This is a genomic window from Marinomonas vaga, assembly GCF_055388305.1.
Genome location: NZ_AP043903.1, coordinates 2,247,843 through 2,363,185, shown reverse-complemented (window position 1 = coordinate 2,363,185; position 115,343 = coordinate 2,247,843). Strand labels below are relative to the sequence as shown.

The window sequence follows — 115,343 nt, the reverse complement described above, 5'->3', positions numbered from 1 at the left end:
GAGATATTCACAGAGATGGGCAACAAGGGGAGCCCCATATCCTTCCAAGTTTGCTGCTGTTTCGCTACGGAATTCACCACCCAGCGATCCAGCTCCAATATCACATTAGACTCTTCCGCAATGGAGATGAAACGATCAGGATAAATTAAACCCAAGCGAGGGTGTTGCCAGCGCACTAAGGCTTCTAATCCAGTCACCTTGCCCGAATCAGACTCCACCTTCGGCTGGTAATGCACCAGCAACTGGTTCTTGGTAATTGCATCACGTAAATCCGATTCAATTTGGATTCGTTCCGGGGTAGCATTTTCTAAAAACTGGCGATGCCAAAATACAAAACACCCCTTGCCTGATTTTTTCGCTTCATAGAGAGAAATATCCGCATAGCGCATGGCGCTGACTAAATCGACCGCATCAGAAGGTAAACTTACAATCCCCATGCTGGCACCGATATAAACCTGTGTATTCAAGACTGAAAATACACGGGATAACCCGTCAATAATGGCCTGACCTATTGCCGCTTTCTCTTCATCAGACAATACACCCACCCAAAGCACCACAAACTCATCGCCCCCCTGGCGGGCAATGAGAGCTGCTTGAGGCACCACCTCTTTTAAACGCTCCCCGACTAAGTAAAGCAAGCGATCCCCAGCGTGGTGGCCTAGGGAATCATTAACGAATTTAAATCGGTCTAAGTCCAAATAGTACAAGGTCAGTGGATTGCGACGAATCGCTCGGGAAGATAACTTTTGGGAAAGAAACTGCTCGAATTGAAAACGGTTTGGTAAGGCCGTTTGGGAATCAAAATAAGCCATTCTATGAAGCTTTTCTTGTGCATTTTTTGATTCAGTAATGTCATTAAAAATGGCGATGAAGTTAGTGATCCGGCCTTGATCATCTCGTAAGGCTTCTAGAGACAACCAAAGGGTTTTTTCAAGCATTGCAGGGGCAGTAAAATAGACTTCTCCAGCCCAATGATTATGTTCAACCACATAACGCCAAATTTCATTAATGGACATATCTTGCGTCCATGCCGTCTTTAACCGGTCATTAATCCCCTGAGGAAATTCATCCATACTCAGTTTAAAGATATCACTGGCCACTTCGTTAAAATCAATAATATTTCGCAGCCGATCCATCAAAACATTTCCCTGCATGGATGACTGGAAAAAGTGAGACGACACTTTCACAAGGTGCTCTGAGGTTCGCAGGTCTGAAATGTCTTGCAGTACCCCAACGATCCGATCTGGCTCCCCATGGGAGGCCACCTCTAACCCACCACGTAAAATCACATGGTAACTTTCCCCATTCACATACAACTGCAACTCGGCTGTGATAGTGGTCCCCCGAGCACGGCATTTTGAAAACTGTTTAATAAGATCTCCACGGTGCTCCACCGCAACCCAAGCCATCACTTTATCAAACGACCATTGGGCACCCTGCTCAGACAGACCTATGAGTGCAAGCAACTCAGGGGATAAGGTAAAGTCAGAGGCATCCAAATTAAATTGCCAAGCCCCCATTTTCGCCATCTCATGAGCACTACTCAACTCACTTTGAATGGCTTCGATAGAATGGCGAGTGCGACGTTCTTCAGTAATGTCTAACAGACTCCAAAGACGGCCGATTAGTTTTCCATGACGTTTTCGAGGGCGCACATTGTAACGAATCCAGCGACCATCATTCAGCAGCAACTCGCCGGAAAAAGCCTCAGTTTGTGCGTGACTTCGCTGAAGAAACTGTAGGAAATTCTCAGGGTTTTCAAGAAAGGTACCAAAGATGTCTAAAAAACCAGACATTGAAATCTCCCCGCCTAATGAGTCAGGAAGCTGCCAAAGGTCTCCAAATGCATCATTAAAGACTAATGCATTTTTTTCAAAGTCCACCAGCACTAACGCTTCAGAAGCAGAAAAGAAAGTCGCTTCAAATAATTCTAGGTGAGAGATTGCAAAACTTTCGCGCTCCTGTAAGACATCAGAAGCAAGATCTACGGAACGCTCTAACAATACAATCTCATCATCTTTTTCACTAATAAGAGTATCGAGCGCTTGAATAAAATCGTAAAAGTTGTCTTGATCACTGTGCTCTGGAAAGAACTTATGCAGTAATTCTTCTAATTTTTTATGCATTATCCCCTCAAACAGCTGGCGGAATCCCGAGCAAGACGCATTCGGGCGCATTTATGCTAATTAATTTCAATTGGAAATTCTAATGTTATTCCACTCTTTTTATAGTTTTATTGATTGACTCCGTAATAAAAAAACGTCAGCATCAGTGTATTAACAAACTTTCAAAGAATTTTTTAATGTCTCTAGTTACTTCTTTAAAACGCAACGGCGATAAACGTAAGGTTAAGAAACTTTACGATGCTGGCGTGCGGATGTAACTTTTAATTCCCGACAGCATGTATGCTGACTCGGGACCTCCTCAAAGCCTACATGCTGTCAACAACCAAACAGAGGTAACAGTATGTTTCACGGCGCGATCACTGCACTTATTACACCCTTTCGCGACAACCAACTGGATGAAGATGCCCTACGTAAAATCGTACGCTGGCAAGTCGACTCTGGCATTGATGGCTTAGTACCGGTCGGAACCACTGGCGAAACGCCAACACTCAGTGCAGCCGAGCACAAACGAGTGATCGAGATTACGGTTGAAGAGGTTAATAAGGCTGTTCCTGTGATCGCCGGAGCGGGCTCCAATAACCCAATCGAAGCCGTTGAATACGCGCGCTATGCTTCCGAAGCCGGAGCGGATGCCACTCTTCATGTGGCTGGCTATTACAACCGCCCAAACCAACGGGGCATCTACGCACATTTTAAACATGTGCACGACAATACTGATCTACCTATCGTTGTTTACAATATTCCCCCACGTGCTGTGGTGGGTGTCGATGTTGCCACCCTAGCTGAGCTTGCCAAGCTGCCACGTATCGTTGGCGTAAAAGATGCGACGGGGGACCTTACTCGCCCCATTCGCGAGCGGGCCTTGATTAACAAACCTTTTAGCTTCCTAAGTGGCGACGATGTCTCTAGCGTTGCCTACAATGTTGGCGGCGGCAATGGCTGTATTTCTGTTTCAGCAAACGTTGCCCCACGCCAAGTTGTTGAGCTACATAGGCTGTGCCGTGAAGGAAAGTTCACCGAGGCCGCACTACTTCAAGACAAGCTTTTCGCCTTGCATTCAGCGCTATTTATCGAGCCAAACCCGACCGGCGCAAAATACGCTATGTCTCTCCTTGGTTTGTGTTCGGAAGAATGCCGCCTACCTATGATGCCATTGGAAGACAGCACCAAAGCCGCGATTCGTGCCGCGATGGAATCCTTGGAGTTAATCTAACTCACCAAATTAAAAAGGCAGCCTAGGCTGCCTTTTTAATTGTGATCAATAATCAACACTCTTCAGTGGTTATTCACCGATGTGCCAGCCATTTGTCATAGGGTAACGACGATCTCTACCAAAGCCTCGTTCCGTAATGCGCACACCCGTTGGCGCTTGACGTCGCTTGTATTCATTCAAGTCCACTAGACGTAACACACGGTACACAGTCTCACGATCAAACTGGTTACTCCCTAGAATAGCCTCTGCGCTCATATCCTGTTCGATATACATGCGTAAGATCTGATCCAGAACCTCATAACTAGGTAACGAATCCTCATCTACCTGATCAGGGGCTAACTCAGCACTTGGCGGACGGGTAATAACACGCTCAGGAATCACATAACCTAGGGTATTACGGTACCAACTCAAGCGGAAAACAAGGGTTTTAAACACATCTTTAAGTACCGAATAACCACCTACCATGTCGCCATATAAGGTGGCATAGCCAACAGCCATCTCACTCTTATTACCTGTGGTCAGTACCATGTAGCCTTTTTTATTAGAGATTGCCATCAAGGTCACACCACGAGTACGGGCTTGTAAGTTCTCTTCAGTGGTATCTCGACCATACCCTTCAAATTCAGGGGCAAGGGTGTTCATAAAAGCCGTCACCATAGGTTCAATAGGCAATACACTGTATTCAACCCCCAGCAATTTGGCTTCTTCTTCAGCATCCTCTAGGCTCATTGAGGAAGTGTAGGTATAAGGCATCATCACCGCTTGAACACGATCCGCACCAATCGCATCAACAGCCACAGCCAAAGACAAAGCCGAATCAATGCCACCACTTAACCCCAACACAATGCCTTTGAAACGGTTTTTCTCAATGTAGTCCCGTAGTCCTGTGACCATGGCTTGGTAAACGCTTGCCTCAACTTCCATCGCCGGAGAAATCTCTCCAGGCATAGGGGCCACCCGATGCTCACGATCTTCAGCCACAGTGAAATCCACCGTATATAGGCCTTTTTCGTACCAAGGGGCTTGGCGAACTTTAACGCCTTTAGCGTCCACCACAAATGAACCACCTTCGTAGACCAATTCATCTTGAGCGCCCATGTAGTTCACATAAACAATTGGCAAACCATTTTCACTGGCCCGTAGTTGTAGCAAACGCTCACGAACGCCCATTTTTTCAATATGGAATGGGGAGGCATTCAAGTTCAAGATCAACTCAGCACCCGCGTCTTTCGCTTGGGCAATAGGCTCTGGATGCCAAATATCTTCACAGATACTTAAGCCAACTTTGGCTCCCTTGATATCGACGATACAGGCGGTCTGACCTTCGTTGAAGTAGCGTTTGTCATCAAACACTTGGAAGTTAGGCAGCTTCTGCTTGGCGTATTCTCCTAGGATATCTCCTTGATAAAACACACCAGCACAGTTAAATAGCTCCCCATCTATGACTCTTGGGTAACCCACCACAACATAAATGTCATCTACCCGGCCTAAGATGTCACTAATTGCTGATTCAATTCGAGTGGCCAGACTGGGACGCAATAGGAGATCTTCCGGCGGGTAGCCAGTCAAAGTTAATTCAGGGAAAACGATCACATCTGCTTTTTGCTCGTCTCTTGCCTTTATAGACTGCTCAATCACAGATTCCGTATTGTTCTTGATATCGCCCACTAGCATGTCTAGTTGGGCCATGGCTACTCGTATGGTCATTTCGTTGCTATCTCGAAAGCTCTGTTAGATGATATGGGCTTTATTGTCGTGGAATTACATAACTAAGGTAAAGGGCATGATCGTACGTTTGTTATTTTTTGTGTTGGTTTTTGCTATTTGCTGGATAGTTTATCGCCAATTCACCAAAGCAATTGCGGGAAAGAATAAGACTCCCGCCAAAAAGAACAAGGACACTCAGGAAGAAGCCATGGTCAAATGTGCCCATTGCGGAACCTTTGTGCCAACCAGCCATGCCATTTATGACCAACACCAAACCCCTTTCTGCTGCATCGAACATAAACAAGAAGCTAGCCGTTAAATCACTGACAAATGGCTCCAACTGGTGCGTTGTTGCTGACGCCACCAACAACGAGCCGTCACCCTATCTAATGATGCACACCAACGCTCAACTGGCAATTTAGAGTGTTGGTGCGCTTGATAAAAGACGGTGGTTTGCCGATTAAGGTCCAATGATTGCCAAGAAGATTCATTCAAGGAACAAAAGTCTACGCAGGCACTCATGCTAGCCTGCCCCATTGAAAGCCTTGATTCAAGGGCTTGAAGAACTTCATGCCATTGACTGTTTCCCCCATCCAGCTGACGCTGTTTCAACCAAATAGATTCTCGAGTTAATGACTGACTTTGATGATGAAGTTGCCATGTGATTGCCGCAATAATCAGAAGCACTGGCAAGGACACCCAGCCACGCATCTGCCGTAATCTCACAAGACACCACCCATAGGTACAATGAGGCTTCCAACTGAGCGACAGGATTCATCGAAGCGCCAAGTGTCACCACGCAATGTTCGATGGGTCTGTTCTGAGCTTGGTTTCATTTGACACTCAGGCAGTTGAATCAGGTACTCAATCAAAAGCCCCATCATCTCTGATACCGGATAAATACCATAGCGGGTAACAATTTCATCCGATCGACCATCTTGGTCTCGATCTAATATTGGGTAAATACGCATAGCGTGCAAATTGGGGAAGAGCTCAATCCCATTGCCCCCTCGTTCAGGCTTGCGCCAAAGGGCATTTTGCTCAAGTTTTCCCTTTGCAAGATACCAATAAAAATCCGACAAAGTACCAACCAGCACAGTGTTATTTAACCCCTGCTGGTTCCCTTTAATTGACGCAACAAATGCCCCATCGGCCTGCGCTAAAACAGTTGCTTGCTGGCTTCCCGAACAAGCACTCACCTGCAGCCTTTGGCCAATGCTAATGCCATCACAAGGCAACCTAACTGAGAGCTTATCCCCTTCTAGCTGGCCATAAGCAGCACATGAGCCAACATCTGCCCCCCTAAGCCAATCTGACTGATGCTCGAAAGAGGATTCAGCAATCCCTTTTGGTCGATTAAAGCTACTACCAATTTCGATGGTGCGACCGTCATCAGAGCATCCAAACCTGCCTAATCTCTGCCATTGGGCATAAAATTGATCCTCTACGCCCCGCTGGAGTGCCATATTGGCTAATAGAGATTCCTGTGTTTTGCCACTATCAGACAAAACGCGAGTCAGAGGAATGAGAGTCCCAAAGACAACAGCTATCAAAGCGAGCCCCACTAGCACCTCCACCATGAGAAAGCCCCGCACTCTAGAAGGAGTCATTGGTAGAGACCATTTTGCAATATGCGTTTAAGCTCAGCCCCGCGGCAATACTGGCAGCTTGGGCCTAGGGCCGACTCTCCTTCCATGGGTAAATGGATATCGAACAGTAGATTAACTTGCTGCTGAAAACGCTCTCGTCGTTCCAGGTCGTGGCTTTGTTTTAGCGCAATTAAACGCTGATTCACGGTCGCTCGGCTGTCTTGGTAAACAGACATTACCACAGCCAAAATAGAAACCGATAACAACACCTCCAACATAACCCAACCTGAGCTTCGACGGGCACTCTTATAACCACTCATCGGCAAGCCTCCGAGTAGTACACATCAGGGTCCAAGTATGCTCGGCCGCTTTGACTCACCACAATTCTTAGGGCCGGATCCCCCTTGGAACACAGATAAAATGAGCCATTTTGATAGGCAGATAAGCCTGTTGGCAGAAATACAATGTATCTGCGGTAAACGGGGAAACCACGCCAAATAATCGTGACCGACGGGAGAAAGATACCACCTACATAAGCAGCGCTGGAGGAACGCTCAGGAGAAAGATAGACATAATTAGACCAGCCTCCATCGCATGATTCCCCACCACACAAATACACTGGGCGACCAGAGTGAATGGCTTGAGAACGGGCTCGATCAATGAGGCTAATCAAGGCCAAAGCTTGATCATGCAGCACTTCGCGTTGACGCCAAGACGCATAATAATCGTAAAGAGTTTTTGAAAGGCCGGACAATGCTAGAAGCGACAACACAGTCACCACCACCAGCACCTCCATAAGCGTAAAGCCCTGTTTGGAGCGTTGCATGACACATTCCTTATGTCTTACGACGCCCTAACATCCTGTCAGGGCGTTAACACCTACTAGGCTGGTTCAGAACTCATGGGTTCTGAAGACTCTGTATCTGAAACAGCCTCTGATTGGGAAGCGATCAAATCCGTGATTCGGGCGATCATCTCTCGTTGATATTGATACATTTCATCCATGCTATCAAGTTTAGAGGCCTGTTCTTCGCGCATGGCCATAATGGCATCCAATGCCGTCGTAGCCGCATCGCGAAAATCTTCAAAAATTTCAGCCGTCTTCTCAGCAAAGGATTCCAGAGCATCACGGTAGGCAACTAAAGGCTCTTGCACGGAACGCATGCCTGAGTTTTGACCGTATGCAGACACCGCTTGAGACGATTTAGCCGTCTGAGATGTACTCAGTGTCATCGAAAACGAAGCTAAAGTGGAAGCATCGAATCCCATATCAAAACTTTTCTGTATTGCACCGGCTACATCACCACTAAAAAACATGTCTGAAACAGAACCCGCTGAGGCCATCATTTCTTTAATGGCGGCTAATTCCGTTTCATTAAGATCTCCCTCTACGGAAAAATCAAATGCAAACTCTTGAGTCTGACTTTCATAGCGAACATAGTTCACGTCATCATCACTAACACTGATCGCTTGCCCAGAGCCATTAGACTGTAGTGCGTACAGGTTAAAGCTGACGATGTCCCCTTCTCGAGTCTTAATCTCAAACTGAGACGAATCTTCGCGGGTGTAGGATTGACTGCTGACTGCTGTCAATTGAGCAGCTTCGACTTGTGTATCACTGTCTAAAAACAGTTTTTCTAAGGCATCGAAACCGTCTGCAACCAGCGTCTCAGTCTCGCTAATACCTTGCTCCACTGGGTCATTTAGCCACCCTAGTGCTTTGAGTTTCTCGGTTGCATCCTCGACGCCCTTCTGTACAGCTGATTTGGCAGTCTCTAGTACCTCAGATAAACGTTCGGAGTCCGCACCATTCTCCTGTAGGTTCTCTAAATAATTACCTACGTGAGACAAGATGCGCTGGGCAACGTTTTCAGGGGAGTAGTCATTTTTAGCGGAGGTAGAATTTGAAGACTGGGTCGTCCCTGTTTCTGCATTAGCACTAAACGTATACTGAACCTGCGTTGTCACACTCTTCTGTAAAATACTCATGCTACGAGACACGCCCGTTGACGGGCTATAGCCGTCGCTACCCCATGACTTTACAGCCTTTTGACTCGCCTGACTGTCTGCCGCCCTTCCTTGCGACAGATAGGTCGACGCTAAATCGCCTAAACCTTTCAATGAATCCGACATATCCCCTCCGAGCGCTAAAACCCCAATTTTGTATACTTATCGACCAGCAGAGAAAAATCTTTAGCATATTTTTTAAACAAAAAGTATTTTTTCTATTCGCGCGGCAATTTGTCGTGGTTTTTGAAAGGGTAAAGAATGATCACACCCTGTCATCATGTGATGCTGCCAACGAGGGTGCTCCTGGGCTAAGGCATCATAATGTTCCCGAAGAAGCGGGTGACTTAACTCCCCTGAAAACAGTAGCACTTGATCCGCATGTTCAAGCAAGTCTTGTCGCAAGCTCGGTTCATTACACATACGCTCCACATAATGAGTCACCGCGTCCAGCGCATAACTGAAGCCAATGGGACGGTGTGCTAGCCGGCTTTGAGTGGTGGCCTCTGCCACCGGATGCTTACGTCGATTTGGCGACACCCCATCCATAAAATGAGCAATACCTTGCTCTACGTCCCCTGTTTCACGAATAGTGTTCGATGCAAGCTTGTAGCGCTGTCGCACATCAGCCAATGTTTGTAGCGAAGCCCTATCTAAACCGGCAGGTTCTAGCAAGGCCATGGTATGGGTATTGCCAGTCTTGGTGGTAAGTGAATGATTAAGGTGTAGCGCCACCAATCCGCCCAGAGAGTAACCAATCGTGTCGAAGGTCTGCCAATTAAGATGGGCAAGCAGCTTCTCAATGTCATCGGACAATTGCTCTACGGTGAGCTGGGCTTCCTGTTTTCCTTGATAAAACGATTCCCCCATACCATTTAGATCAGGCACTAAGAACCAACGCCATTGGGTCAAGTACTCTAACATTGGCCCCCAGGTTAACTCCCCCGCCACCCCTGCACCGTGAAGCATTAAACAACAGCGATCGGTTTTGCTGTTGGGGTTTTCAACCACTCGATAGGCCAACTCAACTTCATCAAGGTGTAAAATTTTTGTCTCAAACACTTTAATTCTTCCTACTTGATCCCACGTTTCAGGTTACTATGGGCACAAATCACTTTTTTGAATACGCAATAAACTCAGATGGTCACTATTATGGCAGAAGTTAGACGCATAAGTTTGCCTTATGTAACGTCTCTTGCAACGCTGTTCCCAAGGGTTAGCGATCTCCCCTACCCCATACTGTTGGACAGCAATCACGATCAATTTCCTGATACGCACTATGATATTTTAAGCGCTGCCCCTAGGGCACTACTCAGTGCAACCTCCGACGACTTCGAACTCACTTGGTATGCAGAGCCCTGTATGACGCTGGCTCCCACCAAAAACCCATTGACGCTTATCGAGCAGTTAGTGCAACAGATGAGCCAACAAACATGGTCAGCAGAGACTCCAACAGGCTTTAACGGTGGTCTTTTAGGTTATTACGGCTACGAAGCAGGCCGATATGTGGAGCATCTTCCCAGATCCGTGACCGAAGACGTGGGCATGCCGAAGATTTTATTAGGCCTGTACGGTTGGGCCATTGTCAGCGATCATCAAACCCAAACTACCACGTTAGTGATCACCCCTTGGTGCCATTTAAGTGAAACAGACCTGCTCGCGAGACTTGAAGGTGACCACACAAGCGCTCCACGGAATTTTGTATTAGAAGGCTCATTTCAAGCCAATATGAGCCCAGAAGGCTACGCTGAACGATTCAGCAAAGTACAAGCGTATATTCAAGCTGGAGATTGTTATCAGGTTAACTTAGCTCAACGTTTTAGCGCACCCTACCAAGGGGCCCCTTGGGATGCCTACTTGGCATTAAAAGCCACCTGCCCAACGCCTTTTTCAGGGTATTTTGAGCTCCCCGATGGACGGGCGGTGCTGTCTCATTCCCCTGAGCGTTTCATCCAGAGTCATGGTGGTCGAGTCGAATCCAAGCCAATCAAGGGGACGCGTCCTAGAGGGCAAACCCCAGAACAAGATCAAGCGTTGGCAGAAGAATTATTAGCATCCGAAAAAGATCGCGCAGAGAACCTTATGATTGTGGACTTGCTGCGCAATGACCTAGGACGCAACTGCGTTGTGGGTAGCGTAAAGGTTCCCAAGCTGTTTGCATTGGAAAGTTATGCCAATGTGCATCATATGGTGTCCACAGTAGAAGGGCGTGTCGCTGAACCAAGCGATGCCATTAAGGTCTTTCAAGAGAGTTTTCCAGGTGGCTCCATTACCGGTGCCCCTAAAGTACGCTCCATGGAGATCATTGATGAATTAGAGCCCCATGAGAGAAGTGTCTATTGCGGCTCAATCTTATACTTCAGCTGTAATGGTGAGATGGACTCTAGTATTACAATTCGCACCCTAGTTGCAGACGGTCAAAACCTGCATTGCTGGGCTGGTGGCGGATTGGTCGCGGACTCCGATGGGGATGCTGAGTATCAAGAAACCTTTACCAAGGTGGGCAATTTGACCCATACTCTAGAAACAGAATTCCTAAGGTAACGAACAGATGATTGATGTGGCTCATTTCTTAGAATCATCGCCAATCACCCCGACCATCGACGAGATACGGGCGGCTCTTGACGCCCAAGCGCCACAGCAAATCTACAATCCAGATCAGTTTATTGCCCCTGAAGCCTACATTCACGATTACCGCGCAGCGGCGGTGTTGATACCTATTTTTCCCTGCCCCGACTCGGGCGACCTAAAAGTTCTACTGACCCAACGCTCATTAAATATGCGCAACCATCCTGGACAAATTGCCTTCCCTGGAGGCAAGCATGACCCTGAAGATGCCAGCATTCAGTATACTGCTTTGCGAGAAACATTAGAGGAAGTCGGCTTGGCTCCGGATTGTTTCGAGTTGATTGGCGAACTGGGTGAGTACTGCTCTATTTCTGGATATTGCATCAAACCTGTGGTGGCTGAAATGACTCGCATGAGCGAACTAAGCTTAAGTGAGGCGGAAGTGGAATGCGTCCACTGGGTGCCATTAAACCACTTACTGAACCCACAAAACTTCCAATACATAGAGCGTAAAATCGGCAATATCACCCGTGGGTATTTCGAAGTGCGCTACCATGATTTACGTATCTGGGGCGTGACAGCAGGGATCATTTTTGGTCTTTATCAAGCGATTGAAAATCATTATCGCTCGTAGGGGCTTTGCATTATAAGTTTAGGCTGGATTTGTATTTTATCTCAGTAATGTAACTTGCTAAGGTACAGCCAACTTGGAATTACATCAGGATAGACAACATGTCCAACTTTGATTTAGACGCCTTCGTGGCAAGCCACAAAGCTGACGAAGCGCAGAAAATTATTCACAGCGCCCTAGCAGAATTCGACAACATCGCGATCTCATTCAGCGGTGCAGAAGATGTGGTATTGATCGATATGGCCGTCAAAGCCAAAAAAGACGTTCAGGTATTTTCCTTGGATACTGGTCGTTTGCACCCTGAAACTTACCGTTTCATCGATACCGTTCGCAAACACTACAACATTAAAATTGATGTAATGTCTCCCGACGCAGAGAAGCTCGAAGCTTTCACTAAAGAAAAAGGGTTCTTCAGTTTCTTTGAGGACGGTCATAAGGAATGTTGTGGCGTACGCAAAGTGGCTCCCCTGCGCAAAAAACTCAATACTCTTAATGCTTGGATCACAGGTCAACGTAAAGACCAAAGCCACGGCACACGTAATCAATTAGCATTTGCTGAAGTAGACTCAGCGTTCAGCAATGACGAGCGCACCTTATTCAAGTTTAACCCCTTGGCAAACTGGTCTTCAGAAGACGTTTGGAACTACATCAAGGTGTTTGAAGTGCCATTTAACGAGCTGCATCAAAAGGGCTTTATCAGCATCGGCTGCGAACCTTGTACGCGCCCAGTACTGCCGAACCAGCATGAACGGGAAGGTCGCTGGTGGTGGGAAGAGTCAGAACATAAAGAATGCGGCCTACACATCGGCAACCTCATTCCAACAAAACAAGCCTAAGCCTGCGTTACAAGCGCTTGTTACGGGTGCCTTAAGTGAATACTTAGGCACTCGTTTTAATGTCTACATCTGACGCAGCGAGATAGTTCTGCCATTTCGCCATAAAGTCTTCATAGCACTGATCCAAATCCAACACATGATTATAGAGCAAGCGCCCAGGCCCTGTGAGCTCCGTTGAGCGACCATGACGGATTAGCAAAATGGTGCCTAACCCTTTTTCAAGCTTCTGAATATGCTGGCTCACCGCCGGCTGAGTTAACCCCAACTGACGAGCAGTTTGAGTGAAGCTACCTGTTTCGACCAAAGTTTTAAATGTAATAAGATGTTGAGTATTAAGCATAATGTTTCCTTATAATAAAAAGCATTATGCCTACTCCAAATGCCCCAGGCATTGACCTACATCGTGTTTTAATGAAAGACTGCCCTTCTTACTAAAATTCTCAAGAAGAACATGATGAGCAACAGTGCCGATTTAGACATCTGGATGGAGCGCCGCTCTGGGCCACGCACCGAAAAAAGTAACGATCACCGCAACGTTTATCAAAGAGACCGAGCACGGATCATTCACAGCGCCGCATTTCGTCGCCTTCAATCTAAAACTCAAATTCTCGCCATTCGTCAAAACGACTACAGCCGAACGCGCTTAACCCACTCATTGGAAGTGGCGCAAATTGGCGGCGGTATTGTTTACCATCTGCAGTCTTCTCAGCCTGAAAACGCTTCATTTCAGAAATGGCTTGCCAGCGAATCCCTCATTGAAACCATATGTTTAAGCCATGACATTGGTCACCCTCCTTTCGGCCATGGGGGCGAAGTGGCATTGAATTTCATGATGATTGACCATGGGGGATTTGAAGGAAACGGCCAATCGTTACGCATCCTAGGTAAGCGCGGCTCCTATTCAGAAGAATTCGGCATGGACGTGTCCCGACGCACCATGCTGGGAGTGATTAAATACCCTGCTCTACATGAAGATGTGGTAGGTAAGTATCCGAACAAACCCACCAATTTACGCCTATTCAGGGCAAAGGACTGGCACCCACCTAAATGTATTTTCGCTGAAGAAGCGCCGTTACTTGATTGGATTTTGGCCCCCTTCAATGAGTCTGATCGCAGTCACCTGTTGAACGTATCGCGCCAAGAGAACAATCGCCACGGACGCACCCAACACGCAAGCTTCGATACTTCCATAATGGATCTGGCCGATGATATTGCCTATGGGGTTCATGACTTGGAGGACGCGATTGTGCTTGGCATGGTCACACGTGACATGTGGCAAGCTCATGTGGCACAAGCCTTAGCCGCCATTGACACGCCCTTTTTAAACGAGCACTTAACCCGTATAGAACAACAACTGTTCAGCAAACAAAGTCATTTGCGCAAAAAGGCCATTGGCGATCTGGTCAGTTGGTTTATCACCTCCTGTGAAGTCACTGAAGCGAATGAGTTCGATCACCCATTATTAAGATACCAAGCAGCCTTACCGGCACCACAGCGACACGCCCTTGATCTACTGAAAGACTTTGAAATGACCCACATTATTCAACGTCCCGAAGTACAGATGTTGGTGTATAAGGGTCAGCAAATGCTGTTAGAAATGTTTGAAGCCCTTGCCGCAGATCCGGCAAGATTACTTCCGAAAGAGCTCGCAAAAGAATGGCGTGCCATTGAAGCAGTCGGAGGAAATGGTCACCGGATTATCTGTGACTACATGGCATCCATGAGTGATGATTATGCTAGCCGCATGTATAAAACTTTGTTCGTACCAAGCTCAGGTTCTGTCTTTGAACCCATATAAGCCTCACGACAAAGATTTACCAAACACCATCAAATCGCCCAATATACCGCCACTGCGCGCGATGTTGGGCAGCATCCCCCATTGCTCATAGCCACAGGATTTAAAAAACTGTTGACTGCGTAGGTTGGCAGACAAGATGTAAGCCACTAGGGTATGAATGTCCATTTGTTGTGCATGATGTTCAACGAATTCAAGTAGCCCTGACGCCAGCCTCTGTCGTTGATACTCCGCTTGGATATAGATTCCTAACTCGACCGCCCCCGCAAACGATGGCAGCCCATAGAAAGACTCTAAGGCACACCAACCCATTACAGTATCCGCATACTCCAACACCCAAAACGGCCGCTCAGGGCTAGAGCTTTCAATCCAATCAATGACGCTATAAAGGGTGACCCCACCTTTGAAGTCCGTTTGCGCTTCCGATTCTAAGAAGATAGATAAGATAAAAGGTGCGTCCTCAAGCTCTGCTGGACGCACCCTCAATTGTTCTCCTAACACTGGGTTAGCCCTGTTCAAGCAGCCTTCTTAAGTCAATCAAGGCAGCATTCGCTCGTGAAATGTAAGAAGCCATAACCAAAGAATGGTTCGCCAAAATACCAAAGCCATCACCATTTAAAATAACGGGTGACCAGACAGAAGCTTGGGTAGCCTCTAACTCACGAATAATTTGACGCAAGCTTACCAAGGCATTTTTATCCTGCAATGTGAACACAAAGTCTACTTCGATGGCTTTCAAAATATGAATTAACGCCCAGCTGGCCCCACGGGCTTCATAAAACACGTTATCAATTTGCATCCATGAGGTTTGCACGTATTGGCGGGCCACACCTTCGGTAGACTGACGGGCGTTTTTATCCCCTGCTAAATCGGTATTTTCACGGACCTTTGCAACACTTGCGGACAAACGCTGGGACAGACTCCCCAAACGAGTAGACACATCGGACAAATATTCGGCAAGGCTGTCAGCGCGGGAATAGAACTGAGCATTATCAGTATTATTCGCCAAACGATCCAAATACTGCATTAGTTCAGCATTGCCTCGGCGGTACTCACTTTCACTGGAAGGTAACGCCCAGCTTTTGTTATCAAAGTTATACTGAGGCTCGGCAATTTTTAGATTTGGGTCTTCCGTAGATTGGGACTGAGAGCGACTAAATTCCTTCCGTAGCGCTCGGGCCATGTCCCGCACCTGCACTAACACCCCGAACTCCCAAGACGGCATGTTATCCATAAACAACCCTGGGGGCAGGATATCATTGCTAATAAACCCACCTGGTTTTTCTAACAAGGTATCCACCAACTGATAAACCGTACTCGTAGTGGTGTAACCCGTGACCAGTTTTTTACTGTTATTCAAGTACCCTTGCGCTTCAGCTCGTTCCTTCGCAGCCGACACCACATCAAACTGATCCGGTTCACTGCTCCAATACATACCTAACCCTGTGATCAACACGAATAGGAATGCAACGCCGATCAATACGCCTTTAAACAAGCCAGAACGATACTGACCTAGTTTTAAAACAGCGAGTTTATCGAGAATTTTCGCCATATTTTTATCCTTATTCGTTCATTTCAACGGTGTATCGAGCACGATGATAAATCATAGCTCGTACTCGGAAGTCCGGTGTTCTGCTATTGAGGATTTGATAAATCAAGCGACCTTCTTTATCACTTGGCCAATTAATCTCAATTGGCTTCTGAAGTGCCAAGATTCGGTCAATAATAGGCTGCATTTTTGCAAGAATTTCCTCTTCACTCAATTGGAATAGGTCTTTTGGCAAAATAAATACATCTTCTGAGGCGTCTGGCACCCTGTCCTGCTTTGTTGCAGTCGCCTTAGGGGTCCCTTGAGCCCGCTTCTCAATACGAGCGACGCGATCGGCTGCAGTACTAATATTGGGATCATCCTGATTCACAAATCTCGCATTGTTCAAGTAGGTATAAGCGGTGTTAAAGTCCCCTCGACCTGCTGACACTATTGCCCAATCCAAATAGGTATCGACAATATTAGAGATACCTAAAATCGCTTCATAGTTGCCAGGATCTCGACCTAAGGCGATTTGGAAATACATGTTGGCATTGTCTTCTTCAGGGGTTAGTAAGCGACGCTCTGACAAAGCGTATTGACCCATTTTGATCAAGCGCATTGTCACCTTATCGGCCGCAGATACCACCTGAGCCTGGGGCTCAGGTTTAATATCATTTATTACTTCTGGAGTCGCTGGCTTCTGATCCACTTGCTTCTCTGACTCTGGAGCTTCCACTTGAACAGGAGCGGATACCGGTGCAGGCGTTGACGCACATGCCACTAAAAACATTGACGAAGTTAGCAATAAAAACGCTTTTTTAGACAAGATAACTCCTAGGTGTTTGGAAACTTCTAACTCGATTGGTAGTCTATAGCGCCTTCGACGCCGAAGAAACCTTCATTGTAAATGATAAATAGGCCCATGAATGCTGCGCCAGCTTTTTGCTCTCATTATCCTGACATACTCCTCACTGATCTTTGCATTCAGTATTAGTTCACCTTTTGGTTCCAGTAGCCAAGAGTTTTTACCCGTAGACCAGGCCTTCATTCTTTCGATTGACAGAGAAGACAACGGGCAGGTCATTGCCCATTGGGACATTGCCGAAGGCTACTACCTTTATAAACATCAGCTTAAGATACAACAGGAATCAGGGCCTGCCCTATCATTCGGTGACATTCCCTCAGGCACCGTTAAAGAAGACCCCTATTTTGGCACAGTAGAAGTGTTTCATGATCAACTAGAGATTCCCTTAAACGCTGCAGGGCTTTCCGCTGCGACGCAAATCGCTTTTTCAATTGGCTATCAAGGGTGTGCAGAGCGCGGACTTTGCTATCCCCCAGAGCTGGCCCCTATGTCAGCTGAGTTCGCCCCATTAAATACCCTAGCCCAAGGGCAAGCCCCTAAAGCCACACCAAAGGTGGCGTTATCTGGTGCGCAAAAAGTGATCCAACTCATGTCAGAAGCAAGCGTCATCAAGACCATCAGCATTATGATGGGCTTGGGATTGTTGCTTTCTTTTACACCCTGCGTACTGCCCATGGTGCCGATTGTCAGCGCTATTGTCGTCGGTAGTAAAGCAAGAGGCTGGACTGGATTAGGCCTCTCGTTTATTTATGTGCTGGGGATGGCTATCACCTATGCTCTAATCGGTGCCTTAGCAGGTTGGTTTGGTACTCAGTTAAACCTACAGGCAGCCTTACAAAACCCAGTGGTTTTAATGACGAGCGCAGTTCTGTTTGCCGTCTTAGCATTAGCCATGTTTGGCGTTTTTGAACTCCGCTTACCCAGCGCTCTTCAAGACAAACTCAACCATGTGTCAGGACAAACTCAACAAAGCCGCTCACGTCTATTTGGCATCTTCTGCACTGGAATGGTTGCAACCCTAGTCGTATCCCCATGTGTTTCTGCACCACTGGCTGGAGTCGTGCTTTACATTAGCTCCAACTCTGATCCCTTGTATGGTGCCTTGGCATTATTTGCCATGGGGTTAGGCATGGGGATTCCCTTACTCGTTGTAGGTGCCTTGGGCAGCACCGTTCTCCCTAAAAACGGCCCTTGGCTGGAAGACATCAAAAAACTAATGGGCTTTGGTATGTTAGCCATGGCAATTTGGCTGGCGACCCGTTGGCTGCCGTTGTCCACACACTTAGCCCTTTGGGGGTTATTGTCCCTAACCATTGCGGCCTATTTCCTTCATCGCGCCATCTCGGGCAACTCGCATCCGGTACGCTGGTTTGTTGGCTTGCTCACCTTAATTATCGCCATGCTGGAACTAGTGGGTGTAACCCTTGGCGAAACGAACCCAACAAAACCTTTGGGGGCAGTACGACAGCTATCAGAAGTCGGCACGAAAACAGCAACCCAAGTGCCCTACTACGCAAAAGTCACCTCTCTGGATGAATTCAAAGCCGTCTTAGAACAGAGCAACAAACCAGTGGTGGCTGACCTATACGCTGACTGGTGCATTAGCTGCAAGGTAACCGAAGAAGAGATATTTAAAGCGGCGGACATTTTACCCTTGCTAGAACAAGTTGCTTTTGTACAAGTAGATGTGACGGATAATACGGATGACAGCAAGGCCTTTTTGCAGGCGTTTAACCTTTACGGCCCTCCTTCCATGTTATTTTTCGATGAAACACAACAATCCGTAGAATCCCTAAAACTTATCGGGGAGCCAACGAAGCAGGAAGTATCTGAGCGTTTACAGGCCATTTTGTCACGCTAGAACACCCGCTGGATTACTACTGATCATTTTTCAAACATAATTGCAAGTTGCAGGTTTTTTACCCTCAAAACTGGACAAAATAGCGCTTTTTACTGATAATTTCCCGCTAATTAGAATTTTACGTGTTTGGGTAAATCTCCATGATGGATTTTCCCCAATTCACACCCAGCCTGCTTAGGAATTCATCCCCTTTGCAGAAATAGACTGATTATTTAGACACAACAAAGAGAGTCAACATGGACATTCGCAAAATCAAAAAACTAATCGAGCTACTTGAAGAATCCAACGTATACGAGATTGAGATCAAAGAAGGCGAAGAAGCAGTTCGAATCAGTCGTGGCGGTGCACCAGTTGCAGCTCCTCAAATGTACGCAGCACCTGCTCCTGTTGCAGCACCTGCGGCTCCGGCAGCAGCTCCAGCAGCAGAAGCTGACGCACCTGCAGCGATCTCTGGTCATACGGTAAACTCTCCAATGGTAGGTACTTTCTACCAGTCTCCAGCACCAGGCGCGAAATCATTTGTTGAAGTAGGCCAAAAAGTAAACGCTGGTGATACCATCTGTATCGTTGAAGCCATGAAGATGATGAACCAAATCGAAGCTGACAAATCTGGTACAATTGGCGCTATCCTTGTAGAAGACGGCGAGCCAGTAGAATTTGATCAACCGCTTGTTACCATCGTTTAATTCTTAGCCAAAGGTTTCGTCATGCTAGATAAAGTATTGATTGCTAACCGAGGCGAAATTGCACTGCGTATTCTTCGCGCTTGTAAAGAACTCGGTATCAAAACTGTCGCTGTCCATTCCAAAATTGACCGCGACCTATTACACGTTCGCCTTGCAGATGAATCCATCTGTATCGGACCAAACCCATCAAAAGACAGCTACCTGAACATTCCTGCACTGATCAGTGCAGCGGAATTGACAGACACGTCTGCGATCCATCCAGGTTACGGCTTCCTAGCAGAAAACGCAGACTTCGCTGAGCAAGTTGAGCGTTCTGGCTTTGCCTTCATTGGCCCTCGTGCTGAAACCATTCGCCTAATGGGTGACAAGGTGTCTGCGATCAAGGCAATGCGTGAAGCAAACGTACCGACTGTACCAGGCTCAAACGGCCCAGTACCATCTGACCCAGATGAGTGTATGCGTATTGCACGTGAAATCGGTTACCCAGTAATCGTTAAAGCCGCTGCAGGGGGGGGTGGTCGTGGTATGCGCGTTGTTCACAACGAAGCCAGCTTACTAAAATCCATCAGCGTCACTCAATCTGAAGCGGGATCTTACTTCGGTGACAGCACGGTTTACATGGAGAAATTCCTAACAAACCCACGTCACGTTGAAGTTCAGGTACTGGCTGATGGCCAAGGTAATGCGGTTCACCTATACGACCGTGACTGCTCTCTACAGCGTCGTCACCAAAAAGTTCTTGAAGAAGCCCCTGCTCCACTACTAGATGAAGAGTCCCGCGCTCAATGTCTACAAGCCTGTGTGGATGCTTGTATCAAGATTGGTTACCGTGGTGCCGGTACCTTCGAATTCCTATACGAAGACGGCCGTTTCTACTTTATCGAAATGAACACTCGTGTTCAGGTAGAACACCCTGTAACAGAAATGGTTACTGGTATCGACATCGTTAAAGAACAGCTTCGTATCGCAAGCGGCTTACCATTGTCCATCACTCAAGCAGATGTGAAACTGAAAGGCCATGCTGTTGAAGCACGTATCAACGCTGAAGATCCTAAGACCTTCATGCCAAGCCCTGGTAAAGTGAACTACTTCCACGCCCCTGGCGGTATGGGTGTACGAGTTGATTCTCATCTTTACAGCGGCTATTCAGTGCCACCTACATACGACTCCATGATCGCAAAAGTTATCTGTTTTGCGGACACTCGTGAAGGTGCTCTTAAACGCTTAGAGGTTGCACTGGATGAGACCTTCGTTGATGGCATCAAGACCAACATCGATCTTCAGAAGAGCCTAGTAACGGATGGCAACTTCATCGCCGGTGGCGTGAACATCCATTACCTAGAGAAGAAACTCGGACTTTAATCGGTTCGCTTACTACACCTCCGTCCGGAGGTGTAGTACCCTCCTTATTTGCATGTACAATCAGACTTTCTAACAGTCACAACTGGACGATTACCTAATGCCTTGGTTGCAAATTCGCGTTCATACAACGCCTGATCACGTTCCGTCTTTTGAAGACTCACTCCTTGAATGCGGTGCCCTAGTGGTGACCTTTGAAGATGTTCACGATGATCCGGTATACGAACCCGATCTCAACACCACTCCCCTTTGGAAGCATACCCGCGTAACCGGGCTGTTCGAAGCTGACGCAGATCTTGAACACATTAGTAGTGTTGTGACCCATAAAGCCGAACACCTAGGTCAATCGAACATAGATCTTAAGATTGAAATTCTTGAAGACAAAGACTGGATTCGAGAATGGATGGACAGCTACCACCCTATCCAATTTGGCAAACGCCTTTGGGTTTGCCCAAGCTGGCGCGAAGTCCCAGACGAAAATGGTGTTAATCTGATCCTTGACCCAGGGTTAGCGTTTGGCACCGGCACACACCCTACCACGGCACTGTGCTTAGAGTGGCTTGACGCCATCGACTGCCAAGATAAGAGCATTATTGATTACGGATGTGGCTCAGGCATTTTAGGGATTGCAGGACTCTTGCTGGGAGCAAGCAATATGGTTGGCATCGACATCGACCCACAAGCCGTAGAAGCCACCCAAGCAAACGCAGAGCGCAACCAAATCACGCCAGATCGCTATGAAGTTAAATTGCCACCTTATGACAGCAATGTGGAAGCAGACATCGTGGTCGCCAACATCCTTGCCGGCCCCTTAGCAGAGCTTTCAGGCACCATTTCCAAACTGGTCAAACCCGGTGGTCTTTTGGCATTATCTGGTATATTGGAAAGCCAAGCCCACTCTGTCGTCGAGGCTTACAAACCTTGGTTTAAAATTGAATCCATCACGGAAAAAGAAGAATGGGTTCGCATTGTAGCGAAGAAGCTATAACGCTGTAAGGAAGTTCACACCCTATGTCAGAAAGCATGATCACTTGTTGTCCTAAATGCTCCACCACATTTCGAGTTACTGAAGACGTACTAAAAATGGCCAAAGGCAAAGTACGCTGTGGTCAATGCTTTCACATCTTTACCGCAGAACCACTCCCAAGCACCCCAAAACCCATTAACAAAGAGCAACCAGCCCCTGTTGCGGCTCCCGAGCCACAAACATACCAGCCATCTGCCCAGAAAACCGCTCCGACAGCCCAAACAGCTCCCACGGAAACAATCAACCACGATGGCACACCGGATCCGGACTGGCTTAACACCCTTTTTAATGAAAGCGATCTAGAGCCCTACACTCCTCCGACGCCTAAAGAACCACAGAAGAAACAAGCCCCTGAGCCCGTTATTGAAGCTGAAACGGACAGTGACCTAGCCCCCTGGGAACTGGAACTAGCAGAGTTGGAAGAGCAGTTTACGACTGGCAATCTACCTCAAGAGCCCGTTTTTAGCGAGCGCTTAAAAGCTCCCCAAAACGAAGAAAAATCTCCTTCAAAGCAAGAGAAAAACCAAGCTACTGAATTCTCTGCATCCAAAACAGACCCAGAACCTGACTACATGCAGGCATTACATTCTCTTGCCCAAGACATTTCTAAACAGGATTCTTTATCGGATAGCGAATACGCCTCAAAAGAATCTATCAAGCAATTGGCAGCAGAATACAGTCTCGCCTCATTAACGGAAGCGGACCAAGCCACTGCACCGAGCAAAAGCCGCTGGGGCTGGTTATGGGGCATGGGCATTCTACTTGCCATAGCAGCACTGATTGCTCAAATCAGCATGGCTTTTTTTGAACAAGGTAGCCGATCACCAGAGTTCCGAGGTGTTTATCGTGTCGCTTGTTCATACTTAGGCTGCACCCTACCAGCATTCGAGGACATTTCAGCCATTAGCATTGAGCATGTACGAGTGCAAAGTCATCCCACCGAAGCAAACACTCTTCAGGTCAATGCCATCATGACCAACACCAGCCACTACGCGCAACCCATGCCAAAACTCGCCCTAGAGTTCTACGATCTCAATGGTAAGCCCGTGGCAGCACGCTTATTTGCGCCCCAAAATTATCTACATAGAGACTTTTTAGACATAACCTACATGCCCCCAAGCACCCCGATTCATATCGTGATTCCAATCCAGGACCCTGGCGCTCGAGCCGTCACCCATCAAATTAAGGCGTACTCTAGCGACACTCGCTCCTACTAATTGTGCATTTCCCTCGGACATTGAAAATAAGCACAAAAAATAGCCAATTTCCCAGTTGTCAAGACTTCAAAAAAGCGAAGTCCCTAGGTATTATTCACGCCCGCTCGACGGTGTAGCAGATCTTTAACAATAGATTCGGTATTTAGACATATCATGGCCTTTAGCATTGGCAATTACAGCATTGAAAAGCCCGTTATCCTTGCCCCTATGGCAGGCGTAACAGACTTACCTTTTCGACGCCTTTGCCATCAGCATGGCGCAGGTTTGGTGGTCTCAGAAATGGTCACATCGGATGTCCGTTTATGGGATACCACAAAAAGCAAAATGCGCTTGGTTCACGATGCTGAGGTATCCCCTCGTTCTGTACAAATTGCCGGCTCAGACCCTAAGATGATGGCCCAAGCAGCGCAACAAAACGTCGCCCTTGGTGCCCAAATCATTGATATCAATATGGGCTGTCCAGCAAAGAAAGTCTTGAACAAAGCGGCTGGCTCAGCCCTTTTACGAGATGAGCCTCTAGTCAAACAAATACTCGAATCTGTCGTAAGTAGCGTTGATGTTCCTGTGACATTAAAAATTCGTACTGGCTGGTCATTAGATGAGCGCAACGGCATCGAAATCGCTCGCATTGCCGAGCAATCAGGTGTTCAAGCATTGGCCGTTCATGGTCGTACTCGTGCCTGCAAGTTTAAAGGCGAAGTCGAATACGACACCATTGCTAAGATCAAACAATCTATCGGTATTCCCGTTTTTGCCAATGGCGACATTAATGATGCCAAGCAAGCCAAATACGTATTGGACTATACCGGAGCTGACGCCGTCATGATTGGACGTGCAGCCCAAGGGCGACCTTGGATATTTCAAGAGATCAATCACTACTTACAGCACGACGAATTGTTACCAGCGCCAACGAGCGAGGCAGTGAGAACAATTGTCCTTAGCCATGTTCAAGCACTGCATGAATTTTATGGCTCACACATGGGGACACGTATCGCACGCAAGCACGTAGGCTGGTATCTGCAAACACTGGACGACACAACACCATTTCGCAGCCAGTTTAATCGCATCGAAGATGCACAAGAACAGCTCGATCTGTTGAACGAATTCTTTGCTTCTAAGTAAATCTAGAAGCATCTCTGGTAAATGAATACCAATACGCAGAGAGCTTTGCGTATCAGTATTCAACAATGGTTAGCTTTATAAATAGAAGGTTATTCTGTGGTAGATCAAACACATACTCAAACGTTTCAAACGGCTTCTTCTGAGCAAGCGCAAACCCTACGTGACAACGTAGAAAAAGCGCTGCAAAACTACTTTGCTCATCTAGATGGCCAACCGGTAACAGACTTGTACCAACTAGTGTTAGCAGAGGTTGAGGCGCCTTTGCTAGAGTCCGTAATGAACTACACTAAAGACAATCAAACCAAAGCGTCGGCAATCCTAGGTCTTAACCGTGGCACCCTACGCAAAAAACTGAAACAGTACGGTATGCTGTAACAAAAAAGGGCGAATACGCCCTTTTTTCGTTTTACCTGTTCCCCAAATTTTATTGACGTTAATCACATTGCGAGAAGCATAATGGCAAACTCAACCACAACCCCTATCAAACGCGCCCTGATCAGCGTATCCGACAAAACAGGCATTGTTGAATTCGCACGAGACTTGGCTAGCCAAGGCGTAGAGATCCTTTCTACTGGCGGCACTTACAAACTTTTGCTGGAAAGCAAGGTACCGGCGATTGAGGTCTCCGACTACACAGGCTTCCCTGAAATGATGGACGGTCGCGTTAAGACGCTTCACCCAAAAGTACACGGTGGCATCCTAGGACGTCGTGATATCGATGGCGCCATCATGCAAGAGCATGGCATCCAAGAAATCGACATGGTTGTGGTCAACCTTTACCCATTCGAAGCGACCATCGCACGCCCAGACTGCGATCTTCCAATGGCGATTGAAAACATCGACATCGGTGGACCAACCATGGTTCGCTCTGCGGCGAAAAACCACAAAGACGTGGCAATCGTTGTGGACCCTGCCAGCTACACAGACATTCTAGCTTCCCTAAAAGAAAACGGCGGCCTAACCTACGACCAGCGTTTTGATCTAGCTGTCAAAGCGTTTGAGCATACGTCTAACTACGATGGCAACATCGCTAACTTCTTAGGCAAGAAAGTCGAAGGCGGCAGTGAAGACTTCCCTCGCACATTCAACTTGCAATTCAACAAGCAAGAAGAAATGCGTTACGGCGAAAACCCGCACCAAAAAGCGGCTTTCTACGTGGAAGCTAACCCACAAGAAGCCTCTATCAGCACGGCTAAACAGCTGCAAGGTAAAGCGCTTTCTTACAACAACATCGCTGACACTGACGCAGCCCTTGAGTGTGTTAAGAGCTTCCAAGAGCCTGCTTGTGTGATCGTAAAACACGCTAACCCATGTGGTGTTGCAACAGCGGCCAACCAGCTTGAAGCCTACGACCTAGCCTTCAAAACGGACCCGACCTCTGCATTCGGCGGCATCATCGCCTTCAACCAAGAGCTTACTGCTGAAACAGCACAAGCGATTGTTGATCGTCAATTCGTTGAAGTTATCATCGCACCTAAAGTTAGCCCAGCGGCCCTTGAAGTGGTTGCCGCTAAACAAAACGTTCGCCTTCTAGAATGTGGTGAGTGGTCAACTGACAAACCCGCTGCACTAGATTACAAACGCGTTAATGGTGGCCTATTAGTTCAAGACCGCGATGACGGTGCCATCGAACTTGGCGATCTAAAAGTGGTTTCTAAGCGTCAGCCTTCTGAAGAAGAACTAAAAGATCTTCTATTTGCATGGAAAGTTGCGAAATTCGTGAAATCTAATGCCATTGTTTACACTAAGAACGGCCAAACAATTGGTGTAGGTGCTGGCCAAATGAGCCGTGTTTACTCTGCTAAAATCGCAGGCATCAAAGCCGCTGACGAAAACCTTCAAGTGGAAGGTTCTGTTATGGCATCTGATGCCTTCTTCCCATTCCGCGATGGTATTGATGCGGCGGCTGCGGCAGGTATCACAGCGGTGATTCAGCCTGGTGGCTCTATGCGTGACGATGAAGTCATTGCGGCAGCAGACGAAGCAGGTATGGCCATGGTCTTTACTGGCATGCGCCACTTCCGCCACTAATTTAGCGAAGGAATTGAAATGAAAGTTCTTATTATAGGTAACGGTGGCCGCGAACATGCCCTAGCATGGAAGGCTGCCCAATCCGCAGACGTAGAAACGGTTTTTGTCGCACCAGGTAATGCTGGCACAGCCCTTGAAGCCAAAGCCGAAAACGTCAACATCGGCGTAGAAGACATCGATGCGCTTGTTGCATTCGCAAAGGATAACCAGATCGGCCTTACTATTGTTGGCCCAGAAGCACCGCTAGTCATCGGTGTTGTGGACGCCTTTGATGCGGCAGGCCTGCCTATCTTTGGCCCAACACAAGCTGCAGCACAACTGGAAGGCTCTAAAGCGTTTACCAAAGACTTCTTGGCACGTCACGAGATCCCAACCGCGGAATACGGTAACTTTACTGATATCCCTTCTGCCGTGGCGTACATCAAAGAAAAAGGCGCACCAATCGTTGTGAAAGCTGACGGTCTTGCGGCAGGTAAAGGCGTTATCCTTGCTCAAACTGAAGCAGAAGCCATCGCTGCTGTAGAAGACATGCTAGCGGGCAATGCTTTTGGTGATGCGGGTTCTCGTGTAGTGGTTGAAGAATTCCTAGTAGGCGAAGAAGCCAGCTTCATCGTTATGGTTGACGGCGAAACCGTTCTGCCAATGGCCTCTAGCCAAGACCACAAAGCTCGTGACAATGGTGATACAGGCCCAAACACTGGCGGCATGGGAGCTTACTCTCCTGCACCTGTGGTAACACCTGAAATCCATGATCGCATCATGAATGAAGTGATTATGCCAACCGTAAAAGGCATGAACGCCGAAGGCAACCGTTACCGTGGTTTCCTATACGCAGGCGTCATGGTGGCCCAAGACGGTACCCCTAAGGTGCTTGAGTACAACTGTCGCTTTGGTGACCCTGAAACTCAGCCAATTATGATGCGCCTACGTTCTGATTTGGTCAGCATGTGTTTGGCGGCCATTAATGGCGAGCTTGAATCTGTTGAAGCAGATTGGGACCCACGTGCTAGCCTAGGTGTTGTCCTTGCAGCAGGCGGCTACCCAGCAGCCTACAACAAAGGCGATGTGATCTCTGGCCACGATGCGTCTTTGCCAGAACACCAAAAAGTATTCCATGCGGGTACCACTTCAAAAGATGGCCAAGTGGTCACCAATGGTGGTCGCGTCCTCTGTGCAGTGTCTCTTGGTGAGACCGTTGCCGAAGCACAAGCGGGTGCTTACGACGTGGTTAAACAAGTGACTTGGGACAAGGTTTACTTCCGTACAGACATCGGCCACCGCGCTGTGTCCCGCGAACAAGCGAAATAAATCATTTAAGCCAAATGTCAAAAGGGCCGCTATTTGCGGCCCTTTTTATTGAATTTGAAGTTGTCTTCGAAGCCGTTACTTCTTTAATCCCGCTTCTTTTTTATCTAACCAAGCTTTGAATTTTTTACCCACCTCAAGCACGATTAGGCCAAATATCACGCCCCCCATCCATTCAAAATCCAGCAAAAAGCCCACGGCCCCCAGCATGCCGTATAGGTAAAGCAGATTTGTCCTAACTTTTCCCTGATGAACTCGGGTAAACCAAGTGATCACAAGCAATGCAATGCACCATAAGACGTAGTACTCCACCAATATTGGATATAGCATTTGTCACCCTAACTAGTTAATAATGTAGGCCTCAGGGAGGCTCTTTTGATTAGACACTTTTTATCTGCGCTTATTTTACTCGCTCTGACCATGTTAACCAATACGGCACTTGGGGTCCCACGGATGGCTCTGGTGGACGATCTTCATCAGCATGTAAACATTGGTGATGTGGGGAGCTATTATATTGATGAAACGGGGCGCATGACCCTGAATGACGTGGATAGTGACGCCATACTTAAACGCTTTATCCCTCTCAATGACCCTTTTATACAATTTGGTGTTGTAGAAGGTAATGTGTGGTTACGGGTGGACATTGCCCAAAAAGTCTCTCAGGGCCACCCTACGGTTTTACACATCAAAGCACCACGACTGCAATCCATTGAGATTTATGCTCCCACCCTAAGCAGCCAAATCATTTACAGCGCAATGGGCGAAGCATTACCTTTTAGCAATCGCATGATCCAATATCCGGATTATATTGTCCCTTTACCGGTCAATGCACCACCGGTCTTTACCCTCTACCTAAAACTGTCTTCACGCTCCCCGATCAACTTGATCGCTGAGATCAAAACCCTGTCAGGGCTTGCCGTTGACACGCAAGTCGACACGCTTATTACGGGGTTTATGTTTGGGGTGCTGTTGCTCTTGTTCATTAGCAACATCTTTTTTTATGTAAAAACCCATCACCCTATGTACCTAATCTATGGCGCAATGCTCGTATGTATTGTCTGTTTGCACTCAGCCCTCCATGGTTTAATTTTTCAGTTATTTCCTAGTTATGTCGGCCTGCAAGAACGCATTTACAACCTCTCCGCACTGGGAGCTGCAGCCATCATCACCTATTTCTCAAGGCTGTATTTAGAAACTAAAACCTATTTACCTAGAATTGATCGAGCCCTATTAGCTCTGGGGTTCTTTAACATCGGACTTGGGGTGGTGTTTGCCTTTGCCCCAGAGCAGCTCAGCGTCAAAATACTGTCGCTGTGCGCATTCATGACGTTAGCAGGTCTACTGTGTGTGTCCCTCTATGCCATTTATAAGCAAGTACCCTATGCATGGCATTACCTGGTAGCGCGATTAACGCTTACTGTTGGCCATACGGCTTGGATACTCAGCCTATATGGCGTGTCACCCAACATTATCTGGTTTGAATGGGGATTAACGGTCTCCTTTATTTTGGAAGCCTTAATCCATTTTGTTGGCATCATTACGCGCCTTAAGCCCTTACTTATTGGCAATGCCAAATCCGAATCCATTGTCGATCAACAAAATGATGTATTGGATGACATTGCCGCTCGATTGCGCCGCCAGACTTCTATGATCAATGCCCATCAAAAAAGCCCTGATCCACAAAGCCAGGCCCATATTAAACGCGCCCAAAGCAACCTAGAATACCTATCTGAGCGAATCCAAGTTCTTAATCAGGTACAGTTGGGAAGCTCGCCGGAGCAAACTAATACTTCACTGAACCTCCAATTGCTGATAGATCGTGCAGAATCTAACTTTAGACAATTGGATCAAGATCGCACTGATATCGAGCTAATCACGCACAATGCAACCACTTGGGAGCTGTACAAAAACACACCTCTGATTAGCCACCTCTACTTTACTATCTTGGATGAATTTAAACACTTCACCGACCAAACTCTCACGGTGACAAGCTCAATTCAAAGCAATGATCGAGAGGGGAGCAAAACCCTTAATATTGTCGTGCGACCTATTACAAGCACCGTCCAAATTAACGACCCAAACGGCTTAGGTATGCGTTATTTTAATGATGTCCTTGATGCCTTAGAAGGGGAAGCAGAGCTTACTGGAGTCGGGCGAAACCGAACCTTGTCTATTAATCTGCCTATCTATGCTCGTTATATTCACCCGAGCGAATTAACACAAAAAACCCACACGGAAGAAGTCAGCCTAGTCATCGTTGGGCAAGACTCTGAGCTTTTAACTCATACGCAAGAATACCTAACAGGAAAACTGTTTGTAATGTCCCATATTGACCAAGTAGATGACATTCACAGCTTACTTAGGTACCGCTCAAAGAACACTAAACTACTTGTGCTATTGTTTGATGATCAAGTGAATTTTGGCGCATCGGATTTGTCGAGCTTCATCAGAGAACTGCAAGATGATGACCACTGCCTATTAATTTCAAATACCATTAAAATGTCGTCAAAACATGCTCGAGCATTAGGCTTTGATAGCTACATCACTCACACCCAAATAGAGTCCAAACTAATCACCGAGCTGGAAAGGTTAATGTGAGTTTGCCATTGCGAAAGATCAATGGATACTGACATCCATATTGAGAAAAGCGCTTCACAGTTCGATAATGTACACATGACTAGGAGATTCCATGGATTGCTTATTCTGCAAACTTGTTAACGGCGACATCCCCGCCACTATTTTGTACCAAGATGACGATGTCATTGCATTCGAAGACATCGCACCACAAGCGCCAACACATTTTCTTGTGATCCCCAAAAAACACATTACAACACTCAACGACATCACCCTAGAAGACGCTCCGGTCATTGGTAAACTGCCCTTAGTAGCCGCCCAGGTGGCGAAAGAAAAAGGCATTGCTGAAGACGGTTACCGTGTTGTGATGAACTGCAACGAAATGGGAGGCCAAACGGTTTACCATATTCATATGCACGTACTGGGCGGTCGCGACATGACTTGGCCTCCAGGCTAAACAGGAAAACCCATGATACGACTCAACAGATTAGATAAAGCCGTTTTACAGCTAGATAGAGCGTTACAAACCTTGGTGCCAAACGCTGCAACATCCGCGCGGCCTTCCCCTGCCCTATCGCAGTTGGACGCCGAGCTGACGCCTGAACAAACCAAGCATGCCACAGGCTTGATGCGTATCAACCATACGGGAGAAGTGTGCGCTCAGGCCTTATATGCGGGCCAAGCCACCACAGCAAAACTAGAGACTGTCCGTGAGGAAATGGAGCACGCAGCAGACGAAGAAATTGATCACCTAGTATGGTGTGAGCAGCGTTTGTATGAATTGGGAAGCCGCCCAAGTGTTTTAAATCCATTGTTTTATGGGGCCTCCTTCTGCATCGGCGCAGGGGCTGGATTGATCAGCGATAAACTCAGCCTTGGGTTCGTTGCCGCCACAGAAGACCAAGTGTGCCTTCACCTAGATAAGCATATGGAAGCCCTCCCAGCCGAGGATCAACGCTCTCGATCCATCTTAGAGCAAATGCACATAGACGAAGCAAAACATCGCCAGATGGCATTGGATTCTGGGGGCTACCAGTTCCCACAACCTGTAATGAAGATCATGACCCAAATTTCGAAAGTTATGACGTTCTCAACTTACCGGATTTAATACTATGAATCGCGACCTACAATCCTTACGCCGGGATTACCAATTTGATGACCTGACCGAAGCCGCAGCGGGTGATGACCCGCTAGCACTGTTTGATACTTGGTTGGATACCGCCATCGATGCTTGCCCAGATGATCCAACAGCCATGATGTTAAACACGGTGGACAGCAACAACAAACCCCATAGTCGCATTGTGCTGCTGAAACAGCGCCAAGGAGATGGCTTTAGCTTTTTCACCAACTATGACAGCAGTAAAGGCACTGACATTGCCAACAACCCAAACGTAGCGCTGACATTTTTTTGGCCAGCTTTATCTCGCCAAGTTCGTATTGAAGGAACCGCTACGAAAGTGGATCGCGCGGTCTCCGAAGCCTACTTCGCTACTCGCCCAAAAGGGAGCCAACTGGCGGCATCGGTTTCGCGACAAAGCAAAGTCATTGACTCCCGTGCAGTCCTCACTGAAGAGTTCAGCAAGCTTGAGCAAACCTTTGCCGACCAAGAAGTGCCTTGCCCACAAAACTGGGGCGGGTACACGGTCAAAGCAAATTTAATTGAATTCTGGCAAGGTCGTCCCAGCCGTCTTCATGATCGTATCGTATTCGAAGCAACGGATAACGGATGGCAGAAGTCACGCAAAGCCCCTTAAGGGGCTTCTTTAACATTCAGCTGTCTTACAAGAGATGGGAAGCAACGGCTTGCATCTCTTTGTCATGTGGGGCTGCTAAGCTCCTTATCTCAACGATCGACTAAGGATCCCCATTGCCAGCCCATCGCCTCGACATGAAACGCTCATCACTATTAGATGCTTATCGTGGACTTGCTGTGCTACTGATGATGGTGTTCCATTTCTGTTGGGATCTGAAAACCTTCGGCTATATGAGCTACTCCCTACAAGATCCCTTTTGGGTCGCTTTTCGCTACGTGATCCTAACCTTATTTTTAAGCGCCGTTGGCTGGTCCAGCTATGTTGCTGTTCAAGGGAGCCAAGCCCCCCATAAATTTCTATTAAACCTGTCAAAAATAGGACTGTCAGCCATTGCGATTTCAATTGGCAGCTACTTGGCACTTCCTAATCAATGGATTTTTTTTGGCATTTTACATTTCATCTTTTTAGCCGCTATTTTGGTACGCCCTTTTGCTGTGCATCCCATCATTGGATGCACTCTTGGGGTGGGAATTGTCGTGGCTACCTATGCCACCCCAGAATTTGACCCGAGCATCATCCGCTCTTGGTTCACCGAGCAAGGGGCCCCCAGATATACCCTCGACTACATTAGTCCTCTCCCTTGGACTGGCGTAGTCTTGATTGGCCTGATTCTTGGATACTATAAGGTCGAACATTTAGCGCTACCTAAATGGCTGGAATTAAAGTGGATCTGTTATCTAGGACGACACGCTTTAGTCGTCTACCTCACCCATCAATTGGTACTTTATCCACTGGTGGCAGGGGTCCATCTGATCAGCAACTGATCAGTATTTAAACAGCCAGAAATCACTTAAAAAAAAAGAAAAAATATCTCCTAAAGGCTTGCTTTTGACTCGTTTCAGAAACGAGAGGGATAGACATGTAAGTGAACACTTCAACCACTCTTTAGGTCAAAAAATCAAACTTTTGCAACTCTTGATTTTAATGGGATTCAGCACTATTGTTCGTCACATCAAATGACAAATTACACTACATCTAGTATCAAGCAGTGATTCTAAATACTATATACAGTATATTCACAGGATTACGACAGGAATGGGAATCTAAGGCATGAGCACTCTTACAGTTACAAAGCGTAACGGAACCACTGAGAACATTAACCTTGATAAAATCCACAAGGTTGTCACTTGGGCGGCTGAAGGATTAGACAATGTCTCCGTTTCCCAAGTTGAGCTAAAAGCTCAAATTCAATTCTTTGAAGGGATTCGCACAACAGACATTCACGAAACATTAATCAAATCTGCTGCGGACCTTATCTCTGAGGACGCTCCGGATTACCAGTACCTAGCGGCTCGCCTAGCCATTTTTCACCTGCGTAAGAAAGCCTTTGGTGAATTTGAGCCACCGCACCTGCAGGCCCATGTACAAAATCTCGTTGAACAAGGTCGTTACGACAGCCAGATCTTGGAGTACTACACCACAGAAGAGCTAGATACTATTAATGGCTTTATCGATCACTCCCGTGATATGAACTTCTCCTATGCGGCCGTTAAACAACTAGAAGGTAAATATCTGGTTCAAAACCGTGTCACTGGTGATATCTACGAAAGCCCACAATTTATCTACATTCTTGTAGCAGCGTGTTTGTTCGCTGAATATGAAAGCAGCCAACGTTTAGATCTTATCAAACGCTTCTACGATGCGGTTTCCCAATTCAAATTGTCTTTGCCGACACCGATCATGTCAGGCATCCGCACTCCAACTCGCCAGTTCAGTAGCTGTGTGTTGATTGAATGTGGCGACTCACTTGACTCCATCAATGCCACGTCGAGCGCCGTCGTTAAATACGTCAGTCAACGTGCCGGTATTGGTATCAATGCTGGTGCCATCCGTGCGCTGGGCAGCCCAATTCGTGGCGGTGAGGCATTCCATACTGGCTGTATCCCGTTTTACAAGCACTTCCAGACAGCTGTGAAAAGCTGTTCCCAAGGGGGTGTACGTGGTGGCGCAGCAACAGTGTTCTACCCTATTTGGCACCTTGAAGTAGAAAGCCTTCTAGTGCTGAAAAACAACCGTGGTGTAGAAGAAAACCGTGTCCGTCATTTGGACTATGGCGTTCAGTTCAACCGTCTGATGTACCAGCGCTTGATCAAAGGTGGCAACATCACTCTGTTCAGCCCATCTGATGTACCAGGTTTGTACGATGCCTTCTTTGCTGACCAAGAAGAATTCGATCGCTTGTACGAAATGTACGAAGCCGATGACAGCATTCGCAAACGCTCCATGAAAGCTTCTGAGCTGTTCACCCTATTTGCTTCTGAGCGTGCGAGCACTGGCCGAATATACCTACAGAACGTTGACCACTGTAATACACACAGTCCGTTCGATCCGAAGGTTGCACCGGTTAAACAAAGTAACTTGTGTCTTGAGATTGCTCTGCCAACCAAGCCATTGAATAAGATCGACGATCCAGAAGGTGAAATCGCCCTATGTACTTTGTCGGCTTTCAACTTGGGTGCCCTAGAGAACCTAGACGAACTAGAAGAGCTTTCTGAGCTTATCGTTCGTGCCCTAGACAGCCTATTGGATTACCAGAACTACCCTGTTCCAGCAGCGCAACGTGCCACTGAACAGCGTCGTACATTAGGCGTTGGCGTTATCAACTACGCTTACTACCTTGCCAAAAACGGTGTCCGCTACTCCGATGGCAGCGCTAATGAGCTGACCCATAAAACGTTTGAAGCGATTCAATACTTCCTATTGAAAGCCTCTAACAAGCTGTCTAAAGAATTTGGTCCTTGCCTTGGTTTTGACGAGACAACCTATGCCAAAGGTATTCTGCCAATCGATACATACAAGAAAGATCTGGATGCTATTGTGTCTCCTGAACTTTACTACGATTGGGAAACTCTTCGTACCGAGATCAAAACACATGGCTTGCGTAACTCAACACTGACAGCGCTTATGCCTTCTGAGACGTCTTCTCAGATCAGTAACGCCACTAATGGTATCGAGCCACCACGAGGTTTCGTTTCTGTTAAAGCCAGTAAAGACGGAATCCTGAAGCAGGTTGTACCTGAGTTCGATCGCCTTAAACAAAACTACGAATTGCTTTGGACCATTCCAAGCAACGATGGCTACCTACAATTGGTTGGCATCATGCAAAAATTCGTAGACCAAGCAATCTCAGCGAACACCAATTATGACCCGCAGAAATTCGAGTCTACTAAGGTGCCTATGAAGCTGATTCTGAAAGACCTGTTGACCGCTTATAAACTAGGCGTTAAAACTCTGTACTACCACAACACACGTGATGGTGCAGACGATCAACAAGACGACATGAATGACTGTGCTGGCGGCGCATGTAAGATCTAAATCACCCGGCCCTGCGTACCTTTGTACGCAGGGCATTTTTCCGCCCAGAATATTTTATTTTTAATGGTTTGAAATACGCCTTTTAAGGACCTCTTTCATCAATGAGTTACTCTACTTTTAATCGCAAAAAATTTGATAGCCTTCAAGAACCCATGTTTTTTGGCGAAAACGTCAACGTTGCACGTTACGACCAACAAAAACACCCTATCTTTGAAAAGCTTATAGAAAAGCAGCTGTCATTCTTTTGGCGCCCAGAAGAAGTAGACCTTTCTAACGACCGTAAAGACTTCCTGAAGCTTGCTGAACACGAGCAGCATATCTTCTTGAGCAACCTAAAGTACCAGACACTACTAGACAGTGTTCAGGGCCGCTCACCAAACGTTGCTCTACTGCCTATTGTTTCTCTACCAGAGCTAGAAACTTGGATCGAAACCTGGTCCTTCTCTGAAACCATTCACAGCCGCTCTTACACGCACATCATTCGTAATATCGTCAACGATCCGACTAAAGTCTTTGACGACATCATCGTTAATGAAGAGATCGCAAAACGTGCTGTCAGTGTGTCTAAGTTTTACGACAACCTGATTGAGATGGTGAACCTTTACAACACCTTAGGGGAAGGTACCCATGAGGTACCAGAGAAAGGCCCAGTTGAAGTGACCATGTACACCCTGAAAAAGGCACTGTACTTGACCCTAGCGTCTGTCAACGTGCTAGAAGCCATCCGCTTCTACGTGAGCTTTGCGTGCAGCTTCGCCTTTGCAGAGCGTACCCTAATGGAAGGTAATGCAAAAATCATTAAACTGATTGCACGTGACGAAGCCCTTCACCTAAACGGCACCCAGCATATGCTGAACCTTATGGCGGCAGGTCGTGATGATCCAGAGATGGCCACCATTGCCCAAGAATGCCAACAAGAAGTCGCTGAGATCTTCATCGAAGCCGCACAGCAAGAAAAAGATTGGGCAACTTACCTTTTCAAAAACGGTTCAATGATCGGTCTAAACGCTCAGATCCTAGGTCAGTATGTTGAATACATCACCAATGTTCGTATGCAAGCCATTGGTTTGGAGCCGTACTTTGAAACCAAGAACAACCCAATCCCATGGATCAATGCATGGCTTGTGAGCGACAATGTTCAAGTTGCACCACAAGAAGCAGAAATCAGCTCTTACTTGGTCGGCCAAATCGACAACGATCTAGATGAGACGGATTTTGACGACTTCGACCTCTAATACAGAACACGAAGATCGCCCCGTACACCGGGTACTACTCGGGAAGAAGCAAATTCTCGTCACCGAAGACGAAGCGCTTCTTCCCCAGCTTGAAAGGGCTGGGGTGCTAGTGGAGTACCAATGTCGTGAAGGGTATTGCTCCTCTTGCGCCATCAAGTTGCTTTGGGGCAAGGTACACTACCCTATTGAGCCCCTTGCATGGGTGCAAAGTGGGTACATGTTGGCCTGTTGCGCCATTGTTAAAAGTGATATTGAAATCGCCTTTTTCTAAGGCGATTTTTGTTCTGCCTGACTAACCGTGCGATAAGCCGCCAAGATGCGGGTCACAGTGGTAATCAAACAAAGAATACCAAAGCCTATTGCAAGATACGCAAAGTATTGCGGCAATAGACACATGACCACAAAAAACGCGATGGTTTCCGCGCCTTCCGTAATCCCACCTAAAAAATACAAAGACTTCTTACCGTATTCCAAGGTGGTTATGCCGTGCTTTTCCGCCATGATAGCAAAGGCCAAAAAGCTGCTACCTGTCCCCATAAAGCTGAAAATCAAAAAGCTGGCAGCCAACGCATTGGTTGCAGGATTTGCCAAGGCAAAGCCCAGTACCACCCCAGAGTAGAAAATAAAATCCAACACTATGTCCAAATAGCCGCCCGCATCGGTCGTGCCTGAGAGCCTTGCTACCGCCCCATCGACCCCATCCAAGACTCGATTCAACAGAATGGCAAACAACGCCCATAGATACGCCTCAAGGCTAATGGCCAGCACTCCCATCATGCCAATAACAAATCCTACCAAGGTCACCTGATCTGCTCGTACACCATAGCGTACCAACAGGTTGGCCACCCTTCTTAATGGCTTATGTGTGAGTGGCATTAAATACTTATCAAACACGAAATCTATCCTTTATCTATCGGTGCGAATTATTAGACGAGTTTGATACCATATTGTCACACCATTGCTTACCTCTAAGGGAAATTTAATGATTCATGCAAAACAATATGGCAGCGATAAACCTGCTTTGGTTGTCCTCCACGGCTTATTTGGCAATGCAGACAACTGGCACTCCCTTGCGCAAAAGTGGCAGGAAGATTTCACCGTATATTGTTTAGACCTGCCAAATCATGGCAAATCTTCCAACCTCTCTCCTGTGTCATACAAGAAAATGGCGGCCGAGATCAACAGCTGGATGGAGGAACAGTCATTAGAGAACATCTTTTTGCTTGGACACTCCATGGGAGGTAAGGTGGCCATGCAGTTGACCCACGATTTCCCTGAGAAGATCAAAAAGCTGATTGTGGCCGATATTGCACCAGTGGATTACCAAGCCAGCCATTTAGAGATATTTAAGGGGCTGACTGAGATTAACGAGCAACACCCCCATAGCCGTAAGGAAGCGGATCAAATCCTAGCGCCCCATGAAGAAAACATGGGCGTGCGTCAGTTTCTTCTGAAAAACCTGCAACGGGGTGACGAAGGCTTTTATATCCACTTAGGTTTAGAGGAACTGAAAGAAGGCTATGACAGCATACTCGCCAAGCCAGAAATAGACAAAGCAACAGACACAAGCACCCTATTCATCAAGGGAGAGCATTCCCCTTATATCCAAGCCAAGTTCCAAGAGCAAACGCTCGCACTCTTTCCCAATGCCAGTGTGAAGATGATTCCCGACACGGGTCACTGGCTGCATGCGGAAAAACCTGTACCTTTTGCAGGCTTAGTAAAGCGGTTCCTCACAACCTGATTCAGGGCACACCCCAAACTCGCTTAGCAGGAAAGCATCCGTTGGCAACACCAACCCATACATCCTAATGAGGTATGGGTTAAACACCACTTGAAGACCTGCTGGGTAAGCGGGTGGCAGTAATCGGGAGCTTTGTTCGAAACTCTGAAGCTGATCCGCTACGGCTTCAAGCTTTCGTGACGTACTGCTGTATAAGGCAAACAATGCCCCCGCTTTCACCAACTGAAGGGAATGGGCTGAAAACAATTTTTTCTTTTGAAACATTAGACGAATGGCGTCTTTTGAGAACTGACTGTCGAACAACTCTGAGTCATAAACCGACATCACCAAATCAGACTCTTCTAACGCGCTACTGAGAGATCGCAAGGAGGCTGCTCGCCCTTCTTCCACCGCAACAAAATTCACTTCACGCCCCAAACGCTCTGCTTCCACTCGAATGACTTCGGTCTGAACAGGTAGCGCTTTACTGTAAATAAAAGCGATCGGAGAACGCCCTTCCCAAAAAGAATTAAGCACCTGCAGTCGCAATGCAACCGGCGCTCCAGAAAACACAGCACTGGCTTGCCCAATGCAGGATTCGGCGGCAGAGTAAAACTCCTCTTCACCAACAAACACCGCAATCACATTGGGAATATTAGGCTGCTCGCAAACAGTTTTGAAACTTGAGAGCCCTACTGCCATGACCACATCGTCCGGATCGAAGGGACGCTTTACATCCCTGAGAACACTCACGGATAAGTCGAAATTAGATTCGAAATTTAACGCCAACACATGGGCAACCGTCTCTCTTCCTTCATGGTAGACGTAGGTTTGCCCTTGCACTGAAGCAAAACTTAAACAGCTTATGAGTATGAGAATAATCCGTTTCATCATCTCTCGATTTATTTAAAAATTTAAATTGGCGAACAAGTAATATCTTGTCCGATTACTCGAAATATTGTTTTTTCTAATATATGAATTTTCATCCAGCCGTTTACTCCCCCCTAAACCAGCACTGAAATCAATCTTTTCATTAGAAACCTTATAGGCAAGCCAAGTATTTAATAACTTGTAGTCATACTCCGCCATATCTTCTCCATAAATATAGCTGGTATTAAACCAAATGTTTTCGTGTAGCGGTGCACTTATGAACAAGGTCGTAACCAATGGCGCTACAGTCACCAATAACTTTTCTTCTTCCGTCTGGGTATCTTGGTAGGCAGCGGTCGCTCGGACCATGGCCCCATTGGAATGGCGCCAATCCACCTCAAACTCTACCCCTTCAATGTCTGCATCATAAGTGTAGCCACGACTTAAACTACCGTCCGCCACAGCATCTTCGTATTTTTTAGTGGAGGGCACCAGCTTACGCAGCTCTTCCCGATAGAAGGATAGATCATAGGTCAAACCCAAACGGGGTACATGCTGAAAATAGCCAATTTCATAGGAGGTAATCTCTTCCGCCTCTTCTCCTGATGCATTCGCTGGTATCGAGCGTATCCCATTGAATACATAAGACCATTGGGCCTGCTGGTCATACAAATCTGGCGTACGATACGCTTTTGATACATTGGCTCGAATGGAAGCCTGTGGGGTTAGTTTAAGGGTGGCACCCAATTGCGGCGAAACATATTCTCCCGTTAACTTACTGTGCTCCCACATGACACCGCCATTGATAATCAATGGATCTAAAGCACGATAACTTAAGTTAGAAGAAGCTCTGAGAAGCTCTTCCGTATAACCGCCGTTAAAGTATGTCTTTGAATACACTTCGTCCTGACGATAAGACAAGGTATTCACAAACCGATAATCATGATTAGGGGTCCAAGTACTTTGCAACTCAATATCATGGCGGGTTTCTTTTAAGTCTGTGACCAAGTCCCCATAATAAATAGTACTGTTATCAACGCTCTGCCCAAACAGCGTGTTGAGGACAATCCCAGCCACGCCAATATCATGGGTTTCTACCTGATCAGATTTTTCATAAAAATATTGAGCTTTTAGTGTGTGTTCCGGGGACAGCACCCCTTCCCATGCCGTCTTGAAGTGCTCCCGTTGATAATCTAACTCAGGCTCATCGTCCACATAGGACACCCCTGTGGTTCGAATTTTGCCCACCACCGCATCCAATTGAGTGACCCCTAGGTCAAAATCAATGGTTTGCTTCTCATCTTCATACACGACCAGCACGTTACCGGTACTGCGCTCATGGCCGTCTTGGCGCGCATTGCCATCAAAGTCTTCTTCATACCCCGCCACATAGCCTTTTGAGCCGGACGCTCGAACACTCCAGTTATCCTTGATCGCACTGTGCTGGGCATACAGTCTCGAATCAAAACCATCTGCGGAATACTGCCCCATGCCATGACTGATATTCACACTTGAACCAAGTGTTTCAAGAGGGCTTCGGGTAATAATGTTAATGACCGCTAGAAAGGAGTTCACACCGTAACTGGAGGCATTAGGACCACGGTTGACCTCAATACGCTCTATGTCTTCAACATTCACAGACAGAGCAGCCCAATCCACACGTGCATAAGCTGAACTGTAAACCGAGCGGCCATTAACCAGTACTTGGATCCGTCGATATCGGTCTAACTCAGTACCATGGAACACCGCAATCTTATCGTAAGAATTAGAATAAGGGCCGACAAAAAAACCAGGAACAAAAAACAGTAGGTCTTCCACATATTGGATGTTCGTCCGACGAATGAACTCTCCATCTAAAATAGACAAGGTCGAAGACACTTCTACCCGAGGTTGCTCCACTTTTGCAGGGGTCACTACTACCGGGATATCTTCAAAAATTAAGCTATCAAGGCTATCAAGACCTTCAAGCTCCTGAGCAGTACCAGTGGTCACTATGAAACCCAAAAAGAGTCCAAATAGTTTACGAGTCATATCACCTCAAATCCGATACGAGTCTGCATAATAGGTCCCTAAAATACGCAAATCTTCAGAAAAAAACCTAAGCTCTTCTAATGCTGCCTGCATGCTTGGTGATTGAAAGTGGGCTTCTACATCCACATAAAACTGAGTCGCTGTAAACTGGCCATCTAGCATATAGCTTTCCAGCTTCAACATATTGATTCCGTATGTCGCAAACCCTCCCATAGCCTTATAAAGCGCTGCAGGAATGTTACGAACTTTGAACATAAAGGAGGTGATGTAGCGCTGTCCCTCCTCGTAAACGGGCATTTTTTGCTGTTTTGAAAACACCAAAAACCGTGTGGTGTTACCCGCCACATCATTAAAATGTTCTTTGAGGATGGTTAGCCCATAGAGCTCTGCTGCAAGTGATGAGGATATCACTGCTAAACCCTGCTCTTGAGACTGGGCCAATAATTTGGCTGCTCCCGCTGTGTCATACATGGCCACAGGGGTAGCATTCAGCAATTGGATATTATTGGAACATTGAGCCAAGGCTTGGGGGTGACTGCCAATACGCTCAATAGCGTCTAATGACAAGCCAGAAGTACCGATGAGGCAGTGGTTAACCGGCTCGAAATGCTCTTTCACCACATACAGTTCGGTGCCCTTGAGCTCCCGGTAGATTTCTTCCACTCGCCCTGCTGTCGAGTTTTCCACCGGTATCATGGCATAATGGGCAACGCCTTCTTCGACTTTTTTAAGGGCTTGGGTGAAACTGGCGCAATGGATCATATGCCAATCTGGAAAGCAGTGTTTACACGCCAAATGGGAATAAGCCCCAGGCTCTCCTTGATAGGCTACCACTTGATCCACATTCAAAATATTATAAGAGTCGCTCATCCTACCGCCACCTGAGATTAAGACCGAAGAAACAGTACCAAATTTATGCACGTTTCAACACAAAATTGACAATAAAAGTAATGATCCCACCTATATGAAGCAGACATCGAGACGTATTTTTATAAAATTGGTTAAGGGTTACCAGTATTTGATAAGTCCAATACTGGGTAATAACTGTCGTTACTACCCCACCTGCTCGGCATACATGATAGAGGCAATCGAGCGATTCGGTATCATTAGAGGCACATGGATGGGATTAAAAAGGCTGTCTCGTTGCCACCCATTCCATGAGGGAGGCATTGATCTAGTGCCCGAAAAGAAGTCCAAGCACTCTAATCAATGTGGTTGTGGCACTAAATCAACTGAAGATTCAGATCGCTGACAACGAGTACTGCTTGGGTACGGTTATTGATTTGTAGCTTTCTAAAAATAGCCGTTATGTGGGCCTTAACCGTCGCTTCGGAGATGTTCAGTTCGTAGGCAATCTGCTTGTTTAATAAACCTTCATGCAGATAACACAAAACCTTGTATTGCTGCGGTGTCAATTCAGCCACTCGGCGCTGCATATCTAGATTAGGAGCAGGAAGGTTATCTAGCTGCTCCGACATGCCATCCGGCAACCAAAGATCTCCTTCTAAAATAGAGGATATGGCTTGAGCATACACCTTGGGTTCACAGGTTTTCGGGATAAAACCCAGGGCGCCCGCCTCGATAACATTGGCAACAACGGCAATCTCTTCACTGCCTGAAATAACGGCGATCGGAACATCTGGGAAATCTGACCGAATACGTATTAAGCCATAAAGATCCCCTGCCCCAGGCATATTAAGATCTAAAAGAAGCAAATCCACATCAGGATTCGCTTTTAAAGCACCTAATGTGGATTCTAGATCTTGTGACTCCTGAATCTCTACGTCACCAATTTGATCTCGTAGCGCACCCGTCAGTGCGCTACGAAACAGTGGATGGTCATCCGCGATAAGAAGTGAAATCACTCGCTTTCCTTAACAAAGACATATGGTTTAGCTATTTAACCTATTATCGATTAAATCATCAACCACACTTGGGTCTGCTAAGGTACTTGTGTCACCTAATTGGTCGTGTTCGTTGGCAGCAATCTTGCGCAAAATTCGACGCATGATTTTACCGGAACGAGTTTTAGGTAGGCCAGTAGTCGCCCAATGTACAAGATCTGGAGTCGCGATAGGACCGACTTCTTGGCGCACCATCATCTTGACAGATTTTGTCAGCTCTTCATCCGGTTCTACACCAGCATTCGGAATAATGTACACATAGATACCCTGACCCTTCAGGTCATGGGGGTAACCCACCACTGCGGCTTCTGCCACAGCTGGATGCGCCACCAAGGCACTTTCAATTTCTGCCGTGCCTAGACGGTGACCCGAAACGTTCAGTACATCGTCCATTCGTCCGGTAATCCAGTAGGCACCGTCCGCATCACGTCGAGCACCGTCTCCGGTGAAGTATTTGCCTTCAAACGTACTGAAGTAGGTCTGCTCAAAACGCTCATGATCACCATAAACGGTACGGGATTGGCCTGGCCAAGAATCTAGGATAACCAAGCCTCCTTCCACTTCTACACCCATTTCAGTGATTTCATTGCCCTCTGCATCAACCAATGCAGGTTGCACCCCATACAAAGGAGACGTACAAGAACCTGGCTTAGGATTGGTTTCCGTTACTCGAGGGGTCATCATCAAACCACCGGTTTCAGTCTGCCACCAAGTATCCACAATCGGGCATTTACCGTTACCAATATTTTTGTGGTACCACACCCAGGCTTCTGGGTTGATTGGTTCACCCACACTGCCCAGCACGCGCAGAGAATCACGGGAGCTGGTCGCCATGGGTTCATCGCCCTTAGCCATCAAGGCACGAATGGCCGTTGGTGCCGTATACAGTTGGGTCACTTTAAATTTGTCGACCACTCGTCCAATACGTCCAGAATCAGGGTACGTTGGCACCCCTTCAAACAGTACACTGGTCACGCCATTTGCCAGAGGCCCGTAGACCATGTAGCTGTGACCGGTAATCCAACCCACATCTGCCGCACACCAGTAAATGTCATCAGGCTTGATATCAAATACAAGGTCATGAGTCAGCGAGGCATACACTAAGTAACCACCCGTTGTATGCACAACACCTTTTGGCTTACCTGTCGAACCAGAAGTGTAAAGGATGAACAATGGATCTTCCGCGTTCATAGCCTCTGGTGCCGCCTCGGTGCCTTCTTGTGCAGCAAGTTCAGCCCAATCCAAATCTCGACCTTCGACCCAGTTCACATCCGCTTTGGTGTAGCGGTAAACGATGACGTTTTCTACTGATGGACACGCATTATTTTCAAGGGCCTTATCGACATTGTTTTTAAGAGGGACGGTGTTACCCGCACGCTTACCCTGATCAGCGGTCAAAACCACTTTCACTGAACAGTCGTTGAGTCGATCAGCAATCGCTGAAGCAGAGAAGCCTCCAAAGATAACGCTGTGGATCGCGCCGATACGAGCACACGCTAACATAGCGTAAGCTGCCTGTGGGATCATCGGCATATAGATGGCAACACGATCACCTTTTTGGACCCCTTGCTTACGTAATAGGTTGGCAAGTCGCCCTACTTCATCGTGCAGAGTTTGATAGGTGACAATACTGTCTTCGCCTTCCACGTCCCCTTCAACATAGAATGCGACTTTATCGGCTTTTTCAGGTAAATGGCGGTCAATACAATTGTAAGCGGCGTTTAACTCACCGTCTTCGAACCATTTAATACTCACATTGCCACGGGCAAAGCTGGTATTTTTAACCTTTGTATAAGGCTTGATCCAATCGATTCGCTGGCCTTCTTTACGCCAAAACTCTTCTGGATTAGAAATGGATTCTTGGTAGCGTTGTTCGAATTCTGCTTGGCTAACATTCGCATTGGAATAAGTGTAATCCATCTGCTCTGTGTAGGAAGATTGTGACATGACTGGCTCCATTGTTATTTTTAATCGGATGCTTTAATCCACTATAAGCCATGAACAATTGTAGGCTATCCCACTTTAGTCTAACGCATGTCACCACATGATCTGTTAGTTCGGGTCAGCTTCTTTAAATTGTCCGGCATAAACAAAAAATGGCAGTTTCACATTTTGCTTTTTCTGAGGGTTTTGCCAAACCTCAGCCACGGCAGACTCTGCCTGTAAAATCCGTTCATCCCCATGGTTTTCCACCATAATTTGTGCCGCGGACCAAGTGCGCATAAAAGCAAATGCCTGAGACATGGTCCAACGGCATTTAAGATCAAACTCAGGGGTTTCTATTGTTTCAAACGGGAATTCAATCGCACGATATTGCTCCCGCAATAACGCAGTTTTCTCAGGCCAGTGAGGTTTAAGAATTGATAAAATATGTTGCCTGACCGCTGTATCTAATTCCGATTCAAACTGAGCCCAGTTGTATCCCCAGATAAAGACTTTACCCCCCGGTTTTAATACCCGTTTTACCTCAACCCAAAAGGCGTCTAACTCAAACCAATGAAGCGCATGGGCAACACATACGGCATCAAAATGATTATCTGGAAAGTGGGTCGACTCAGCAGGTTGCACTGTGTAATTCACATGCCGGTGAGGCGTGGCTTTTGCGATCTGAGCTTCTGAAATATCCGTTGCTTCAACCTGGGAAAAATAGGCAGCAAGATCAATAGAAGCCTGTCCTGTGCCACAGGCACAATCCCATACTCTTTGCGTATTAGGCACCTGACGGCTCAACCAAAAATACAACTCCGCTGGATAAGTTGGTCGAACTCTTGAGTAGATGGCTGAAGTAGACGTATCGAACGTGCGCATAGGTTAGGACTCAGACAACAGGTTTAAGGGGAGTTAAGCAATAATATTATAGTTATAAAGTATTTTTCTGGCGCACTCGACACCTTTCACTTGCTCTCCATGCATTCCCAATTTTCGTGCACTTTCTATGTTCAGCCAATTATCATCGAGAAACAAAATACGTTCTGGCGCAACGCCGAGATCATCGATAACGCGATGAAATATCTTGTCATCAGGTTTCACATGGCCTTCTTGGTTGGAAGCAAAATAACTGTGAAACTGCCCCGCTAATCCCATCTCATCTAATATACGTCCCCAATGGGCATCATTAGTATTGGAAAGCACGGCTTTATGATAGACCGGTGGTATTTGATGCAAGAGTTCTTTAGCACCATCAAATAAGCCAACCGGCCAATCAATAAACGCCTGAATAAACTCTTTAGAAGATCGATCACTTTGCATTTCTTCTAATAAGCCCTCTGCAAACTGCTCTAAAGAGATTAACCCGCGGTCAAAGGCTTTCACTGCGGGAGAATGTAACCACTTTTCCCACATAACAGACTCGTCTTTTGCATTCACCTGAAAAATAGAGCTAAAGCGTTCACTTCCGCCCAAATCGACCAATACATTACCAAGGTCAAATAACACAACATCTATAGTGCCCAAATAAACTCCTTACAGAACAACTAGGTAATATGGATTACAAATAATCACTTAGCGCCACTAGATAAACATTTACTTTGATTAAAGTTTTAGTAAACAATGTCGACATAACATGAGGGATTAACATTTTACACAGGAAACGCTATGAGAAACTCACTTAAATACATGGCTATTTCTACACTGGTTCTGAGTACACCTTTTTGCGTTGCTGAAACAGCAACTCAGACAGCCAGTGTTACCGTACAGAATGCCATTACCATTACCCCTGGCGACATTCTTGATTTCGGCACAGTCTACGCTTTAGCAGATACATCTGGCACCACAGTTGCCACTTTAACCATACCTTCCGATGGCGGTACTTCAACATTCACAGCCACCACTCCCTCGACTGCAAACCTAGTCGAAATCGCTGCGGGGGCTCCAGCAACGTTTACTGTATCCGGAGTAGCCCCTAATACAAATCTAACGCTCAACTTACCAACTTCGGCCATCACCTTGTCAGGCTCTAACTCCGCCACTTTCACAGTTGACTCATTTGAAGCAACTGTCACGACCAGCACAGCGACCGCTTACACTAGTGGTTCACCGAATTTAGCGACAGACTCTACGGGCAATGCGACTTTTGCTGTAGGCGCCACATTAAGCACAACTAACGTAGCGGCTTATACTGATGAAACCTACAGCGGCACTTTTTCTGTGGAAGTAGTTTATTAAGTCTAACGAATGTTGTTGTTGAGAATACCAACCGGCGCAGCACGAGCCATAACCTGGTTCGCCGCTGTGTCGTGTGGAAACACATTCGCCGATATCACCCAGTTAACGCCATTATCGTTTGGTACCGTTGCTGTCTCCGATAACACTGCAGTGCAGACCATTAACGTTACAACCTCAGGGCGAGCATATTACTCTAGCTATGTGCACCCTATTGAAGACGCCCAGCGGGGTGTTTATTTGCTTTCTAACTTTCCTACGAATCAGGTCTTATCGGTTACAACACAAGTCATTTCATCTACTTCAACTAGCAGCCAAGCCTCGACCGAGCAATTCTCCCTAACCAATGTGAACACCACAACCTATATCACCACCGATGCATCAGGTGAAGCGACTATCTACGTGGGAGGCACCTTAAGCACGTCGGGCAGTGGCTCTTCAGCCTTTAGCAACACGCAATACACCGCCCAATTTCAAATAACGGTCAATTATTAATTATGCTCCAATCTCTTTTTTTTCATATCAAAACAGCCGCATTGGTTTTGCTACTTGGTCTATCCGTTGCCCCTAGCTTTGCAGACATACTTATCTCCCCAACCCGTATTACACTGGATGAACGTAACCGGTCCGCCGCAATTACCCTGATCAATCCTGGCAATGAAACTCGTGCCTATAGGATCGGATGGAAGCAACTCATTGCCCTACCCCAGGGTGGGTATCGGGAGCTGACTGAACAAGAAAAACAGCAGTTTTCTTCCATTGAGCGCATTATTCGCGTCAGTCCAAAGCAGGTTACCCTTCAACCCGGCCAACGCCAAACCGTAAAACTATTGTTACGAAAACAACAAGGAATGATGGATGGAGAGTACCGCTCACATTTAACGCTCACAGCCCTACCCCCTTTAGAGAAGAAGGCCGCCCCCAAGCAGCAAGGCCCCAGTTTCCAACTTAACATGCTGACAAGTTACACCTTGCCGATCCTATACCGAGAGGGCAAATTATCGGTAAACCCGAGCATCACTAATCTTTCTTTAGTTACCCAAAAAGATTCAGGCATCACTTACATCAAGGTGGCATTTACCCATAGGGATAAATTTAGTTCCCATGGTCGCTTGATTGCCCTATGGCAACCGAAAGGTGGCAGCCAAAGACAGGTGGGCATTCTTAATGGTTACAACCTATACCCAGAAACCCCAAACGCTCAGATCCAGTTTCCTTGGGAGTCATTCAAGCTTGAGCCAGGTACTCTTACTGTCAGGTTTGAGGGACAACAGGAGTTCTCGGGGCAAGTCTTTAGCACTAAAACACTCACCATCACTCCCCAGATGATTAGGTCAGTCCAATAACCTATGCTACGCCTTTGGAGTCTAATTTTACTATTTTTGCCAACCCTTGGGGTTGCTGCATCCCCCCTTGAGCAATTACGTGACAAATATCGCGAGATTGATGCAGGTAGAGTGGAACTCCCTAGCGTTACAACCCCCATTGCTCCTTTGACAGCAGACCCATCATTGGCATTTGTTCGCATACCCGATGGTGAAGAACTGATCCTAAACTTGACCTATCAAAAACACAGTCTGGGGGATATTTTTGCCATTAAAACCTCCGATGGCGCGCAAATCAGTCTGACTGACTTTACTCGGGCGTTGGATTTCCCAATAGACGTTAATATTGCCCAAGCTAACGCTCAAGGCTGGGCTAGATCTCCAGAGTTTAAGTTTTCTCTAAGTACTCAAGAGGACGATCAAAGTTGGAGCATAGTGTCTGGCACCGAAAAAATGACCGCAACACAAGCAGATATCACCCTAGACGGCGATATTTATGTGGATACCCAGTTGTTAGAAAACTGGTTCGACCTAGCACTGATTGTGAATTACCAGGATTTATCTGTGTCAGTCGTACCAAATACTCCCATTCCCCTAGCTGGAAAATTGGCTCGGCAGGGCCGCTTCGATAGCTTACAAGTATTTAGTAATGAGCCTAAGTACCCACTGCAAGAATACGGCTACTCTCCCATCAGCAGGCCTGTGCTCGATATTCAGTTTCGCGCCAGCACAGCTGAAAACAGCCCCGATTCCCATTCCATGTCAGTCTTAGGCGCTAATGATTTGGCGTATTTTAATACTCAGTACTACTTCACCACTGATGCTGAAAATGACTTAGGGGATGCACGACTATCAGCCTCCCGCTACTCACTCGAAGGGGAATTGCTAGGACCTTTAAGTGCCACAGAAGTACAATTTGGTGATATTCGTGCCACTCGGATTAGCCCGCTCAATGCCGACCCTATTTCCCGAGGGGCGCGAATTAGCAACAGCCCCCTAACCTACCAAGGGGGTAACAGCATTGACCTTACCGGTGATATTCAGCCTGGATGGGATGTGGAGATCTATCGCAACAAGTTACTGGTGGCCAGCCAGATAAATGTTCAGGACGGTCATTACTTTTTCCCCAGTCTACCGCTGGTATTCGGAAACAACGAAATTGAAGTGGTCTTTTATGGCCCTCAAGGGCAAATTGAACGGGATTTTAGAAGCTATTACGTCAGCACCACCAGCAGTGAACAAGGTGAGTTCCGATACGATATTTCTGTCGTAGATGAAGGCTCTCGACTGCTAGATAAATACATTGAAAACACCGATGAAAAACGAGATAGGCTTCTGAGTGCGAAACTTTCTTACGGTCTAACGGATTGGTTCAACCTATATGGCGGCATCAAGCAATACAACAACTCAGAGTTCTCTAATCTGGATGAAACCTCCTTTGGATCCGAGCTGGCATTGTTTGGCAAAGCCTTGTTATCGATTGATTTATTGGACCAAGAAAATGACCAGCACCGTCGCCTGTATCAATTGGATACCCTATTAAGCGGACAATCCGTCAGCTTAATCAATCGTGAGAGTCGCGTTTACGATAGCGAAAACATGGTATGGAATGACTTTAAGTCCCAAGAAGCGCGGATAACCGGAGCACTGTCAAATATTGGCTTATCCTATCAGCAATCAGTCGAATACCTTCAAAATAACGACCAAAACTATTATCGATTAACTAATCAATTAGGTACTCAACTGGGCCGCAGCTACCTCAGCAACCGTTTGGTATGGCTCAGTAATAACGACAACTTAACCACTGGGGATATGCAACTGCAGCGCTACCTAAATGGTTATTTTTGGCGCATAGGCAATCGTTATACCGCCCACCCTGACACAGAAATAGACAGCCTCTACACAGAACTAAGTGGCGACCTCTCTGAGGATACCAGCGGTCGAATCGGCTACACCCGAGATTTTAACAATGATAACAACATCACCAACCTGTCTTTTAGCTGGCGCCCTAATGAATTCAGCCTAACATCTCGACTGGACTTTAATGACAACAGAGGCTGGTCTGCGGGACTATTAGGGCAGATCAGTATTGGAAGCACTTCTAATAGAGTATTCGCTTCAAATCAAACCCTCGTCAATCAAGGCAGTATCTCTGCTTTTGTTTACCATGATCGTAATAATAATGGTGTCTTTGATGGCTCAGATTCGCCGCTACCTGGTGTCGAAGTATTTAGCACTCCGTCCATCAAACAAGCCACTACAGATGGGTCAGGCGTTGCCATATTACCGTCCTTAGCAGCCTTCAAACAAACCGATATTGATATTAACGAAACAACCTTACCAGACCCCTATATGATCCAGCGAAACTCAGGAGTCTCGGTACGCCCCTCTCCGGGAGCCATACAAAGACTGGAAATTCCTATTGTCGTATCCGTTGAAATAGAGGGAACGGTAAGAGAACTCAAAGAAGCAAATACCTCCTCCCCTTTAGCCTATGTACCTATTGAAGTCATTGATCAGTTCGGCATCACCATCAAAGAGTTGCTATCAGAGTTTGATGGCTACTATCTGATCAACAACCTGCCACCTGGAAATTATAGCATTCGAGTAAAACAAGCTTACCTCATTGAGAATGACTGGCTCACACCGAGTCCTGTCACCATCGATGGCACCAGTAAAGACGTCATTAGTGGTCAAGATATCATCCTACGTAAGGCGTTTAATCAACCTGGTTACAGTGCATCACTGGGTGAATTCTCATCAATTGAGACGCTCAACAGTTACTGGAAAGTACTCAATCAAAAATTCCCGAAGCTGCAAAACTTCGAACATTTTTATGCCCATTCGAACGGACAATACACCTTGTATGCAGCCTTTAATAAAGACCGACAATCAGCCGACAGAGTTTGCGAGATAGTTAATCCAGCCAACTGCTCTGTGAAGAGAATAAGACGGCGCTAACGCACCGCCCTGTGTTTACAAACTTAGGAAGGGGTCGCCTTTGTAACGGGTCACTAAGCAGTCCTGCTGCATTTGTTTCAGCATATTGCAAAAGTCGTCACCATAGGCTTTTTTCAAGAAAGGACCCACAATAAGCTGATAATAGGTTTTACCCTTCACCTCAGATCGGTGTATTAAAGGAGCCGTATCAACAAATTCTTCTGGGTACATGCGACTCATTTTGCGCCAGCCCTGGCGGGCAAGAGTTTCGTTGGCATAGGCCGCTAACTGAACACCAAAATATGGGAAGTCACGGTTCTTTTCTTCCTCCCCATAGAAACTCGCCGTCACAGCATCTTTTGGCGGCGCTTGCTTAAATGGCGATATGTTCGATGGCTCCGGAGTCGCCATGGGATCAGGCTCTTTAGCTTGGCTTGAGCCATTACCATTTGGCATATCTGCCAGTGCAGCACTTGGCAACACAGGTGCTGACGAGGTGTTTTCACCTTCCATATCGTCAGAAGCAACCACCGGCGCCTGCTGGGTCAAGCTGTCTTGTGACTCAGGTACGGGCTCCAAAGATTCCACTATCAATTTGAGGTCTGCCTCAAGCGCCAGCACTCGCTCAAGTTGGGGCTTCATGGCCTCCCACTCCTGTTGCTGCGCTTGCAAAGCGGACTGTAGCTGGGCATTGCTCATCACATCTGGATCTTGCTTTTGCGACGCGCACCCCACCATGACCACACAACCAGTAAGAGCCAATAATTGAAATCGTTTCATATAAATACTCCCAATTGACAGGCCCATATTACGATAAAAGAAAGGCGTTTGTCCCATGCACCAATGCTGCATAGCGAGCTGCCTTTCCAATTAAAATCAAAATGGCAGAGTTTAATAGGGGTAACTTGGCAACACCCGCCGCAAGGCAAAGGGCATCTCCAATAATCGGTAGCCAGCTTAACAATAAGCTCCATTGCCCGAACCTCGTAAAGGTGCTTTGAACCCGCTCAAGCCCTGTTTGATTGACCGGAAACCAGCGCCGATCCTGATATTGAAGTAGATAACGCCCCAACCACCAATTGGTCAAGCCGCCTAAAGTATTGCCGACTGTTGCGGTAAAGAGTGCCAACACACTGGCGTCTGGATGCGCCGCAACCAAGGCCAATAAAATGACTTCGGAGCCCCCTGGGAGCAGTGTTGCGGCGAAAAAAGAAGTGAAAAAAAGCCCGACAAGTTCAGGCATTAAGTCGATCATAGAAACAAAGTCCCCTAGGAGACTTATTTCACAACCTCTGGATTTAGCGGCTCTTTATCTTTTGGAGAGATATCCCCAGAGCCTAAAATAAGCTTAGCCATGACCCATGCTGAGGCATAGCAAATGTAACCTGAGAACACGATATCACTTAAGAAGTGCCCTCCTTGTAACACTCGTATCCCACCTACAAACAAGCCCATGAACAGTCCAAACGTCAGCCACATCCGACTTTGGAGCACCCAGCCTAACGCAATGAAAGCAAACCCCATGGCCGCATGACCACTGACAAAAGAGCAATTACGTTCGCATTGATCAGATATAACCCAAGCAGGGGTAAAAGCTTTATCACCGCCTAACTCAACCACATGACGAGGGCGAGCCCGATCCCAGTTATCCTTAAAGCCAGTATGAACAATAATACCTGGGCCGATTAATAGAAATGCGAGCATAAAATACCACTTACGGCGATTTCGCTTATTCCAATCCGGTGCTGCTTTAAACAACGTCATAATCGATAACCACAGAAGTACAGGCACGATCACAGCGGGCATTTCTTTAAACAACCAATAAATAAATTTAACGAAAGGAACATCGTTAGCAGGGAAGCTGCCCGTAACAGGGTTATAAAACCACGAAGAAACGACAACATCGATATTTGGCCAGCCAAGGAAAATGATCAAACAAATAATGAAACTGATGGAGGCATAGCCAAATGGAAAAGGAATCTTCATATCTATTTTTCTGAAATTAACAGCTTTGTTTTTGGTACTCGAGTTTTAAACAGCATTGGAACTAGGTCATCCATTACCAAAACGCTGATTACTCGATCCAGTGTAAACCAAATTACCCCGGATTGGATATAAAAAATCGCCATTAGTTCCACACACTGTTCACATTTGGAAATTAGAGTAGACTCATAGTTCTGGCCGCTGAAAGATCGTAGGACAAATCCTATCCGGTGAGAACTAAGGCCTTAAACTTGCATGTGAACTCTATTACTCATTTTAAAAGGGACCTTTTACATGGCGCTTGATATTCCTAGCGAACTCGACTCCCTCTATCAACACATAGATAAGGTAATTCTTTCCCGCCAGCACCCAGTGACGGGGCTTTTTCCTGCGAGCACCAGTATCAATACCCACGGGGACTACACGGATGCATGGGTACGAGACAACGTCTACTCTATACAAGCTGTCTGGGCTCTTTCTCTCGCTTACAAACGAGCATCAAATCCTGGCAAACGGGCCCATAAGCTAGAGTACGCCTGCATCAAAATGATGCGAGGACTATTGTTTGCCATGATGCGCCAATCCCATAAAGTAGAGCGCTTCAAACAAACCCTTGATCCTAAAGATTCTCTACACGCTAAATATGACACCAAAACAGGCCTTGAAGTGGTCGCCGATGACGCCTGGGGCCATCTGCAAATCGACGCGACTAGCTTATACCTGCTCACCCTTGCCCAAATGACAAAATCAGGCAGCAAGCTCATTTACTCAGAAGACGAAATGAACTTCATTCAAAACCTGATCTACTACATTTCACGGACTTACCGCACGCCAGACTTTGGTATTTGGGAACGGGGTAACAAGGTCAACAATGGTAAAGCAGAAATCAACGCTAGCTCCGTGGGCATGGCGAAAGCCGCACTGGAAGCATTAGACGGCCTAAACCTATTTGGTGCGGATGGCCCTGAGTGGGCTGTGGTGCACTCCTTCGCGGATGCGGTTACTCGAGCAGGTTCCGCTCTAGAGGCCTTATTACCCAAAGAATCCCGATCGAAAGAAGTGGATGCAGCCCTACTAAGCATTATCGGCTTCCCCGCTTTTGCTGTGAATGACGAAAAACTAAAACGCCGTACTCGCCAAGAGATATTAGACAAACTTGGGGGAAATTATGGCTGTAAACGCTTCTTATTAGATGGTCACCAAACCGTGCTAGAAGACCACAGCCGTATCTATTACGAATACGACGAGCTGATTAATTTTGAGCACATAGAGTCCGAATGGCCCCTATTCTTCACTTACTTGTACATTGATCGATTGTTCGCACGGGATTGGGAAAGCGCTAACTATTATCGCTACAAGCTAGAGACCCTCATGGTTGAACGTGATGGAGAAATGCTGCTTCCTGAGCTTTATTACGTAGAAGAAGCCAATATCCTTGCGGAAAAAGCCAACCCAGGCTCACAACCTCGAGTCGCCAACGACAACCTTCCCCTTGTTTGGGCTCAAAGTCTCTACTTGGTCGGACGAATGCTCGATGACGAACTCATTACCACTGACGACCTCGACCCCCTTGGTCTCCATCGTAAGCAGCACAACCGCAAAAACGTCAATATTTCCATGGTTGTGCTCGCTAAAAACAACAAAATAAAGCAACAGCTTCTAGATGCAGGCTGTCTGTGCCAAACCGTTGATGAAATCAGTCCGATTCAAACCATCAGCTCAGAACAATTGATCAAACTCTATGTGAACGTCGGAGCCTCAAAGGGATTAGGCCTAAGTGGTCGCCCCACCCGTGCACTGCATACCTTAGCCATTGCCCAGCCCTACGTGGTGAATGATCAACGTTGCCTCTGCTTAGCCTGGTTCCAAAATGAAGACAGAGATTATCGCAAAACTGATCCCGCTCTGTTTGAGCAGCACATACGTAATGAGCTGTCGATTCTCTCTGAGTACTGGTATTACCCTGGGAATGCGGTATTCGCCATTCTAATTGATGAAGCTTTGGCGGAAATGGAAGGTGCGAGCCACCTTTTCGAATTCATAAAAAAATTGCAGAATCGAGAGTTTAGCGAATTTCGTGTGATCCCTCAGTCAGCCAAAAATGCTTTCAAATCGGGAAGCCGCCGTTACATGAGATTCGAGATGCCCCATGGCAGTGAGCTAGGGGCTCGGTTACCTGTCTACGAGTCTCCATGGCCACTGGGCATGGATCAAGAGGCAACACTGACTGAGATTCCTACACTGTCTACAGACCAACTGGTCGACGCACTAGCCAACCGTCCATCCTTGAAAGATGCTACGGAGATTTTACTAGAACTAGGGCATCGTAATGAGCTAGATAAAAGCGTCGTACAAGACGAAATTCACACCACTGTTCGATCCATTTTGTACTCTGTATACACCAATGCTTTGATCCATCGAAGCTGGCAGTGCGTGCGTAAACTATTCTCCTTGATGATCCATCCCACCACGGATATGGCAACCCATATTGCAGAAATCACGGTGCGTCAGCGTGTTCTCATCATTGGAGAAAACTCAAAAAACCAATCCAGTATTACGGCCCCATTGAATCGAGAAGAAGTCTTTGACCTATTCAAGAAACACGCAGTGGATGGCCTCACAAACGTGGTGTATCACGAACTATTAGCCATCACCGGAACCCTACTCAAGATCCACCCTGAATACTTCAGCGGTGTGCGGACGATTCGCCTACAGAACCTTGCTTACCTGTGTGCGTATCAGCTCAATGAAGAGGTAGAGCAGAACACTCCAGACATTATGAACACACTGTCTAATTGTTCACCCATGGCCTTGTACGAGACCTTATGTGATGTGTTGATTAAAAAACATAAAGAGTACACCCACGTGGTAGCCAGTGTGCGATATCACCAACGGGTAGACAGTGCAGAAGGCAAAGCCAAAGACATAGACTGGTTCGAGTGGCGTACAGGCCAAGGTCTGATCACGAAAATGCCTGAGGAAATGCTGCTAAAACTGTGGGACAGCTTAAGTCAAACCGGCCGTATCGTTTTCGGCGATCTGCAGAGTAATACGGTGTTAGAAAGCAAGGCCACCCTTAGCTCTATGACGCCAGGGGAAGACACTTTTGCCTTATTAATAGAATCCCTGACCTCAGACATCACCCCAAGTTGGTATAAGTGCCTAATATTTGAAGGCTTGTATGCCTTTATCCAGTTCTGCGAGCAACACCCAGAAGGAAACTTTATAGATGAGGTGAATTTACCCGTTTTAGTTTCCAAAGCGGCATTGGATCATGTACAACAGTATAAGAACGATCATCCTGAGGTGAGCGATTATGACATGGCATTGGATGAGTTCGCCCAATTGACGCCTAACAAGGTGAATCACTACCTAAGTTGGGCAGTGACAAAATTGCATAGCCAGCAGCACACCTCACCTAAAAAATAATATTGGTTGGAGAAGTTAATGGATCTTCTGAACGACGTTGTAAACGCTCGCTGTTCCGACCCTTTCAAATGCTTAGGCGTTAAGCCTAATGCTAAAGGCAAAGGTAAAACACTTACTGTTTGGCGCCCGGAAGCTCGCCTCATAGAAGTACTTAAAATCGATTCAGACACCCTTATCGGTGAGATGGAGGAAACCACCCTAAAAGGTGTGTTCGAACTCCCTTGGCCAAACACACTCGAGACAGAACATTATCGTTTGAGGATCACTTATCCCGACAGTAGCTTTACCATAGTCGATCCTTATCAGTTTCCTTCGACCACCTTCAACGATCCCGAATATCACAGCGCCACGTTATACAAAAAAGAGGGCGCTATCCCAGCTTCTGCTGAAGTCACCCAAGAACTGCATATTGATGGCACACGCTTTGGCGTCTACGCCCCTGCGGCCCGCTCGGTAGCAGTGGTAGGCGACTTCAACGGCTGGGATGGTCGCATACATCCTATGTCCAGTAATGGGGATGGCGTTTGGCGACTCTTTATTCCAGATGTAAAGCCCGGCGCTCGCTACAAGTTCGAAATCCGGGCCGCGAATGGTGACATCCTGCCCCACCGAACCGATCCATTTGCCCAGTACATCGAGCAGTTCCCATCATTTGCCAGTGTCGTCTGCAAACCAAACAGCTATTCTTGGCAAGATAAGCAATGGACAGAGCGACCTATCGAAGACACCTACGAAACCCCAATGAGCATTTATGAGATACATCTTGGCTCTTGGCGTAAACACATGGATGGTACGTCGTTAAGCTACACGGAACACACTCAGCAACTGGTCGACTACGTGGTTGAGATGGGCTATACCCATGTTGAAATGCTACCCGTTATGGAACACCCATTTGATGGCTCATGGGGTTACCAGCCGGTTGGATTGTTTGCTCCAACCTCCCGCTACGGCACAGTAGATGAATTCAAAGCCTTGGTGGATGCACTCCACCAAGCAGGTGTTGGCGTGATTATGGATTGGGTGCCCGCCCACTTCCCCACCGATGGTCATGGCCTTGGCAACTTCGATGGTTCCAAACAATACGAATACCCAGACCCTAAGAAAGGCTGGCATACGGAGTGGAACTCCCTGATTTACGATTTTGGCAAAGAGCATGTCATTGATTACTTAATCAGTAACGCGAATTTCTGGCTGGAAGAATTCCACATTGATGGACTGCGAGTCGACGCGGTCGCCTCTATGTTGTACCTAGATTACTCTCGCAAAGACGGAGAATGGGTGCCAAACGTAGACGGCGGCAACCAAAACTACGAAGCGATTGCCTTTTTACGCCGCCTCAACGAAACCGTCTACCTCAACCATCCCCGCTGCTTCACCATTGCCGAAGAGTCCACGGCTTTCCCTGGCGTGTCCAAACCGACCTACATGAATGGTCTCGGCTTTGGCTTTAAGTGGAACATGGGCTGGATGAATGACTCCTTAGAGTACATCAGCAAAGACCCCATCTACCGCCAGTACCACCAAGGAGAGCTGACGTTCTCCATGGTTTACGCCTACGATGAACAATTCATTTTGCCTATTTCCCACGATGAAGTGGTACATGGGAAAGGCTCAATGATTGCTAAAATGCCGGGGGATGCTTGGCAGAAGTTTGCTAACTTGCGTGCTTTTACCAGCTACATGTACTTCCACCCGGGTAAGAAGCTTAATTTTATGGGCAACGAGCTGGCCCAGGGTATGGAATGGAGTCATGAACGCTCTCTGGATTGGCATCTGCTTGATGTGGACTTCCACAAAGGCCAACAGCAACTGACGAAAACCTTGAACCACCTCTACAAGGACGAGCCAGCCCTCCATCTTGACCATTCCCCTAGTGGCTTTGAGTGGATCAGCTTAGACGATTCTGCTAATTCAATATTAGCCTTCATTCGTAAAGCGAAAGGCTCTTGTGAACACATTATTGTGGTAGTGAACTTCACCCCGACACCACAGGAAAACTACTGTATTGGAACCCCTATGGCAGGTCGTTATGAGTGCATCTTTAACTCTGATGATGAAGCATACACAGGCAGCAACTACCCAGTGGCAGCGTCATACAACACTCAGAACACCCCAAGTCATGGACGTGACCAAAGCCTGACTTTGCAAGTTCCGCCCTTGGCGGCCGTTGCTTTTAAATGGGTCGAGTAACACAAACGCGTTAATCATATATTGGAGAACACCATGACACGGGAATGGCAAACCACATCAGGAACCCCCTTACCGCTAGGCGCAACGGTGACGGCTAACGGTGTGAACTTTGCCGTGTTCTCCGAATACTCAAGCCAGCTTTATCTGTGTCTTTTTGACCAGGAAGGTGTCGAAATTAGCCGCTTGCCTTTTACCCACAAGTCTCGCGGCATCTGGCATATGGAAGTCATGGACGTGCACGAAGGCCAGCAATATGGTCTACGTGCAAGTGGCCCATTTGAGCCAGACAAGATGCACTTATTTAACGAGAGCAAACTGCTCATTGACCCTTACGCAAAATCTCTGAGTGATCGTTTGGTATTCCATCCAGACCAAGTCACCTTTGATGCATCAGGCGGTGCGGATCACAAAGACTCCGCCCATTGTGTCCCCAAGTCCATTGTCCGCTCAGTGCCACCCAAAGCACACAACAAGCCCTCGCGCCCCAAGGCATCGGCCCGTAGCCTATACGAAATGCACATCAAAGGCTTCACCCAGCAACTAGAGATTGATCCTGTACTACAAGGCACCTATTTAGGGGTCTGCAGTGACCTTGCCATCAAGCATCTTAAAGAACTTGGCATTAGTACCATTCAACTTATGCCCTGTTTTGCTTTTGCCGACGAAGTCCATCTGCTCGATAAAGAGCTCAATAACTACTGGGGCTACAACCCAATCAATTTCTTTACCCCTGATGATCGCTACGCTATTGAAGACCCGGTCACGGAATGTCAAACCATGATTGCCACCCTCCATGAGGCGGGGTTCGAAGTCATTATAGACGTGGTATATAACCACACGGCAGAAAGTGAACTGGATCATGGCACGACCTGCTACCGAGGGTTAGACAATGCGCTCTATTATCGCCATGAGGGGGGCAAATATCTTAATTACACAGGCTGTGGTAATTGTGTGGACACCTATCAGCCTTCTACCATTCGACTAGTCTGCGACAGTATGCGCTATTGGGTCGAAATCATGGGAGTGGACGGTTTTCGCTTTGACCTTGGGGTCGACTTAGGACGAGAAGATCATGACTTCTCACCAAAAGCTCCCCTGCTGCAAGCCATTTTGCAAGACCCTATCCTGAGCACCACCACACTGGTTATGGAGCCTTGGGACATTGGTCCTGGTGGCTATCAAGTGGGGCAGTTCCCCCGTAGTTTTATTGAATGTAATGATAAATATCGTGACACGGTGCGGCGCTTTTGGCGAGGTGACGCCACCGTAGTGCCAGAATTCGCCACCCGCATCATGGGCTCCAGAGACCTATTTCACAAAGGCTACAAATGCGCCCTACACTCAGTGAATTATGTCACCTACCACGATGGCTATACGCTACATGATCTGGTGTCTTATCATCGCCGACACAATCTAGCCAACCATGAAAACAACCGAGACGGCCATACGGATAACATCAGTCAAAACTTCGGCATCGAAGGAGAAACCCAAGATCCAAGAGTTTTAAAAGACCGTCTGACTCAGCAAAAATGCTTTATTGCAACTCTCCTACTTAGCCAAGGGACACCGCACTTTTTAGGGGGCGACGAACTCTCCCATACCCAACAGGGCAACAATAATGCCTATTGCCAAGACAATAAAATTACTTGGTTAGATTGGTCCCCGACCTCCGCCAGCCAAGAGTTAACAAACACCGTTAAATCATTACTGGCAATCCGTAAGCAATATCCTATCTTGGCAGAGGCCATTCTGCCGGATGATGGCTTGTATCAACACCAAATTTCAGATGAGGTCACCTGGTACAACGAGTTTGGCAAAACCATGACAGGAGCAGACTGGGAGGATGCGGAAAGAGACTATCTATCCCTAGTGCTATATAACAACCAATCAAACGAAGCACTCTGGCTCGTCTTCTATCGAGAGGATTTTGAGCTCCAGATTGAATGCCCTCAACCGTATACCTTGGATACCCTGTTATATTCCACTGGAGAGCAAACTTTAACAGGTCAAAATATTACTTTAGACACTCGCTCAGTGCTGCTATTTAAGCTAAAGTCAAACACTGAATAACGTGTTCTAAAGGCAGCAATAGTGGTAGTAAGGACACATTTAAAATAGGAACAGGTTTGTGGCAGAAGTAAGCGTCCCCGATTTTAAAAATTTAGATAAAGCCAACGAAAAGCAAAGCGACAAAAAATCCAGCAAACGCGTTCTAATCATCGAAGACATCGGTGAAATGCGCCTTATGCTCAAGTCTCTTATGACCAGTTTAGGTTACTCTAAAATAGATATTGAGCCCTCTGGACAAGCAGGACTTAAACGGATTCTCAGCGGTCGTTATGACATCGTTCTATCTGATTACAATCTTGGTGGCAGCGTAGATGGCCAACAGATACTTGAAACCACACGCAAAACTTACTCCCTAGACCATTCAACCATTTTTATGATGATTACCGCTGACACCGCTTATGAAGCAGTGGTCAGTGTTCTCGAATACCAGCCGGATAGCTATCTGGTGAAGCCCTTTCCACCTGAAGCTTTTATGCGTCGTTTAGGGCGTGTGATCCAGCAAAAGAAATCCTTCGAAAAGCTCAATCAAGCACGCATGAAAGAAGACTGGGACGAGGTGATTGTCCAAGCAAAAGAAGTCATGACCGTCCATAAGCCCTATGGCAGCTTGTGCCTCAAAGCTATCGGTGAAGCCCTATACGCTAAAGGGGAATACAAGGCGGCTAAAACCCACTATATGCTCATCACCCAGAAGCACAAAAATTTAGCTTGGGCATACTTTGGTATTGCCCAATGTGAAATGGCTTTGGGCGCCTTTGCAGGGGCAGCTAAAAATCTAGAAACCACGGTAAACCTTAGCCGACATTTTTTATCTGCCTATGATCTCTTAGCGGACGCCTATGAGGAACTCAACCAACTGAGTGATGCTCAACAAGCCCTACGAACGGTGCTTGAAGTCTCTCCACGGTCTCCTGAACGCAGTAAGCGCTTAGGGGATATCAGCGCCAAGCTAAAAGATTGGTATACCGCGGAGCAAGCTTATTCACGAGTGATACGTTTAAGTCGGGAAACCGCTGAAGAACATGTAGAGATGTATTATGATCACCTACAATCCATTACCAACCTGATCGCATCCGGAGACGAAAGTAAAACTCTTAATGAGAAGTTCAAACGCTCTCTTATTCGTCTTCGTATTATTGGCAAAGCCAGCCCCACCGCCGTAACTAACTCGTTCCGCATTGAAGTACAACAATACGTCACCCGCAATCACCTTGGGGAAGCGGTCAAAACTTGGAAAAACTGGCACAGACTGATCCAAGAAGGTCGTGCCTCACCTCTAACACAAGCCCAAGAAATGACATTAAAGAAAAAACTCGGGCTTCTTTAATTAGAATGAATTCATGCAAAATGCTCAACACCCTTATGGGGCTTTGACACCAGATACCGTAATTGATGCGGTGGAATCTGTCGGCCTCTTTTCAGACTTTCGTCAATACCCCCTAAACAGCTACGAAAACCGCGTTTATCAAGTAGGTATTGAAGACAGTGCCCCCTTGATTGTGAAGTTTTATCGGCCAAACCGCTGGACCTCTGAACAGATCCAAGAAGAACATGATGTGCTGTTAATGCTAAAAGACCAAGGGGTATCTGTTGCGGCACCTTTGTCTTTCCATGGACAAACCTTGTTTGAACACAAAGGCTTCTTTTTCTCCTTAACGGAAAAACAACGGGGCACACCACTAGAAGCGGGTGATCTGGACCAGCTCTTTGCTATTGGCGAGCTAATTGGCGAATTGCATCACGCCACCGAATCCTGGCAAACCCAGCACCGTCCTAATATTCAAGCCTCAGGACACATCCAGCAATCCAGTGAGTTCATCCTACACAGCGGCTTTTTACCCAAAAAGCTCACCAGTGGTTATCAAAGCTTGATTCAGGAAGTACTGACGTTAACGACCAAAACCCAGCAAAACAGCCCTGCCAAGGTTCGCTTTATTCATGGAGATTGCCATCGTAGCAACCTATTGAATACGGACAATGGCTTAGTACTGTTAGATTTTGATGATTGCCGTATGGGCATGGCGGTACAAGACCTGTGGCTGCATGTATCGGATTCCGATGCCAAACAGCAGCAACTGAGTGAATTGATTGAAGGTTACGAAAGCCATCATTCGTTTGATACCAGAGAATTGGATCTAATTGACGTTTTTATGGCTGAGCGCCACATCGCCTATAGCGCATGGATCGCCGAACGCTGGGCTGACCCTGCCTTTCCTACCATCTTCCCGCACTTTACCGGGGAAGACTTTTGGCGACAGCATGTTGGTGATTTAGAAGAAATGGTTCGACAATGGGGAAAATGGCGCTAATCAGCGCCATGAGACACACGAATCTCAATCAAATTATTATCTGGATCATTAATAAACAGCGAATGCAGTCCTGCTTCAGGGGTCGATTCATCTAGGATAATGATTGATTCTTTTGCCAGATGGGTGCGAATCTGGTCAAGACTCCAATCACTAGTGAAACAAAAGCTTCCTGCACCTTCTAGTGCATGATGGCGAATCTCTTGTCCTAATACTTGAAAATAAATGGTTTGAGTACCACAAGCCACCGCTTGCCCAGAACTCACAGCAGGCAGCCCTAGCACGCGCTGATAAAATGATACAGCACGTTCCACATCTAATACCGTCAACACAAGATGCTCAAAGCGATTAATCACAATGCTACCCTCAACGTCGATCACGGCATGCAATCACTTCGATTGCATCACATCCTTAAACAAGGTTTGTAACGACTGCTTCCCAGACACCAACTGGTCTTTTTTTACACGGGAAAGCTGCTTAATCCGATACTCCACCTGCATGGCCATACGTTTGTCCAATACAGATTCTGACCAAACCAATTGTAGGGGCCCTTTGCCTTTTAGATAGCGAGCCCCTTTGACTTTACCCTGCGTATGCTCATCAAAACGGCGCGTCAAATCCGTGGTAACCCCAGTGTAAAGGGTATTAAGTCGAGTTTTAATGATGTACACGAACCAAGGTGTTGCCGTCATACTCACAGTTCAATCAGGAATTTCGAATCTGATTAGTCTCGCATCTCACGAAGTGTTTTTCTACACACATCGATCAGGAAATTCCCCCCATTCGCTTTACGCGTTTCCGCCTGTCTTGATGACTCGCAAATGCCCACATCTTTTAACGTCTCGTCAGAACAATGGCGCAGCTGTTGGCGGGTTTTAAACTGTCTCGCACTCTCTTTTATGGAATGGATCAAAGCAATCACTATCATAGGTCACCTCCGTGACAACGTTTTCTAAGCCTGACCATAGAATAGCCATTGCCTGATATCCGCTGCAGACCCAGACAGATACGATTTTTTCCATACAGAAAACCCTAATCACATCTGTATTGTCGAAAAAAGCCCATTCTGTATGGAATAAATCCCCAAGTGACTGCCTATAATGGCGTATTAGCACCAAGATTAGGGGGAATTCATGAGTCTGTATGGGGAATTAGCTAACCGTTTGCGGGAACACATTGAGCATGGGTTTTATAAGCGTGGAGACAAGCTCCCCTCTGTAAGACAGCTTGCAACGGAACACGGGGTCAGCATTTCAACCGTACAAGAAGCCTATCGTGTTCTTGAAATGGAACGCCTGGTAGAAGCTCGCCCCAAATCTGGCTATTTTGTTCCTCGAGAATCCACTAACGATCGCCTACCGGAAACTTCCAGACCGCCCCAACGTCCACTGGAAGTGTCCCAATGGGAGCAAGTGCTAAACCTGTTGTCTAACCGACCAGCAAACACACGTATCCAGCTGCAGCACGCTGCACCCGTGATGATCGGCAACACTATAAAACCCTTGCTTAAATCACTATCTGAGCTGCACCGATCACGCCCTGAATGGGGACTAGGATACGGTGACATACGAGGTCATATTGATTTACGGGAGCAACTGTCTCGCTTAGCGGTATCGTCAGGCTGCCAATTACACCCAGACGACCTAGTGGTCACTTCCGGCTGTCAGGAAGCCTTATCTGTCTGCCTTAGAGCCGTAACGGAACCGGGAGACATAATCGCCATAGAATCCCCCTGTTTCTATGGTGCTATGCAAGCCATCAAGGCTGCCAACTTAAAAGCGCTCGAGATTCCCACTCACCCAGAGCACGGCATCAGCCTTGAAGCCTTAGAATTGGCCTTGGATCAATGGCCAATCAAAGCCATATTAGTCACGCCAACCGCCAATAACCCCCTTGGCTTCGTGATGCCTGAAGACAAAAAGCAGGCCCTTTACAAGTTAGCGCAACAGTACGATATCGCCATCATAGAAGACGACATTTACGGTGATCTGACCTACGAATTTCCTCGTCCCCGTTCCATAAAAGCATTCGACAATGATGGGCGGGTATTACTCTGCTCCTCATTCTCCAAAACTGTCGCACCAGGGATGCGGGTAGGCTGGATCGCAGCTGGACGCTATCGAGACAGAGTCACCCACATCAAATATGTTAGCAGCTCCATGTGCCCTACCTTGTCCCAGCTGGCGTTAGCAAAATTCATGCGTCAAGGTGGCTACGATCGCCATATTCGCAAGATGCGTACACTCTATGCGGACAGTCGCGATCATTTATTGGAGGCTATCCAGCGCCACTTACCCAGCAGCACTCGGGTGACTCGCCCCGCTGGAGGCTTTGTCCTCTGGGTCGAATTTGCACCCGAAATCGACACGGTAGCACTGACTGAAAAAGCGCAAAATAAAGGGGTGGCCATTGCTTCAGGGGCACTATTCTCCGCCACAGGTAAATACCGAAGTTGCTGTCGTTTGAACTATTCAGACCAAACACCAGTCCTAAGGGAAGAAGGCATTAAAATACTGGCTGAACTGATACGTACTGAGTATCCGGGCGCCTATTCATAAGCCACTGTAAATATTGTGCAAATAATATAGGCTATTGTCTTAGCTACTTAATTTTGGGCGGTTTCTCAGTACACTGCCCCTTTACGATCAAATGGACAATTGAATGGCGCGACCCTTCTTTTCAGCTAAGACCAGTTTACTGACATTAAGCTTCAGCATTTTGGTCGGATGCAGTGCCACACCTGAGCGGCATAATTACAGCGAGACCGCTCATGAAGCCTTAACGACAGAAAACACAGCCTTGTTTGGCGAGCCGCAAACACGCTCAGAAGTTCTCTTACTTGAAGACATTATTAATGACCCTTTTTTAGATGAACTGACCAAGCAGGCACTGCAAGGCAACCCAAGTCTCCAAAAAACAGCCCTGTCCCTAGAAGCCAGCGCTTGGAACATTAAAAGCCTCCGCGGAGAAAGCTTACCCAGCGCGAGCGCAAGTTTATCTGCCCAAGAAAGCAGCGATAGCGACACCACATATAGTGCTGGCCTAAGTGTCAGTTGGCAGCTTGATCTGTGGTCAAAGCTTAATGACAGTCGCTCCGCTGCGGAAAAAACCCTCGCCAGTGATGCGGAAACCTTCCGCGCCAGCCAAGCCACGTTAGTAGGTAATGTGATGAAGAACTGGTTGCTGCTCATCGCCAATCAAAGAGCCATCGACATCGAACAACAGCGTTTGATCCTGTTAGAAACCAATGAAAAACTGATCATTCAGCGCTTTCGAAATGGCTTAGGCACCTTAGAAGGATTGGACGAAGCCAAAACGTCTACCTCCCAATCCCGTGCAGACTTGGCGGAATACCAAGAAACACTGGCCAGCAACCAACGGGCGATGAAGCTATTGCTTGGCGATAACAAAGACTTCCCCATGCCGCCATCAAAAGACTATCCAGAAGTGTATGTCTCCCTTGACGAGCTCCCTGCCCAAGACCTTTCTGCTCGTCCGGACATTCGTGCGGCCTACCTTGCCATTGAGGCGGCGGACCTAGAGGCTAATGTGGCCTTTAAAGACATGCTGCCATCCCTTAGCCTCAGTGCCACATTAAGCGACAGTGGCCCTTCATTAAGAGACGCTCTATTTGTCTCTCCTGTTTGGTCTTTGCTGGGGCAGTTGACCGCCCCACTCTTCCAAGGAGGACAACTAAAGGCTGCCAGTGAAATTGCAAAATTAGACGTGGCACAGAGCTACCAAGACTACCGCAGCACCCTACTGACAGCAGTAAACGAAGTAGAAGACGCCTTAGGACAAGAGAAAGTGATTAACACCCAACGTATGCATATTAGGGATGCACTGACCACTGCCGAAAGCAATCTTTCCCTTTATGAACAAAAGTATCGGGGCGGCTTAGTGGAGCTCAGTGATTTAATCAGTGCTCAGCAATCCGTCTACGACCTAGAAGCACAGCTCGATACTCTGCAATACGAACAATTGACCAACCGCGTCGATCTCGGTTTAGCCCTTGGCTTAGGAGTTAAAAACCCATGAAACGAATATTGCCTTGGCTAACCCTAGCAATCGCCCTTGCTCTATTAGTGGGCATTTATCTCTATGTACAACATGCTATTGAGGCCAATAATTCCCGAATTGCTCAACCCCGTCCACCGGCAAAGGAAAACCCTTTAAACGTGACCGTAGTGACAGTATCGCCAGCAAAACATGCAGCTCAAATCCAAGCGGTAGGGCTTGCGTCACCGCGCTATGACCTCACCCTAACCAATCAGGTCGCCGGCGAAATCATTACTATGTCACCCTCCTTTGATGTGGGAGAACAAGTGCGTCAGGGGCAAACTTTACTGACCTTAAGAAACGTGGAGTTAAGCGCAGATCTTGCCAGTGCTCAAAATGACGTGGCCACGTCAGAACTGGCGTTAAAAGAAGAACAACGCCAAGTAGAACAAGCCAATGCAGAATGGCGTGCTGCTGGCTTAGAAGGTGAACCCGCTTCCGATCTCGTTCTAAGAGCACCACAGTTGGCCGCCGCCCAAGCCGATCTCACCTCTGCCAAAGCTGCCCTAGCACTGGCTCAAGACAATGTTAAGAAGCTTAAGATCACCGCTCCCTTCGATGGCATCATCACCGCTCAGAATGCGTCTCCAGGTGAATACTTAAGCAGTAACTCAGAGCTTGCCACCCTATACAGCTCAGACGAAGTGTCGATTGAGTTGCAACTCAGCGCACAAGATTGGAATAAGCTACCAACAGGTCAACAAATGCTTGCCCAAAACTGGCAAGCCAGCATTCGCAGTATCGATGGACAGCAACAATGGCAAGGTTATGTGAAGCGTGTGGGATTACATGTGAATTCAGAATCAGGCTTGCGTAGCTTATACATTGCCGTTGATCGCCCCCTTGAACTAACCCCCGCTTTGCTACCCGGTAGCTACGTATCTGTGATCGTTCAAGGAATGGAAACCGACAACCTATGGCAGCTTCCCAACTCAGCACTGAGTCAAAAAAGCCAAATTTGGTATGTGAATGCAGACAATCGCCTCGCTAATTTCGATGCGACACCTCGCTTTGTGGATCAAGATTACGTGTACATAGACGTACCAGAGAACCTTGCCCAAGCCCCTCAAAAGATCTTAACTCAACCCTATAACAGCTACCTAAAGGGCATGCTAGTGACGCCTGAAGAAGTGGTGTCACCATGAATCCAGAAAATGCTCGCGGTATCATTCCCTGGTTTGCTAACAACCCTGTTGCAGCCAACCTGTTATTAGTTCTAGTGATCGCTTTAGGCGTCCTCAACATGGACAGTCTAAATCGGGAAGCCTTCCCGAGTTTAACCCCCAACCGAGTGGCGATTTCCATCAGTTACGACAGTGGTTCCGCCCAAGCCACTGAAGAAGGGGTAGCCATCCCGGTGGAGCAAGCACTACAAGGTGTGTTAGGGATTAAAAACCTCACCACAGCGTCGACGGGCTCCAGTATGTCTGCAAGCATCGAAATGCAGGATGGGTATGATATCGATACGCTACTAGACGATGTAAAAGACAATTTGGACCAAGTCACGTCTTTTCCAGATGAGGCCGACCCTGCGGTCGTCTCCAAAGCCATGAGGGAAGAACACGCCATTTGGATTCAGCTTCACGGGGCGACAGATCGTCGTACGCTACAGACCCTTGCCACCGAACTAGAGTCCGACTTACTGGAAAACCAGTACATTAATTCCGTTTCCATCAGTGGCTGGCTTGACCCCACCATTATGATAGAGGTGGATCGTCGCAAGCTAGAAGCCTACAACCTTACCCTGAGTGAAGTGGCTACCGCCATCAATAATGAGTCTAGCCCTTCCACCGTTGCCACCTTGCGAAATGAAGACATATATCTACACGTCCGAGCTTCAGAACAAGCCTATGTGAAAGCAGACTTCGCGGCCATTCCGATCTTAAGCCTTAGCACTGGTGGCAGCCTGCGTCTGGGGGATATTGCCAATATTCGTGATGCCTTTGATGAGGACGACTTTGTTCTGTCCCGCTTCAATGGCGAATCAAGCCTCGCTTTACAAGTGATCACTTCAGGGCAAGATGACATCACCAACTCCGTTAACGGTGCTAAAAGCGTAGTTAACGATTGGTTAGAGGCGGGACGTTTACCTCAAGGGGTATCCCTGTCTACTTGGTATGATCGCAGTGAATCCATAAACGACCGATTATCCTTAATGATTCAAAACGCCATCACAGGCATTCTTTTTGTGTTTATCATGCTGGCGGTATTTTTAAACCTCACCGTGGCTTTCTGGGTCGCCATGGGCTTGCCGTTTATCTTCTTTGGCACCCTATTCGCCATGGGGTTAGAGAGCATCGATCTGACCCTAAACATGTTTACCACCTTTGGATTTATTATGGCCCTTGGTATTGTCGTTGACGACGCCGTGGTCATTGGGGAGAGCGTCTACTCAGTACGCTCCAAGGAAGGTGACACCCTAGCGAATACCATCAAGGGGACTATGCGTGTCGCGGTCCCTACGCTATTTGGTGTGTTCACGACGGTGGCAGCGTTTTGGGCGCTCTCCAACATTAGCGGCCGCTTAGGGCAGCTATATGCCCAATTTGCTGCGGTGGTCGCAATCTGTTTAGTGCTTTCCGTTGTGGAATCCAAGCTGATTTTGCCAGCCCACCTTAGTCACCTTAATACCCAACGTCGCAAAACCGACAACCCGCTTCTTAAAGCTTGGGGCGCCATACAACATGGGGCTGATGCCAGCTTACAATGGTTCAATGAGCGCATTTATTTCAATTTAATCAAACAGTCCATTCAGCACAGATACGCCATTCTGGTGGCCTTTATCGCCCTTTTTGTTTTGGTTGTATCTATGCCACTCACTGGCGCTATGCGAATGAGTTTTTTCCCGAATATTCCAGGGGATACTATTCGTGCCAGCGTGACCATGTATAACGATGTGAGTTATGGGCAGACGAGTCGTGTTCTGTCCCTAATGGAAAACACAGCCCACCAAGCAGACCGAAACTTGCTGAAAGGTGCGTCCGATTCAGGCATCGAAAACTTCCAAATCACCTCCAGTGATGACCAATCTGGTAACTTACGAATAGAACTCAACAGCGATGCACCCTATACGGCGGCCGCCTTCGCACAGGAATGGCAGAAGCTAACCGGCTCCCCAGAAGGCGTCAGCAATCTACGAATCCGAAGTGCTTGGGAATCTGTAGATGCGCTACGGGTAGAACTACGGGGCAGTGATAACAACGTGCTCAGCGGAGCCATGACCACCTTTATAGAAAAACTCAATGCCGTGCCTGCGGTACGTGGCATTGAAGAGAGCGATGCTGCCACAGAGTCAAGGCTGGTCCTAAACCTCAATGATCAAGGACGCGCACTGGGCCTGACCACTAGCGGGTTAGCAAGCCAGATTTCACGCAATTTTGATGGTCAGGTCGTGCAAAAATATCAACGTGATAACAATGAGATCGAAGTCCGACTTGGCTATCCAAGTGACCAGCAGGAAAGTCCGGCTAACATTCTCAATACGCAAGTGACATTAGATGATGGCACTCGAGTGCCATTGGCATCCGTTGCCAGTCTGACGCAGGAAACAGCGCAAACTAAGATTACTCGGATTGATGGCAAGCGTTCGGTTTACCTTTCTGCCGAAGTGGATAAAGATCAAATGTCATCCACTGAGGTGGTCGCCTATCTTAAAAGCGCCATTGAGCCAGAAATGAAACAGCGCTTTCCATCCGTGGATCTTTATTACTCAGGGGAAGCAGAACAAAGGGCTGAAACCCAATCTTCCATGATTCAGATGTTCGCCATCGCCATGTTGATCATCTATGGCTTACTGGCGATTCCATTGAAATCCTATAGTCAGCCTCTGATCATTATGATGGCGATCCCCTTTGGAGTGGTCGGCGCTTTATTGGGGCATTGGTTCAATGATCTGGCCTTAGGGATCTTCTCCCTCAATGGCATCATTGCCTTGTCGGGTGTGGTCGTAAATGACAGTTTGCTGTTAACGTCACGGTTTAACGAACTGCGTAAAGAAACCATCCATATAAAGCGGGCGATTGTTGAAGCCTGTCAAAGCCGTCTACGAGCCGTTCTACTCACGTCGATCACGACCTTTGCAGGTTTGGTACCGATTCTTGGAGAAACCTCGCGACAAGCTCAGGTAATGGTGCCCGCGGCGGTGTCTCTGGCCTACGGCATTTTATTCGCTACCTTAATAACCTTAGTACTGATACCGGTTATGCTCATGATCAAAGAGGATTTGACCTACGGCATAAACAAATTCAAATCCTTGTTTCGCTCGAAGGAAGATGTACTACCTTAGACACTGGCTCAGTATTCGTTCAGCTTAATGGAGGGGCTTAACCAAATAGGCAAGCTGTAAAGCAGCGTCTTTTGGTTGCCCCATTTTCATATGCTCGGGAAAAGGTTCAACGTAGTCCATGGGCTCATAGCCTCGCCGAATAAGGTATTGGAGCACATCTTCCCGAGGGAATAAGATAGAGATACTCGCCAAGGTCACACCAAAGAGGTTACGACAATCTTGCTCTAGTTTTTTTAGTGCCGCATCCCCCACTCCCTGTTGTTGTACATAGGGATGTACCGCTAACGATGTAATGTAGGCCTCATTGGCGGCAATGCTGGCATGTATGGTCGCCACAATAATGTCATTACGACGATGCACATACACAACTCCTTGACGGTCTTTGATTTGAGAGCGCACCTGAGCCACACTCAGGCGAGGCCCGTCCACCCATGCTCGCTCATCAGTCCAGCCCCCTTCCCCACGGTAAGCGTTATTTATAAGCGTGGTGATTTCGTCCGCATCATCTAGCTGCGCCATTTCAAAATGTACTTGATTGGAACGCATATCGCCTCCCTTTAAATATCTTTTGAATAGTCTAATCCTTTGCCAAACAGCAATTGCGTAAATACCGTTTATTTTTATTTTAGATTAATAAATTGATTCTGTACTTGGTCAGTATTTCGCAGGGATTTACGACTCTTCGACTAAAGTCTCAATTCTTCTTTACACGGGCACTGCTACATTGAATGTGCAAATAAAAATAACAAAGGAGATCGACTGTGTCGGATCATACTCAAAACCAAGAAAACTACTGGAAGGCGAACGTCAGATTGATTTTTGGCTGTTTAATCGTTTGGGCATTCGTGTCTTACGGTTGCGGTATTCTGCTTCGTCCTTTGCTTGCAGGCATCGAAATCGGGGGAACAGATTTAGGATTCTGGTTTGCTCAACAGGGCTCCATCATCAGCTTCATCATTTTAGTGTTTTTCTACGCTTGGCGTATGAATGCGCTAGATAAAGAATTCGGGCTTGAGGAGTAATCAGCATGAGTCAGTTTACTATTAACTTGTTGTTCGTAGGGGCGTCCTTCGCACTCTACTTTGGTATCGCCATCTGGGCGCGTGCCGGCTCCACCAAAGAGTTCTACGTTGCTGGCGGTGGTGTTCACCCTGTCATGAATGGTATGGCAACGGCCGCTGACTGGATGTCTGCTGCATCCTTCATTTCGATGGCGGGCCTAATCGCTGCTGGCGGTTACGCTAACTCTACCTTCCTAATGGGCTGGACGGGTGGCTATGTATTGCTTGCAATGCTGTTGGCACCTTACCTACGTAAGTTCGGTAAATTTACCGTGCCAGACTTCATTGGTGATCGTTTCTACTCCAAATCGGCCCGTCTTGTGGCCGTTGCCTGTTTGATCATTGCGTCGGTAACCTACGTAATTGGTCAAATGACAGGTGCAGGGGTGGCGTTCTCTCGCTTCTTAGAAGTAGACAAAGACACTGGCTTAATCATCGCTGCTGTAGTGGTATTCTTCTACGCCGTATTAGGTGGTATGAAGGGCATCACTTACACTCAGGTGGCACAGTACTGTGTATTGATTGTGGCTTACACCATTCCAGCCGTGTTCATCTCCTTGCAACTAACAGATACCTTCATTCCAGCTATTGGTTTGTTCTCTGAACACACTCAATCTGGCATGCCTTTACTACAGAAACTGGACGAAGTGGTACGTGAACTTGGTTTCCGTGACTACACAGCCGACGTAGACAACAAGGTCAACATGGTTCTGTTCACCTTATCTTTGATGATAGGTACCGCTGGTCTACCTCACGTAATCATTCGTTTCTTCACGGTACCTAAGGTAGCAGATGCACGTTGGTCTGCGGGTTGGGCACTAGTATTCATCGCGTTGCTTTACCTAACTGCACCAGCAGTAGCATCTATGGCACGCTTGAACCTAATGACAACCATTTACCCAGAAGGTCCAACAGCTGAATCCATTCAATACGATGAGCGCCCTGATTGGATTCAAACTTGGGAGCAAACGGGTCTAATCAAATACGAAGATAAAAACGGCGACGGCCGCATCCAGTTCTACAATGACACCCCTGCTTTTGCTGATGAAGCAACCGCACGTGGCTGGGCTGGCAACGAGCTAACGGTTAACCGTGACATCTTAGTATTGGCAAACCCAGAGATCGCGAACCTACCAGGTTGGGTAATTGGTTTGATCGCAGCGGGTGGTTTGGCAGCAGCATTGTCTACTGCAGCAGGTCTACTACTGGCGATTTCCTCTGCGGTAAGTCATGACTTGATCAAAGGTTCTATCAATCCAGACATTACTGAGAAAGGTGAGTTGTTGGCGGCTCGTATTTCCATGTTCTTTGCCATCATTGTTGCCACCTACCTAGGCATGAATCCACCAGGGTTCGCGGCTCAGGTGGTTGCATTAGCCTTCGGTATTGCAGCAGCGTCTATCTTCCCTGCGCTGATGATGGGTATCTTCTCTAAACGTGTTAACAGTAAAGGTGCCGTATTCGGTATGCTAGCAGGCCTAGGCTGTACGCTGGTTTACATCTTTACTTACCTAGGTTGGTTCTTCATCCCAGGTACAAACACATTAGCGAATACACCTGATAACTGGTTGTTTGGTGTTTCACCATTGTCATTCGGTGCCATCGGTGCGGTGATTAACTTCGCAGTTGCCTTCATCGTGTCAAGCATGACCGAAGACGTACCAGAAGAGATCCAAGAACTTGTCGAAAGTGTTCGTTACCCTAAAGGGGCTGGCGGCGCAGTCGATCACTAATCGTTAGCCTAAGCTGACTGAGCCTAGCCCCACTTGGGGCTAGGCATTTAACAAGATGATAATAAGAAGGTGACTTTATGCTTTGGGAATTAATCGCGACCATCTGTGCAGGCCTTGCTGGTGCGGGTATCGCCCTATTCGTCCGTAAGCTGTCGTTAAAGAAAGCACCCAAATGGCTAGTCCCTGCCTTTGCTGGCATCGGCATGCTCAGCTTCCAGATTCAAAGTGAATACACTTGGTATTCTCATCAAGCAAGCTTACTACCTGATGGCGTTGTCGTCGTCAAAACCGTAGAAGAAGAAGCCCCATGGCGTCCATGGAGCATGTTTTACCCACAGACCACTCGTTTCATTGCCGCCGACATTAACAACGCTGCACAAAACAACGTCAATGATGATATCTATCTGGTGGATCTGTATTTTTTCGAGCGTCGCTTGTCTGCTAAGCGCGTCCCTCAAGTCGTCCATTGTGGCGCGGGTGCTAGAGCGGATTTCACAAATAAATTAAGCATCCCAGCAGGAGACACTGTGAGCTCTTCTGAATGGCAAAGCCTAGCCAGTGACGATCCATTGTTAAAAGCGGTATGCCAAAAACCTTCCGCATAATGAATCCCATTCATTCCAAATTCAGAAACAGCGTTTGCACTGTCTGAACATTTGATCAAAATAGAAGGCTCTTAGATAAGGGCCTTTTATGCATTTTACCGAGCAAGAACGAGAAACACTCTACAAGGTTATTTTTAATCGCCGCGATGTGCGCCGTGAGTTTCTACCTGATCCCATTCCAGAAGCGGTTATTCAGCGATTGCTCAAGGCAGCCCATCATGCACCGAGTGTCGGTTTCATGCAGCCATGGGACTTTATTGTCATCACCCAATCTGATACCCGACGCCGCATCAAAGAAGGCTTTGAGACCGCTAATCGCGAGTCCGCAGATTTGTTTGACGGTGAGCGTAAAACCAAATACCAATCCCTTAAGCTCGAAGGCATTATGGAGGCCCCTTTAGGCATCTGTATCACTTGTGACCGCCAACGCACTGGCAATGTGGTGCTAGGAAAAACCATCAAACCTGAAATGGATCTTTTTAGTGCTGTGTGTGCAGCACAAAACCTTTGGCTTGCGGCCCGAGCAGAAAACTTGGGCATGGGATGGGTGAGCATTTTGCACGACGACGTACTTTACGAAGCCTTAGGTATTCCAGAGCATTTGGAGATTATCGGCTACTTTTGCATCGGCTATGTCTCAGAATTCCAACCATCTCCTGAATTGGAAAAATATGGTTGGCAGTCCCGTCGCGACATCTCTCAAGCCATACATTACGAAAAATGGTCAAACACCGAAAAAGACCAATAGTTTAGTTTTTCTCATCTATCTAGAGAATTTATATCGTTTGTTTAGGCGGCTTTGGAAGCCTATTATTAGCCTATCAAATGAACAAATCCTCGGAGGATAGTATGAGCAACAAAACATTAGTGGAAATGATTGAAGACATCGATACGTCTTACCTTACTGAACAAGAGAAAAACGCTGCCATCGTTAGCGCACAGACTTCTGAAATTCTTGTAGGTTCTGTATTTGCTGCCGTTGCATGGGTTAAAAAAGTAGCTTCTAAAGGCTTCTCAATCGGTTCAGCTAAACCATCTCACGCATAATCTAATGCGGTTTTTAGGTTTCGAGCGCAAGAATTAACATAAAAACGCGCTTACCTAACCTACTTCTTTCTCTGCCCTCCTCTTCGAACATTAATTTTATTTCATCCCACTTAATTTCATCCCTCTTAATAACCATTAAATAGATCCCGAGCTTATTTTTATTCAAGCATACTTTTTTCAGGCACAAAAAAGAGCCACCCAGTTTCCTAAGCAGCTCTCTTTCATAAGCGTTCAATCAGACCATTAGATCTTAGTGGTGGTGACCACCTTCTCCATGAACATGACCGTGCTCGATTTCTTCAGCACTTGCTTCGCGTACTTCAACCACTTCAACTTCAAAGCTTAGTGATTTGCCCGCTAATGGATGGTTGCCATCTAGCAAGATGCCGTCTTCTTCTACACCGATCACAGTAACAGGTTGTTGGCCGTTTGGTGTTTGCGCCATAAACTGCATGCCAACTTCAATAGAGTCAACACCTTGGAAGTTTTCACGTGGCACTTTTTGGATCAGTTCTTGGTGTACAGGGCCGTAGCCTTCTTCTGCAGACACTTCAACTTGCATTGCATCGCCAGCTGCTTTGCCTTGAAGGGCATTATCAAGACCTTCAATGATATTACGAGCACCGCTTAAAAAGACTAGTGGCTCTTGACCTGCAGAGGAATCTAGCACTTCGCCATTTTCATCTTTCAGGGTGTAGTGCATGCTAACAACTGTGTTTTGCGCAATTTGCATTATCTTCTCCTAACATGGATTTGGGAACGAGTGCTTGATAAAAGCAAAATCGTTTTGCGTAACACCGCCACATCACGAACCCTAAGTTTATTCATGTTTAATGGTAACTAAGCCATTGGCCGATGACTACCGTATAGGTCGTTTTATCAGAAATTTGTCACTTATCGCTTAGTATTTAGTCAATAATCACTTTATATGATGTGTTTTGCATATAGGAAAACGAATAATGAGCACATACTATCCAAGCATTTCTCCTGCCTGTATGTGATGTTCGCGACAGATTTCAACGTCGAACACGACTAACGTCTAAAGGCATGGGTCGCGCCCTATGCTACATTAAACGGATTCCAACACTCAGCTAGCAAATGGACCCCATGCAAACATGACGGCTTTTTGGATCATTCTTGCGATACTCTATATTCTCGGCCTCTTTTGGATCGCCACATGGGGCGATAAAGACAGCCCAGCAGCGAAACGACTGACCCGTCATCCGTTGGTTTACAGTCTCTCCCTTGCCATTTACTGTACCGCGTGGACCTTTTATGGTGCCATTGGTGAAGCCACACGCTCTGGGTGGAGCTATCTCCCCATCTTGCTTGGCCCGATTTTGCTGTATCTATTCGGCTTTCGAATTTTAAAGAAGATGATGTTTGTCAGTCATCGCCAAAACATCACTTCTGTGGCGGACTTTATCTCCTCCCGTTACGGTAAACGTCCCCTGACAGCACCTTTGGTCATCCTTATCTGCATGTTGGCGATCATCCCTTATATCGCCTTACAGCTTAAAGCCATTGGGGCGAACTTGGCTTTGTTCGTTAACCAAGACGAATCTTCCGCAAGCTTGGTGGTTTTCATTTCGACTGTCTTGATCGGCGTCTTTGCCATCTTATTTGGCACGCGCAAGGTGGAAGTCACAGAGTACCGCTCAGGTATGATGCTCGCCATAGGCAGCGAATCCTTGTTTAAACTGATCGCTATCATTGCCGTAGGACTAGTAGCCATCTACGCCGCCCAACACAGCTCAGTTGAAGACTTTGCTGCCGAGGTTGATTTAGCTGCCTGGCAGTTAGAGACCTTCACCTCATTCCCGTTTATTATGCAGACCTTGATGGCGGCAGCGGCGGTGATTTGTTTGCCAAGGCAGTTCCACGTCACCATCGTGGATCATCAAAACAGTCGCCAGTCTCGTACTGCCCGCTGGGTGTTTCCATTTTACCTCATGATCTTTGCGGTCCTGATTCCACCTATTGCTCTGGTGGGACAAAGTCTATTTGGTAGCTCAGTGAATGGGGATACCTATGTCATCCAGTTCGCTTTAGAATCCAATAACTTGCCATTGCAAATTCTCATTTTCCTTGGGGGCATGTCAGCCACCACGGCCATGGTGATCATAGCTACCTTTGCCCTCAGTATCATGATCAGCAACGATGTGATCTTGCCACTGATGATCGCCCGCAGCAGTACGAAACGCCGTGGATTACCGACCTATAACCGACGTATTTTGTTAGTACGCCGAATTGCCATGGTAGGCATCTTGGCCCTTGCTTATCTTTATTATCAAGAGATGGCCAATAGCGAATCCTTGGCCAACACAGGCTTGATTGCTTTCTCCTTGGTCTTTCAATTGGTACCGGCCGTATTAGGTGGTCTCTATTGGAAACGCGGCCATGCCTACGGTGTCTACGCAGGGCTGACGTTGGGCTTCTTATTTTGGTTGCTCTGGATGATGCTTCCGATCACTGGCAGCATTGATCTAACGAACTTTGATGGCTATGACTCCCGTACTGAGCTAATCAGTTATGGTGCTTTGATCAGCCTGATTGCCAATACGGTGGGCTACATCTTTGGTTCATTACTGGCCACTGAACGATTGGTAGATCGTATTCAAGCAACTGCCTTTGTGTCGCCCACTTCGGAAGTTGAAAACCGCTTCTTTAAACCCAAAAGCAAGGCCATCAACAGCGACTTATTTGTGTTATTAGAAACCTTCCTTGGGGAGCAAAAGTGTGCCGAGGTCATTCGTACTTTTGAACAGAACTACAACGAAAGCTTGCCAACCAACCAAACGCCCTCCCGCCGTTTTGTGGACTACTGTGAACGGGTATTAGGGGGGGTTTTAGGAGGTTCTTCTGCCCGCACCATAGTCAACTCGCTGCTAGTAGATAAACAAATCAAAATCGAAGAAATGGTGACCTATTTAGATGAGGCCACCCAAGCCATCCAGTTTAACCAAAACCTACTCTTCGTCTCTTTGGATAACCTTGATCACGGCATCAGCGTAGTGGATAAGGACCTGCGCATGGTGGCATGGAACCAAACCTATATGGCCCTCTACCCCTACCCTGAAGGCATGCTCAAGATCGGTCTTTCTGTGGAAGAGCTGATTCGCTATAACGCTGAAAATGGGGAATGTGGTGTGGGCGATGTGGAAGAGCTGGTCAACAAACGACTTGAACATTTACGTAAAGGCACAGGTCACAGATTTTTACGCCGTCGGGCCAACGGCCGTGTCATCGAAATGGTAGGTAATCCCCTGCCAAACGGTGGCTTTGTCACCTCGTTCACCGATGTCACCGAGCACATTGAAAGTCAGCAAGCTCTTAAAGACGCGAATATCGACTTGGAAAAACGCGTAGTCGCCCGTACTCAAGAAGTGCAAAGTATTAACCAAGAGCTGGTTCAAGAGATTGATAGACGGGCGCAAGCGGAGCAACAATTGATCAATGCCAAGGCGGAAGCAGAACACGCCAACGCGTCAAAGACGGAGTTTTTGGCCTTAGCCAGCCACGACATATTACAGCCATTGAATGCCGCTAAGCTGTATCTAGGCGCTCTACAAGAGAGTGACATTCCGGACGATTCCAGTACCACACTGAATAAGCTGGCCGCCTCACTAGAGTCCACCGAAACACTGATCGCAACCCTATTAGAAATCGCTCGACTCGACCAAGGAGCCATCAAACCAACTTTAGTTGATGTGGACATTGGCCCAATCATCGACCCCATCGTGGCGGAATTTGGTGTCATTGCCCAGAGCAAACACCTAAAAATGTCTACCCATATTCGCCCTTGTCGTGTCCACTCAGACCCGGTGTATTTGCGGCGCATTATTCAAAACTTTGTCTCTAATGCCGTCAAGTACACGGAAAAAGGCCGAGTACTCATCTCAGTACGCTCTGTGAAAGACCATATTCGAATTCAAGTTTGGGACACAGGGGTAGGTATTCCAGCCACAGAACAAGCCAAGGTTTTTGAAGACTTTTACCGCTGGGAAAACAACAAAGAGCCAGGCATGGGGCTGGGACTTGGCTTAGTTCGAAGAATGCAGCGACTACTTGGAGTCACCACAGAGGTGCGCTCGGTTCCCCATAAGGGCAGCTGCTTTACCATCTTGGTGCCTAAGGCAAGCAGTCAAGTCAGCACAGCCTTGCCGATAGATAAGGAAACGCGCTCCGCTATTAACAAAGATCTGGCCATGTGCCACGTATGGTGTGTGGACGATGATCCTAATAACCTAGAAGCTATGAGCACCCTGCTAGAAAAGTGGCATTGTACCTATCAGACTTTTAGTCGTTACCAAGATGCTCTGAATGCCTCAACTGAGCAGATTCCTGAGCTGCTGCTGATGGACTATCAACTGGACGATCATCAAGATGGGATTGAGCTGATTAAAGCTCTGCGTCAGCGCTTCAATCAACCCATTCCAGCGGTTCTGATCACAGCTGTACGCTCAAATGAGCTAGGAGAAACCTGCCAAGCAGAGGATATTTCCTACATGCCAAAACCAGCAAAGCCCGCAAAATTACGGGCTTTGGTACAGCATATCGTTGGCAAGCGCAGTCCCCCTTAAAAAGAATCTGCGCTTTTTGAGGATTCGTTAAGCACGATGAAGGGGCTGTAAGCCACAGCCCCGCAAGATCACATCGCTTAAGGTGTCACCCACGCGAATCAAATCACTTTCGTCATAGCCTTCCGCCCCTGTTAGCGCAAGGATTTGCGACTCAAAGTCTGCATAATGTTGGGTCGTAGACCAAATCATAAAGATCAGCGCCACAGGGTCCACACGGCGCATTTTACCCGCCGCAATCCAGCCTTCAATCACAGCAGTACGGGATTCAAACCATGGCCGTAAATCTTCTTTTAGATAATCACCAATATGCTGCGCCCCTTGAATGACTTCCTGAGCAAAGATTCGCGATGATCGACCACTTTCAAAGCTTTGACGCAATTTAGTACGGATAAAACTGTCCAGTACAGTGGCTGGATCATCCTCTACCGTCGCCTTATCAAATAAATCATTCCAACTATCGGCAATGTTATTCAATACTTGTTTGTAGAGATTTGCCTTAGATTGGAAGTAATAAACGATATTGGGCTTAGGTAAGCCTGCTCGCTCCGCTATGTGCTGCAAACTCGCACCACCAAACCCCTTCAATCCAAATTCAATTTCAGCCGCTTCTAAAATGCGCGAGAAGATCTCTTCACGGTTGGCCTGACGCTTACTCATGGTAAAATTGGTTCCTTACTCTATCCACGTATGTGATCAAGGTGATCTTTCTTAAGAAGTCGCGCCATGTAGTGTGGGCGACTTAGCACTTAAATTCCTAATAAGGCTTTCATGTCCGCAGCGCTGGTGAGTTTGCCTTCGTCTTCGATGTTTGGAAATACCGCTAAGGTGATGTTGTCCTTTTCAAGGCTTGGCAACCACATTGTGGTGAAGGTTTCGTAGGACACTTCCACGGGCTCACAATCGTCCCACTCATCAATGGCCCATTGGGCAGCAAAATCCGCATCGGGCCATACCATGACGCAGTCCCCTTCGTCGGTTTCTACCATCACGAAGCCTTCTTCGTTACTGAGACTCCACACCTGTTGCGATTCTTTTACCGTTTTAACAAAGTGCTCAAGACGCACATCATCAGGTGACGCTAGTAGTTGTATACGTTGGTCTAAAGACAGTTCTTCACTCATGATTCAATACTCTTTAAAGTTAAAATAAGGCGACTTCTGCGTCGGTCAAGGAGCGGTAGGCGCCCTCTTCTAAACCGTCTAATGTCAGGGTGGCAATCTTTTCTCGATGTAAAGCCACTACCCGGTTGCCCGTAGCGGCTAACATGCGTTTTACCTGATGGTATTTACCTTCAGTAATCGTCAGCAGAATCTCTTTATCATCCACACGAAGCGCTTCAACCGCTATAGTTTTGCCATTTTCATTGTTCAACTGGACACCTTCACACAGCTCAGTCAGTGCCAGATCAGAGACTGGATCAGCCGTCCACACACGGTATTGTTTGCTGCATTCATGGCGGGGTGAAGTAATACGATGGAGCCATTGCCCGTCCGTAGACAGTAACAGTAACCCAGTTGTATCTAAATCCAAACGTCCTACCACCCGCAGATCTTTTTGGTCTGACTGAGCAATCAAATCCAATACTACAGGGTGTTCGCCATCTTCTGTGGCACACACATAGCCCATAGGCTTATTCATGACGAAATACTTCTCTCGCGGCCAAGGAAGGGCTTCATCGCCGTAAAACACATCATCTTTTGCCACCACTGTATGGTTGGCTTTCTTAATTTCCTTGCCATTCACCGTAATTTTCCCACGGCTAATGAGAGTTTTAGCTTCTTTTCGAGATAGACCTAAGGTGTGAGACACATAAAAGTCCAAACGGACAGAAGGATCATTAAAGGTTTTAGACATATAAATCTTGGGTAGGCTCAATGGATTTGTAGTAGATTGCGCAGTCATAGTAAGTACCCATAACTGTGCGGGAATATTGTGGGACTTCGCCGACTTTTTGCCATGCCTGCTGCGATAAAATGGTTTCTGCTAAATCACCCACTCGAGTATCACAAGTAAGCAATTCGGTGTTCAGGGACGCAGCAACCTTCTCTGCCCCCTGCAGCAGGGCTTTGCCTAGCCCTTGACCTTGGTAGTCAGAACGCACCATCCATTTTTCAATACCAGCACGATGTAACGCATTGGCCTTTGCAGAAAGCTCTAGCTGGATCGCCCCCACCACAGTTTCCTGTTCGCGGACGAGAACAATTTGGCGGGCATTTTGTTGCATTTCATCATTGATACTTTGCCAGTAATCAATGGCTTCTTGCTCACTTAAAGGGGGGAGAAAACCAATTGCTGCGCCGTTATCAACTGCGTCAATTAACAGGGCGACAAGATCATTCAAATACGGAGTAAGGGTATCAACCTTGAATAGATCCAACGGTGCGGTCCTTTATTTATCAGAGATACGACAATGATACCTGACCGACACCGTTTAAGGAACGATGATAGGAAAAGCTAAGGAGCGACTAGATAGCGACCCGGCTTGTGATTCATCACCAACATAAAGTTCAACAACACAGCGCCAAAGATAGACATGGCAATCAGGGATGGCTCAACGATAAAAATAGATAAAAACACCACACAGCAGTCTACTGTCATCATAAACTTACCAATAGGTACGCCGCGAGTTTGGAATAAATAACGGGCCAGAATGTTCAAACCACCTAAGCTTGCGTTATGGCGAAACAACATCACAAAACCCACACCAATTAAGAAGCTTCCAGCAATGGTGGCATAAAAAGGGTTAATGTTTTCTAACTGTAAAAACATGGGAGTGATGTCCGAAAAGGCAGACACCAGAAACACAGCCGCGAATGTTTTAAGGGTGAAATCCCAACCAATACGACGGATAGCCAACCAATAAAATGGCAAGTTGATCACAAAGAACACTTGGCCAAACGTAAAAGATGAAATGTAACTAAACAAGAAAGCAAGACCTGCTGTCCCGCCTGTTAACAACCCCACTTGGGTATAAAAATTAATGCCCAATGCGATCATTAATGTCCCTGCAATGATTGCTTGTGCATCTTCCAGCCAAGTATGTCGTTGAAGATCTGAAACGGCAGCAGACATGTGCATCCCTCAAAATAGTCAGGTGAATAAAACGCTATTTTAATCTTGGGATGAACAACACTCTATGGGGTGGGCGATAGGAAAAATAGCCCAGCCCCATTTTGTGTACAAATTTCTGTACAGTTAACGACGAATCAATAGAAACACCAGCACACAGGACATCACCAGCAGAATGCCCGTTAAAACATCCAACATCATAGATCCAGCCTCCTTTCCCTACCCCATTGCTGAAGTAGCGAGAGCAAAGTTGCCTAAGCGCTTACCCGCTTCCACCTTAGAGCCATAAGTCTGTTTAAAAAGGTCCCACTCAAAACGAATGTGGGAGGCAGTCCGATCAATCAAAGTACGGTCATCGGAAGGCAAGTTTGGTGCATTAATCACCTGCTCTAAGAAAGACACACCTTGAGAAAAATACCCATCTGCCTGTGACCATTCCTTCATGGAGACAGACACTTCTGCAAGATTGAGATAACTCACGATAACCGCTGATACGGCGGACTCAGCATCATTATCAAAGTCTGATGGAAAGGTGGCTTTAGCACAGGCTAAAGCCTTTTGGTTTAACTCGTGGGCATCAACAAAAGCGGCTCTGGATTGGGCTTCGTTGGCTTGTCTTGTGAGGTGCTGCCAGTAGATCATCGGACTCTCCCTTTCTTCTAATGAAAATGATTATCATCTAAAGATAGCAGAAAGTCCAACTTGTTGAGAATAATTCTCAAATTACCATTCAATTCCTTGCTGAGCTTTGACACCCGCAGCAAAAGCATGACGCTCATTTGATATTTTGCTGTGAGTATCGACGGAATCCAGCAACTCTCGGGGTGCCGTACGGCCCGTCATCATGACATTTTGGTGGGCTGGACGATTGGCCAAAGCAGTCAATAATTCTGCCACATCAAGGTAGCCGTATTTGTACATGTAAGTAATTTCGTCCAACAGCACAAAGTCTACATTGGCATCACTTAACGCCTCTTTCGCAACCGTCCAAGCTTGATTAGCAGCCTCCTGCTCTAACTCAGGATTTCGGGTTTCCCAAGTAAAGCCATGGCCCATAACATGGAAGCTCACCTGTGGATGGCTACCAAAGAACAACTGCTCCCCTGTCGCTTTACGTCCCTTAATGAACTGCACTACTGTACTTTTTTGACCATGCCCAATGGCTCGCGCCATGGTGCCAAAAGCACTGGAACTTTTGCCCTTGCCGTTGCCCGTTAGCAAAATGGTAACACCTCGCTCTTCGGTCGCTGCGGCGATGCGCTGATCCACCACTTCTTTCTTTTTTAGGCGTTTAGCCATGTCGATTTGCGCTTGTTCTTCCGGAGTACGCTCAGTAGTCATGATTCTCTCTTTTTTTATACAACAGCCAGCTTGGGTAATAGAGGCCTTTATGAATTGCGAAGAGTCTCAGTATAAAGATCAGTAACGCACCGTAAATGGAGTTATATTCATGAAAAGGCACATTTCTTTCCAGTAGCACCACCAGCAGGGCCCCTAAAAAGGCAGGCGTAGCGTAAAACTCTTTCCCTAGCACCAAGGGAGGTCGAAAGCTCAACAAATCCCGGATCATGCCACCGGCCACACCAGTAATCACCCCCATGGTAATGGCAATCATGGGTGAAAAGCCCAAGCTCAAAACACGCTCTGTAGCCACCACTGTAAACAGGGCCAGTCCAAAAGAATCCGCGTAATGGAACACTTGCTGGCGATTTTCGATTACTCGAACCCCAAAGAATGCAAACACAGATGACAAAAAAGCCACCCACAGATAAGACGTGTCTTGCACCCAATACACAGCATCCACCCGTAAAATCACATCACGAATGGTGCCACCACCTAAGGAAGTCACCATGCCCAACAGCACAATGCTAAACAAATCCATATCTCGTTTGCCCGAGGAGATCACCCCCGTAATGGCAAACGCCGCAATACCAATCATTCCTAAAATATAAAGCAGCATCTGTTTCTCGTTATTCTGTCCAATCACCTGCCCCTAATCGATGGAGCATAGCGTATCCTTCACCAACCTCAAGCTCTGTAATGCTCGAATAGGTAGGACTGGTACGATAGCACTGGGCCAAGGGCATCTGACAAAAATGGGCCACTAACACCTTAATCACCCCAGCATGAGTAAACAAAATGGTGTCTTGGTTAGCTTTAAGTGTAGGGGTAAGCCAGTCCAGTACCCGCTGGCTCAGCATGGCCAATGATTCACCACCATAAGGGGTCGCATTCTCCAGATCATTACTCCATTGCTCGATTTCTGCACGGGAAATGTCCGACCAACAGATGTTTTCCCAGGAACCAAAGTCTAGCTCCGCGAGCGCTGCTACCTCTTGTGAGTCCGACATCACCGCCTGTGCTAACAAAGCCGCCCGAGACAAAGGACTGTGGTAACTCTGCCAAGCCACATCGCCATGGTAATGATCAAGCCATGTTTTTATGGCTTGGACATCATTTTGCCAACCTGCCAGTAATGGCACATCCGACTGGCCATAACACAGACCTTTGGTCACATCGGGCTTTGGGTGTCGAATCAAAAGCAGTTTCATCAAGCACTCCAGCCAAGCAAGACAAACAGTATGAGAAGCTCAGCCAACTGTTCGGAAGCCCCAAGGGTGTCGCCATTGAATCCACCAATACGCGCTTTCAAATAGCGACGGATGGCAACACCTAACACACCCAAGGCGAACAAAACTTGCGTCAAATCCCAAAGCCCCACCAATGCCCAGGCCAGCACTAAGGAAACCAGTAACCAAACCCAGCCACGTCTGCCCAGCTCATCAATCATGGCTTGCGCTTTACTCTGACCGGCTGAAACATAGGTTAGGGATTGCATTAACACCAAAGGTAACCAACGGGCACCTAGATGTACCATGAGCCATCCCGCTAGCTGAGTAGTCGTTGAGCCCTGGGATAGCCATATGGAAACAAGCCACCACTTTAGGGCGAGACTAAAAAAGCCAGCCAATACACCGTATGAGCCCACTCGAGAATCTTTCATAATGGTCAGACGTTGCTCTGGCGTCCAACCACCTACGAGACCATCAGCGGCATCCATTAAACCGTCTTCATGGAACGCGCCGGTTAAGAGCACTGCAGAGAGCAGCATGAGGATTCCTTGAAACCCTGCTGACCAACCACTAAACAGCAAGGGCCAAGCACTGAGCAACGCCACCACAAGGCCGACCCATGGTAAAAAGCACACGCTCGGCGTGTGCTTTTCTGTGCGGTCCCAATCAACTTTAACGGGTAACCGAGTGTAAGTGGCAAGGCTTCTGGTAAAGCCCTGCCAATCCTCAACCCATTTAGGAGACATTAGTAACCCCTGCCGCCTCAAAGCTTGCCATATTATTAAAAAAGGTCACCGCGCTTTGAATAATCGGATAAGACAGAATGGCACCCGAGCCCTCACCTAAACGAAGGTCCAATTTTAGAATTGGTGTCGCATCAAAGGCTTCTAGCAACACCTGATGGGCTTGCTCATTAGACTGATGGGCAAAGATGGCGTACGCCACAACCTCTGCCTGAACTTGCTTTGCAAACAGCAGGGCCACCGTACAAATAAAACCATCTACTACATAAGGCTTTTTCAATTCTGCACTGCGTAACATAGCTCCCGCCATAGCCAGGATCTCTAAACCACCCACTTGGGTCGCCACTTCCCAAGGCGCCCATTCTCCTGCCGGCTTGTTCAGTTCACTGGCAGCACGCTGCAAGGCCTGATCAATGATCAGCGCTTTTTTAGACACGCCTTCTGAATCTAGCCCTGTGCCACGTCCAGTGGTTTGCTTCGCTTCTACACCACTGATGGCACTTAGCATGCAAGAGGAGACTCCTGTGTTACCAATGCCCATTTCACCAAACATGAGTAACTCAACGCCCTCATCCACAGCGTCTGTGACCTCTGCTGCGCCAGCTTCCAGGGCGCGGTTGACCTCGTCTAACGTCAATGCCGCGGTTTCTGAAAAGTCTTTACTGCCATAGGCGACCTTACGCTGAGACAATAATGGATGATCAGGCATGTCTACCTTCACCCCCACATCCACCACTTTTAATGGCACATTATGTTGCTGAGAAAACACACTCACCGCGGCACCACCGGCCAAGAAATTCCCAACCATCTGTGGTGTCACTTCTTGTGGAAAAGCGCTAATACCTTTAGCAACCGCCCCATGATCTGCCGCAAAAACAATCATTTTGGCTTTATTAACACTGGGCACCAGGGTGTTTTGGATTCGTGCGATCTGAAACGCAATAGACTCCAGACCACCAAGGGCACCCAACGGCTTGGTTTTCATATCAATTTTGTGTTGGATTTGGTCATCTAGCACACCGTCGATAGGCGCCACGTTAAATGTCTTTAACACTTGTTTCTCCAATTTCTCACAACGCTCGTAGGCAGATGATGCCTTAGCCGTTTGCTTTTGCCGCCCGTTGACGAACCACTTCATACAAGCAAACACCGGTTGCCACAGACACATTTAAGCTGCTCACGACTCCCGCCATCGGCAACTTAACCAAGTAATCGCATTGCTCACGGGTAAGACGGCGCATACCATCCCCTTCTGCTCCCATTACGATAGCAGTAGGAATCGTAAAGTCGTGCTCATAAACCGTCCCAGTGGCTTCTCCAGCAGTACCGAAAATCCAAACTCCAAGATCCTGGAGCTTTTTCATGGTGCGGGCAAGGTTGGTGACGGTAAACACTGGCATGCTTTCCGCTGCACCACAGGCCACCTTACTAACGGTTGCATTTAAAGGCGCTGATTTATCTTTTGGCATCACCAAAGCATGGGCTCCGGCAGCATCTGCACTACGCAGGCAGGCCCCTAGATTGTGAGGATCGGTTACCCCATCAAGGATGATGATCAGTGGCACTTCATCCAGGTTTTTAACCAAGTTTTCTAGGTCTTTTTCATCACCCGCTTTGGTGACTTCTGCCAAAGCTACGACCCCCTGATGGACAATACGCTCTTTGCTCTTGCTAAACAGCTGGTCCAAGTCTTTGCGGGGCACCACTTGGATGCGCAGACCTTGAGACTGACACAGCTTCACAATACGTTGTGTCTTCTTATCGTCACGCCCTTCTTGTAGGCGCACTTCTTTCACTTTACCTTTTTGACCTAACGCGTTTTCCACCGCATGTAGGCCGTATACCCAATCTAAATCTGCCATGTGGCTGTTGATCTCTTTATCTGTGTTCGCCGCTAACGGCCAAGGTGCCAGAGGATTTAATCTCTGGCCCGAGGCTTAGCGTTGGCTTTTTTCTTTGGTTTGGCTTTCGCTTTTTTCGCTTTGGTCCCAGTGGTCTTTTTTGCCCCACTGGCAGCCGCCTGCTTCTTCGACTTTTTCAAACGCACCTTTTTGCCTTTAGAAATTTCTTTCTTTTTCGGCTTACGTTTTGGTGCAGAATCAGACTCTTTGCTCTCTGACTTTTCGGCTGCTTTATTAGGGGCAGATTTTGGCTTAACACGCCCGCCAAGCTCCATTGGAGGCAACTGAGCCAACTGCATTTCAAGTTCAGACAGATCATCACGATTCATTCGTGACGCTGGCTTAGGACGCTCATCCAGTTTCTGCAGATCAATTTTGCGCTGCTCTAGGTTTACGCTTAGAACAGATACACGAATCTTGTCCCCAAGGCGGAACACCTTACCAGTACGCTCACCAATCATGGCTTGATGTTCTGGGTCATGGACAAAAAAGTCATTACCTAAACCGGATACATGGACCAGACCGTCCACATACAAACCACCTAACTCGACAAATAAGCCAAATGGGGTGACCGCAGTCACGATGCCATCAAAGGCCTCACCTAAATGCTGCTCCACGTATTGGCACTTCAACCATGACTCTACGTCGCGAGTGGCTTCATCGGCACGGCGCTCAGTGGTAGAACAAGTCTCCCCCAACAAATCCATATCGGCATCGTCGTAGCCGTAGATTTTATTCGCCTTCAACATTGGGGTACCTGGCACCTTGTAAACTTGACGCAGTTTGGGAGCCCCTTCACCACGAATCAGGTAACGGATCGCTCGGTGAACCAATAAATCAGGGTAACGACGAATTGGGGATGTGAAATGGGTGTAGGCTTCATAGTTCAAACCAAAGTGCCCAAGATTATCCGGCTGATAAACAGCCTGAGACATGGAGCGTAATAGCATGGTTTGAATACTGCGCACATCCGCTCGATCACGGACCTTTTCGGCTAGATCCGCGTAATCCGCTGGAGATGGCTTAGAACCACCGCCTAATTCCAGACCCAAGACAGATAAGTAAGTGCGCAAGGCAATTAGCTTCTCTTCTTTTGGACCTTCGTGAATACGGAATAACGCAGGCAAGTTCGCCTTGATCAATAACTCAGCGGTGGCCACGTTGGCACACAGCATACATTCTTCGATCAATTTATGGGCGTCGTTACGTTCTACCGGAACGATCTGGTCAATCTTGGCGTTCTCATCAAACACCATGCGCGTTTCGACCGTATCAAAGTCCATGGCTCCACGATCTTCACGGGCTTCACGAAGAACTTTGTACAAACCGTATAAGTCATCAATGTGTGAAACAATGCCTTGATAACGTTCACGGAGCTCTTCCCCTTGATCGTCTATCTCAGGTGCGATCATCTTAGCGACCTTGGTATAGGTCAGACGAGCATGGGAGTTGATCAGGCCTTCATAAAACTTAAAGCCACGCATCTTACCGCGACTGGTCAAAGAGATCTCTGCCACCATGGCAAGGCGGTCCACATCTGGGTTCAAAGAACACAAGCCGTTAGACAGTACTTCTGGCAACATAGGCACTACGCGCCCAGGGAAATAAACCGAGTTCCCCCGTAAGATGGCTTCTTCGTCTAATGCCGTGCCCTTTTTCACGTAATGGGATACGTCGGCTATGGCGACAAATAACTTCCAGCCACCGGGCGTCTTTTCACAATACACCGCATCGTCAAAGTCGCGGGCGTCTTCACCATCAATGGTGACAAAAGGCGTCTCACGCATGTCCACTCGGTGCAGTTTGTCTTCTTCTGCTACTTCAGTGGTTAGGTGGCGAGTCTGTTGCGCCACAGCTTTGGGAAATTCGTTAGGGATCTCGTAGTTATGAATGGCGACGTCAATCTCTAACCCTGGCGCCATAAAGTCCCCAAGGATCTTTTTAACAATGCCTTTGGCTGCTTCTCGGCGCTCGGCATAGCTCACGATCTCAACCAACACATATTGACCATGCTTTGGTGTTAAACCAGAACCTTGTTCGATCATAATGTCTTGGGAAATACGAGGGTTTTCTGGTGTGACAAAGGCCGAACCGCTTTCTTCATAGTAGCGGCCGACTAATTGGCTGTACTTACGCTCTTTGACTTCCACCACCACAGCGTCTTGACGGCCACGCATGGTTTTGCCGGATAAACGTACGACAACTAGGTCCCCGTCCATCACAGACTGCATCTGACGCTGGGACAAAAATAAATCATCATCATCCTTGCGTAGCAAGAAGCCATGACCCTCTTTGTTGCCTTGCACATAACCTTCTATAAGGTCGCTGCTTGCAATAGGTGAATAGGCGTCATCGGCGTTGCTGGTTAGCTGATGATCTCGGCACATGGCGATCAAACGACGACGCGCAGCTTCGATGGAATCCTCATCGGTTAGATTAAAGGCTTCACATAACTCTGGATGGGTAACAGGTCGCCCTACTGAGGCAATGTGTTCCAATATGAATTCGCGACTTGGTATAGGGTTGTCATATTTTGACGCTTCCCTATCTCGAAATGGGTCTTGAATATTTTTTTTACTCAAACGATACCGTCCTATTATTAAGAAGAGATCTATTCTTCCGCTCTTCTTTTGAATGTACTTACTATGCGGTAAGTATAAGTTATTCTTAAAAAATACTCTCTACAGGCCGCATCAATCTTCACTAAAGCTTCATCATCTCAGGAAATTTTAGGGCGCTTGTTTGTAATTACACAACAAAATGTCCCTAAATCCCGTTTTTTCGTAGCTTAGCTTCCAACTTGCCAAGCAACATAGTCACTGTTTTTGTGCTTTTAAAGTGCACTTTCCTGCCAGTTTGCGCCAAATATCCGTAAAACATCAAGTTATTCGATAGGTTTAGAGTGCTTCAGCTAGCTACGATTACGGCGCAAATGCATCTCAGCCATGACTTTGGTGGAAATTTCTTCCACAGACAGGTGCGTGGTATTCAAAAAGGGAATCCGTTCTTGGCGATAAATCGCCTCTACCTCGTCAATTTCGTATCGGCACTGGCGAGGGGATGCATATTTACTCGCCGCCATTCGCCCTGTTCGAATTTCGTGCAAGCGATTAGGATCGATCGTTAGACCATAGAGCTTCGCACGATGAGGGCGCAGAACCGCTGGCAGTCCCACACTGGCAAAGTCATCTTCGTTTAAGGGGTAGTTGGCCGTTTTGATGCCGTACTGCATGGCGAGATACAAACTGGTGGGAGTTTTGCCAGAACGAGATACTCCCAGCAGAATAATTTCTGCTTCATCGAAATGTTTGATAGAAACCCCGTCATCATTGGCAAGGGCATAGTTCACGGCATCAATTCGACTGTCGTACACACCTTGCTTCATGCCATGGGCTTTCTGTGCTTGGGGCTGAGCTGGCACACCCAGAGCCTTTTCAATCGGCGCTAATAAGTCGCCAAATAAGTTGTAACTGTGACTGTTTCCAGACTCGATAATGGCACGAATCTCAGGATCTGAAATGGTGAAAAATACCAGTGTGTTATCCCCTCGCTCATCTTCTTCTTGAAGCTGTTTACAGAAGCCTCGCGCCTGATCCACCGTCGTTAAAAACGGTACACTCTCCTTTTCTACGTTCACATCAAAGAAGGACAACATGGCCGAACCAAACACTTCTGCGGTAATAGCAGTACCATCCGAGACGAAATAGATTTTCACTTAATACACCTATTTTGTTGTTATACAACGACATTTAAAAAATCGATTGAAATAAAACAACATCGAATAATCGATTTTATTCATTCATCGAGCTCTTTTTACAATGAACTCCGTCATCAAGGTTTGGCAAGACACGATGACATCCATGATAAGAAAATTTACGTGACAACTTTGGAGTTCACAGTGAGCAAATTTATTAAGTGGTTTAGCGATTTACGCCTCGATGATGTAGGCGAAGTAGGCGGAAAGAACGCATCTCTTGGGGAGATGATTTCCAATCTTTCAGACCTGGGTATCCAAGTACCAAACGGTTTCGCTACGACTGCTTATGCTTATCAAGCCTTCTTGCAAGAAAGCGGCTTGAACCAACAAATCCACGATTTACTTGATTCCCTAGACGTGGACAACGTCCAAGCTCTGGCGGAAGCCGGTAAGAAAATTCGCCACTGGATCGAGACCGCTAGCTTCTCCGACGAGTTCAACCAAGAAATCGAAAAAGCTTACACCGAACTCTCCGAAGACAACACAGGTGCCTCTTTCGCTGTACGTTCTTCTGCTACTGCTGAAGATCTGCCGGATGCATCCTTTGCAGGTCAGCAAGAAACCTTCCTAAACGTGGTAGGTCTCGACAGCATTAAGGCCTCTATCAAGCAAGTTTTTGCTTCCCTATTTAACGACCGCGCCATCTCCTACCGCGTTCACCAAGGCTTTGAGCACAAAGGTGTAGCATTGTCCGCAGGCATCCAGAAAATGGTGCGCAGTGACATTGGCGCCTCCGGTGTACTCTTCACCCTTGATACGGAGTCAGGCTTTGACGAAGTAGTGTTCATTACAGCCGCTTACGGTCTGGGTGAAATGGTCGTACAGGGTACGGTTAACCCTGACGAGTACCATGTTCACAAGCCAACCTTGGCAGCGGGACGCCCAGCAGTCGTTCGTAAAACCTTGGGCGGCAAATCCCAAAAAATGGAATACGCGGATGCTGGAAGCGACGAGCTGGTAAAAATTGTTCCTGTCTCTCTGACGGATCAAAATCGCTTTGCCCTCAGCAATGAAGAAATCGAAGACCTAGCACGCCAAGCACAAATCATTGAGCAACATTACCAACGTCCAATGGACATCGAATGGGCGAAAGACGGTGAAGATGGCAAGCTATACATAGTTCAAGCGCGTCCTGAGACCGTTCGCTCCCAAGCTAACGCACAAAGCATGGAGCGTTACTCACTAAAACAAACTGGCCCTGTGCTCGTGACTGGCCGTGCGATTGGTCACAAGATCGGTTCTGGCAAGGTGAAAGTACTCAGCTCTATTAACGAGATGGACCGTATCGAAGTAGGGGACGTTTTAGTCACCGACATTACTGACCCAGATTGGGAGCCTATTATGAAAAAGGCTTCTGCTATCGTTACCAACCGTGGTGGCCGCACCTGCCATGCCGCCATCATCGCTCGCGAACTGGGTATTCCAGCGGTTGTTGGTACAGGGGACGCCACCACATCACTGAAAAATGATCAGTCAGTCACCGTATCCTGCGCACAAGGGGACATGGGATTTGTCTACCAAGGCAACCTAGAGTTCGACGTAATCACCTCGGAAGTGGGCAACATGCCAGATCTACCGGTCAAAGTCATGATGAACGTGGGCAACCCTAACCGTGCTTTTGATTTCGCCATGCTGCCTAACGCAGGGGTTGGCCTCGCGCGATTAGAGTTCATCATTAACCGTATGATCGGCATTCACCCGAAAGCCCTGTTGAACTTTGATGACATGGACGCAGGTCTTAAAGAAGAAATTAACCATCGTATTGCGGGTTACGCTGGCCCAGTGGAGTTCTACGTTGAAAAGTTGGTGGAAGGTGTTTCTACCCTCGCCTGCTCCTTCTCTAACAAGCCTGTGATCGTGCGTTTGTCTGACTTTAAGTCAAACGAATACCACAACCTGGTAGGCGGCCCTCGCTTTGAGCCCGATGAAGAGAACCCAATGCTTGGCTTCCGTGGGGCCGCACGCTACTTGGACGACTCTTTCCGAGACTGTTTCGCCCTTGAGTGTGAGGCCATCCGCCGTGTTCGTAACGACATGGGGTTCACTAACGTACAGATCATGATCCCCTTTGTTCGTACGTTAGAAGAAGCACAACAAGTGACCGAACTGCTGGCAGAACAAGGCTTAGCTCGTGGTCAAAATGGCCTTAAAGTCATCATGATGTGTGAGCTACCTTCTAATGCCCTCTTGGCGGATGAGTTCTTGGAATACTTCGATGGCTTCTCTATTGGCTCCAATGACCTGACTCAGCTAACTCTCGGCTTAGATCGTGACTCAGGCTTGATTGCAGACAAATTTGATGAGCGTAACCCTGCGGTTAAGAAGCTACTCAAGCTGGCGATTGAGGCCTGTAAAGCACAAGGCAAATACGTGGGCATTTGTGGTCAAGGCCCATCAGACCACGCAGATTTTGCGGATTGGTTGGCTGCCCAAGGCATCGAAAGTGTTTCTCTCAACCCAGACACTGTGGTTGAGACCTGGCTGCACCTTAACGAAGTGCTAGAAGGCTCTTCGCTAAGTCAGAACGCTGTATAGTCACAGCACTCTCTAGGTATATTAGCCCCGCCCTGTGCGGGGCTTTTTTTATCGAAATGCAAACGATTCAATACCTAAAATCTCGGCTGTTGGACATTGAAGCCCTTCACCGATGGACTTTCCAAATAATGGCTAAAGTATTCGACAAAGTCTTGATCAACGACTTCTCTCTGAGTCTGACTGGCATGACGCAAATATAAGGTGCCATGAATGCGAAAGGCTAAGGCTTGATGGGTAATATTAAGATGAGTCCCGATCAATTCTGTTACGTCATAATTTGGACGAACAACACTAATGACGGCGCCACTTGGGATGCGGTCGAGCAAGGCGTGGTTCACCTCCCCTTGTTCGTTAAATAAGGCTGTAAGAGGCACATAAGCCGTGCTCACCTGTTCTACCTTCAACTGAGAGCCCAACCTATGTAACTCACGGAGTCGCTCAGTTTTATCAACCTCTGGGGGCAACCCTTGTAAACGCTCAACCCCCATCGCTTTATACCATGCCGGCTTATTAATGGTGGTTACCGCCTGCTTGGTGGCCTCTCCTGCTACCTCAAAGGTGACATCTCGCAAGATATTTTGATTGTTAATCAACCAATCAGCGCTGGCAAAGTGGTTACGGGTGACAAAGGATACCTGACCGTCTTGATAACGTATGGCCCTCATCTGGGAATCAAAGGTTTCCTGAGAGGAAGATAAGGCGCCTGCCAACACGGTTTCCACGTAGGTGGTGCAATCAAACACATCAAAGCGGTAAAGAGGATCACGATCAAAGCGGCCGTCTTTGCCCTCCCCTAGGTTCCCATCAACATAAAGGGCGCCTAGAAACCCTTCACTGATACGCCCCATGCGTTGTTCACTGCTATAACTGCTATGGGGCAATTGCTCTAGTAACTGATAAAACTGATCGGGAGTTTGTGCTTGAGTGTGACTTACTGACAAACACATCAGCCAAACAGGCAAGATGTAGTTTTTGGTGGTAGCTAATTTCATAATCCCTCGATAAAACGCGTGATCTCCATAACCCCACATCAATGGCTGCTATCGCAACATTATGGGGAAAGGCATTATGAAACTAACTGAAAAGGTTCTCAACGTAATTGACTGTCTTTACTTCCACTGCGGTTGTATAAGCTCTTTACCTTATCGGAATCTTCTATCTCCGACTGGCACTGAATACACAAGCGCACCCCAGGGATGGCGACCCGACGACGTTCTGGGATCTCCGCCTCGCACTCTTCACAATGGGCCAAACTATCCCCCACTGACAAACGGCTGCGGGCTCGCTCAACGGCAGAATTCACCGTTGCATCGATTTGATCTTGTACCGCGCCATCATGCGCCCAACCACTGGCCATAACACCCCCGACAATAGACATATGAATGAAACATAGCCTTGAGTATAAAAACCACGAAGGTAATCGACAACAAAGAAAAAGTACTTAGGAAATGATTAAAAGTTGGGGAGGTTTTAAAACTAGGATATTGCCGTGAATTACAGGCATAAAAAAATCACCAAATGGTGCCCGGGACCGGAATCGAACCGGTACGATATTTCTATCGCAAGATTTTAAGTCTTGTGCGTCTACCAATTTCGCCACCCGGGCATAACTAAACTGAAATGGAGGCCGGAGTCGGAATCGAACCGGCGTACACGGAGTTGCAGTCCGCTGCATGACCACTCTGCCATCCGGCCTCAATCAGTTTACCTTAAGAGATGGAGCGGGAAACGAGGCTCGAACTCGCGACCCCAACCTTGGCAAGGTTGTGCTCTACCACTGAGCTATTCCCGCGTCTCAAAAGATGGTGCGTATTTTATAGAACCTGGTTCACACGTCAAGAAAAAAAACCAAATAAATAACTAACTTAGCCACTTTTTATAAAATTGATTAAGCTTCGATCAATGGTGGTTACAGATCGTCCTATTTTTCCGATTTCAGCTCTGGCCAAGCTGCTTTTAGGTAGACATACATGGACCATAGGGTAAGAAGAGCCGCCACAACAAGCACCCCTTCTCCAACATGAGCCCATAAGGTGCCAGGAGCATTCCCTAATAAAATGAAGATGGCAATCATCTGCATGGTGGTTTTGAATTTACCAACAAAGGACACGGCCACACTAGCACGCTTACCTATTTCTGCCATCCACTCCCGTAGTGCCGAAATAACAATTTCACGACCAACAATCACGGCGCTGGCTAAGGTCATTAAAGGGTTATCATAGGCTGCCACCAAAAGAACTAAAGCTACAGACACCATGACTTTGTCCGCTACTGGGTCAAAGAAAGCGCCAAACGGAGTGGCCTGATCCAACTTACGTGCTAAAAAGCCATCTAACCAATCTGTAATAGCCGCCACCGCAAAAATTCCTGCACTTAAATGAAAGCGCCCTTCCCAGGGTAAGTAATAGATCACAACCAAAACTGGGATTAAAAAGATCCGAAGTGACGTCAAAAGATTTGGAATGTTCATAACTGCCTTGAAAATAAAAGTAATGTTGTGGTGGCGTAAGCTTAACTTTTATGGAGGTACAGGTATATCTCTTGCGCTTTATTTCCACCGATACCTTTGACTTTTGCTATGTCGTCTTGACTGGCAGCCAATAATTCTTGGTAACCGCCAAACGCTGTCAGCAATTCTTTGCGTCGTTTGGGACCAATACCTGGGATGTTTTCCAAGGCAGAATGACGACGCTTTTTGTCTCGTCGACGTCTGTGGGTCGTAATAGCAAACCGGTGAGCTTCATCACGAATATGTTGAATCAAATGCAATGCTGAAGAATCAGGAGGCAAGACCACTTCATCTTCTTTAGAACCAATATAGAGGGTTTCTAAACCGGGCTTGCGGGTATCACCTTTAGCCACGCCTAATAAGAAGATATCCACGAGCCCAAGCTCTTTCAACACATCTTGTGCTTGCTTTAATTGCCCTTTACCACCGTCTATTAGCAAAACGTCTGGGGGTGGTAGTTCACCCTCTTTCACTCGCTTATAACGGCGGGTAAGTGCTTGATGCATGGCGGCATAATCGTCCCCAGCTGCCACCCCCTCAATATTAAAAGAGCGGTAACGTTTTTTGTCCGGACCTTCAGGGCCAAACACGACACAGGAGGCGACTGTCGCTTCGCCACTGGAATGGGAAATATCAAAACACTCCATATGCGTAGGTGGCTCTTTAAAGCCCAGCACCTTTTGCAAAGCGGTAATACGGCTAAAGTGATTGCGTTTATCTGATAATCGGGCCTGTAGTCCCTGCTCCGCGTTAAGCTTGGCAAGGTCCAACCAACGGGCCCGTTGGCCTCGTACATTATGGGTAATTTCGATTTTCTTGCCAGTGGTCTGCAATAGAGCATCAGCAATGGCCTCTTCATCATCTAGGGCATGGCTCAAGATGATCGACTTGGGCAGCTCGTTAATACCACCAATGTAGAGTTGCGCTAAAAAGGACGAAAGAAGCTCGGACTCGATGATTTCAATAGGCATCTTAGGATAATGGCTTTTACTGCCTATGACTTTACCTTGGCGCACCATCATTACATGAACACACAAACCACCCGGCTGGATGATAGCTGCGATCACATCCGCATCACCGGTCTGGCCATAGACATTCTGCTCTTCTTGAACATGCTTCAGCTGGATGATTTGATCCCGCAAAGCCGCCGCCCGCTCAAACTCCATATCTGTGGCCGCTGCCGTCATTTGCTGTGTAATTTCAGCGGTTAGCTCTTGGTTTTTGCCTTCTAAAAACATGCGCGCATGGCGCACATCTTCTTGGTATTCCGAATCAGTAATCAGATTGACACAGGGAGCAGAACAACGTTTGATTTGGTACTGCAAACAGGGACGCGTGCGGTTGGAATAAACAGAGTCTTCACATTGACGTACTTTGAAGACCTTTTGCATGGTAATCATGCTTTCTTTTACCGCTGTACCGCTCGGATAAGGCCCATACAATTTCCCTTCTTTGCTTTTGGTGCCACGGCGAAACAATATGGCCGGATGCTCATGATTTGAGATCAAGATATAAGGATAGGACTTATCATCTCGCAGGAGAATGTTGTATGGGGGACGGTGCTGTTTAATGAGCGTTTGCTCGAGCAGCAGAGCCTCCGTTTCACTTTTGGTGACTGTGATTTCGATGGCATCAATACGACTGACCAGCGCCATGGTTTTAGTCGTAAGCCCTGTGGCTCGAAAATAACTTGAAACGCGATTTTTAAGGTTCTTCGCTTTGCCCACGTACAGTAATTCATCTTTGCCATACATGCGGTAAACACCAGGGCGCGACGTAAGGTTCTGTACAAAATGCTTTGGATCGAAGTCTTGCGACACTAACAACTACCTTTTACTTAGACTAAGCCAAGTACATTATACCTCATAGCAAGACGGGCAAGTGAATCGCCACTAGTTCAGTAGACACTTCTCAGTCATCTTTTCGAACAGTTTCTCATACTCAACAGGTGACAACATATCATTAGCACTATGGCGTCTGACAGGGTTATAAAACATTTCTATATAATTAAAAATGTCTTGTTTTGCTTCGCCCCTTGTCGAGTAAATCTTTCGCTTCACTCGTTCTCTCTTTAACAGCTGAAAAAAGCTTTCAGCAACAGCATTATCATGACAGTTCCCACGTCGACTCATGCTGGCTTGTAAGTTGTGATCTTCCAAAAATCTATGCCACTCATAGCTCGTAAACTGACTGCCTTGATCTGAGTGGATTATTACCCTTTGCTTTGACTTTCTTCTCCACACAGCCATCATCAGTGCATCAAGAACAAGTTCCTTCACCATTCTTGGCCCCATGCTCCAACCTATTATTCGACGGGAATAGAGATCAAGCACGACAGATAAATACAGCCAGCCTTCATGAGTTCGGATATAGGTGATATCTGTAACCCACGCTGTATTCGGGCTTTCTGGATTAAACTGTCTTTCAAGCACATTGCTGGCTATCGTATGTGTTTCTCCTGACCGAGCTCTAGGCTTACGGTAACCCACCTGAGCCTTGAGTCCCGCTCTTCGCATCAGATAATGCACTCGATTAATACCACAAGATTCATTCAAGGATCTCAGGTCTTGATAGATCTTTCGATAGCCGTAAACACAACCCGATTCCAACCAGAGTTGTTTGACAAGACCTGTTAGGCGTTCATTTTCCTTAGCAAGTTTTGATTTTGGCTCTTTCAACCAAACGTAATAGCCACTAGGGTGAACATCGAAGAGATTGCATAGTTGCCTTACTGAAAAGTCGGCACTGTGATCCCTGATAAAGGCGTATCTTAGTCTGGGTGGCTTGCGAAGTACGCCGCGGCTTTTTTTAACAGGTCGCGCTCTTCCGTCACTCGCTTGAGCTCTTTCCGAAGACGAAGTATCTCGCTCGACTCAGCAGAAGCCTCTGCAAACGATTCTGCCTCAGGGCCATATCGTTTAATCCAAGCGTATAAACTGTGAGTGGTGGTACCTAAGCGATTAGCGACTTCAGCAACACTAAAGCCTGCTTCAGTCACTTGCTTAACCGCTTCAATTTTGAATTGTTCTGGGTAACGTGTTTTGCTCATAAATACCTCTCAATTAGATCATTTTATCTAACTAAAAGGTGTCTAGCTAACTAGTGGCGATTCAAAGCTCTACATCACTTCCCACCCCAAGTTTCGTAAAAATGCGCTTTCGGAAGGTACTCACCGTTTTATCGGAGACATTTAACTTGTCGGCAATTTCTTTGGTTTTAACGCAATCAACGATCATCTGCGCCACTTGCAGTTCACGATCAGACAATTCGTCAAAGGGGGATTCTGAGCCATTTTTAGTGGTTCGAGACAAAGCCACTTTTTGCGCCACCACGCGAGACAGGTATTGTTCACCTTTTAACACCACATCAATTGCTTCGAGCAATTCAGGCATGTCAGAGCCCTTGGCCACGTAACCACTTGCCCCTGCTTCCATCATTTTGGCTGGGTATGGCGCATCATCGATAGCCGACAATGCAATGACCTTGGTATTTGGAAATAAGCGCTTAATCTCTCGAGTTGCCCCAAGACCACCCATTCCCGGCATATGGACATCCATTAATACAATATCAACAGGGTCCTTTCTCAATAATCGGATGGCGTCCTCACCACTGTGCACAGTGGCATAAACTTCGACACCTTCTACGTCTTCAATGACACGCTTGATCCCTTCACACACCATGGTGTGGTCATCGACGATCAAAATCTTACGCATCTTTACCTCACATACGGCCTAAACCTAATTGCGATATAGTACCGTTTACACTTCGTAGCTAAAAGGGATATACACTTACACACGGTAGCATTTTGTAATAATATTACATAAAAATCAGATTAAACATGCCGCCTGTAAGCGAATCCACGTTAATTTGGTAAGCTTCCTGTAAAGCCCATTTTCTCCAAAGTTTGCTGTGCACGATCTCGATATTGGGCACGAATTTTCGTCCCCTTGGTCTTGTACAGGTAATACAAGTGTTGAGCAACCTCAGTTTCAGGAATTGACAACTCTTGCGCAATACTCTTTAGCAAATCATCTACAACGGGGGACTTTTTATCCTCAATCATAATAACTGAAGGTATCTTCAGTTTTTCTCCGTTTATGACGCGATCTACCAAGGCAATATAGCTTTTTTCAAACAATGGCCAAGTGACGCGCTCGTCTTCAGTACTTAGGCGATACCAGCCGGTCTCAGTACCAGCAAAAAATACCGCTGGATGACTCCATTGAAACTGGCGCGGATCACTACGACATTGACACGCCTCTGCATAAGCTCGTCTTGGTTCTGGCAAACCATAGGCCTTATAAGCCGTATGGATCACTGATAAAAACTCAGAAATGGTTGGCGGCCAAGCAAAACGCTCTTTGGTACGCTCTACCGCAAACGCCAACAAGGGTTCTTGAAAGCCTTTAAGGGCAATCGCCCACTCCCGCTTTGCAAGTTTTACTTCTTCCGTGGTGGCATAAGCCGATGCAAACTTATGAGTGTAAATCGCCTTAAATCGAGCAAACAGCATATTGACCAATACACGAGTACGCTGCTCCGCTTCCTGAGACTCTTGTGACTTCTGCGCTTGTTCGCTACCAGTCTGTGTCGTGGATGTTGGTGAGGGCACTGCTAACTTGCTCGCGATTGGATTTAGGATTTGCTGAATAGGTTGAGGTTCCTTCATAGGACTGACGATCCGATTGCTTGTATTGCCATTGACGTTTTACGTATTTAAAAAATTCGCTGTTCCAAGTTCTAACGTTTTTACGCTGTTCCTTTATACGAAGCAAGAACTCCGCTAATAACGACTCAGCGAAGGCTCGCTCCACCCCTGCCTGCTGTATTTGTTCAAAGGTCGCTTCTTCTGGCAACCATTGATCTGGCTGTCGGTTCCTTTCTTTAGCTTCCAGATACAAATCAAAGTCCGAAAGGCCACGTCGGTCTCCTTGGCTTGGCATAGGCATAGGCGCGACACCGCGGTTTTCGGTTTCTACCGATCGACTGCGATTTGTAAAGGTTGCTTGCGCTGGAGGCTTACGGGCCGCTTCATTTTGCAAGCGCGACAGCTTACCCACAGCATCCTCTTTAGATATAGGAGAGTGCTGTGGCTTGCTTTCTCTTGATAAGGGCTGCTGAGAAGAGTGGCTTTGCGTCTCAGGTTGACTGGTATTGCCAGCTTCCAATGCCAATTCTATCCCCGCATCGGTTTTACGAAATTGAACCTGGCTTGCCATTTGTAAACTGGACAGCAAACGCACTATGTAAGGAGTTGTCCAAAAAGGCAGTAATTCCGCTAATTCTCGATGGGATATCACCATTTGACGACTACGCAAATGGTGAGCGCGCTGACGCAAGTAGGTCAGCAGCACACTTTCTTCCAGCCCAAACTCACAGGCTAAATTAAAGGAAATGGGTAGCGTGAAATCGTTAGCAGACATATTTAACAGCAAAATAATGGATAGTCGGTCAGTCTATCAAATGGTGAATGTAGAAGCACGATAACTCTATTTTAAGATCCGCTTCAAGGGGATTTTTTTGCTGATTCATAGCTTCATGACAATTGTATTTCTAGGACATTAAATCCATTTGACAGAGTAAAAAGCCACTTCTATGCTGGAAATGTGCCGCGACGTTTGCTCCCGCAAACGCCACTTGTCGGCCAACTTTACTGAGGAGAAAGTTGTATGTACACAATCAATATCACTGGTCATCACGTCGACGTCACCCCAGCCATCAAAGATCACATCAATGAAAAAATGAATAAACTTGCCAAACTTAGTGATCAAATTACATCCGTGAACGTGACCCTAATTAAAGACAGTAAAGAACAGAAAGCAGAAGCACGAATACATTTACCCGGAAAAGAGCTGTTTGCCACCTCATCGTCAGAAGATCGTCTTTTCCATGCCATTGATAGCATGATAGATAAACTTGCTCGCCAAGTAGATAAACACAAAACCAAACAAGCTTCAGGCACCCATAAGGCATCAGTCGTCTCATAATCCTTCTATTACGAATAACGCCCACTTTTTAGTGGGCGTTTTTGTTTATGACATTAAAATCAGTTGAAGTTTTGAACTCCTACCCGCATAGTCTGTCTTATAAAAGTATAATTAATTAAGGAGAGTCCTGATTATGCGTTACACAGAAGCCCTTTCGACACATTCGTCCCAAGCGGCCAACAAAACGCTTCGCAACACCTATGGTTTGCTGTCTTTAACCTTGTTGTTTAGTGCATTCACTGCAGGGATTAGTATGGCATTCAACCTGCCACACCCTGGATTGATTCTAACGTTGGTTGGTTTTTATGGGTTACTTTTCCTTACTTATAAGTGCCGCAATAGTGCTGTAGGCCTGCTTTGCGTGTTCGCTCTGACAGGTTTTATGGGACTAACGCTTGGCCCAATCCTCAACGGCTATCTCAGTATGGCAAACGGCACCAGCATCATCATGAGTGCACTGGGTATGACTGGCTTGTCATTCCTAGGTCTTTCGGCTTATGCCATCGTTTCTAAGAAAGATTTCAGCTTCCTAAATGGCTTCCTAACCGTCGGTTTCTTCGCGCTAGTGTTTGCCATGATTGCTGGTTTCTTTATTCAGCTTCCTGCTTTGCAGATCTTCATCTCTGTTGGTTTCACCTTGTTCTCTGCGGCCGTAATTTTACTGCAAACCAGTGAAATCGTACGTGGCGGTGAGACAAACTACATTATGGCTACCGTGAACCTGTATGTGTCTCTCTACAACATGTTCCTATCTCTATTGTCTCTATTCGGTATGGCGAGCGACGATTAATTTCCCCTTACCTAAAAAAGGGCCGCAGACTGCGGCCTTTTTTGTGTGTAAAATTCACCGAAAGCATCAACCGACACCATTATGAATTTTTCACTATTTATTACTGGCAGCCCTACCGCCACCAGAGCCTGTCACAGCGCCCTTGATTTCGCTCAAGCCATTGTAGACAGCGAAGCTCATCACCTTAAAGGCGTGTTCTTTTATGAGGAAGCCACACACATTGCTTCACTGTTTGCCATGCCCCCAAGAGATGAATGCAACATTCGCGATGAATGGGCAGCGCTCGCTCAAGCCAATGATATCCCGCTTTATATTTGTATTGCTGCGGCCATTCGACGAGGCATTGTCAACGATGCAGAAGCAACTCGACATGAGCTCCCCGCCTCGAATCTAGCGGAAGGTTTTCAACTGGAAGGCCTAGGTACTTGGGTGAGTCTGAGTAATGAGTGCGATAGAGTTGTGAGGTTTGGTTGATATGAAAACGCTCATATATTTATCTTCTTCACCTTATAGCTCCCTCGCCTTGAAAGAAGCTTTAGATCTAGCTTTAGTGTTGGGCACCTTTGAACAAGATGTAAGCCTCTGCATTACAGGCGATGCACTGGTTGTTGCCCGTCAGGGCCAAACCCCAAGCTCCCGTCATGGCAAACATTTATACAAACTACTTGATGGCCTTGAGTTCTACGATATTGAAAATGTCTATGTAAAACAGCAGGAATGGGACACTAACCAAGAAGTACTTTGGGAAGGCGTCACCCCCCTGGACGAATCTACTTGGACACAAATGCTCACAGAGCACAGCCATATCTACCGATTCTAGGAGCAAGATCATGCCGTTATATCAAATTAATCAATCTTGCTACCCAGATGCCATCGAACAAGACTGGCAAGCGAGTTTAACCTCTGGCGACAGCCTGATCCTGATCGAAGCGGGCGTCTTGCGCACTATCGGCTCTACAGCCCCATTAGAAGCTTTAACTGCACGGGGGGTAACTTTGCTAATACGAGAGGCCGATGTGAAGGCGTATGGCATTTCGCCAAAGATTGGCCAATGTATTACCGATCAAGAATGGCTAAACGAAACCGTTTCACATGAAAAAATTATTAGTTGGTGATTTGATGGCGCTTCCTACTGAATTATTTGATGAAGAAGGTTACTTACTCGATCTTGCAAAATGGGATGAGACACTGGGTGACGATATCGCTCGCTCTGAAGGCTTAGAGTTAACTCCCGACCACTGGGAGATCATCCTGCTATTGCGACGCTTTTACCAGCAGTTTGAAGTGTCCCCAGCCATGCGCCCTTTAGTAAAAGCTGTCAGTAAGGAACTTGGTCCAGATAAAGGCAAAAGTATCTATTTGATGAAACTCTTCCCAGGCAGCCCTCCAAAGCTCGCGGCAAAAATTGCCGGGTTACCGAAACCAGCCAATTGCCTATAAAAAAAGCAGCTCATAGGAGCTGCTTTTTAGAGTAAGTCTTTCTAGTTTGATTACTCGTTGAACCAAGCGAGCTTATTCTGCAATGTCACCACTTCACCTATGATCAACAAGGCAGGGGATTTCACTTCATTGTCCAAAACCACTTGATGTATGTCCTTCATGGTTGAGGTAAAGACACGCTGGTTTGCAGATGTGCCCTTTTCTACAACCGCCACAGGCATAGAGGGACGCATACCAAAACGAATCAAGGATTGACTGATGGACTCAAGACCCGTTAACCCCATGTAGATCACTAGAGTCTGCGCTGGATGCACTAATTCTTCCCATGGCAACTCGGTAGAGCCATCTTTTAAGTGCCCCGTTAAAAAACGAACCGACTGAGCGTAATCTCGGTGAGTGAGTGGAATACCTGCATAAGCTGCACAACCTGCTGCCGCAGTCACTCCAGGGACAACTTCAAAAGGTACTTGCTCTTCCACAAGCTCTTCTAGCTCTTCACCGCCACGCCCGAAAATAAAAGGATCACCTCCTTTTAAGCGCACGACTACCTTGCCCTCTTTGGCTTTTTTCGCCAATAGGGAGTTAATCTCTTCTTGCGGTAGGCTATGCAATGACTTGGCTTTGCCAACATACAGCTTTTCTGCGCTGTCTGGGATCATGGCAATGATCTGCTCTCCTACTAAGCGATCATAAAGCACCACATCTGCACTCAATAAAAGTCGGTGCGCTTTCATAGTTAGAAGATCTGGGTCACCTGGCCCAGCACCGATTAAATACACTTTACCAATCATAATTTACTGCCCAAATAAAAAGCCCCATGGCGGGGCTTTTAGAATCCATAAAGATCAAATTAGCCGATCTTCGTTTTGCCACCCATGTACGGTACAAGTACTTCAGGAACGGTTACAGATCCATCTTCGTTCTGGTAGTTTTCCAATACAGCGACCAAAGTACGCCCCACTGCCAAACCAGAACCATTCAATGTGTGTGCCAATTCTGGCTTGCCTGTCTCTGGGTTTCTCCAACGAGCCTGCATACGACGAGCTTGGAAATCCCCCATGTTAGAACAAGAAGAAATTTCACGGTATTTTTGCTGGCCTGGTAACCAAACTTCAATGTCGTAAGTCTTATGAGCAGAGAAACCTAAGTCACCACCGCATAGGATAACCGTGCGGTAAGGCAGATTTAGCTTCTGCAAAATCACTTCCGCATGCCCTACTAAGCTTTCTAACACTTGCTCAGAAATATCTGGACGACAAATATGCACCAACTCCACTTTTTCAAACTGGTGCTGACGGATCATGCCGCGAGTATCACGACCATAGCTGCCCGCTTCACTACGGAAACAAGGTGTATGAGCGACATAGCTGTGATGCAAGTCCGCGTCATTAAGGATCTCATCACGGGCAATGTTGGTCACAGGCACTTCTGCAGTAGGGATCAAATACAGGTCACTGTTACCACTGTCTTTATCTACAGGCACCTTAAACAAATCTTCTTCAAACTTAGGAAGCTGGCCTGTCCCTTTTAGAGACGCGGCATTCACTAGGTAAGGTACGTAAACTTCAGAGTAGCCATGCTCCTCAATGTGCGTGTTCAACATAAACTGCGTCAATGCGCGATGCAGACGAGCCAAATCAGAACGCATCACAGCAAAACGTGAACCGGTGATTTTTGCCGCCAATTCGAAGTCCAGCATGCCAATTGCAGAACCTACGTCCACATGGTCTTTCACTTCAAAGTCAAACTCACGAGGCGTTCCCCAACGGCGGACTTCAACGTTGTCGTCTTCGCTCACACCTTCTGGCACGGAACTATGAGGAATATTGGGAATAGACTCCAGCAGACTGTCTAGGTCAGCCTGAACGCCAGCCAGCTGCTCCTTAGCTTTCGCTAGGTCATCCCCAAGAGTAGCTGTTTGCGCTTTTAAGTCATCTGCCAAGGCTTTATCACCAGCCTTCATCGCAGCGCCGATTTCCTTGGATACAGAGTTACGGGACTGCTGCAGCGTCTCAGTTTCAATCTGAATAGACTTACGACGTTCTTCTAAATTGGAGAACGTAGCGACGTCCAAATCAAAGCCTTTTTTCTTAAGTAGCGCGGCGATCGCTTCTGGATCTGCCCGAAGAGCTTTAATGTCTAACATTGCTGCAACAAAACCTTATGTAAATGAATGAATAAATAGTTGTTCGATGTACAAATTAAAATAAGCGCGCCATACCAATGCCTGCTGTCAGCGCTAACACACCTAACACACAGCTCAATGATAAATAGCTTATGGCACTTAGCCAAGCCTGCTGATTCAAGAGAGAGACGATTTCTAGGGAAAATGTCGAGAAAGTGGTAAAAGCTCCCAAAAAGCCCACCATAATAAGAGGTCTAAAAGCTTCAAAGGAAGCCATCCGCTCACTCACCACCACAAATGCCACCCCCATCAAGAAGCTACCGACTATATTGATCGACATAGTAGCCAAGGGAAATGGATAGCTCCAAGCACTATTAATCCATTTGGTAGCACCAAATCGACATAGAGCCCCCAAAGCCCCACCCAATGCGACCATAAAATAGATCATCGAGTTACATCCTCATCATCTTGATAGCGTTGCTGTAAAGACACACTGTCTAACTCTGCAAGCCAAGCGAGTTTTTCGCCTATTTTCTTTTCCAAACCTCGATCCGTTGGCTGATAGTAACGCTCTGTGGCTAATTCTGGAGGCAAATAGCGCTCACCTGCCGCATAGGCATTAGGCTCATTGTGGGCATAGCGGTAGTCTTCACCATGTCCCATTTCTTTCGCGAGATCAGTTGGAGCATTTCGCAAATGGTTGGGGACTTCGTAGCTAGGATGACTGGCCACATCACTCAAAGCCTGACTAAATCCCATATAGACGGCATTACTTTTGGGGGCACAGGCCATATAAACCGCTGCCTGAGCAATAGCTCGGTTTCCTTCATAGGGCCCCACTCGCTCAAATACATCCCAGGCATTCAACCCAACCTGTAACGCTCTTGGATCCGCATTGCCTATGTCTTCCGACGCAATCGCTAAAAGGCGACGAGCAATATAAAGGGGGTCACAACCACCATCCAACATACGCGCCATCCAATACAGAGCCCCATCGGGGGAAGAGCCACGTACCGACTTATGAAAGGCTGAAATTTGGTCGTAAAACACATCCCCATTTTTGTCGTAACGCCTAACGCTACCCCCTAACACATCTTCCAAATGGGCTTTGGTAACGGTTTCTCCCACTTCCAAAAAATCAGATAGGATTTCCAAAAAGTTCAGACTACGACGCACATCGCCATCTGCCGCCGTTGCGAGGATAGCTAACAACTCATCAGTGATTTGAATTCGCTGCTCACCCAATCCGCGCTCTGGATCTGCTAAGGCTCTTTTCATAGCCACCATGAGTTGGTCTTGGGTTGGAGTTTGCAAGCGATAAACCCGGGCACGGGACAAGAGTGCAGAATTTAGCTCGAAGGCCGGATTTTCCGTAGTAGCCCCAACAAACAGAAAGGTGCCATCTTCAATGTAGGGCAAAAAAGCATCTTGCTGGGATTTATTGAAACGATGGACTTCATCAACAAACAGCAAGGTCGCCTTTTGCGTCATCATACGCCACTGTTTGGCCTCATCTACCGCAGCGCGAATGTCTTTCACCCCTGACATAACTGCCGATAATTCAATAAATTTGGCATCTAACGAGTGAGCAAATAACTGGGCAAAAGTGGTTTTACCGACCCCAGGTGGCCCCCATAGGATAAAGGAGTGCCCCTGCCGACGCTCAACCATTTTGCGTAGGGGCTTACCTTCTCCCACCAAATGGTCTTGGCCCACATAGTCTTCCAGTCGCTTAGGGCGCATCCGCGCCGCCAAAGGTTGCGAAAGATCAAGATCATTGGTGGAAAACAAGTCCGTCATTTATGGCTGCTCAACAATAAGATCAACTGACTCAGGCAAATTTATATTGAAGTTCTGATCTGAGACCCCTTCATGGGCTTCCACATTAGAAAACTCAATCACGGTGATTTGCCCCAACACATCCTTGATGCTCATGGCATCAATCACACCATTATCGAAAGACAATGTCAGAGAGTTAAATAAGTCATCTGATTCATTGGGCGTTAGACGATATTTTGCCCCACTGGTTTGCTCTACCTTGTAATGGGTCAACACACTGTCGGCAGACTCACCCAGCAATGCCGCTGGAGAGTTTCCTACTGTAGAAGAAAATGGCTTTTGGGTCGCCTGCTCTAAATCCACATCCCAGATTGTCACAAGCTGACCGTCAGAAATAATACGCTGGGGAAAAGGTGAAATAGTATCCCAAACAAAGCGATTTGGTGCCGCTAATAAGAACACCCCTTCGCTCACCTGAACCTGTTCACCTTGCTCGTTATAGGTCACTTGGCGAAACTCACCTTCCACATCACGATTGCTTTCTAACAATTGTGACAAGCTGGCAGTGGACTCTTGTGCCCAAAGGAATGGGGAAAAGCACACTAAAACGGCTAATAAAATTCGGTACATGATTACTCCAAAACAATTGCGTTTATTCAGGAATCAGAACGTCACGCTGACCATTCGTTCCCATTGGCCCCACTAAGCCTGCTGACTCCATGGCCTCAACGAGGTTTGCCGCTCGGTTATAACCAATTTTTAAACGACGCTGAATAGACGAAATAGACGCCTTACGGGTTTCCGTAACAATCTTTACAGCCTCATCGTAGAGAGGGTCTTGGTCCTCGCTACTCCCGCCAGTATCCATATCTTCTTGACTGGTCACCACATCGTTTATGTATTCAGGTTCACCTCTGGCTTTCCATTCTTCTACCACCGCATGCACTTCTTCATCGGATACAAAAGCACCATGCACCCGTATAGGCGTTGGTAAGCCAGCAGGTAAGTACAACATGTCACCTTGCCCAAGTAGCTGATCCGCACCACCTTGGTCCAAAATCGTCCTAGAATCGATTTTAGAAGACACTTGAAACGCCATACGAGTCGGTATATTGGCTTTTATCAAGCCAGTAATAACATCCACAGAAGGACGCTGGGTGGCTAAGACAAGGTGAATCCCTGCCGCACGAGCTTTTTGTGCGATTCGAGCAATCAGCTCTTCGACTTTCTTGCCGACAATCATCATCATGTCAGCAAACTCATCGACGATGATAACAATGTACGGAAGTGGCTCTAAATGAGGCACGGTCCGGGCTACACCGTCTTCTGAAAACATGGCCATCTCAGGCTGCCAAAGAGGGTCCTCTATCGGAGCACCTGCCGCAATCGCCTCCCTGACTTTCTTGTTGTAGCCGGCAATATTCCGTACCCCAAGCTTAGACATTAATTTGTAGCGACGCTCCATCTCATCCACTGACCAGCGCAAACCATTGGCCGCGTCTTTCATGTCTGTAATAACGGGGGTTAACAGGTGCGGAATTCCCTCGTAAATAGAGAGCTCTAACATCTTAGGGTCAACCATGATCATACGCACTTCGTCTGGGGTCGACTTGAGTAGCATACTCAAAATCATGGCATTCACACCCACCGACTTACCTGAACCCGTGGTACCTGCTACCAATACATGGGGCATCTTCGCCAGATCAACCACCACAGGCTCCCCGGAGATGTCATGCCCCAGAGACAACGTCAGTGGCGAAGTGGCGTTGTCATACATGTCCACATTAATCACTTCAGAGAAGTACACTGTGTCTCGAATTTGATTCGGGATTTCGATACCAATGGTTGATTTCCCAGCAATCACTTCCACTACACGCACACTCATGACACTCAATGAGCGAGCCAAATCTTTTGCCAAGTTCGTAATTCGAGAGACCTTCACACCTGGGGCAGGCTGAATCTCAAAGCGAGTAATGACTGGGCCGGGGTTCACCTCAACGACTTCTGCTTTGACACCAAAGTCTAACAAACGCTGTTCAAGCAGCTCCGAAAGACTCAACAGCTCCTCCTCGGAGTAACCGCCTTTTTTAGGCTTTGGCTGCGTTAAAACACTTCGATCTGGCAAGGTGTAAGCGGCTTCAGATCGCTCTACCTCAGAAGATGGTCCACCCAGTCCCTCTAACTGTCGCGCTTCAGACAGAGTCTTCACCGCAGGCTTGTGGGATGGAATTTTACTTGGTTGAGCTGGTGGCTGCACCGCTGGCTCAGTCGCAACATCCATTGCAGGGGTAACAGGCTCATGGGTATCAATCGAATCCTCAAGCGTTGTCGTCTCGCTTTGGGCTGGCGGGGCAGGCTTTTTCGGCGGCGCAGAGTAACGGGAGTCATCCCCACTCTCCTCTTCTATGTAGAGAGTATCCGTGAAGGCAACATTATCGTCATCAATCTTGATGTCATCAAAGCTATCGAAATTCGGATCGATATGCTCCCTGATTGAATCAGAGCTTTCCGTTTCAGCCTTGCCATTGTTTGACTGACGCAGTTTGCCAACCCAACCCAACCATTTCGATGGCTTAGCCTCAGGAGCTTCACTAACCTCTTCTGAGTCATTAGAAGTATTAGGGGCCGCTTCTTTTTTCCTTAAAAAAGACTTTTTACGGAAGATAGCAGGCTCATCAAATTCATCGTCTAGATCTTCAACCGACTCCAACTCCTGAGAGGGTTTAGCAGAACGATTGGCAAAATAGCCCCTGATGGATTCATAAGCATTAGCTGCCTTTTCCCCAACAAATTCCAACACTAATGACCAATGAATTTGCGCCATCAAGGTGAATGCTAAAATAGTCAAGGCCAAACTCACCAAGGTGGCGCCATCATAACCTAGCCAATGATACAAAACCTTTCCGAGGCTTTGCCCCAATATACCTCCGGCGCCAAACTGCAAACCCGCAGCACCAACCGTATGTAAAAAGCATAAAGCCGACCCAAAGCTCAGATATAAAATGCTACCAACACAGCAAAGGATCGCATTGTTGAGGGGAATAAGGTGATGGGGATTACGCCAAAGAATGTAAGTCACTACGATGAATAGCACAGGCAGAGAATAAAATAAGCTGCCAAAAAAAGCCGACAACACATCACTCAATGCAGCGCCAATAGGGCCCATAGAGTTCTGAGTAACAGCATTACTCCCTGAGTAAAACCAACCAGCATCTTCTGGATGATAGGTATAGGTTGCGAATGCAAAAAAAAGAAAAAACAGAATCGCGGTAATAAACGCAGCCTGTTTTGCAAAGGTTCCCCAAATGGGTGATCGTACCGACTCACTCCTTACTTGTGTCAAAAGCCACCTTCCAATGTATCGGGTTTAAAATTAAGGCTGATAGCTTACCATAAAAAAAGCCAGCCCAAAGGGCTGGCTTTCGCTTTCACTAAGATAGGGAAATCTTAGAAAGAAGCTTCAGCACCGATTACAGAGTAATCAGAAGTGTCGTTTTCGTAGTCCACGTAAGAAACGTAGTATACGATGTCGCCAGCTGTGTAGTATAGAGAACCTTCAGTAACGCCGCCTTTGTCTGCTTCATCATCTACGTAGTATTGAGCTGCAGCAGAAACCGCTTCAGTCAATGCTAGATCAAGACCTAGGCCGTAAGAAGTAACATCAGCATCAGATGCTTTACCAGTTTGGTAGAATCCAGTAACTGTCGCCATGCCAGCAGGAACAGACACACCAGCAGTCATGATTTGGTTATCAGCATCAGTACCGAAACCGAACGCACCAGATAGACCAAGAGTAGCCACACCTAGATCTTGAGAGTAACTAGCAGCTACAGAAGACTGTGAAGAACCTTCAGCCATTTCAGCTGCAACAGTTAGACCAGGCATTACAGAGTAACGAATACCTAGATCAGTACCTAGTGTTTTCTTAGCGCCGTCGTTATCTTCACGAACACCAGCAGAGTATGCAGCGCCATCAGCTAGAGAGCCGTCGAAGTCACCGAAAGATACAGCGCCTTGCTTAACAAAAGCTTCGTCAAGTACGAAGTTGCCGTTGCCAGTGTCCATGTCTAGGTCAAAGTAAACTAGACCAGTATCACCGATGATGTTTACTTCACCGTTAGAACCTGCAGCATCGCCACCGTCAGCATCAGTTGCTTTGTATTCTAGGCCAGCGCTACCAGTGAAAACTGGCTCAGCTGCGAAAGTAGTTGTAGAAACAGCAGCCGCAACAGCAGATACTGCAAAAACTGAAGCAAGTTTAATCGCTTTCATTCAAGATTCCCCTTTAATATTATATGTTCGGTCTCAAGACCTTTTTTTGAAAGACTCAAGTACCTCATCAAAAACGCTGAAAAATCAACGACTCAGATATACTAAAACCCTTCAATTTCAGTTTTGTGACATTGTCAAAACACTGAAAAAAAATTTAGTTCGCAAAACGTTATCCGAATAGTTTTTTACTCGTCGCTCTGAACTAACCTGATTAAAACCAAGTTTTCCTTTACTGGTCAAGCACTACAAACACTTTTTTTCGGTTTTTTTTGCATTTTTATCATTTGATTTATACATAGATCACAAGAAAAGCATGAAAGCACTATCTAAAAGGACAAAAACGGTCACTTTTAAATCAACTCAATTATTTTTCTATGGAGATCGTGTAAATCAAGTTCAAAACCTAGACCAATAGCGTATAAACTATGGATAACCCAATGACGAAGATCATTACCCAAATCAATCAATTATGCAAATAATGGACAAAACAAAGCATCTCGAACCTGAATTAGTACTGCTTACGGAATCCATCTACGACACTCCGGATCCTTTTCGGGCATTAACAGACCCTGAGGGTTTATCAGCAATTGGGGGCGACCTTAAGCCCGAGCGTCTTATCCATCTTTATCAGCGGGGCTTTTTTCCATGGTTTAGCGAAGCGGACCCGATACTTTGGTGGCACCCGTTAGAGCGATGCACTTTGATTCCCAGCGAGTTCCATTGCAGTCGATCACTAAAAAAAGCCCTACGGAAAAACGCTTGGAGCTACCAGATCAATGCAAACTTCCAGCGCACAATACAACTCTGCAGCGAGCTTCGCGCACAAAAAGAAGGCACCTGGATCACTGAAGACATCATTCAAGCCTACTCTGGGCTCAATAAGTTAGAGTATGGTTTTTCCATAGAAGTGTTTTGTGACGGGGAGCTTGCTGGGGGATTTTATGGCATTGCCATGGGGAAATTCTTCTTTGGTGAATCGATGTTTTCATTGAAAGAAAATGGCTCAAAGGTGGCCCTCATGCAGTTCTGTGCACTTTGTGAGAGCTTAGGCATTGAACAAATAGACTGTCAGGTTGAATCTGACCACATCCTTTCCCTTGGCGCACAAATGCGCACTAAGGAATGTTTCGTAGCGGATTTAAAA

110 protein-coding genes and 3 tRNA genes (2 of these 113 cut by a window edge) are annotated in these 115,343 nt (G+C 47.0%); 52 read left to right on the top strand and 61 right to left on the bottom strand.

Going from position 1 to position 115,343, the window contains the following annotated elements:
* Window positions 1-2,126, bottom strand: the 5' portion of a protein-coding gene (locus tag ACZ5DR_RS11110) for a sensor domain-containing protein (protein WP_377369319.1). Its footprint begins 478 nt before the window's first position; 2,126 of the gene's 2,604 nt are visible here — the first part of the coding sequence; its start codon is at window positions 2,124-2,126; its stop codon lies off the left edge, out of view.
* 340 nt (window positions 2,127-2,466) lie between these two features.
* Between ACZ5DR_RS11110 and dapA the strand changes: the two genes are divergently transcribed.
* Entirely contained in the window at window positions 2,467-3,339 is an 873-nt protein-coding gene (dapA, locus tag ACZ5DR_RS11105; RefSeq protein WP_377369317.1) for a 4-hydroxy-tetrahydrodipicolinate synthase, read from the top strand.
* A gap of 69 nt (window positions 3,340-3,408) precedes the next feature.
* Here dapA and ACZ5DR_RS11100 read toward each other — a convergent pair whose 3' ends face one another.
* Window positions 3,409-5,046, bottom strand: coding sequence for an NAD+ synthase (locus ACZ5DR_RS11100; RefSeq protein ID WP_377369315.1), 1,638 nt, complete (start codon window positions 5,044-5,046; stop codon window positions 3,409-3,411).
* Window positions 5,047-5,122: 76 nt separating this feature from the next.
* Here ACZ5DR_RS11100 and ACZ5DR_RS11095 point away from each other — a divergent pair, with 76 nt between their 5' ends.
* Window positions 5,123-5,365, top strand: coding sequence for a PP0621 family protein (locus tag ACZ5DR_RS11095; protein WP_377369313.1), 243 nt, complete (start codon window positions 5,123-5,125; stop codon window positions 5,363-5,365).
* Here ACZ5DR_RS11095 and ACZ5DR_RS11090 read toward each other — a convergent pair.
* The 6 genes from ACZ5DR_RS11090 to ACZ5DR_RS11065 form a co-directional block, all read right to left on the bottom strand.
* The gene (locus ACZ5DR_RS11090; protein ID WP_377369311.1) at window positions 5,362-5,772 is read right to left on the bottom strand and encodes a hypothetical protein; all 411 of its coding nucleotides are present in this window, start codon (window positions 5,770-5,772) and stop codon (window positions 5,362-5,364) included. The two genes, ACZ5DR_RS11095 and ACZ5DR_RS11090, sit on opposite strands and share 4 nt — an antisense overlap.
* On the bottom strand, window positions 5,769-6,656 hold the full coding sequence (locus ACZ5DR_RS11085; protein WP_377369309.1) for a hypothetical protein: 888 nt from the start codon (window positions 6,654-6,656) through the stop codon (window positions 5,769-5,771). Before ACZ5DR_RS11085 ends, ACZ5DR_RS11090 begins: the two co-directional genes overlap by 4 nt.
* A complete protein-coding gene (locus tag ACZ5DR_RS11080; RefSeq protein ID WP_377369307.1) occupies window positions 6,653-6,955 on the bottom strand; it encodes a hypothetical protein in 303 nt (100 codons plus the stop codon). Before ACZ5DR_RS11080 ends, ACZ5DR_RS11085 begins: the two co-directional genes overlap by 4 nt.
* On the bottom strand, window positions 6,952-7,461 hold the full coding sequence (locus ACZ5DR_RS11075) for a GspH/FimT family protein (protein ID WP_377369306.1): 510 nt from the start codon (window positions 7,459-7,461) through the stop codon (window positions 6,952-6,954). Before ACZ5DR_RS11075 ends, ACZ5DR_RS11080 begins: the two co-directional genes overlap by 4 nt.
* A 56-nt stretch (window positions 7,462-7,517) precedes the next feature.
* A complete protein-coding gene (locus ACZ5DR_RS11070; RefSeq protein ID WP_377369304.1) occupies window positions 7,518-8,768 on the bottom strand; it encodes a DUF5610 domain-containing protein in 1,251 nt (416 codons plus the stop codon).
* 72 nt (window positions 8,769-8,840) lie between these two features.
* Entirely contained in the window at window positions 8,841-9,704 is an 864-nt protein-coding gene (locus ACZ5DR_RS11065) for an alpha/beta fold hydrolase (RefSeq protein WP_377369302.1), read from the bottom strand.
* Window positions 9,705-9,794: 90 nt separating this feature from the next.
* On the opposite strand from ACZ5DR_RS11065, the gene pabB reads away from it, so the two are divergent.
* From pabB to ACZ5DR_RS11050, 3 genes are all read left to right on the top strand, one after another.
* Window positions 9,795-11,186, top strand: coding sequence for an aminodeoxychorismate synthase component I (pabB, locus tag ACZ5DR_RS11060; protein WP_377369300.1), 1,392 nt, complete (start codon window positions 9,795-9,797; stop codon window positions 11,184-11,186).
* 7 nt (window positions 11,187-11,193) lie between these two features.
* Window positions 11,194-11,844 carry a CoA pyrophosphatase gene (locus ACZ5DR_RS11055; RefSeq protein WP_377369298.1) on the top strand — a complete coding sequence of 217 codons (651 nt, stop codon included), beginning with the start codon at window positions 11,194-11,196 and terminating at the stop codon, window positions 11,842-11,844.
* A gap of 98 nt (window positions 11,845-11,942) precedes the next feature.
* On the top strand, window positions 11,943-12,677 hold the full coding sequence (locus ACZ5DR_RS11050; protein ID WP_377369296.1) for a phosphoadenylyl-sulfate reductase: 735 nt from the start codon (window positions 11,943-11,945) through the stop codon (window positions 12,675-12,677).
* A 43-nt stretch (window positions 12,678-12,720) separates the two neighbouring features.
* Here ACZ5DR_RS11050 and ACZ5DR_RS11045 read toward each other — a convergent pair whose 3' ends face one another.
* Complete coding sequence (locus ACZ5DR_RS11045; protein WP_377369294.1) at window positions 12,721-13,017, bottom strand: LysR family transcriptional regulator; 297 nt, start codon at window positions 13,015-13,017, stop codon at window positions 12,721-12,723.
* A 111-nt stretch (window positions 13,018-13,128) separates the two neighbouring features.
* Between ACZ5DR_RS11045 and ACZ5DR_RS11040 the strand changes: the two genes are divergently transcribed.
* On the top strand, window positions 13,129-14,475 hold the full coding sequence (locus ACZ5DR_RS11040) for an anti-phage deoxyguanosine triphosphatase (protein ID WP_464543546.1): 1,347 nt from the start codon (window positions 13,129-13,131) through the stop codon (window positions 14,473-14,475).
* A 3-nt stretch (window positions 14,476-14,478) separates the two neighbouring features.
* Here the strand turns inward: ACZ5DR_RS11040 and ACZ5DR_RS11035 are convergent, their stop codons facing one another.
* Genes ACZ5DR_RS11035 through ACZ5DR_RS11025 form a run of 3 tightly spaced genes read right to left on the bottom strand, consistent with a single transcriptional unit; the run spans window position 14,479 to window position 16,829 of the window.
* On the bottom strand, window positions 14,479-14,973 hold the full coding sequence (locus ACZ5DR_RS11035) for an N-acetyltransferase family protein (protein WP_464543544.1): 495 nt from the start codon (window positions 14,971-14,973) through the stop codon (window positions 14,479-14,481).
* 4 nt (window positions 14,974-14,977) lie between these two features.
* Window positions 14,978-16,024 carry a DUF2333 family protein gene (locus tag ACZ5DR_RS11030; protein ID WP_377369288.1) on the bottom strand — a complete coding sequence of 349 codons (1,047 nt, stop codon included), beginning with the start codon at window positions 16,022-16,024 and terminating at the stop codon, window positions 14,978-14,980.
* A 10-nt stretch (window positions 16,025-16,034) separates the two neighbouring features.
* Entirely contained in the window at window positions 16,035-16,829 is a 795-nt protein-coding gene (locus ACZ5DR_RS11025) for a hypothetical protein (protein ID WP_377369286.1), read from the bottom strand.
* A 100-nt stretch (window positions 16,830-16,929) separates the two neighbouring features.
* Here ACZ5DR_RS11025 and dsbD point away from each other — a divergent pair, with 100 nt between their 5' ends.
* From dsbD to purD, 9 genes are all read left to right on the top strand, one after another.
* Window positions 16,930-18,729: a protein-disulfide reductase DsbD gene (gene dsbD / locus ACZ5DR_RS11020; protein ID WP_377369284.1), complete on the top strand. Its 1,800-nt coding sequence runs from the start codon at window positions 16,930-16,932 to the stop codon at window positions 18,727-18,729.
* Window positions 18,730-18,965: 236 nt separating this feature from the next.
* A complete protein-coding gene (gene accB, locus ACZ5DR_RS11015) occupies window positions 18,966-19,415 on the top strand; it encodes an acetyl-CoA carboxylase biotin carboxyl carrier protein (RefSeq protein ID WP_377369282.1) in 450 nt (149 codons plus the stop codon).
* 21 nt (window positions 19,416-19,436) lie between these two features.
* Window positions 19,437-20,777, top strand: a complete 1,341-nt coding sequence (gene accC / locus ACZ5DR_RS11010) for an acetyl-CoA carboxylase biotin carboxylase subunit (RefSeq protein ID WP_377369280.1) — start codon at window positions 19,437-19,439, stop codon at window positions 20,775-20,777.
* Window positions 20,778-20,874: 97 nt separating this feature from the next.
* Window positions 20,875-21,762: a 50S ribosomal protein L11 methyltransferase gene (gene prmA / locus ACZ5DR_RS11005; protein ID WP_377369278.1), complete on the top strand. Its 888-nt coding sequence runs from the start codon at window positions 20,875-20,877 to the stop codon at window positions 21,760-21,762.
* Window positions 21,763-21,785: 23 nt separating this feature from the next.
* A complete protein-coding gene (locus ACZ5DR_RS11000) occupies window positions 21,786-23,018 on the top strand; it encodes a zinc-ribbon and DUF3426 domain-containing protein (protein WP_377369276.1) in 1,233 nt (410 codons plus the stop codon).
* Between the two features lie 153 nt (window positions 23,019-23,171).
* Window positions 23,172-24,140 (top strand): tRNA dihydrouridine synthase DusB, encoded by a 969-nt coding sequence (dusB, locus tag ACZ5DR_RS10995; RefSeq protein WP_452600467.1) that lies wholly within the window; start codon window positions 23,172-23,174, stop codon window positions 24,138-24,140.
* Window positions 24,141-24,236: 96 nt separating this feature from the next.
* Entirely contained in the window at window positions 24,237-24,515 is a 279-nt protein-coding gene (fis, locus tag ACZ5DR_RS10990; RefSeq protein WP_377369274.1) for a DNA-binding transcriptional regulator Fis, read from the top strand.
* Window positions 24,516-24,596: 81 nt separating this feature from the next.
* Window positions 24,597-26,171, top strand: a complete 1,575-nt coding sequence (gene purH / locus ACZ5DR_RS10985) for a bifunctional phosphoribosylaminoimidazolecarboxamide formyltransferase/IMP cyclohydrolase (RefSeq protein WP_377369272.1) — start codon at window positions 24,597-24,599, stop codon at window positions 26,169-26,171.
* 18 nt (window positions 26,172-26,189) lie between these two features.
* Window positions 26,190-27,479, top strand: a complete 1,290-nt coding sequence (gene purD, locus ACZ5DR_RS10980; RefSeq protein WP_377369270.1) for a phosphoribosylamine--glycine ligase — start codon at window positions 26,190-26,192, stop codon at window positions 27,477-27,479.
* A gap of 75 nt (window positions 27,480-27,554) precedes the next feature.
* On the opposite strand, the gene ACZ5DR_RS10975 is transcribed toward purD, so the two are convergent.
* Window positions 27,555-27,806: a hypothetical protein gene (locus ACZ5DR_RS10975; RefSeq protein WP_377369268.1), complete on the bottom strand. Its 252-nt coding sequence runs from the start codon at window positions 27,804-27,806 to the stop codon at window positions 27,555-27,557.
* Between the two features lie 45 nt (window positions 27,807-27,851).
* Here ACZ5DR_RS10975 and ACZ5DR_RS10970 point away from each other — a divergent pair, with 45 nt between their 5' ends.
* The 8 genes from ACZ5DR_RS10970 (at window position 27,852) to yfaE (ending at window position 36,685) form a co-directional block, all read left to right on the top strand.
* On the top strand, window positions 27,852-30,074 hold the full coding sequence (locus ACZ5DR_RS10970; protein WP_377369266.1) for a 7TM diverse intracellular signaling domain-containing protein: 2,223 nt from the start codon (window positions 27,852-27,854) through the stop codon (window positions 30,072-30,074).
* Window positions 30,075-30,165: 91 nt separating this feature from the next.
* Window positions 30,166-30,507 carry a histidine triad nucleotide-binding protein gene (locus tag ACZ5DR_RS10965; protein WP_377369264.1) on the top strand — a complete coding sequence of 114 codons (342 nt, stop codon included), beginning with the start codon at window positions 30,166-30,168 and terminating at the stop codon, window positions 30,505-30,507.
* Window positions 30,508-30,519: 12 nt separating this feature from the next.
* Complete coding sequence (gene coq7, locus ACZ5DR_RS10960) at window positions 30,520-31,158, top strand: 2-polyprenyl-3-methyl-6-methoxy-1,4-benzoquinone monooxygenase (RefSeq protein ID WP_377369262.1); 639 nt, start codon at window positions 30,520-30,522, stop codon at window positions 31,156-31,158.
* Window positions 31,159-31,162: 4 nt separating this feature from the next.
* Complete coding sequence (pdxH, locus tag ACZ5DR_RS10955) at window positions 31,163-31,804, top strand: pyridoxamine 5'-phosphate oxidase (RefSeq protein ID WP_377369260.1); 642 nt, start codon at window positions 31,163-31,165, stop codon at window positions 31,802-31,804.
* 113 nt (window positions 31,805-31,917) lie between these two features.
* Complete coding sequence (locus tag ACZ5DR_RS10950) at window positions 31,918-32,628, top strand: heparan-alpha-glucosaminide N-acetyltransferase (protein WP_377369258.1); 711 nt, start codon at window positions 31,918-31,920, stop codon at window positions 32,626-32,628.
* Window positions 32,629-32,914: 286 nt separating this feature from the next.
* Window positions 32,915-35,179 (top strand): class 1a ribonucleoside-diphosphate reductase subunit alpha, encoded by a 2,265-nt coding sequence (gene nrdA / locus ACZ5DR_RS10945; protein ID WP_377369256.1) that lies wholly within the window; start codon window positions 32,915-32,917, stop codon window positions 35,177-35,179.
* A 101-nt stretch (window positions 35,180-35,280) separates the two neighbouring features.
* Complete coding sequence (gene nrdB / locus ACZ5DR_RS10940) at window positions 35,281-36,414, top strand: class Ia ribonucleoside-diphosphate reductase subunit beta (RefSeq protein ID WP_377369254.1); 1,134 nt, start codon at window positions 35,281-35,283, stop codon at window positions 36,412-36,414.
* Complete coding sequence (gene yfaE / locus ACZ5DR_RS10935) at window positions 36,395-36,685, top strand: class I ribonucleotide reductase maintenance protein YfaE (RefSeq protein WP_377369252.1); 291 nt, start codon at window positions 36,395-36,397, stop codon at window positions 36,683-36,685. Before nrdB ends, yfaE begins: the two co-directional genes overlap by 20 nt.
* Here yfaE and ACZ5DR_RS10930 read toward each other — a convergent pair.
* A complete protein-coding gene (locus tag ACZ5DR_RS10930) occupies window positions 36,682-37,308 on the bottom strand; it encodes a CDP-alcohol phosphatidyltransferase family protein (protein WP_377369250.1) in 627 nt (208 codons plus the stop codon). The genes yfaE and ACZ5DR_RS10930 overlap by 4 nt on opposite strands.
* Before the next feature lie 88 nt (window positions 37,309-37,396).
* Between ACZ5DR_RS10930 and ACZ5DR_RS10925 the strand changes: the two genes are divergently transcribed.
* The gene (locus ACZ5DR_RS10925) at window positions 37,397-38,158 is read left to right on the top strand and encodes an alpha/beta fold hydrolase (RefSeq protein ID WP_377369248.1); all 762 of its coding nucleotides are present in this window, start codon (window positions 37,397-37,399) and stop codon (window positions 38,156-38,158) included.
* On the opposite strand, the gene ACZ5DR_RS10920 is transcribed toward ACZ5DR_RS10925, so the two are convergent.
* Genes ACZ5DR_RS10920 through ACZ5DR_RS10910 form a run of 3 tightly spaced genes read right to left on the bottom strand, consistent with a single transcriptional unit; the run spans window position 38,132 to window position 41,908 of the window.
* The gene (locus tag ACZ5DR_RS10920) at window positions 38,132-39,031 is read right to left on the bottom strand and encodes a hypothetical protein (protein WP_464543541.1); all 900 of its coding nucleotides are present in this window, start codon (window positions 39,029-39,031) and stop codon (window positions 38,132-38,134) included. The genes ACZ5DR_RS10925 and ACZ5DR_RS10920 overlap by 27 nt on opposite strands.
* A gap of 12 nt (window positions 39,032-39,043) precedes the next feature.
* Entirely contained in the window at window positions 39,044-41,038 is a 1,995-nt protein-coding gene (locus ACZ5DR_RS10915) for a TonB-dependent receptor plug domain-containing protein (protein ID WP_377369245.1), read from the bottom strand.
* A 6-nt stretch (window positions 41,039-41,044) separates the two neighbouring features.
* The gene (locus ACZ5DR_RS10910; protein WP_377369243.1) at window positions 41,045-41,908 is read right to left on the bottom strand and encodes a prephenate dehydratase; all 864 of its coding nucleotides are present in this window, start codon (window positions 41,906-41,908) and stop codon (window positions 41,045-41,047) included.
* Between the two features lie 94 nt (window positions 41,909-42,002).
* Between ACZ5DR_RS10910 and yidD the strand changes: the two genes are divergently transcribed.
* Window positions 42,003-42,290: a membrane protein insertion efficiency factor YidD gene (gene yidD / locus ACZ5DR_RS10905; protein WP_377369241.1), complete on the top strand. Its 288-nt coding sequence runs from the start codon at window positions 42,003-42,005 to the stop codon at window positions 42,288-42,290.
* On the opposite strand, the gene ACZ5DR_RS10900 is transcribed toward yidD, so the two are convergent.
* From ACZ5DR_RS10900 to ACZ5DR_RS10885, 4 genes are all read right to left on the bottom strand, one after another.
* Window positions 42,262-42,903 carry a LuxR C-terminal-related transcriptional regulator gene (locus ACZ5DR_RS10900; protein WP_377369240.1) on the bottom strand — a complete coding sequence of 214 codons (642 nt, stop codon included), beginning with the start codon at window positions 42,901-42,903 and terminating at the stop codon, window positions 42,262-42,264. The genes yidD and ACZ5DR_RS10900 overlap by 29 nt on opposite strands.
* A 27-nt stretch (window positions 42,904-42,930) precedes the next feature.
* Complete coding sequence (gene acs / locus ACZ5DR_RS10895) at window positions 42,931-44,889, bottom strand: acetate--CoA ligase (RefSeq protein ID WP_377369238.1); 1,959 nt, start codon at window positions 44,887-44,889, stop codon at window positions 42,931-42,933.
* 105 nt (window positions 44,890-44,994) lie between these two features.
* The gene (locus tag ACZ5DR_RS10890; protein WP_377369236.1) at window positions 44,995-45,750 is read right to left on the bottom strand and encodes a class I SAM-dependent methyltransferase; all 756 of its coding nucleotides are present in this window, start codon (window positions 45,748-45,750) and stop codon (window positions 44,995-44,997) included.
* Window positions 45,751-45,783: 33 nt separating this feature from the next.
* A complete protein-coding gene (locus tag ACZ5DR_RS10885; protein ID WP_377369234.1) occupies window positions 45,784-46,395 on the bottom strand; it encodes an HAD family hydrolase in 612 nt (203 codons plus the stop codon).
* A gap of 141 nt (window positions 46,396-46,536) precedes the next feature.
* Between ACZ5DR_RS10885 and ACZ5DR_RS10880 the strand changes: the two genes are divergently transcribed.
* The 4 genes from ACZ5DR_RS10880 (at window position 46,537) to ACZ5DR_RS10865 (ending at window position 51,389) form a co-directional block, all read left to right on the top strand.
* Window positions 46,537-47,106 carry a DUF4402 domain-containing protein gene (locus ACZ5DR_RS10880; protein ID WP_377369233.1) on the top strand — a complete coding sequence of 190 codons (570 nt, stop codon included), beginning with the start codon at window positions 46,537-46,539 and terminating at the stop codon, window positions 47,104-47,106.
* A gap of 66 nt (window positions 47,107-47,172) precedes the next feature.
* Complete coding sequence (locus ACZ5DR_RS10875; protein ID WP_377369231.1) at window positions 47,173-47,598, top strand: DUF4402 domain-containing protein; 426 nt, start codon at window positions 47,173-47,175, stop codon at window positions 47,596-47,598.
* Window positions 47,599-47,600: 2 nt separating this feature from the next.
* The gene (locus ACZ5DR_RS10870; RefSeq protein WP_377369229.1) at window positions 47,601-48,449 is read left to right on the top strand and encodes a fimbrial biogenesis chaperone; all 849 of its coding nucleotides are present in this window, start codon (window positions 47,601-47,603) and stop codon (window positions 48,447-48,449) included.
* A gap of 3 nt (window positions 48,450-48,452) precedes the next feature.
* Window positions 48,453-51,389, top strand: coding sequence for a hypothetical protein (locus ACZ5DR_RS10865; RefSeq protein ID WP_377369227.1), 2,937 nt, complete (start codon window positions 48,453-48,455; stop codon window positions 51,387-51,389).
* 15 nt (window positions 51,390-51,404) lie between these two features.
* On the opposite strand, the gene ACZ5DR_RS10860 is transcribed toward ACZ5DR_RS10865, so the two are convergent.
* Genes ACZ5DR_RS10860 through ACZ5DR_RS10850 form a run of 3 tightly spaced genes read right to left on the bottom strand, consistent with a single transcriptional unit; the run spans window position 51,405 to window position 53,354 of the window.
* Window positions 51,405-52,148, bottom strand: a complete 744-nt coding sequence (locus tag ACZ5DR_RS10860; RefSeq protein ID WP_377369225.1) for an SPOR domain-containing protein — start codon at window positions 52,146-52,148, stop codon at window positions 51,405-51,407.
* A gap of 28 nt (window positions 52,149-52,176) precedes the next feature.
* Window positions 52,177-52,623: a YqaA family protein gene (locus ACZ5DR_RS10855; protein ID WP_377369223.1), complete on the bottom strand. Its 447-nt coding sequence runs from the start codon at window positions 52,621-52,623 to the stop codon at window positions 52,177-52,179.
* 23 nt (window positions 52,624-52,646) lie between these two features.
* On the bottom strand, window positions 52,647-53,354 hold the full coding sequence (locus ACZ5DR_RS10850; protein WP_377369221.1) for a phosphatase PAP2 family protein: 708 nt from the start codon (window positions 53,352-53,354) through the stop codon (window positions 52,647-52,649).
* Between the two features lie 291 nt (window positions 53,355-53,645).
* Here ACZ5DR_RS10850 and ACZ5DR_RS10845 point away from each other — a divergent pair, with 291 nt between their 5' ends.
* Genes ACZ5DR_RS10845 through ACZ5DR_RS10825 form a run of 5 tightly spaced genes read left to right on the top strand, consistent with a single transcriptional unit; the run spans window position 53,646 to window position 63,349 of the window.
* Entirely contained in the window at window positions 53,646-56,780 is a 3,135-nt protein-coding gene (locus tag ACZ5DR_RS10845) for a phosphorylase b kinase regulatory subunit alpha/beta (RefSeq protein ID WP_377369219.1), read from the top strand.
* Window positions 56,781-56,798: 18 nt separating this feature from the next.
* Window positions 56,799-58,970, top strand: coding sequence for a 1,4-alpha-glucan branching protein GlgB (glgB, locus tag ACZ5DR_RS10840; RefSeq protein WP_377369218.1), 2,172 nt, complete (start codon window positions 56,799-56,801; stop codon window positions 58,968-58,970).
* A gap of 33 nt (window positions 58,971-59,003) precedes the next feature.
* Window positions 59,004-61,040 (top strand): glycogen debranching protein GlgX, encoded by a 2,037-nt coding sequence (gene glgX, locus ACZ5DR_RS10835; protein ID WP_377369216.1) that lies wholly within the window; start codon window positions 59,004-59,006, stop codon window positions 61,038-61,040.
* 58 nt (window positions 61,041-61,098) lie between these two features.
* Entirely contained in the window at window positions 61,099-62,367 is a 1,269-nt protein-coding gene (locus ACZ5DR_RS10830) for a response regulator (RefSeq protein WP_377369214.1), read from the top strand.
* 13 nt (window positions 62,368-62,380) lie between these two features.
* Complete coding sequence (locus ACZ5DR_RS10825; protein WP_377369212.1) at window positions 62,381-63,349, top strand: serine/threonine protein kinase; 969 nt, start codon at window positions 62,381-62,383, stop codon at window positions 63,347-63,349.
* Here the strand turns inward: ACZ5DR_RS10825 and ACZ5DR_RS10820 are convergent.
* Genes ACZ5DR_RS10820 through ACZ5DR_RS10810 form a run of 3 tightly spaced genes read right to left on the bottom strand, consistent with a single transcriptional unit; the run spans window position 63,346 to window position 64,274 of the window.
* Window positions 63,346-63,726: a VOC family protein gene (locus tag ACZ5DR_RS10820; RefSeq protein WP_377369210.1), complete on the bottom strand. Its 381-nt coding sequence runs from the start codon at window positions 63,724-63,726 to the stop codon at window positions 63,346-63,348. The genes ACZ5DR_RS10825 and ACZ5DR_RS10820 overlap by 4 nt on opposite strands.
* A gap of 9 nt (window positions 63,727-63,735) precedes the next feature.
* Entirely contained in the window at window positions 63,736-64,038 is a 303-nt protein-coding gene (locus ACZ5DR_RS10815; protein ID WP_377369208.1) for a GIY-YIG nuclease family protein, read from the bottom strand.
* 32 nt (window positions 64,039-64,070) lie between these two features.
* Entirely contained in the window at window positions 64,071-64,274 is a 204-nt protein-coding gene (locus ACZ5DR_RS10810; protein WP_377369206.1) for a YjiS-like domain-containing protein, read from the bottom strand.
* 205 nt (window positions 64,275-64,479) lie between these two features.
* Between ACZ5DR_RS10810 and ACZ5DR_RS10805 the strand changes: the two genes are divergently transcribed.
* From ACZ5DR_RS10805 to ACZ5DR_RS10790, 4 genes are all read left to right on the top strand, one after another.
* On the top strand, window positions 64,480-65,904 hold the full coding sequence (locus ACZ5DR_RS10805; RefSeq protein ID WP_377369204.1) for an aminotransferase-like domain-containing protein: 1,425 nt from the start codon (window positions 64,480-64,482) through the stop codon (window positions 65,902-65,904).
* Window positions 65,905-66,007: 103 nt separating this feature from the next.
* The gene (locus tag ACZ5DR_RS10800; protein WP_377369202.1) at window positions 66,008-67,384 is read left to right on the top strand and encodes a TolC family protein; all 1,377 of its coding nucleotides are present in this window, start codon (window positions 66,008-66,010) and stop codon (window positions 67,382-67,384) included.
* Window positions 67,381-68,550, top strand: coding sequence for an efflux RND transporter periplasmic adaptor subunit (locus tag ACZ5DR_RS10795; protein WP_377369201.1), 1,170 nt, complete (start codon window positions 67,381-67,383; stop codon window positions 68,548-68,550). Before ACZ5DR_RS10800 ends, ACZ5DR_RS10795 begins: the two co-directional genes overlap by 4 nt.
* Complete coding sequence (locus ACZ5DR_RS10790; RefSeq protein WP_377369199.1) at window positions 68,547-71,690, top strand: efflux RND transporter permease subunit; 3,144 nt, start codon at window positions 68,547-68,549, stop codon at window positions 71,688-71,690. The genes ACZ5DR_RS10795 and ACZ5DR_RS10790 overlap by 4 nt, the downstream gene beginning before the upstream one ends.
* Before the next feature lie 24 nt (window positions 71,691-71,714).
* Here the strand turns inward: ACZ5DR_RS10790 and ACZ5DR_RS10785 are convergent, their stop codons facing one another.
* On the bottom strand, window positions 71,715-72,236 hold the full coding sequence (locus ACZ5DR_RS10785) for a GNAT family N-acetyltransferase (RefSeq protein ID WP_377369197.1): 522 nt from the start codon (window positions 72,234-72,236) through the stop codon (window positions 71,715-71,717).
* Window positions 72,237-72,451: 215 nt separating this feature from the next.
* Here ACZ5DR_RS10785 and ACZ5DR_RS10780 point away from each other — a divergent pair, with 215 nt between their 5' ends.
* The 5 genes from ACZ5DR_RS10780 to ACZ5DR_RS10760 all read left to right on the top strand — a co-directional run bounded on the left by ACZ5DR_RS10780 (window position 72,452) and on the right by ACZ5DR_RS10760 (window position 76,136).
* Window positions 72,452-72,712: a DUF4212 domain-containing protein gene (locus ACZ5DR_RS10780; protein WP_377369195.1), complete on the top strand. Its 261-nt coding sequence runs from the start codon at window positions 72,452-72,454 to the stop codon at window positions 72,710-72,712.
* Between the two features lie 5 nt (window positions 72,713-72,717).
* Window positions 72,718-74,484, top strand: coding sequence for a sodium:solute symporter family protein (locus tag ACZ5DR_RS10775; RefSeq protein WP_377369193.1), 1,767 nt, complete (start codon window positions 72,718-72,720; stop codon window positions 74,482-74,484).
* A gap of 77 nt (window positions 74,485-74,561) precedes the next feature.
* Window positions 74,562-75,089, top strand: coding sequence for a hypothetical protein (locus tag ACZ5DR_RS10770; RefSeq protein ID WP_377369192.1), 528 nt, complete (start codon window positions 74,562-74,564; stop codon window positions 75,087-75,089).
* Between the two features lie 88 nt (window positions 75,090-75,177).
* Window positions 75,178-75,837, top strand: coding sequence for a 5,6-dimethylbenzimidazole synthase (gene bluB / locus ACZ5DR_RS10765; protein WP_377369190.1), 660 nt, complete (start codon window positions 75,178-75,180; stop codon window positions 75,835-75,837).
* A gap of 101 nt (window positions 75,838-75,938) precedes the next feature.
* Window positions 75,939-76,136 (top strand): hypothetical protein, encoded by a 198-nt coding sequence (locus tag ACZ5DR_RS10760; protein ID WP_377369188.1) that lies wholly within the window; start codon window positions 75,939-75,941, stop codon window positions 76,134-76,136.
* Between the two features lie 250 nt (window positions 76,137-76,386).
* Here the strand turns inward: ACZ5DR_RS10760 and ACZ5DR_RS10755 are convergent, their stop codons facing one another.
* Entirely contained in the window at window positions 76,387-76,869 is a 483-nt protein-coding gene (locus tag ACZ5DR_RS10755) for an FKBP-type peptidyl-prolyl cis-trans isomerase (RefSeq protein ID WP_377369186.1), read from the bottom strand.
* Between the two features lie 382 nt (window positions 76,870-77,251).
* On the opposite strand from ACZ5DR_RS10755, the gene ACZ5DR_RS10750 reads away from it, so the two are divergent.
* The gene (locus tag ACZ5DR_RS10750) at window positions 77,252-80,719 is read left to right on the top strand and encodes a hybrid sensor histidine kinase/response regulator (protein ID WP_377369184.1); all 3,468 of its coding nucleotides are present in this window, start codon (window positions 77,252-77,254) and stop codon (window positions 80,717-80,719) included.
* Window positions 80,720-80,746: 27 nt separating this feature from the next.
* Here the strand turns inward: ACZ5DR_RS10750 and ACZ5DR_RS10745 are convergent, their stop codons facing one another.
* The 14 genes from ACZ5DR_RS10745 to ACZ5DR_RS10680 all read right to left on the bottom strand — a co-directional run bounded on the left by ACZ5DR_RS10745 (window position 80,747) and on the right by ACZ5DR_RS10680 (window position 92,720).
* Window positions 80,747-81,376: a TetR/AcrR family transcriptional regulator gene (locus tag ACZ5DR_RS10745; RefSeq protein WP_377369182.1), complete on the bottom strand. Its 630-nt coding sequence runs from the start codon at window positions 81,374-81,376 to the stop codon at window positions 80,747-80,749.
* An 89-nt stretch (window positions 81,377-81,465) separates the two neighbouring features.
* On the bottom strand, window positions 81,466-81,840 hold the full coding sequence (locus tag ACZ5DR_RS10740) for a DUF2750 domain-containing protein (protein ID WP_377369180.1): 375 nt from the start codon (window positions 81,838-81,840) through the stop codon (window positions 81,466-81,468).
* Window positions 81,841-81,859: 19 nt separating this feature from the next.
* Window positions 81,860-82,573: a pseudouridine synthase gene (locus ACZ5DR_RS10735; RefSeq protein WP_377369178.1), complete on the bottom strand. Its 714-nt coding sequence runs from the start codon at window positions 82,571-82,573 to the stop codon at window positions 81,860-81,862.
* The gene (locus tag ACZ5DR_RS10730) at window positions 82,566-83,096 is read right to left on the bottom strand and encodes a GNAT family N-acetyltransferase (protein WP_377369176.1); all 531 of its coding nucleotides are present in this window, start codon (window positions 83,094-83,096) and stop codon (window positions 82,566-82,568) included. The genes ACZ5DR_RS10735 and ACZ5DR_RS10730 overlap by 8 nt, the downstream gene beginning before the upstream one ends.
* Before the next feature lie 77 nt (window positions 83,097-83,173).
* Window positions 83,174-83,791, bottom strand: a complete 618-nt coding sequence (locus ACZ5DR_RS10725) for a YitT family protein (RefSeq protein ID WP_377369175.1) — start codon at window positions 83,789-83,791, stop codon at window positions 83,174-83,176.
* Window positions 83,792-84,007: 216 nt separating this feature from the next.
* Window positions 84,008-84,430 (bottom strand): hypothetical protein, encoded by a 423-nt coding sequence (locus tag ACZ5DR_RS10720; protein ID WP_377369173.1) that lies wholly within the window; start codon window positions 84,428-84,430, stop codon window positions 84,008-84,010.
* An 81-nt stretch (window positions 84,431-84,511) separates the two neighbouring features.
* Entirely contained in the window at window positions 84,512-85,129 is a 618-nt protein-coding gene (cobO, locus tag ACZ5DR_RS10715) for a cob(I)yrinic acid a,c-diamide adenosyltransferase (RefSeq protein ID WP_377369171.1), read from the bottom strand.
* Complete coding sequence (locus tag ACZ5DR_RS10710) at window positions 85,119-85,748, bottom strand: trimeric intracellular cation channel family protein (protein ID WP_377369169.1); 630 nt, start codon at window positions 85,746-85,748, stop codon at window positions 85,119-85,121. The genes cobO and ACZ5DR_RS10710 overlap by 11 nt, the downstream gene beginning before the upstream one ends.
* Window positions 85,749-85,758: 10 nt before the next feature.
* Window positions 85,759-86,340 (bottom strand): histidine phosphatase family protein, encoded by a 582-nt coding sequence (locus tag ACZ5DR_RS10705; RefSeq protein ID WP_377369167.1) that lies wholly within the window; start codon window positions 86,338-86,340, stop codon window positions 85,759-85,761.
* Window positions 86,340-87,107 (bottom strand): adenosylcobinamide-GDP ribazoletransferase, encoded by a 768-nt coding sequence (locus ACZ5DR_RS10700; RefSeq protein ID WP_377369165.1) that lies wholly within the window; start codon window positions 87,105-87,107, stop codon window positions 86,340-86,342. The genes ACZ5DR_RS10705 and ACZ5DR_RS10700 overlap by 1 nt, the downstream gene beginning before the upstream one ends.
* Window positions 87,097-88,242 (bottom strand): nicotinate-nucleotide--dimethylbenzimidazole phosphoribosyltransferase, encoded by a 1,146-nt coding sequence (gene cobT, locus ACZ5DR_RS10695; protein ID WP_377369163.1) that lies wholly within the window; start codon window positions 88,240-88,242, stop codon window positions 87,097-87,099. The genes ACZ5DR_RS10700 and cobT overlap by 11 nt, the downstream gene beginning before the upstream one ends.
* Window positions 88,202-88,966 (bottom strand): 23S rRNA (guanosine(2251)-2'-O)-methyltransferase RlmB, encoded by a 765-nt coding sequence (gene rlmB / locus ACZ5DR_RS10690; RefSeq protein ID WP_377369161.1) that lies wholly within the window; start codon window positions 88,964-88,966, stop codon window positions 88,202-88,204. Before rlmB ends, cobT begins: the two co-directional genes overlap by 41 nt.
* A 56-nt stretch (window positions 88,967-89,022) precedes the next feature.
* A complete protein-coding gene (gene rnr, locus ACZ5DR_RS10685) occupies window positions 89,023-91,587 on the bottom strand; it encodes a ribonuclease R (protein ID WP_377369159.1) in 2,565 nt (854 codons plus the stop codon).
* 329 nt (window positions 91,588-91,916) lie between these two features.
* On the bottom strand, window positions 91,917-92,720 hold the full coding sequence (locus tag ACZ5DR_RS10680; protein WP_377369157.1) for a pyruvate, water dikinase regulatory protein: 804 nt from the start codon (window positions 92,718-92,720) through the stop codon (window positions 91,917-91,919).
* A 183-nt stretch (window positions 92,721-92,903) separates the two neighbouring features.
* Between ACZ5DR_RS10680 and ppsA the strand changes: the two genes are divergently transcribed.
* Window positions 92,904-95,297: a phosphoenolpyruvate synthase gene (gene ppsA, locus ACZ5DR_RS10675; RefSeq protein WP_377369155.1), complete on the top strand. Its 2,394-nt coding sequence runs from the start codon at window positions 92,904-92,906 to the stop codon at window positions 95,295-95,297.
* A 74-nt stretch (window positions 95,298-95,371) separates the two neighbouring features.
* Here ppsA and ACZ5DR_RS10670 read toward each other — a convergent pair whose 3' ends face one another.
* From ACZ5DR_RS10670 to ACZ5DR_RS10620, 11 genes are all read right to left on the bottom strand, one after another.
* On the bottom strand, window positions 95,372-96,289 hold the full coding sequence (locus ACZ5DR_RS10670; RefSeq protein WP_377369153.1) for an N-acetylmuramoyl-L-alanine amidase-like domain-containing protein: 918 nt from the start codon (window positions 96,287-96,289) through the stop codon (window positions 95,372-95,374).
* A 98-nt stretch (window positions 96,290-96,387) separates the two neighbouring features.
* Window positions 96,388-96,654 (bottom strand): DksA/TraR family C4-type zinc finger protein, encoded by a 267-nt coding sequence (locus ACZ5DR_RS10665; RefSeq protein ID WP_377369986.1) that lies wholly within the window; start codon window positions 96,652-96,654, stop codon window positions 96,388-96,390.
* Window positions 96,655-96,816: 162 nt separating this feature from the next.
* A tRNA-Leu gene (locus tag ACZ5DR_RS10660) sits at window positions 96,817-96,903 on the bottom strand.
* Between the two features lie 15 nt (window positions 96,904-96,918).
* Window positions 96,919-96,992 (bottom strand) — tRNA-Cys (locus tag ACZ5DR_RS10655).
* 22 nt (window positions 96,993-97,014) lie between these two features.
* A tRNA-Gly gene (locus ACZ5DR_RS10650) sits at window positions 97,015-97,089 on the bottom strand.
* Window positions 97,090-97,218: 129 nt separating this feature from the next.
* A complete protein-coding gene (gene pgsA / locus ACZ5DR_RS10645) occupies window positions 97,219-97,767 on the bottom strand; it encodes a CDP-diacylglycerol--glycerol-3-phosphate 3-phosphatidyltransferase (RefSeq protein ID WP_377369151.1) in 549 nt (182 codons plus the stop codon).
* Between the two features lie 41 nt (window positions 97,768-97,808).
* Entirely contained in the window at window positions 97,809-99,626 is a 1,818-nt protein-coding gene (uvrC, locus tag ACZ5DR_RS10640) for an excinuclease ABC subunit UvrC (RefSeq protein WP_377369149.1), read from the bottom strand.
* 72 nt (window positions 99,627-99,698) lie between these two features.
* A protein-coding gene (locus ACZ5DR_RS10635) for an IS3 family transposase (RefSeq protein WP_464543525.1) occupies window positions 99,699-100,855 on the bottom strand; the annotation gives its coding sequence in 2 pieces (ribosomal slippage) (window positions 99,699-100,607 and window positions 100,610-100,855; 1,155 coding nt in all).
* A gap of 61 nt (window positions 100,856-100,916) precedes the next feature.
* Complete coding sequence (locus ACZ5DR_RS10630) at window positions 100,917-101,519, bottom strand: response regulator (protein ID WP_377369144.1); 603 nt, start codon at window positions 101,517-101,519, stop codon at window positions 100,917-100,919.
* Between the two features lie 149 nt (window positions 101,520-101,668).
* On the bottom strand, window positions 101,669-102,418 hold the full coding sequence (locus ACZ5DR_RS10625) for a replication protein P (RefSeq protein WP_377369143.1): 750 nt from the start codon (window positions 102,416-102,418) through the stop codon (window positions 101,669-101,671).
* Complete coding sequence (locus ACZ5DR_RS10620) at window positions 102,384-103,229, bottom strand: DnaT-like ssDNA-binding domain-containing protein (protein WP_377369141.1); 846 nt, start codon at window positions 103,227-103,229, stop codon at window positions 102,384-102,386. The genes ACZ5DR_RS10625 and ACZ5DR_RS10620 overlap by 35 nt, the downstream gene beginning before the upstream one ends.
* Window positions 103,230-103,475: 246 nt before the next feature.
* On the opposite strand from ACZ5DR_RS10620, the gene hpf reads away from it, so the two are divergent.
* The 6 genes from hpf to ACZ5DR_RS10590 all read left to right on the top strand — a co-directional run bounded on the left by hpf (window position 103,476) and on the right by ACZ5DR_RS10590 (window position 106,023).
* Entirely contained in the window at window positions 103,476-103,793 is a 318-nt protein-coding gene (hpf, locus tag ACZ5DR_RS10615; protein ID WP_377369139.1) for a ribosome hibernation-promoting factor, HPF/YfiA family, read from the top strand.
* Window positions 103,794-103,926: 133 nt separating this feature from the next.
* Window positions 103,927-104,583 carry a Bax inhibitor-1/YccA family protein gene (locus tag ACZ5DR_RS10610; protein ID WP_377369137.1) on the top strand — a complete coding sequence of 219 codons (657 nt, stop codon included), beginning with the start codon at window positions 103,927-103,929 and terminating at the stop codon, window positions 104,581-104,583.
* Window positions 104,584-104,664: 81 nt separating this feature from the next.
* The gene (tusD, locus tag ACZ5DR_RS10605) at window positions 104,665-105,057 is read left to right on the top strand and encodes a sulfurtransferase complex subunit TusD (RefSeq protein ID WP_377369135.1); all 393 of its coding nucleotides are present in this window, start codon (window positions 104,665-104,667) and stop codon (window positions 105,055-105,057) included.
* A 1-nt stretch (window position 105,058) separates the two neighbouring features.
* Window positions 105,059-105,403: a DsrE family protein gene (locus ACZ5DR_RS10600; RefSeq protein WP_377369133.1), complete on the top strand. Its 345-nt coding sequence runs from the start codon at window positions 105,059-105,061 to the stop codon at window positions 105,401-105,403.
* Between the two features lie 10 nt (window positions 105,404-105,413).
* Window positions 105,414-105,698 (top strand): DsrH/TusB family sulfur metabolism protein, encoded by a 285-nt coding sequence (locus ACZ5DR_RS10595; protein ID WP_377369131.1) that lies wholly within the window; start codon window positions 105,414-105,416, stop codon window positions 105,696-105,698.
* On the top strand, window positions 105,676-106,023 hold the full coding sequence (locus ACZ5DR_RS10590) for a TusE/DsrC/DsvC family sulfur relay protein (RefSeq protein ID WP_377369129.1): 348 nt from the start codon (window positions 105,676-105,678) through the stop codon (window positions 106,021-106,023). The genes ACZ5DR_RS10595 and ACZ5DR_RS10590 overlap by 23 nt, the downstream gene beginning before the upstream one ends.
* 50 nt (window positions 106,024-106,073) lie before the next feature.
* On the opposite strand, the gene cobA is transcribed toward ACZ5DR_RS10590, so the two are convergent.
* The 7 genes from cobA to ACZ5DR_RS10555 form a co-directional block, all read right to left on the bottom strand.
* On the bottom strand, window positions 106,074-106,814 hold the full coding sequence (cobA, locus tag ACZ5DR_RS10585) for a uroporphyrinogen-III C-methyltransferase (RefSeq protein ID WP_377369127.1): 741 nt from the start codon (window positions 106,812-106,814) through the stop codon (window positions 106,074-106,076).
* A 59-nt stretch (window positions 106,815-106,873) separates the two neighbouring features.
* Window positions 106,874-108,169: a serine--tRNA ligase gene (serS, locus tag ACZ5DR_RS10580; RefSeq protein ID WP_377369125.1), complete on the bottom strand. Its 1,296-nt coding sequence runs from the start codon at window positions 108,167-108,169 to the stop codon at window positions 106,874-106,876.
* A 55-nt stretch (window positions 108,170-108,224) separates the two neighbouring features.
* Entirely contained in the window at window positions 108,225-108,596 is a 372-nt protein-coding gene (gene crcB / locus ACZ5DR_RS10575; protein WP_377369123.1) for a fluoride efflux transporter CrcB, read from the bottom strand.
* Window positions 108,593-109,948 carry a replication-associated recombination protein A gene (locus ACZ5DR_RS10570; RefSeq protein WP_377369121.1) on the bottom strand — a complete coding sequence of 452 codons (1,356 nt, stop codon included), beginning with the start codon at window positions 109,946-109,948 and terminating at the stop codon, window positions 108,593-108,595. Before ACZ5DR_RS10570 ends, crcB begins: the two co-directional genes overlap by 4 nt.
* Window positions 109,949-110,557, bottom strand: a complete 609-nt coding sequence (gene lolA / locus ACZ5DR_RS10565; protein WP_377369119.1) for an outer membrane lipoprotein periplasmic chaperone LolA — start codon at window positions 110,555-110,557, stop codon at window positions 109,949-109,951.
* 22 nt (window positions 110,558-110,579) lie between these two features.
* Entirely contained in the window at window positions 110,580-113,270 is a 2,691-nt protein-coding gene (locus ACZ5DR_RS10560; RefSeq protein ID WP_377369117.1) for a DNA translocase FtsK, read from the bottom strand.
* A gap of 104 nt (window positions 113,271-113,374) precedes the next feature.
* The gene (locus ACZ5DR_RS10555; RefSeq protein WP_377369115.1) at window positions 113,375-114,199 is read right to left on the bottom strand and encodes a hypothetical protein; all 825 of its coding nucleotides are present in this window, start codon (window positions 114,197-114,199) and stop codon (window positions 113,375-113,377) included.
* Window positions 114,200-114,677: 478 nt separating this feature from the next.
* Between ACZ5DR_RS10555 and aat the strand changes: the two genes are divergently transcribed.
* Window positions 114,678-115,343 carry the 5' portion of a leucyl/phenylalanyl-tRNA--protein transferase gene (gene aat, locus ACZ5DR_RS10550; RefSeq protein WP_377369113.1) on the top strand. Its footprint extends 81 nt past the window's final position, so only the first 666 of its 747 coding nucleotides appear in the window; its start codon is at window positions 114,678-114,680; its stop codon lies beyond the right edge, outside the window.

Bases quoted from the DNA above. Each gene is read 5' to 3' on its own strand.
- dapA (WP_377369317.1), top strand. From the start codon at position 2,467: ATGTTTCACGGCGCGATCACTGCACTTATTACACCCTTTCGCGACAAC.
- ACZ5DR_RS11100 (WP_377369315.1), bottom strand. From the start codon at position 5,046: ATGACCATACGAGTAGCCATGGCCCAACTAGACATGCTAGTGGGCGAT.
- ACZ5DR_RS11095 (WP_377369313.1), top strand. From the start codon at position 5,123: ATGATCGTACGTTTGTTATTTTTTGTGTTGGTTTTTGCTATTTGCTGG.
- ACZ5DR_RS11085 (WP_377369309.1), bottom strand. From the start codon at position 6,656: ATGACTCCTTCTAGAGTGCGGGGCTTTCTCATGGTGGAGGTGCTAGTG.
- ACZ5DR_RS11080 (WP_377369307.1), bottom strand. From the start codon at position 6,955: ATGAGTGGTTATAAGAGTGCCCGTCGAAGCTCAGGTTGGGTTATGTTG.
- ACZ5DR_RS11075 (WP_377369306.1), bottom strand. From the start codon at position 7,461: ATGCAACGCTCCAAACAGGGCTTTACGCTTATGGAGGTGCTGGTGGTG.
- ACZ5DR_RS11070 (WP_377369304.1), bottom strand. From the start codon at position 8,768: ATGTCGGATTCATTGAAAGGTTTAGGCGATTTAGCGTCGACCTATCTG.
- pabB (WP_377369300.1), top strand. From the start codon at position 9,795: ATGGCAGAAGTTAGACGCATAAGTTTGCCTTATGTAACGTCTCTTGCA.
- ACZ5DR_RS11055 (WP_377369298.1), top strand. From the start codon at position 11,194: ATGATTGATGTGGCTCATTTCTTAGAATCATCGCCAATCACCCCGACC.
- ACZ5DR_RS11050 (WP_377369296.1), top strand. From the start codon at position 11,943: ATGTCCAACTTTGATTTAGACGCCTTCGTGGCAAGCCACAAAGCTGAC.
- ACZ5DR_RS11045 (WP_377369294.1), bottom strand. From the start codon at position 13,017: ATGCTTAATACTCAACATCTTATTACATTTAAAACTTTGGTCGAAACA.
- ACZ5DR_RS11040 (WP_464543546.1), top strand. From the start codon at position 13,129: ATGATGAGCAACAGTGCCGATTTAGACATCTGGATGGAGCGCCGCTCT.
- ACZ5DR_RS11030 (WP_377369288.1), bottom strand. From the start codon at position 16,024: ATGGCGAAAATTCTCGATAAACTCGCTGTTTTAAAACTAGGTCAGTAT.
- dsbD (WP_377369284.1), top strand. From the start codon at position 16,930: ATGCTGCGCCAGCTTTTTGCTCTCATTATCCTGACATACTCCTCACTG.
- accB (WP_377369282.1), top strand. From the start codon at position 18,966: ATGGACATTCGCAAAATCAAAAAACTAATCGAGCTACTTGAAGAATCC.
- accC (WP_377369280.1), top strand. From the start codon at position 19,437: ATGCTAGATAAAGTATTGATTGCTAACCGAGGCGAAATTGCACTGCGT.
- prmA (WP_377369278.1), top strand. From the start codon at position 20,875: ATGCCTTGGTTGCAAATTCGCGTTCATACAACGCCTGATCACGTTCCG.
- ACZ5DR_RS11000 (WP_377369276.1), top strand. From the start codon at position 21,786: ATGTCAGAAAGCATGATCACTTGTTGTCCTAAATGCTCCACCACATTT.
- dusB (WP_452600467.1), top strand. From the start codon at position 23,172: ATGGCCTTTAGCATTGGCAATTACAGCATTGAAAAGCCCGTTATCCTT.
- purH (WP_377369272.1), top strand. From the start codon at position 24,597: ATGGCAAACTCAACCACAACCCCTATCAAACGCGCCCTGATCAGCGTA.
- purD (WP_377369270.1), top strand. From the start codon at position 26,190: ATGAAAGTTCTTATTATAGGTAACGGTGGCCGCGAACATGCCCTAGCA.
- ACZ5DR_RS10975 (WP_377369268.1), bottom strand. From the start codon at position 27,806: ATGCTATATCCAATATTGGTGGAGTACTACGTCTTATGGTGCATTGCA.
- ACZ5DR_RS10965 (WP_377369264.1), top strand. From the start codon at position 30,166: ATGGATTGCTTATTCTGCAAACTTGTTAACGGCGACATCCCCGCCACT.
- coq7 (WP_377369262.1), top strand. From the start codon at position 30,520: ATGATACGACTCAACAGATTAGATAAAGCCGTTTTACAGCTAGATAGA.
- pdxH (WP_377369260.1), top strand. From the start codon at position 31,163: ATGAATCGCGACCTACAATCCTTACGCCGGGATTACCAATTTGATGAC.
- nrdA (WP_377369256.1), top strand. From the start codon at position 32,915: ATGAGCACTCTTACAGTTACAAAGCGTAACGGAACCACTGAGAACATT.
- nrdB (WP_377369254.1), top strand. From the start codon at position 35,281: ATGAGTTACTCTACTTTTAATCGCAAAAAATTTGATAGCCTTCAAGAA.
- ACZ5DR_RS10925 (WP_377369248.1), top strand. From the start codon at position 37,397: ATGATTCATGCAAAACAATATGGCAGCGATAAACCTGCTTTGGTTGTC.
- ACZ5DR_RS10920 (WP_464543541.1), bottom strand. From the start codon at position 39,031: ATGATGAAACGGATTATTCTCATACTCATAAGCTGTTTAAGTTTTGCT.
- ACZ5DR_RS10915 (WP_377369245.1), bottom strand. From the start codon at position 41,038: ATGACTCGTAAACTATTTGGACTCTTTTTGGGTTTCATAGTGACCACT.
- ACZ5DR_RS10910 (WP_377369243.1), bottom strand. From the start codon at position 41,908: ATGAGCGACTCTTATAATATTTTGAATGTGGATCAAGTGGTAGCCTAT.
- yidD (WP_377369241.1), top strand. From the start codon at position 42,003: ATGAAGCAGACATCGAGACGTATTTTTATAAAATTGGTTAAGGGTTAC.
- acs (WP_377369238.1), bottom strand. From the start codon at position 44,889: ATGTCACAATCTTCCTACACAGAGCAGATGGATTACACTTATTCCAAT.
- ACZ5DR_RS10890 (WP_377369236.1), bottom strand. From the start codon at position 45,750: ATGCGCACGTTCGATACGTCTACTTCAGCCATCTACTCAAGAGTTCGA.
- ACZ5DR_RS10880 (WP_377369233.1), top strand. From the start codon at position 46,537: ATGAGAAACTCACTTAAATACATGGCTATTTCTACACTGGTTCTGAGT.
- ACZ5DR_RS10870 (WP_377369229.1), top strand. From the start codon at position 47,601: ATGCTCCAATCTCTTTTTTTTCATATCAAAACAGCCGCATTGGTTTTG.
- ACZ5DR_RS10865 (WP_377369227.1), top strand. From the start codon at position 48,453: ATGCTACGCCTTTGGAGTCTAATTTTACTATTTTTGCCAACCCTTGGG.
- ACZ5DR_RS10860 (WP_377369225.1), bottom strand. From the start codon at position 52,148: ATGAAACGATTTCAATTATTGGCTCTTACTGGTTGTGTGGTCATGGTG.
- ACZ5DR_RS10855 (WP_377369223.1), bottom strand. From the start codon at position 52,623: ATGATCGACTTAATGCCTGAACTTGTCGGGCTTTTTTTCACTTCTTTT.
- ACZ5DR_RS10850 (WP_377369221.1), bottom strand. From the start codon at position 53,354: ATGAAGATTCCTTTTCCATTTGGCTATGCCTCCATCAGTTTCATTATT.
- ACZ5DR_RS10845 (WP_377369219.1), top strand. From the start codon at position 53,646: ATGGCGCTTGATATTCCTAGCGAACTCGACTCCCTCTATCAACACATA.
- glgB (WP_377369218.1), top strand. From the start codon at position 56,799: ATGGATCTTCTGAACGACGTTGTAAACGCTCGCTGTTCCGACCCTTTC.
- glgX (WP_377369216.1), top strand. From the start codon at position 59,004: ATGACACGGGAATGGCAAACCACATCAGGAACCCCCTTACCGCTAGGC.
- ACZ5DR_RS10825 (WP_377369212.1), top strand. From the start codon at position 62,381: ATGCAAAATGCTCAACACCCTTATGGGGCTTTGACACCAGATACCGTA.
- ACZ5DR_RS10815 (WP_377369208.1), bottom strand. From the start codon at position 64,038: ATGACGGCAACACCTTGGTTCGTGTACATCATTAAAACTCGACTTAAT.
- ACZ5DR_RS10810 (WP_377369206.1), bottom strand. From the start codon at position 64,274: ATGATAGTGATTGCTTTGATCCATTCCATAAAAGAGAGTGCGAGACAG.
- ACZ5DR_RS10805 (WP_377369204.1), top strand. From the start codon at position 64,480: ATGAGTCTGTATGGGGAATTAGCTAACCGTTTGCGGGAACACATTGAG.
- ACZ5DR_RS10800 (WP_377369202.1), top strand. From the start codon at position 66,008: ATGGCGCGACCCTTCTTTTCAGCTAAGACCAGTTTACTGACATTAAGC.
- ACZ5DR_RS10795 (WP_377369201.1), top strand. From the start codon at position 67,381: ATGAAACGAATATTGCCTTGGCTAACCCTAGCAATCGCCCTTGCTCTA.
- ACZ5DR_RS10790 (WP_377369199.1), top strand. From the start codon at position 68,547: ATGAATCCAGAAAATGCTCGCGGTATCATTCCCTGGTTTGCTAACAAC.
- ACZ5DR_RS10785 (WP_377369197.1), bottom strand. From the start codon at position 72,236: ATGCGTTCCAATCAAGTACATTTTGAAATGGCGCAGCTAGATGATGCG.
- ACZ5DR_RS10775 (WP_377369193.1), top strand. From the start codon at position 72,718: ATGAGTCAGTTTACTATTAACTTGTTGTTCGTAGGGGCGTCCTTCGCA.
- ACZ5DR_RS10770 (WP_377369192.1), top strand. From the start codon at position 74,562: ATGCTTTGGGAATTAATCGCGACCATCTGTGCAGGCCTTGCTGGTGCG.
- bluB (WP_377369190.1), top strand. From the start codon at position 75,178: ATGCATTTTACCGAGCAAGAACGAGAAACACTCTACAAGGTTATTTTT.
- ACZ5DR_RS10760 (WP_377369188.1), top strand. From the start codon at position 75,939: ATGAGCAACAAAACATTAGTGGAAATGATTGAAGACATCGATACGTCT.
- ACZ5DR_RS10755 (WP_377369186.1), bottom strand. From the start codon at position 76,869: ATGCAAATTGCGCAAAACACAGTTGTTAGCATGCACTACACCCTGAAA.
- ACZ5DR_RS10750 (WP_377369184.1), top strand. From the start codon at position 77,252: ATGACGGCTTTTTGGATCATTCTTGCGATACTCTATATTCTCGGCCTC.
- ACZ5DR_RS10745 (WP_377369182.1), bottom strand. From the start codon at position 81,376: ATGAGTAAGCGTCAGGCCAACCGTGAAGAGATCTTCTCGCGCATTTTA.
- ACZ5DR_RS10740 (WP_377369180.1), bottom strand. From the start codon at position 81,840: ATGAGTGAAGAACTGTCTTTAGACCAACGTATACAACTACTAGCGTCA.
- ACZ5DR_RS10735 (WP_377369178.1), bottom strand. From the start codon at position 82,573: ATGTCTAAAACCTTTAATGATCCTTCTGTCCGTTTGGACTTTTATGTG.
- ACZ5DR_RS10725 (WP_377369175.1), bottom strand. From the start codon at position 83,791: ATGTCTGCTGCCGTTTCAGATCTTCAACGACATACTTGGCTGGAAGAT.
- ACZ5DR_RS10720 (WP_377369173.1), bottom strand. From the start codon at position 84,430: ATGATCTACTGGCAGCACCTCACAAGACAAGCCAACGAAGCCCAATCC.
- cobO (WP_377369171.1), bottom strand. From the start codon at position 85,129: ATGACTACTGAGCGTACTCCGGAAGAACAAGCGCAAATCGACATGGCT.
- ACZ5DR_RS10710 (WP_377369169.1), bottom strand. From the start codon at position 85,748: ATGCTGCTTTATATTTTAGGAATGATTGGTATTGCGGCGTTTGCCATT.
- ACZ5DR_RS10705 (WP_377369167.1), bottom strand. From the start codon at position 86,340: ATGAAACTGCTTTTGATTCGACACCCAAAGCCCGATGTGACCAAAGGT.
- ACZ5DR_RS10700 (WP_377369165.1), bottom strand. From the start codon at position 87,107: ATGTCTCCTAAATGGGTTGAGGATTGGCAGGGCTTTACCAGAAGCCTT.
- cobT (WP_377369163.1), bottom strand. From the start codon at position 88,242: ATGAAGTGGTTCGTCAACGGGCGGCAAAAGCAAACGGCTAAGGCATCA.
- rlmB (WP_377369161.1), bottom strand. From the start codon at position 88,966: ATGGCAGATTTAGATTGGGTATACGGCCTACATGCGGTGGAAAACGCG.
- ACZ5DR_RS10670 (WP_377369153.1), bottom strand. From the start codon at position 96,289: ATGAAATTAGCTACCACCAAAAACTACATCTTGCCTGTTTGGCTGATG.
- ACZ5DR_RS10665 (WP_377369986.1), bottom strand. From the start codon at position 96,654: ATGGCCAGTGGTTGGGCGCATGATGGCGCGGTACAAGATCAAATCGAT.
- pgsA (WP_377369151.1), bottom strand. From the start codon at position 97,767: ATGAACATTCCAAATCTTTTGACGTCACTTCGGATCTTTTTAATCCCA.
- ACZ5DR_RS10630 (WP_377369144.1), bottom strand. From the start codon at position 101,519: ATGCGTAAGATTTTGATCGTCGATGACCACACCATGGTGTGTGAAGGG.
- ACZ5DR_RS10620 (WP_377369141.1), bottom strand. From the start codon at position 103,229: ATGTCTGCTAACGATTTCACGCTACCCATTTCCTTTAATTTAGCCTGT.
- hpf (WP_377369139.1), top strand. From the start codon at position 103,476: ATGTACACAATCAATATCACTGGTCATCACGTCGACGTCACCCCAGCC.
- ACZ5DR_RS10610 (WP_377369137.1), top strand. From the start codon at position 103,927: ATGCGTTACACAGAAGCCCTTTCGACACATTCGTCCCAAGCGGCCAAC.
- tusD (WP_377369135.1), top strand. From the start codon at position 104,665: ATGAATTTTTCACTATTTATTACTGGCAGCCCTACCGCCACCAGAGCC.
- ACZ5DR_RS10600 (WP_377369133.1), top strand. From the start codon at position 105,059: ATGAAAACGCTCATATATTTATCTTCTTCACCTTATAGCTCCCTCGCC.
- ACZ5DR_RS10595 (WP_377369131.1), top strand. From the start codon at position 105,414: ATGCCGTTATATCAAATTAATCAATCTTGCTACCCAGATGCCATCGAA.
- ACZ5DR_RS10590 (WP_377369129.1), top strand. From the start codon at position 105,676: ATGAAAAAATTATTAGTTGGTGATTTGATGGCGCTTCCTACTGAATTA.
- cobA (WP_377369127.1), bottom strand. From the start codon at position 106,814: ATGATTGGTAAAGTGTATTTAATCGGTGCTGGGCCAGGTGACCCAGAT.
- serS (WP_377369125.1), bottom strand. From the start codon at position 108,169: ATGTTAGACATTAAAGCTCTTCGGGCAGATCCAGAAGCGATCGCCGCG.
- crcB (WP_377369123.1), bottom strand. From the start codon at position 108,596: ATGATCTATTTTATGGTCGCATTGGGTGGGGCTTTGGGGGCTCTATGT.
- ACZ5DR_RS10570 (WP_377369121.1), bottom strand. From the start codon at position 109,948: ATGACGGACTTGTTTTCCACCAATGATCTTGATCTTTCGCAACCTTTG.
- lolA (WP_377369119.1), bottom strand. From the start codon at position 110,557: ATGTACCGAATTTTATTAGCCGTTTTAGTGTGCTTTTCCCCATTCCTT.
- ACZ5DR_RS10555 (WP_377369115.1), bottom strand. From the start codon at position 114,199: ATGAAAGCGATTAAACTTGCTTCAGTTTTTGCAGTATCTGCTGTTGCG.